This is a genomic window from Flavobacterium sp. MMLR14_040, from assembly GCF_033657265.1.
Taxonomy (GTDB): domain Bacteria; phylum Bacteroidota; class Bacteroidia; order Flavobacteriales; family Flavobacteriaceae; genus Flavobacterium.
In genome coordinates this window covers 1-93,960 of sequence record NZ_JAWVWO010000018.1, presented here as the reverse complement: position 1 = coordinate 93,960, position 93,960 = coordinate 1, and the positions used below count along the sequence as shown (strand labels likewise).

71 protein-coding genes are annotated in these 93,960 nt (G+C 35.3%); 39 read left to right on the top strand and 32 right to left on the bottom strand.

The genetic code is table 11. The annotated features are described in order from the left end of the window. Window positions 1–195: 195 nt before the first annotated feature. The 3 genes from SD960_RS19135 to SD960_RS19125 all read left to right on the top strand — a co-directional run bounded on the left by SD960_RS19135 (window position 196) and on the right by SD960_RS19125 (window position 2,762). The gene (locus tag SD960_RS19135) at window positions 196–876 is read left to right on the top strand and encodes a type 1 glutamine amidotransferase domain-containing protein (RefSeq protein WP_318805357.1); all 681 of its coding nucleotides are present in this window, start codon (window positions 196–198) and stop codon (window positions 874–876) included. A gap of 83 nt (window positions 877–959) precedes the next feature. Then, window positions 960–1,265, top strand: a complete 306-nt coding sequence (locus SD960_RS19130) for a putative quinol monooxygenase (RefSeq protein ID WP_318805356.1) — start codon at window positions 960–962, stop codon at window positions 1,263–1,265. Between the two features lie 102 nt (window positions 1,266–1,367). Continuing rightward, on the top strand, window positions 1,368–2,762 hold the full coding sequence (locus tag SD960_RS19125) for an aldehyde dehydrogenase family protein (protein WP_318805355.1): 1,395 nt from the start codon (window positions 1,368–1,370) through the stop codon (window positions 2,760–2,762). A gap of 69 nt (window positions 2,763–2,831) precedes the next feature. On the opposite strand, the gene SD960_RS19120 is transcribed toward SD960_RS19125, so the two are convergent. Together SD960_RS19120 and SD960_RS19115 are read right to left on the bottom strand one after the other, a co-directional pair. Continuing rightward, window positions 2,832–3,308: a hypothetical protein gene (locus tag SD960_RS19120; RefSeq protein WP_318805354.1), complete on the bottom strand. Its 477-nt coding sequence runs from the start codon at window positions 3,306–3,308 to the stop codon at window positions 2,832–2,834. A 272-nt stretch (window positions 3,309–3,580) separates the two neighbouring features. Continuing rightward, window positions 3,581–6,895 carry a TonB-dependent receptor gene (locus SD960_RS19115; RefSeq protein ID WP_318805353.1) on the bottom strand — a complete coding sequence of 1,105 codons (3,315 nt, stop codon included), beginning with the start codon at window positions 6,893–6,895 and terminating at the stop codon, window positions 3,581–3,583. Window positions 6,896–7,234: 339 nt separating this feature from the next. Here SD960_RS19115 and SD960_RS19110 point away from each other — a divergent pair, with 339 nt between their 5' ends. After that, window positions 7,235–7,795 (top strand): NAD(P)H-dependent oxidoreductase, encoded by a 561-nt coding sequence (locus SD960_RS19110; RefSeq protein WP_318805352.1) that lies wholly within the window; start codon window positions 7,235–7,237, stop codon window positions 7,793–7,795. 78 nt (window positions 7,796–7,873) lie between these two features. On the opposite strand, the gene SD960_RS19105 is transcribed toward SD960_RS19110, so the two are convergent. Then, window positions 7,874–8,551, bottom strand: a complete 678-nt coding sequence (locus SD960_RS19105; RefSeq protein ID WP_318805351.1) for a YceI family protein — start codon at window positions 8,549–8,551, stop codon at window positions 7,874–7,876. Between the two features lie 261 nt (window positions 8,552–8,812). Here SD960_RS19105 and SD960_RS19100 point away from each other — a divergent pair, with 261 nt between their 5' ends. Further along, window positions 8,813–9,655: an alpha/beta fold hydrolase gene (locus tag SD960_RS19100; RefSeq protein WP_318805350.1), complete on the top strand. Its 843-nt coding sequence runs from the start codon at window positions 8,813–8,815 to the stop codon at window positions 9,653–9,655. 192 nt (window positions 9,656–9,847) lie between these two features. On the opposite strand, the gene SD960_RS19095 is transcribed toward SD960_RS19100, so the two are convergent. From SD960_RS19095 to SD960_RS19080, 4 genes are all read right to left on the bottom strand, one after another. Further along, window positions 9,848–11,248 carry an MFS transporter gene (locus tag SD960_RS19095; protein ID WP_318805349.1) on the bottom strand — a complete coding sequence of 467 codons (1,401 nt, stop codon included), beginning with the start codon at window positions 11,246–11,248 and terminating at the stop codon, window positions 9,848–9,850. A 220-nt stretch (window positions 11,249–11,468) separates the two neighbouring features. Continuing rightward, window positions 11,469–11,942 (bottom strand): hypothetical protein, encoded by a 474-nt coding sequence (locus SD960_RS19090; RefSeq protein WP_318805348.1) that lies wholly within the window; start codon window positions 11,940–11,942, stop codon window positions 11,469–11,471. Between the two features lie 104 nt (window positions 11,943–12,046). Next, window positions 12,047–12,763 carry a DUF2071 domain-containing protein gene (locus tag SD960_RS19085; protein WP_318805347.1) on the bottom strand — a complete coding sequence of 239 codons (717 nt, stop codon included), beginning with the start codon at window positions 12,761–12,763 and terminating at the stop codon, window positions 12,047–12,049. A gap of 11 nt (window positions 12,764–12,774) precedes the next feature. After that, window positions 12,775–13,146: an STAS/SEC14 domain-containing protein gene (locus SD960_RS19080; RefSeq protein ID WP_318805346.1), complete on the bottom strand. Its 372-nt coding sequence runs from the start codon at window positions 13,144–13,146 to the stop codon at window positions 12,775–12,777. 231 nt (window positions 13,147–13,377) lie between these two features. On the opposite strand from SD960_RS19080, the gene SD960_RS19075 reads away from it, so the two are divergent. Continuing rightward, the gene (locus SD960_RS19075) at window positions 13,378–13,986 is read left to right on the top strand and encodes a ferritin-like domain-containing protein (protein ID WP_318805345.1); all 609 of its coding nucleotides are present in this window, start codon (window positions 13,378–13,380) and stop codon (window positions 13,984–13,986) included. 73 nt (window positions 13,987–14,059) lie between these two features. Here the strand turns inward: SD960_RS19075 and SD960_RS19070 are convergent, their stop codons facing one another. From SD960_RS19070 to SD960_RS19045, 6 genes are read right to left on the bottom strand one after another with little or no spacing between them, the layout of a single operon-like run. Then, on the bottom strand, window positions 14,060–14,536 hold the full coding sequence (locus tag SD960_RS19070) for a CinA family protein (protein ID WP_318805344.1): 477 nt from the start codon (window positions 14,534–14,536) through the stop codon (window positions 14,060–14,062). A 35-nt stretch (window positions 14,537–14,571) separates the two neighbouring features. Continuing rightward, a complete protein-coding gene (locus SD960_RS19065) occupies window positions 14,572–15,180 on the bottom strand; it encodes an SET domain-containing protein (protein ID WP_318805343.1) in 609 nt (202 codons plus the stop codon). 2 nt (window positions 15,181–15,182) lie between these two features. Beyond that, window positions 15,183–15,623 (bottom strand): adenylyltransferase/cytidyltransferase family protein, encoded by a 441-nt coding sequence (locus SD960_RS19060; protein WP_318805342.1) that lies wholly within the window; start codon window positions 15,621–15,623, stop codon window positions 15,183–15,185. A gap of 16 nt (window positions 15,624–15,639) precedes the next feature. Next, entirely contained in the window at window positions 15,640–16,785 is a 1,146-nt protein-coding gene (locus tag SD960_RS19055) for a hypothetical protein (protein ID WP_318805341.1), read from the bottom strand. Beyond that, window positions 16,786–17,925: a UDP-galactopyranose mutase gene (gene glf, locus SD960_RS19050; RefSeq protein ID WP_318805340.1), complete on the bottom strand. Its 1,140-nt coding sequence runs from the start codon at window positions 17,923–17,925 to the stop codon at window positions 16,786–16,788. Continuing rightward, window positions 17,922–19,061 (bottom strand): glycosyltransferase, encoded by a 1,140-nt coding sequence (locus SD960_RS19045; protein WP_318805339.1) that lies wholly within the window; start codon window positions 19,059–19,061, stop codon window positions 17,922–17,924. Before SD960_RS19045 ends, glf begins: the two co-directional genes overlap by 4 nt. Before the next feature lie 225 nt (window positions 19,062–19,286). On the opposite strand from SD960_RS19045, the gene SD960_RS19040 reads away from it, so the two are divergent. From SD960_RS19040 to SD960_RS19030, 3 genes are all read left to right on the top strand, one after another. After that, on the top strand, window positions 19,287–19,571 hold the full coding sequence (locus tag SD960_RS19040; protein WP_318805338.1) for a hypothetical protein: 285 nt from the start codon (window positions 19,287–19,289) through the stop codon (window positions 19,569–19,571). A gap of 514 nt (window positions 19,572–20,085) precedes the next feature. After that, the gene (locus tag SD960_RS19035; protein ID WP_318805337.1) at window positions 20,086–21,255 is read left to right on the top strand and encodes a zinc-dependent alcohol dehydrogenase; all 1,170 of its coding nucleotides are present in this window, start codon (window positions 20,086–20,088) and stop codon (window positions 21,253–21,255) included. 101 nt (window positions 21,256–21,356) lie between these two features. Continuing rightward, complete coding sequence (locus SD960_RS19030) at window positions 21,357–22,370, top strand: chemotaxis protein CheB (RefSeq protein WP_318805336.1); 1,014 nt, start codon at window positions 21,357–21,359, stop codon at window positions 22,368–22,370. Between the two features lie 4 nt (window positions 22,371–22,374). On the opposite strand, the gene SD960_RS19025 is transcribed toward SD960_RS19030, so the two are convergent. The 11 genes from SD960_RS19025 to SD960_RS18975 all read right to left on the bottom strand — a co-directional run bounded on the left by SD960_RS19025 (window position 22,375) and on the right by SD960_RS18975 (window position 33,644). Continuing rightward, window positions 22,375–23,109 carry a DUF2243 domain-containing protein gene (locus SD960_RS19025; protein WP_318805335.1) on the bottom strand — a complete coding sequence of 245 codons (735 nt, stop codon included), beginning with the start codon at window positions 23,107–23,109 and terminating at the stop codon, window positions 22,375–22,377. A gap of 74 nt (window positions 23,110–23,183) precedes the next feature. Further along, window positions 23,184–23,540, bottom strand: coding sequence for an SPW repeat protein (locus tag SD960_RS19020; protein ID WP_318805334.1), 357 nt, complete (start codon window positions 23,538–23,540; stop codon window positions 23,184–23,186). Window positions 23,541–23,807: 267 nt separating this feature from the next. Further along, the gene (locus tag SD960_RS19015) at window positions 23,808–24,182 is read right to left on the bottom strand and encodes a response regulator (RefSeq protein ID WP_318805333.1); all 375 of its coding nucleotides are present in this window, start codon (window positions 24,180–24,182) and stop codon (window positions 23,808–23,810) included. Window positions 24,183–24,593: 411 nt separating this feature from the next. Then, complete coding sequence (locus SD960_RS19010) at window positions 24,594–25,325, bottom strand: DUF72 domain-containing protein (RefSeq protein WP_318805332.1); 732 nt, start codon at window positions 25,323–25,325, stop codon at window positions 24,594–24,596. 10 nt (window positions 25,326–25,335) lie between these two features. Next, window positions 25,336–26,076 (bottom strand): transporter, encoded by a 741-nt coding sequence (locus SD960_RS19005; RefSeq protein WP_318805331.1) that lies wholly within the window; start codon window positions 26,074–26,076, stop codon window positions 25,336–25,338. A gap of 6 nt (window positions 26,077–26,082) precedes the next feature. Beyond that, the gene (locus tag SD960_RS19000; protein WP_318805330.1) at window positions 26,083–26,892 is read right to left on the bottom strand and encodes a mechanosensitive ion channel family protein; all 810 of its coding nucleotides are present in this window, start codon (window positions 26,890–26,892) and stop codon (window positions 26,083–26,085) included. A 105-nt stretch (window positions 26,893–26,997) separates the two neighbouring features. After that, window positions 26,998–27,573, bottom strand: a complete 576-nt coding sequence (locus tag SD960_RS18995) for a ferritin-like domain-containing protein (RefSeq protein WP_318805328.1) — start codon at window positions 27,571–27,573, stop codon at window positions 26,998–27,000. 18 nt (window positions 27,574–27,591) lie between these two features. After that, the gene (locus SD960_RS18990; RefSeq protein WP_318805327.1) at window positions 27,592–29,733 is read right to left on the bottom strand and encodes a catalase; all 2,142 of its coding nucleotides are present in this window, start codon (window positions 29,731–29,733) and stop codon (window positions 27,592–27,594) included. Window positions 29,734–29,911: 178 nt separating this feature from the next. Beyond that, the gene (locus SD960_RS18985) at window positions 29,912–30,670 is read right to left on the bottom strand and encodes an SDR family oxidoreductase (protein ID WP_318805326.1); all 759 of its coding nucleotides are present in this window, start codon (window positions 30,668–30,670) and stop codon (window positions 29,912–29,914) included. Window positions 30,671–30,757: 87 nt separating this feature from the next. Next, complete coding sequence (locus SD960_RS18980) at window positions 30,758–32,929, bottom strand: hypothetical protein (RefSeq protein WP_318805324.1); 2,172 nt, start codon at window positions 32,927–32,929, stop codon at window positions 30,758–30,760. A gap of 58 nt (window positions 32,930–32,987) precedes the next feature. Beyond that, window positions 32,988–33,644, bottom strand: coding sequence for a DUF6766 family protein (locus SD960_RS18975; RefSeq protein ID WP_318805323.1), 657 nt, complete (start codon window positions 33,642–33,644; stop codon window positions 32,988–32,990). Between the two features lie 201 nt (window positions 33,645–33,845). Here SD960_RS18975 and SD960_RS18970 point away from each other — a divergent pair, with 201 nt between their 5' ends. The 3 genes from SD960_RS18970 (at window position 33,846) to SD960_RS18960 (ending at window position 35,796) form a co-directional block, all read left to right on the top strand. Then, window positions 33,846–34,784, top strand: coding sequence for a ring-cleaving dioxygenase (locus SD960_RS18970; RefSeq protein ID WP_318805322.1), 939 nt, complete (start codon window positions 33,846–33,848; stop codon window positions 34,782–34,784). 87 nt (window positions 34,785–34,871) lie between these two features. After that, window positions 34,872–35,162 carry a GNAT family N-acetyltransferase gene (locus SD960_RS18965; RefSeq protein WP_042562893.1) on the top strand — a complete coding sequence of 97 codons (291 nt, stop codon included), beginning with the start codon at window positions 34,872–34,874 and terminating at the stop codon, window positions 35,160–35,162. Window positions 35,163–35,178: 16 nt separating this feature from the next. Next, the gene (locus tag SD960_RS18960) at window positions 35,179–35,796 is read left to right on the top strand and encodes an alpha/beta hydrolase (protein WP_318805321.1); all 618 of its coding nucleotides are present in this window, start codon (window positions 35,179–35,181) and stop codon (window positions 35,794–35,796) included. 16 nt (window positions 35,797–35,812) lie between these two features. On the opposite strand, the gene SD960_RS18955 is transcribed toward SD960_RS18960, so the two are convergent. The 4 genes from SD960_RS18955 to SD960_RS18940 form a co-directional block, all read right to left on the bottom strand. Beyond that, complete coding sequence (locus SD960_RS18955) at window positions 35,813–38,545, bottom strand: S8 family serine peptidase (RefSeq protein WP_318805320.1); 2,733 nt, start codon at window positions 38,543–38,545, stop codon at window positions 35,813–35,815. Between the two features lie 112 nt (window positions 38,546–38,657). Continuing rightward, window positions 38,658–39,473: a class I SAM-dependent methyltransferase gene (locus tag SD960_RS18950; protein ID WP_318805319.1), complete on the bottom strand. Its 816-nt coding sequence runs from the start codon at window positions 39,471–39,473 to the stop codon at window positions 38,658–38,660. Window positions 39,474–39,504: 31 nt separating this feature from the next. Further along, window positions 39,505–39,945 (bottom strand): SufE family protein, encoded by a 441-nt coding sequence (locus SD960_RS18945; RefSeq protein WP_318805318.1) that lies wholly within the window; start codon window positions 39,943–39,945, stop codon window positions 39,505–39,507. Between the two features lie 22 nt (window positions 39,946–39,967). Then, complete coding sequence (locus SD960_RS18940) at window positions 39,968–41,218, bottom strand: cysteine desulfurase (protein ID WP_318805317.1); 1,251 nt, start codon at window positions 41,216–41,218, stop codon at window positions 39,968–39,970. A 495-nt stretch (window positions 41,219–41,713) separates the two neighbouring features. Between SD960_RS18940 and SD960_RS18935 the strand changes: the two genes are divergently transcribed. Beyond that, the gene (locus tag SD960_RS18935; RefSeq protein ID WP_318805316.1) at window positions 41,714–42,544 is read left to right on the top strand and encodes a M57 family metalloprotease; all 831 of its coding nucleotides are present in this window, start codon (window positions 41,714–41,716) and stop codon (window positions 42,542–42,544) included. 435 nt (window positions 42,545–42,979) lie between these two features. Next, the gene (locus SD960_RS18930) at window positions 42,980–43,654 is read left to right on the top strand and encodes a DUF1080 domain-containing protein (protein ID WP_318805315.1); all 675 of its coding nucleotides are present in this window, start codon (window positions 42,980–42,982) and stop codon (window positions 43,652–43,654) included. A gap of 98 nt (window positions 43,655–43,752) precedes the next feature. On the opposite strand, the gene SD960_RS18925 is transcribed toward SD960_RS18930, so the two are convergent. Then, window positions 43,753–46,380, bottom strand: coding sequence for a glycoside hydrolase family 3 C-terminal domain-containing protein (locus tag SD960_RS18925; protein WP_318805314.1), 2,628 nt, complete (start codon window positions 46,378–46,380; stop codon window positions 43,753–43,755). A 230-nt stretch (window positions 46,381–46,610) separates the two neighbouring features. Here SD960_RS18925 and SD960_RS18920 point away from each other — a divergent pair, with 230 nt between their 5' ends. The 24 genes from SD960_RS18920 to SD960_RS18805 all read left to right on the top strand — a co-directional run bounded on the left by SD960_RS18920 (window position 46,611) and on the right by SD960_RS18805 (window position 88,241). After that, a complete protein-coding gene (locus SD960_RS18920; protein ID WP_318805359.1) occupies window positions 46,611–47,642 on the top strand; it encodes a LacI family DNA-binding transcriptional regulator in 1,032 nt (343 codons plus the stop codon). Window positions 47,643–47,942: 300 nt separating this feature from the next. Then, window positions 47,943–50,105, top strand: a complete 2,163-nt coding sequence (locus tag SD960_RS18915) for an alpha-glucuronidase family glycosyl hydrolase (RefSeq protein ID WP_318805313.1) — start codon at window positions 47,943–47,945, stop codon at window positions 50,103–50,105. 18 nt (window positions 50,106–50,123) lie between these two features. Then, window positions 50,124–50,861, top strand: coding sequence for an SDR family oxidoreductase (locus SD960_RS18910; protein ID WP_318805312.1), 738 nt, complete (start codon window positions 50,124–50,126; stop codon window positions 50,859–50,861). A gap of 123 nt (window positions 50,862–50,984) precedes the next feature. Then, entirely contained in the window at window positions 50,985–52,154 is a 1,170-nt protein-coding gene (uxuA, locus tag SD960_RS18905) for a mannonate dehydratase (protein ID WP_318805358.1), read from the top strand. An 83-nt stretch (window positions 52,155–52,237) separates the two neighbouring features. After that, the gene (locus SD960_RS18900; RefSeq protein WP_318805311.1) at window positions 52,238–53,353 is read left to right on the top strand and encodes an endo-1,4-beta-xylanase; all 1,116 of its coding nucleotides are present in this window, start codon (window positions 52,238–52,240) and stop codon (window positions 53,351–53,353) included. Window positions 53,354–53,632: 279 nt separating this feature from the next. Further along, the gene (locus tag SD960_RS18895) at window positions 53,633–55,066 is read left to right on the top strand and encodes an MFS transporter (RefSeq protein WP_318805310.1); all 1,434 of its coding nucleotides are present in this window, start codon (window positions 53,633–53,635) and stop codon (window positions 55,064–55,066) included. A 25-nt stretch (window positions 55,067–55,091) separates the two neighbouring features. Beyond that, on the top strand, window positions 55,092–56,126 hold the full coding sequence (locus SD960_RS18890; protein ID WP_318805309.1) for a glycoside hydrolase family 43 protein: 1,035 nt from the start codon (window positions 55,092–55,094) through the stop codon (window positions 56,124–56,126). 36 nt (window positions 56,127–56,162) lie between these two features. Next, window positions 56,163–56,870 (top strand): NrtR DNA-binding winged helix domain-containing protein, encoded by a 708-nt coding sequence (locus SD960_RS18885; protein ID WP_318805308.1) that lies wholly within the window; start codon window positions 56,163–56,165, stop codon window positions 56,868–56,870. A gap of 587 nt (window positions 56,871–57,457) precedes the next feature. Continuing rightward, a complete protein-coding gene (locus tag SD960_RS18880) occupies window positions 57,458–58,468 on the top strand; it encodes a GntR family transcriptional regulator (protein ID WP_318805307.1) in 1,011 nt (336 codons plus the stop codon). A 3-nt stretch (window positions 58,469–58,471) separates the two neighbouring features. After that, on the top strand, window positions 58,472–59,956 hold the full coding sequence (locus SD960_RS18875; RefSeq protein ID WP_318805306.1) for a xylulokinase: 1,485 nt from the start codon (window positions 58,472–58,474) through the stop codon (window positions 59,954–59,956). A gap of 4 nt (window positions 59,957–59,960) precedes the next feature. Then, window positions 59,961–61,286 (top strand): xylose isomerase, encoded by a 1,326-nt coding sequence (gene xylA / locus SD960_RS18870; RefSeq protein ID WP_318805305.1) that lies wholly within the window; start codon window positions 59,961–59,963, stop codon window positions 61,284–61,286. Window positions 61,287–61,555: 269 nt separating this feature from the next. Further along, window positions 61,556–62,212 (top strand): fructose-6-phosphate aldolase, encoded by a 657-nt coding sequence (fsa, locus tag SD960_RS18865; RefSeq protein WP_318805304.1) that lies wholly within the window; start codon window positions 61,556–61,558, stop codon window positions 62,210–62,212. 537 nt (window positions 62,213–62,749) lie between these two features. Further along, window positions 62,750–65,842, top strand: coding sequence for a TonB-dependent receptor (locus SD960_RS18860; protein ID WP_318805303.1), 3,093 nt, complete (start codon window positions 62,750–62,752; stop codon window positions 65,840–65,842). Window positions 65,843–65,854: 12 nt separating this feature from the next. After that, window positions 65,855–67,801, top strand: coding sequence for a RagB/SusD family nutrient uptake outer membrane protein (locus SD960_RS18855; protein WP_318805302.1), 1,947 nt, complete (start codon window positions 65,855–65,857; stop codon window positions 67,799–67,801). A gap of 282 nt (window positions 67,802–68,083) precedes the next feature. Continuing rightward, window positions 68,084–69,817: a glycoside hydrolase family 43 protein gene (locus SD960_RS18850; protein ID WP_318805301.1), complete on the top strand. Its 1,734-nt coding sequence runs from the start codon at window positions 68,084–68,086 to the stop codon at window positions 69,815–69,817. A gap of 9 nt (window positions 69,818–69,826) precedes the next feature. Beyond that, window positions 69,827–71,050 carry an SGNH/GDSL hydrolase family protein gene (locus tag SD960_RS18845; RefSeq protein ID WP_318805300.1) on the top strand — a complete coding sequence of 408 codons (1,224 nt, stop codon included), beginning with the start codon at window positions 69,827–69,829 and terminating at the stop codon, window positions 71,048–71,050. Between the two features lie 59 nt (window positions 71,051–71,109). Further along, a complete protein-coding gene (locus SD960_RS18840; RefSeq protein ID WP_318805299.1) occupies window positions 71,110–73,833 on the top strand; it encodes an alpha/beta hydrolase-fold protein in 2,724 nt (907 codons plus the stop codon). A 41-nt stretch (window positions 73,834–73,874) separates the two neighbouring features. Continuing rightward, window positions 73,875–76,397, top strand: coding sequence for a glycosyl hydrolase 115 family protein (locus tag SD960_RS18835; protein WP_318805298.1), 2,523 nt, complete (start codon window positions 73,875–73,877; stop codon window positions 76,395–76,397). Between the two features lie 29 nt (window positions 76,398–76,426). After that, complete coding sequence (locus SD960_RS18830; protein WP_318805297.1) at window positions 76,427–76,639, top strand: hypothetical protein; 213 nt, start codon at window positions 76,427–76,429, stop codon at window positions 76,637–76,639. A 385-nt stretch (window positions 76,640–77,024) separates the two neighbouring features. After that, on the top strand, window positions 77,025–79,244 hold the full coding sequence (locus tag SD960_RS18825) for a glycoside hydrolase family 127 protein (RefSeq protein ID WP_318805296.1): 2,220 nt from the start codon (window positions 77,025–77,027) through the stop codon (window positions 79,242–79,244). Window positions 79,245–79,257: 13 nt separating this feature from the next. After that, window positions 79,258–80,826, top strand: a complete 1,569-nt coding sequence (locus SD960_RS18820) for a glycoside hydrolase 43 family protein (RefSeq protein WP_318805295.1) — start codon at window positions 79,258–79,260, stop codon at window positions 80,824–80,826. A 277-nt stretch (window positions 80,827–81,103) separates the two neighbouring features. Then, window positions 81,104–83,698 (top strand): xylan 1,4-beta-xylosidase, encoded by a 2,595-nt coding sequence (gene xyl3A / locus SD960_RS18815; RefSeq protein ID WP_318805294.1) that lies wholly within the window; start codon window positions 81,104–81,106, stop codon window positions 83,696–83,698. A 77-nt stretch (window positions 83,699–83,775) separates the two neighbouring features. Beyond that, window positions 83,776–86,253 carry a TIM-barrel domain-containing protein gene (locus tag SD960_RS18810; protein ID WP_318805293.1) on the top strand — a complete coding sequence of 826 codons (2,478 nt, stop codon included), beginning with the start codon at window positions 83,776–83,778 and terminating at the stop codon, window positions 86,251–86,253. Between the two features lie 44 nt (window positions 86,254–86,297). Further along, window positions 86,298–88,241 carry a glycoside hydrolase family 97 protein gene (locus SD960_RS18805; RefSeq protein WP_318805292.1) on the top strand — a complete coding sequence of 648 codons (1,944 nt, stop codon included), beginning with the start codon at window positions 86,298–86,300 and terminating at the stop codon, window positions 88,239–88,241. Between the two features lie 100 nt (window positions 88,242–88,341). Here SD960_RS18805 and SD960_RS18800 read toward each other — a convergent pair whose 3' ends face one another. The 3 genes from SD960_RS18800 to SD960_RS18790 all read right to left on the bottom strand — a co-directional run bounded on the left by SD960_RS18800 (window position 88,342) and on the right by SD960_RS18790 (window position 92,478). After that, window positions 88,342–89,865: a hypothetical protein gene (locus SD960_RS18800; protein ID WP_318805291.1), complete on the bottom strand. Its 1,524-nt coding sequence runs from the start codon at window positions 89,863–89,865 to the stop codon at window positions 88,342–88,344. Between the two features lie 74 nt (window positions 89,866–89,939). Then, window positions 89,940–91,739, bottom strand: coding sequence for a T9SS type A sorting domain-containing protein (locus SD960_RS18795; RefSeq protein ID WP_318805290.1), 1,800 nt, complete (start codon window positions 91,737–91,739; stop codon window positions 89,940–89,942). Window positions 91,740–92,289: 550 nt separating this feature from the next. Beyond that, window positions 92,290–92,478 carry a hypothetical protein gene (locus SD960_RS18790; protein ID WP_318805289.1) on the bottom strand — a complete coding sequence of 63 codons (189 nt, stop codon included), beginning with the start codon at window positions 92,476–92,478 and terminating at the stop codon, window positions 92,290–92,292. Between the two features lie 386 nt (window positions 92,479–92,864). Between SD960_RS18790 and SD960_RS18785 the strand changes: the two genes are divergently transcribed. Further along, window positions 92,865–93,653 carry a polysaccharide lyase gene (locus tag SD960_RS18785; RefSeq protein WP_318805288.1) on the top strand — a complete coding sequence of 263 codons (789 nt, stop codon included), beginning with the start codon at window positions 92,865–92,867 and terminating at the stop codon, window positions 93,651–93,653. Window positions 93,654–93,960: the final 307 nt, after the last annotated feature.

Below are 93,960 nucleotides of genomic sequence, written 5' to 3'. Positions count from 1 at the left end.
TGGTAATAATAACTTGAGAAGGTCGATAAAAGAATCCTGCATTTCTACTTAATTTTAAAATACAAAAATCGTCATTTTAATATTTCCCCACAACAATATGAGTTGATCCCAATTGCCTTTTTTTCTTCGAATGCACAAAGTAAAAAGGAAAACACATCAGTAAAACAAACAGCAACACCTAAAAAAGAATCCACAATGAAAAAGAGAATTTTAATTATTGTGTCTAATGCCAATGCAATTGGACCAAACAACAGAAGAACAGGAACATTTCTTCCTGAAGTAGCACACCCTTATGCTGAATTTGACAGAGCAAATTATCAAATAGATTTTGCCAGCCTAACGGGAGATACTCCATATTTAGATGCACTAAATTTGGCAAATGATCCTGATAATCTTATTTTTCTAACAGGAAAAGGATGGGAAAATATGCAGAAGGCTGTTAAATTATCAACTGTCGATGTTAGTAAATACGATGCCGTTTTTGTACCGGGCGGATTAGCACCGATGGTTGATATGCCGGAAAATGAACTTCTTAAAAAAGTAATTAAAGAAACCTACGAACGAAATGCAGTTGTTGGTGCTGTTTGTCACGGTCCGGTATCCTTATTAAATGTGAAATTAAGCAATGGATCTTATCTTGTAAATGGTAAAAACATAACATCTTTTACAGATGAAGAAGAACGAGGTTATGCTATCGCAGATGTACCATTTTTGTTAGAAACAGCATTAAGCAAACAAGGAGCAAAATTTCACGCAGCTGCAGTTTGGTCAGCTCACAGTATTGCTGATGGTAATCTGGTTACGGGACAAAATCCTGCTTCGGCAAAAGGAGTAGCGGAAAAAATGATTGTCATTTTAGAATCGCCTAAAAAATAAGGAAACTAATTGTATGGATCTTCTTCAGAAAAAAAGAAGGTTCATACAATTTAAAATAAATATTATAATATAAAAAAATCAAAATGGAAAATCAAAACCCAGTTCATGTTTTTGCTACATGGAAAGTAAAAGAAGGTCAGATTGAAAACGTCTTGCATTTACTAAAAGCAGTGCATGACGAAAGCATCAAAGAAGAAGGCAATTTGTTTTATAAAATTCATCAAAGCAATACAGATAAAAATACACTTATATTATTTGAAGGATATATTAATGAAGAAGCTGTGACAGCACACAGAAATTCATCTTATTTTCAAGATTTGGTTATAGGTAAAATTGTTCCTTTATTAGAAAACAGAGAGATTTTTTTAACAACGCTTTTAAAATTTTAACTCAAATTGAGGATTAAGTAGTTGTCTTCATTGATAATTTGATTAAATTTAAAGTACATATCATGAACCGCTTCAAAGAGTTTATGCCTTAAAAAAATAATTATGGAAAACACCACAAAAATAATATTCCCATATGATCAAAGCCTTGTAAAAGAGTTACCACTGATAAGTAAAAATGAAATCGACACTATATTAAATACTGCTCAGGATTTATTTAAGGATGAATCAAACTGGATTCCGGCTTTTAAAAGAATTGAAATTTTAGAAAAAGCAGCTTCGATAATGAGTGAAAGAAGTGAGGAATTGATTCATTTGGCAATAAGCGAAGGCGGAAAACCCTATAAAGATTCAAAAGCGGAAATAGTTAGAGCCATCAAAGGTGTAAAATTAGCAGCAGAACATATATCTCAAATAAGAGGAGAACAAATCCCAATGGGGCTTACTGAAGCTTCTTTAAACAGAATTGCTTTTACATCGAAAGACCCGATTGGTGTTGTTGTCGCAGTTAGTGCATTCAATCACCCATTAAATTTAGCGGTACATCAAATTGCGACTGCCGTTGCAGCCGGTTGTCCTGTTATATTTAAGCCATCAAGTAATACACCCTTATCTGGTCTTGCATTGGCCGATATTTTAAAAGAAGCCGGTTTGCCCGAAGGATGGCTGCAAGTGGTGTTATGTGATAATGAAACAGCAGAATTATTGGTTACAGATCCAAGAGTTGGTTTTTTCTCTTTTATAGGTTCAGCAAAAGTAGGCTGGTCCCTAAAAAGCAAATTGCCGCCGGGAACGAGATGTGCCTTAGAACATGGTGGGGCTGCTCCTGTAATTGTGGAGAGCGATGCTGATTTTAACGAAATGATTCCTGATTTGGTAAAAGGAGGATTTTATCATGCAGGCCAGGTTTGTGTTTCGGTTCAGAAAATTTATGTAAATGAGGAAATTTGTGATCGTTTTATTGAACAGTTTTCGCAGGCAACTAATAAATTAATTGTTGGAAATCCGTTTAAGGAAACTACAGATGTCGGATCGCTTATAACTCCAAAAGAAGTTAACCGCATTGAGGAATGGGTTAATGAGGCTATTGAAAATGGCGCTAAATTAATTACGGGAGGAAAAAGAATTTCAGATACTTGTTTTGAACCGACAATTCTGTTGAATCCTTCAGAAGATTCTAAAGTATCGACTAACGAGATTTTTGGCCCTGTTGTTTGTATTTATCCTTTTACAGATAGGGAAGAAGCAATAAATAAAGCCAACGCTTTGGATGTTCATTTTCAGGCAGCGGTTTTTACAAAGAATATTGATATTGCTTTGAGTACGGCCAAAAAACTAAACGCTACCGCAGTTATGATTAATGATAATACTGCCTTTAGAGTAGATTGGATGCCCTTTGGAGGCAGAGATGCATCGGGTCTTGGAATGGGTGGCATTTCAAATACTATAAATGATATGATGAGAGAAAAATTAACCGTGTTTAAAAGTAAATCTATATAAGGTTGCAGAAAAATAGCTTTTAAATTTAGCCATAAAAAAGTCCTAATTATCATTAGGACTTTTTTTAGATTATTCTTTTTTATTTTCAAGCTGTACTTCAAATTTACCCCAAAAAGGATTATCCGCCATTTGCGAATGTCCAATTACAAGGATATGATTTCCTTTTTGTTTAAGTTGAATTTTTAAATCCATTCCAAACGGACCATCTGACGATTTATCGGGAAAAATAATTTGGTTGAAACGAATGTTTCCTTTGCCGGTAGACGGAATGATCTTTGCATTCAATTCGCCTAAATCTTCATTTTTAAATTTGACATATATTTTAGGATGAATAGAATCTAAAGAGCCTTCAGCTGTGTACAAGCCTTTGTCATTCGCAAAATTCATAAAAATAGTATCGTCTATTTGTTTGTTCTCTTCTTTTTTCTCCTCCTTATTTTTTTTCGCGAAAATAGTGTCTGAGGTTTCAACAGCAGTTTCCTTGGTTTCTTTTTGTTGACATGAAAAAACGAGAATTGATAGTAAAAGAATTAAATAATTTTTCATAATTGTATTTTTAAGTAAGTCTAAATTTAATTCTTTTTTTAAAATCTCTTGTTATATAATCGTATTTGGATATTGCAGGATTTAGGTAATTAACGATACGATCTCAAAAGGTTGATGCACTAAAGCAATGCTTTCTATAAAAGATGCTCTTGAAGCGGTAGAGGGAAGATGGAAATCAAATTTTTTAATTCTTTCCAATAAAAAACGACATTAACTAAAAGTCAATGTCGTTTAATAATTATTTTGGTTCTATTTTATTTGTAAAAAATATTTTAGTTGCCAAATATGTACCTAAGTGTAAATTGTGCTTGCCAAACATCAGATGTTGAAGAGTTCTTTTGGAAAGTATCTTTAATTAAATATCTGTTTCCATTAGGATCTGTTTGTGTAGCAAGAGTATAGATAGGCACATTTGCAGCTGTTGTATTAGAATAAGCTAAAACATTTGGATTTGTTGCTCTTTGTGATAATCCCCAATCCTTATTTACCATGTTTGTAAAGTTCAGGATATCAGCTCTAAATTGAAAAGTGTTCTTTTTACCGGCTATTTTGATGTATATGTCCTGAGAGATAGATAAATCTAATCTGTGCAACATTGGTAAGGTAGATTCATTTCTTTGAGCATATTGACCTCTTCTTGAACGTAAATATTTATCCTGATTGATGTAAGCATCAAACGCAGCTCTTTGCTCATCTTGTGAGTAAGTTCTTGAAGTTGTAACATTATTTACTGTACTGGATACTACAAGAGGAGCAAACGTAAGTTCACTTGCGCTGTTTGGTACATAAAGTAAATCATTACCACTAATTCTGTCTCCATTCATATCTCCACTATAAGTATAAGTAAATGGACTAGCTTGTTCTCCAATATAACCTAAGTTAATAGAAGTTGCGCCCCCAAGACCTTTACCATATTCAATTCTGTAACCAATAACTCCAACTAAACGATTTGGTGTATTGTTGTTTGAATTAGAAACATCCAAATCATTATTTCCATTTACAGATCTTGCACTTGTCCATGAACCAGATGCTACTGAACCCGGCGACATTAAATCTGTTGCGTTAGAGTGTGTGTAGGCGAATGATCCCCAAAGTCCTCTTTGATAAGGATATTCTAATTTAAATGTTGTAGAATAAAAATATCCTTCATCAGAGTTTGCTAAAACGATACCGTTTGAAACATTATCGTTTACACGTGTTCCGTTATCATTACGAGAATATCTTGGTCTGTTGTCGGTACCGCTAAATGTTCCAACCGGAGCATCAAAGTTAGCATTGTAATAAGTGATCGCATTAATATTTTTTTGAAGAATACCTTCAACAGTACCTGTGAATCCAAAAGGAAGTTTTTGATCAACTGCCATTGTAGTTTTCCAAACCTGAGGAGATTTGAAGTTTTTCTTATTAAATGACAAGTCATAAGTTGATGGAGATGTAGGTGTAGGTGGAGTAAAATATTGTGCTGGATTAGCTGTAAAACCATATCCCTTTGTATATACATCAGCACCACTAACATCTACAACACCAGTAAGAACACCGTTGTTTCCAATTTGGTTTGATAAATATACACCTGGAGATCTACCAGTAAATACTCCTGAACCTCCTCGAACAATTGTTGAAGCATCACCATTTAAGTCAAGGTTGAAACCAACTCTGGGTTCAAATAAGATTGCTGCATCCGGCATTGAACTAGTATTGAATTTTTCACCATCAGCAAAAGTCATAGCAGTAACTGTTGGGTTTTCTAATGCTGTATCAGCATACCATATTCTTGAAGCTCTTAAACCAACAGTTAATTTAAATTTGTCGCTCAATTTCATTTCATCCTGAGCATATAAATCTAATTTGTTAGATTTTAGTATTTGCATTGGTTCAGCACCTCCAGGTAAAGCAGAATATTTAAATTGAACTTTATTAGGCATAGTACTAATTGTGGTTGATGGTGCACCGCCATTTGCAAGAGATTCATTTGCAGAAGCATAAAAATCATTTAAAGAGTTAAAAACGTAAACTCCGTTTGATCCTGAGAAAAACAAGTTACTGGATTTGAAATATTCAAAGTTTGCACCCAATACTAAGGAGTGTTTTCCAATAGTTTTAGTCAAATTATCTGTAAAGTGTAATGTTGAGTAAGATAGTTTGTTACCTTGAGTAAAAGGATCTAAACCAACCGAAATATAAGTTGCAGTACCTTGTTTAATATCAATTGTTGGGAATAAACCACCACCAATTAAACCTCTGTCTTCAATTTGTTTGTCATAACCTCCAATAAAGTTATTGTACCATGAATTACTTAATTTACTATTCAATTCTAATACAATAGATCTTGTGTTATCTAAAATTGTATAACCACTATTTTTGAATGACATTGCTAATGCACTATTAGTTCTGTTACCAAAACCTAATGAATTTGAGTTAGAAGTTAACTGATCCGAAGATGAATTATGGAACACATAACGAGCAGTAAGTTTATGATTGTCATTGATATTCCAGTCAATTCTCGTTAAGAATTTCTTTGATTCTTTTGATGAATCATAGTTTTCCCATGCACCGGTATCATACCCAAACTTATCTTTCATAAAGTTAGAAAGAGTCTGCATTTCAGTATAGGTAGGAAGAGAAACCTGACCACTTGGTTGTGGAGAACCTGTAGATGTCCAGTTTGTTGCAGGACTTACATTATCGATAGTTTCAAAATTTCCAAAAAAGAATAATTTATCTTTGATAATTGGCGCTCCAATACGAGCTCCCCAGATCGTTTCTTCAAATTTACCGGGTTTAATTGTAACATCTCCGGCGTGAGTACCGATAAAATCTTTTTTATTATTTCTCGTCGAAGTATAAACAGATCCTTCAATTTCGTTTGTTCCACTTCTTGTTACGGCATTAATTCCTGAACCTAAAAACCCAGATTGACGAATGTCATACGGAGCAATGTTTACTTGTAACTGTTCAATTGCATCCAATGAAATTGCAGTCGAACCTGTTCTGCCTCCGGCTTGTGAATCTGATCCAAGACCAAATCCATTGTTAAATACAGAACCGTCAATAGTAAAATTATTTAATCTTGAATCCTGTCCGCCAAATGTTCCGTTAGCACCGGCATTAGCATTGTATTTTGTAACAGAATTAATTGAACGAGCTCCTAATACCGGAACCGCAGCTATTTCTCTATTTGAAAACTGTTGCGAAGCACCAGTTCTTCCTTTATTAAAATTTCCTTTTGATTTTGTAGAAACCACAACTTCCTGAAGCGCATTTTGTTCTTCATCAATAGTAATGTTTATAGTCAGGTTATTACCTAAACCGACATTAATGTCTGTTATTTCTGTTGTTTTGTAACCAATATAAGTTACTTTAACTGTGTAAGGACCTCCTGGTCTCAAACCTTGTGTCGCGTATCCACCATCAAAATCAGAAGTCGAGAAGTATTTTGTTCCTGTTGGTTTATGAACAATTTCTACTGTTGCCCCAGGAAGAGCTTCTCCCTTATTTGATCTAACAATCCCAGACATGGCAGAACTCGTAACTTGAGCATGACCTAAAGTCGAGAGTAAAATAATTAAAATAAAAATAATTTTTTTCATCTAATGTTTTATATTGGTTTAATTTTTTGGCAAAATTAGGAGATTGAAGGCGCCTGGTGTTAACTCAATATTAACAAAATGTAGTGGTTTGGGTAGTGAATGATTTTTGTAGGAATAAAGGGATTTTAGGAGATATGTATTGATTTTTAATAAAAAAATAAGATGTTTTAGATTTATAATCTTAAGAATTTTACGTCAATTTTATGAGTTCTTTATTTAGACCAGTCTGCTTTTTTGATTAACTTTATTATATAACCAAAGATTAGTAATCAATTAATAGTTATTTAAAGAATACTATACTGCAAAAGCTGTGGTAACTATAATTAAAAACGTATAATTATGAACAAAGTAATTGGACTTTTCGCAGGAAGTTTGCGTAAAGAATCATTTTCAAGAAAAATAGCTAAAGCGGTTGCAGCAATGGCACCTGCAGGATTTGAGTTTAAAATAATTTCTCTGGGTGATTTGCCGCTTTATAATCAGGATTTTGATGATGAAAATCAAGTGCCGGAATCCTACACTATTTTTAGAAATGATGTAAAAGCAATTGATGGTGCTATTTTTATAACACCAGAATACAATAGATCCGTTCCCGCAGTTTTAAAAAATGCATTGGACGTGGGTTCGCGCCCTTACGGGAAAAGTGTCTGGGACGGTAAACCGGGAGCCGTTTTTAGCAATTCACCAGGTAGTATTTCTGGCTTTGGTGCTAATCATCATTTAAGACAAAGTTTGGTTTTTCTGAATGTGCCTGTTATGCAGCAGCCTGAAGTTTATCTTACCAAAGTAAATGAACTTTTTGATGAACAAGGGAATATTCAGAAAGAAGAAATTAAGGAGTTTCTTCAAAAAGCGGTTGATGCCTATATTGTCTGGTTTAACAAAAATTCCAGTCAATAATGGTGAAATTAATTTAAAATTAAAAAGCCCTTCTGTATTTTAAGAAGGGCTTTTTGTATCAAGGATAATGATCTGTTGTTATTTTTTTGCTGCGTTTACATCAATACCAATCTCAATATCTTTACTGATCATCCATTCTGCAGGATCAGCTTCAGAAGCTCCAAATTTGATATCCCAGTCTGTACGGTTAACAGTAAATTTAGCCTGAATTGATGCACTTCCTTCTGCAACAGTAACTTTTGCCGGGAAAGTAACATTTACTGCTTTTCCTTTTAAGGTAAGATTACCGCTTACTGTTTTATTAGCGCCTTCAATTGCATCTTTAGCAGCAGGATCTAATGCCGCAACTTTTGTGATTTTAAAAGTAGCCGTTGAATTTTTCTCTACATCAAAAAAATCTGCACCTTTTAAGTGAGCCTCCAATTCAGAATATTTTTTGTCTTTTTCTGTTACAGATGCCGGATCTACTTTAATAGACTTCATATCTATAACAAAATCACCTGCTGTAAGTTCTCCGCCTTCAACTGAAATTTCTCCCGATGTAAGGCTAAGAGTTCCCCAACGAGGAGCAAAACCTCCTTTATGAAAGGCTTTCCAGTCTACTTTAGAGGTCTCTAAATTTACCGCTAAAACTTCGCCTTTTTTTTCTGCAACCTCTTGTTCTGCAGCTGTTGTTGATTCGTTAGAAGATTTTTTTCCGCATGACGCTAAAAATAAAGTAACCGCTGCTAATGTAAGTACGCTTAATTTTTTCATTTCTTATCTGTTTAATTATTTATTGATTTTAAATATTGAGAGAGTTAAATTATGGAAATTTTCTCATTATTTTCTATTGAGTCAGTTTATTTTTTTGAATCAAAATATTAATCACGTTTTTCGGCTTTGAACACCGAGGTTTTTATGCTCAATAACAATTCTGATATTTTTTCTTTTTCATCAAACTTACACCCATAGTTAAGTATAAAATGAAGTGTTGTTAGTAATGATTCTTAAACTTTGCATTCATAAAAGAACAGGATGAAAAATAATAGAATTACAACCCTTGCTTTGGTATTATTGACAAGCTTAATCAATGCCCAGAATAATAGTGAAAATTTTAAAAATAAAAAGATGAATGATTTACAAGTACTCAAGATAGAAAGCCATGTTTCGGGATTAAAAATTGGCATAACTCACCAAGAGCCAAAGGTCCCTTTAGACGATTATGCGATTCTGTTTTTGCATGGTTCTTCATTTCCGTCTGCATTGTCTTTTGGTTTTAAAATGAATAATTATTCAATGCTTGATAGCATGTCAGACAGTGGTTATGAAGTATATGCGCTAGATTTTTTAGGTTACGGAAATTCGGACCGATATAAGGAAATGGAAACAAATTTAGTAAATAGTAAACCTGTTGGAAAAGCGGTGAATGTTTATAAAGATGTAGATAAAGCAGTTAATTTTATTATAAAGAAAACAGGAAAAACAAAAGTATATTTAGTAGGCCATTCCTGGGGAGGATCTGTAGCGGCTTTATATGCTTCACAATTTCCCGATAAAGTTGCTAAGCTGGTTTTGTTTGCAGCTATTACCCAAAGGGAAGATGCTTCTAAACCTCAAAAAATAGAATATTCTTTTGAAACTATGACGCCCGATGAAAGAATAAATTCAATGAAAAATTTAACCCCATCAGAAAAAGAATGTCAATTAGCGGCTGAAGTTTTTAATGTTTGGGGAGATAATTGGCTAAAATCTGATCCATTAGTTGTAAAATTTAAATCTGATAGTATTCGTTTTCCCGCAGGCCCATCGCAGGATGTGGAAGATTTATTACACGGAAAATCATATTATGACCCGGCCAATATAAAGCTGCTGTTTTAGTAATTCGGGGTGAATGGGATCAATATCCTGACAATATCGATGCTGGAAAATTATTTTCGTCTCTGGAAAATGCCGCTTATAAAAAATATGTGGTTATCGAAAAAGGAACTCACGTTATGCACCTTGAAAAAAGCCGTTATCAGTTGTATGATGAAATTATTCGGTTTTTAAAATTTGGACTAAATACTAAATTTAAACAGTAGATTTTAAATTGTCACCGTCTTTTGAATGTAGCCTTCTAAAAACTAAACCGGATAGAATGGTCAAAGAACCAACAACCAGAAAGGTGTAGCGAAAGGCATTATGAATCTCGTTATGAATGAGTTTTACATCTCCCTGAAAAATTTTGAGTACCAATAATCCGAAAGCAATACCAAAACCAATGGCTAATTGCTGATTTACAGAAACCAATGAATTACCACTGCTTGTGTGATAAACCCTTAAATCGGCAATAGAAATAGAATTCATCGAAGTAAATTGTATGGAGTTAAAGAAACCCAAAACAGAAATAATCGGAATGTACCAATAAATAGAAGTATGAATTGACGGAATAGCCAGAGCGCAAATTAATATACCAATAATAAAAGTGTTGACCATTAAAGTTTTACGATATCCAAAAGTATTTAGAATTTTAATTACTGCCGATTTTCCAAACATCGCAGTAAGTGCCATAGGTGCCACAATCCATCCTGAGGTTACTGCCGACTGACCATAAGCAATCTGGATCATCATAGGCAATAGCAAAGGAATAGAACTAAAACCCAGACGCGTTGCTAAATTACCTACAATACCCACACGAAAGGTTCGTACCTGAAATAAGTTTAAGGGAAAAATAGGATTATTATCTTTTGCGGCATGACGATAATACCAATACAGCATTAAAAACCCTGCCATTAAAACAACTAAAACCGGAGATAAACGAACAGTATTGCCAAACAATTCTAAAGAAATTGACAATAGGAGTGAAGCGGCTGCAAAAATCAGAAAGCCTTTTAAATCAAAGTCAATTATGGGAGATTTGTAATCAGGCATGTATTTTAAACTTAAAATAATACCAATAATACCAAAGGGAATATTAATTAAGAAAATCCAGTGCCAGGATAAATAATCGACCATATAGCCTCCAATCAACGGACCTAAAACGGGTCCAATTAAAGCTGGAATAATAGCAAAATTCATTGCCTGTAATAATTCATTTTTTGGAAATGTTCTAATAAGCGCCAGTTTCCCTACAGGTGTCATTAAACTTCCTCCAATACCCTGAATAACACGGGCAAAAACTAAATGCATTAAGTTTTGAGAAAGGGCACAAAACAAAGAGCCAAGGCTAAAAAGTACTAAAGCAAAAATAAATATTTTCCTGGTTCCAAATTTGTCCGACAAAAAACCGCTTACTGGCATAAAAAGTGCCAACGTTAATACATAACTAATAATAGCATTTTGCATTTCCAGCGGCGATTCATGCAAATCTTTGGCAATAGCAGTTATAGAAGTATTAAGAATTGTAGAATCAAGCATTTGCATAAAAATGGAAGTTGCCAGAATAACAGGCAATATTTTCTTAGTTGCTTCTTTATCAATAATAACGCTCATAGATTTTCTGTTTTTTGCCTGAAATAATTTAAACTATAGTTCTTAAAGCCTGATTTAATTCATCAGCTTTATAAAATTACGAAACATATCTTAATAATTGCTTTTAGAATTAAATTGCTTTTAATCCTTAACTAAATAACAAAAGATACCATAATTGATATCTTTTGTTTAAAGTTTGAATTAGTAAAGAACCTTGAAATGAATAATATTTTTTCTATTACTACTCATTTCCTTTAGTACCCGGCTTATTTATGCTATATTCATCTCTTTTATTTTTGTCGGGGTTATCTTTTAGTTCTTCATCTAAATCCTTGGCAATACTGCTATTCTTTTGAAAATAGGGATCAATATCATCATTTTCGTGTATATTATCTCTTTTTAAAATATCATTTTTAGAAGAATCATTCTGATCAAAAATACTATCTCTGTTTTGAAGAGTCTCAGAGTTTCCTTCAAGATCATCTTCGTCAATAGGATCAAAGCTGCCTTCATCGCTTCGATTTTCATCATAATCCCTATCAAGGTCATTATTTACATCATCATTCTCAAAATCGCTCTCGTTTTCACGACTGCCCTGCAAATCGTTAAATCGTGGATCCGAACCCTGATTTTCATCATTCATTGCCGAATTATATAAGGGAGTATTTCTTTCTTCCTCCTCATATTGTTTGTCTTTTTGGGTTGAATTATTCATAATATTAAGTTTAAGTTTATAGTATTACTAAAATAAAAGTCATTAAAATCAATATTTTACAAAAACAGGTGTCAGTAATTATATAATTTACAGGTTATTAATGTTTAAGCTGTTTTTTTTCCCCATAAAACAACATCAATTTTTTCAGCATATTGTATTTTATCCGGATAAACAGTTAAACCATAGTGTCCTGCGTTGTATTTTATTTTATTAATTTTTGCGTTTAGGTTTTCCAGTTTCCATTCTTTATGATGTATATCAAATCTGCATAAAGACCTATTACAATCATCGTACAAGGCATGTCTTTCGGTTAACCAAATATCAAGCTCTGTTTTTTCTAATGGAACATTTGATTTTTCATATTCAATATTTGAGTATGAATTTGAAATGGTATTTTCTGATAACAAAGATTTTTTGGTTCTGATAATTTCTGATTTTTTATACGGAAGTCCGATGAAAAGACGCGAAAATAATACTTCAATGAGTTTATCAGTTTCAATTGAAAACAGATAAATTCCTGGAATTCCGTCTTTAATAACATAAGTTCGAATGTTGATTTCATGAAAATGCGAGATATAAGGCAATACCGGTAAATTTCGCATTGTCATATTTTTTACTTCAAAAGCAACTAGCGAAACCCACGCAGTATCATCAAATGTATCAAGTTCCATTCCGTCCGGGAGATGTTTTGCTAATTGAACAGACGGAACTTTCCAATGAAAAAAAAGCGTATCATGCCATTCCTGATAATATTTCCATTTTCTTTTCGGAAGCGGATAGTATCTATTAGAGGTATCAGAAAGTATTTGATCTGCATCCATGTTCAGATAATTTATTGTTTGTCATTGCCCTGAACCCAGTTCATGGCCTCTTGATAGGATTCTTTTTTGTATCCTCTAAATTCTCCCGGAACAACGTAGCTAAAACCATTTGTAAAAGTAATTGCCCTTTCAGAATCAGTAACAATTGCGGCTCTGTTCCATTTTCCCAAATTTTTTAAACCAATCATTGCATCCTGCATCCATGCTGCAGCGGTAAAATTTTCGAGGTCAGTATCGATTAAAAACAAAAAGTTGATTTCATTAATTCGCTCAACCAATTTTTCTACAGCAGGTGCCATAATACTTTGGTAATCGTCTTTTGTTACTTCGCCTAAAGCTCTAAAAGCAACAACATTTTCTGGTGCGTCTAATATTTGTATCATAAAGAAAAAATTTAAATAAATAAATCTTAGGCCATTTTGATAATGCCTGTTACTCAAAATTATAACAGTTATTTCTTATATTTTTACAACATTGCACCAGTCACTTATACAATGTCTACATACTACCAAAGAAGTGTGCTAATTTTATAAAACGGAATTATAATTTTGTAAAAATCTGATAGTGTGCAAAATATATTTTTGAAAAAGTATAAATTATAAAAAAATATATTTATGAAAACGACAAAAAACACTAGTACATCTGATACTAAAACTAAAAGTACCAGAACACAATCACGAGGAAGAGCTGTAAAAGCAAAATCTTCTGCAGCAGAAGGCTTGAGAGAATTATTTGTAGATTCGCTTAAGGATATTTACTGGGCAGAAAAAGCTTTGACAAAAGCATTACCAAAAATGGCCAAAAATGCTACCTCTGAAAATCTTATAAACACTATTAACGATCATATTACTGTTACAGAAGAACAAGTAAGCCGATTGGAGCAGGTTTTTGAGTCTATTGGAGAAAAAGCAACTGCCAAAAAATGCGAAGCAATGGAAGGATTAATTAAAGAAGGCGAAAGCATCATGCAGGAAACTCAGCAAGGTCCGGTACGCGATGCCGGAATTATTGGTGCGTCGCAAAAAATTGAACATTACGAAATTGCTACTTACGGTACACTTGCTGCTTTTGCTCAGACTTTGGGCGAAGATGATGCACTAGAATTATTGCAGCAAACCCTCGACGAAGAAAAAGAAGCAGACATGCTTTTAACCGAAGTTGCCTACAACAACATCAATTTTGAAGCATCAGACGAAGAAAATGCGCAAGACGAAGAAGAATAAGCATCATGTGTACTTTATAGTAGAAAAACCTGTAACCTTTTTTAAGAGATTACAGGTTTTTTTATTTATCAAACTAGAAAAGACTTTCCGCAATAAGGGCAGCGGTTTTATCGATTGCCTGCAGGACAATTTCTTCGGGTGAACCCAAAAATATTTGCTTGTGCTTAATTTTTTTGTCAGGAGTTATAATGTGAAAGAAAATAGTTCCAACGGGTTTTTGTTTGGTTTCACTTCCTCCGGGAGTAGTAAGTCCGGTTATAGCTGCCGTAATTTTCGAATTGAATATTTTTGAAGCTTGTTGTGCTAAGATTTGGGTTACTTCTGCAGATTCCGGAGTACATTTTTCAATCATACTGTGAGGAACATTTAGAATCTGTTCCTTTACAAATACTTCATAACATACAATTCCGCCACGCAATATTTGGCCTGATTCCTTAGTCATAGAAAATTCCGCAGCCATTCTTCCTGCGGTTGCACTTTCTGCAAAAGCAATATTCCATCCTTTTGCGGCTATGAGTTTACTGCATTTTATAACATTTTCTGAAGGCATAAGATAAACTTTAGTTTGTAAAAATTAATATAAAACTAAGAAGCACTTTTTACAGAAACATCATGTTGGTAATGACATTCAAGTATTGATCTCATTAAATTGGGATGATAAACAGCGGTTAAAAACTCATCCCAGGTTTTTTCAGGAATAAGTGCCCGTAACGATTGCTCAACTTTTAGTACTTCAGGAACATTTTCTCTGATTAAGGCATCCCACTCTTCATGAAAAGTAAGGATATCATCAGGATAAACGGTTTTTCTAACGGTATCTTCATCAATAACATGAAATGGTTTTTCAACATTCAAATAACCATAATCGTCTGTAAGTTCTTCACCCGGATGAATATCCCGTATTGCAATTTCAAAATCATAAGGCGTACTAAAACAGCTTGGTTTAAAACTATGATTGACAAATTTTCCGTTATCCCAGCATAAAACCATTTCGCCGTTTTTATTGGTAAAAGAGTAAGTGTCAAGATGTTTTTTTATAAACGGATTCATATTTGTAACCTGATCTTTGGTAAAAACCTGATCAAGATCGTCCTGAACCCAGGTAATTGTACCTCTCGGAATTAGTTTTGTTGCCACAACACCATATCCTTTTTCTTTGCTTATAAAGCGTACTTCTGTATCTGGATGTATCATAATTATACCAATTTTAAACATTCACGTTCGTATACTTCTCTTCTTAGCCCGCTGCTCGAAAAACGGTGGTTGCGTTTGTTAAAAACCAGTTTTATATTGGCTTTTTCACAATATTCACGACCTGTAAAATTGGTGTCTTTATATTCGTCCCCAATAATTCGAACATCAATAGCAAATGACTGAAGAATATCCTGAAGATCCTGCTCTGTAGCATATGGAACAATTTCATCTACAAATTTGCAGGCTTTAAGCTGTATATATCTTTCTACGACAGATTGCGTGGGTTTGTTTTTCTCAGGTCTGTCAATTGTTGGGTCAGTTTGCAGGCCCACAATTAAATGGTCACAATGTAATTTTGCCTCTTCGAGCATTTTAGCATGACCTGCATGCAATAAATCAAAGGCACTAAATGTAATTCCGGTTATTTTTTTCGTTAATTCCATTTTAAATATTTTTTGATTAAACATTATTTAAAAAATCAATAAATTGATTGAAAAAGTTTTTCTTAAATTTTGGTTGTGCTTTTATTAAAGCATCAATGTAAGGCTGGTGCGGAATTCGATTTCTGTTTTCGTCGAGATCCCAAATGCCACAGTCACAGTACTTCGTTAAATCATCCCAATCCGGTCGGTCTGTTACAGGATAAATGCAGATTCCTCTTAAATCGACACCCCTTTTTTTGGCTAATAAACATTCTTCCGTTATCTCTTCTACCCATTCAACACGTCCAGAACCAAAATGTCCGGTTTCTGAAACAAATATTGGTTTTTGATACCTGTTATAGGCCAGCAGCAATAATTCTGAAAACGGAATTCTTCTTTGTTCTTTGTCCGGCCAGTCAAGTGGCTCTCCGCTAACTTTCCATTGGCAATTCCAATAATAATTGAATCCCAAAATCTCCAGAAATTCTTCAGAACCGCCAAGTTCAGGACACATCCTGCCGGCAATAATATCCATTGCCTGAAACTGGTTTTCATTCAAATCAATTGCAAAATTTACATCATCGCTGTTCGAAGAATGAATTTTTACCAATGGTTCAACCAAAATAATGCAGCTTTCAGGATTGATATTTTTAATTTTTTTTATGCCTAAAATTGCAGCTTTGCACAAATGGTATTTAATATCCCAGCCGCTATTTACCGCAAAAGGTACTGTTCCTCTCACGTCACCTGAATGCCAGGCCAAAAAACTAATTTCGTTTATGGGCACAACCAATAAAGGCTGTTTTGAATATTCCTTATAAAACAGCGTAAAAGCTTCGCATAGTTTTATAAAACGGTCACAGAAATGAGGATGAGTAGGATAAATTCCATCAGGATAGCCAAAATGAATCAAATCCCAAATTTGCTGAATCCCGAATCTTTCTGCGGCCTGCATTCTGTTGAGAACAGTAGAGAAATCAAATTTGCCGGGTGAAGTTTCAACTAAACTCCAGCAAATACCTTCGCGAACGGTTTTGATTCCAATGTCGGCCAAAGCTTCATAATCATCAAAAAAGCGAATATCATGCTGTGTTTCTTTTAAGAGATTAACTCTTTCGCCAGAACGATTTATATGATCCGCACATTCGTAACCTCCCATAAAAAAAGTAGTAAATGGTTCCATCTAAACAGCTGTTTTATAAGTGAGTTTGTTTTCTTTTTCTAATTCAGTAAAAAGATCCAGTGCGTTTTTAAAAGCCTGATCCATATTAAAATATTTGTAATTAGCGAGTCTTCCCACAAAGTGAACATCAATTAGTTTGTCAGCTTCTTCTTTATAACGCGCATAAATTTCCTGATTTCGAGGATTCGGAACCGGATAATAAGGTTCTCCTTCATCTACAGTAAATTCTTTTACAATAGTAGTTTTCTCCGATTTTTGGTTTCCAAAATGCTTGTATTCGATGATTCGTGTAAAATCAACTTCAGTTCCCGGATAATTTACCACAGAATTTTCCTGAAAGAATTCGGCATCAATTGTTTCACTTACAAAGTTGATCGAACGATATTCCAGTTTTTCCAGCAGACTGTGTTTAAATTCAAAAAAGCGATCTACAGGTCCCGTATAAAAAAGTTTTTCATAATTGGTATACTGATCTTTTACATCAAAATAATCTGTTTCTAATAAAACTTCGATATTAGGATGATCCAGCATTTTTTCAAATAATTGTGTGTAACCGCCTTTTGGCAATGCCTGATAAGTATCAGAAAAATAACGATCGTCAAAATTGGTCCTAACCGGAATTCGGTCTAAAACAGAAGCATCTAATTGGGATGGATATTTATCCCATTGCTTTTTGGTGTAATGTTTAAACATTTTTTCATACAAAAAAGGTCCCACGCGACTTAAAACTGCTTCTTCACCATTTGAAGGTTTTGCAATTGGCGAACGATGTTCTTCAAGCCAGATTTTCATTTCCTCTTCATTAGAAATAGAAGTGCCAAACAGCTTGTTTATGGTGGTAATATTTACAGGAATCGGCACGGTTTTACCTTCAACTCTGGCAATTACTTTATGTTCCCACGGATACCAGTCAGAGAATCGGTTGACATAATTCCATACTTCTTCTTCATTAGTATGAAATAAATGCGCACCATATTTAGAAACCAAAATGCCATTTTCATCCTTGTAATCATAACAATTTCCTGCAATATGGTCGCGTTTCTCGATAATTAAAACTTTTTTTCCAATAGAAGCATACCGTTCGGCAAGTACAGCACCGGAAATTCCTGCGCCTATAATTAAAATGTCTATTTGTTTCATTTTGCAAATTTTTTAATGATAGATTCCATTTTTTCTGCCGTTGAATTCCACGACGTTTTTTTCAGGATTTTATAATATTCCAGTTCCATAGATTGTCTGTCTGTTTTATCAAACAAAAATTTTATGGCTTCGCAAAAATCATCTGCCGTTTCAACCAGACTTATGCATAAATTATAATCCCTTACAACATCTATAATTTTGGTTGAAACAATTGGTTTTCCCGCCGCCATATATTCTAAAGTTTTGGTGGGGCTTATATATTTTGTTGCATCATTTAGCGCAAATGGCATCATTGCAATGTCAAAAGCCTTTAGGTAATGAGGAAGTTCATTATAAGATTTCATTCCCAAATAATGAATGTTGCTTTCTTTGGGAAGATCAGCTTTGTCGATTTTCGCCAAAGGACCAATCATTACAAAAGAAACATTTGGGAGTTTTTTGGCCGATTCGTGCAGTAATTCTAAATCAATACGCTCGTCGATAACACCATAATAACCTACAATTGGCGTTTGCAGACATGCGATATCCGGCGCGATCGAAATTCCGTTTAAAGCCTTTGCAAAATGTTCCTGATCTACAGAACTTGGAAAACAATGTACATTGGTATGCAGTTGTTTTTTAGATTCATATAAAGATTTTCCGCCGGTAAAAACAATATCGGCATGAGCCATCAGATATTTTTCCTGATTGATAAGATGAGCGGGAGCGCCTTTAAACAAAGAGAGTTCATCCATACAATCATACACTATAGTTTCAAAATTCATTTGTTCTATTAAAGGAGAAAATGATGGCGAGTAAAACCATCCTACCGGAATTGTTTTATTTTTTACATATTCAGGAATAATATCTATAATAGATTCAATGTCTTTTACATGAGGCTGTAAAACATGCAATGTGTTGCTGATAAACAGTAAATTTCCAGTGCTGTCATCAGAATTATGATATATTGGTTCTTCAATAAATAAAATTTTCATATTTGATGACAACCTGCTAATAATATGTTGTGGACGCTGGTAAACAAATTGCCATCTTAAATGACAAAACACGATCATATCGTAATATTGAGGGATGTCGCTTTTGAGTGAATCTGTTTTTGGATTACTGTTTTTTCGGGCATTTTTTAAGTTGTTTATCATGGTATATAGTGATTAAAGTAATTTGTTTTAAAGGATCATATAAAGAGCTAAAGCCTTGATATGTTTACAAATGTATTTGTGGGTTGGGTTAATTTCTTACAAATAAAAGTGAGGTCTTTATATAATTTACAGGTGTTTACGGTATAATCTTTTTTGGTAATTATGTAAGTGTGTATTTATTCGGAGTTTTATTTTTAAAAATTATGAACTATAAAAATTGTTATTATGAAAACACTATTGAGATCCAAAGCGGCATTGCTGATTATGGTTGCCGGACTTGCATTTGCCTGCAAAAAAAATGAAACTGCTCCGGCAGACAATTACAATGCAACAGATACAACTCAAACAACGGTAGACACTACAGGAACAACAACTGATACTACAACAACAAATTCCGGAACAAATGGTACAACAGGTGCAACCAGTACCACCGGTTCTGGTGCAGCAGGAACTACACAACCAGGAAGTTCCGGAACAGCCACAGATACCACAACCGCTCCAAGACGATAATAAGAATGGAGAAAAATAGAAAAACCTGTAATAATCTCATTACAGGTTTTTTGTTATTATACTATAGAAGCACAAAGAATAGATTATACCAAAAAAGCCTGTAAATTGAATTTACAGGCTTTTTTTAAAATTGTTTAGAAAAAATATACTAAAACTAAACAGTTTTTAACTAAATAAAAAAATCAGAATTATATTTTATAAAATGTACTCCCCAGTCATCAATCCTGCGAATAATAATCGTCAAAAATCATTAAGTATCAACATAAAAAACAAAATTGACAACAAGGGAGTACATCAGTTTTATAAATGTTATAATCCAAATTTATCACGATGGAATAGCTTCATTTTATAGAATTAAATTCAATATTTATATAATTATAAGTTTCTTTTTTATTAAAGTTTGTTTTAAGCTTTTTGGTTTTTATGCTTTATATGTAAGAATTATAGTTAATGATGTAAATGTAAGTTGTTTAATTGTAGTTAATTAGGTTTTATTAATTCAAAAATAGCAAATATGAAAGCGGCAGTTATTCACGGACCGGGATCTGTAAAATACGACACAGTAGATGATCCCAAGTTAAAAGAGAAAGATGATATTATTTTAAGGGTTACTTCGACAGCTATATGTGGCTCGGATCTTCATATTTATTCGGGCGGACTTCCCCAGCCAAGACCAATGGTACTTGGACATGAGTTTATGGGGATTGTCGAAGAAACAGGATCTGCCGTAACAGATCTTAAAAGAGGTGATCGTGTGGTGGTTCCTTTTCCTATTGCGTGCGGAAATTGTTTTTTTTGCAATCATGATGTTCCGGGAAATTGTGAACATAGTAATCCGGAACATTATGGCCCGGAAGGAGGTATACTTACAGAAAAAGGCGGGGCCCTTTTTGGTTACACCGATCTTTATGGCGGATACGACGGAGGCCAGGCGCAATATGTTAGAGTTCCATATGCGAATTACGGACCAAGAATAGTTCCCGATAATCTGACAGATGAAGAAGTACTTTTTCTAACAGATATTTTTCCAACTGGTTATACAGGAATTGACTGGGGAGAAGTAAAAGGCGGAGAAACCATTGCCATTTTTGGTTCAGGTCCTGTTGGGCTTATGGCTGCGAAAAGTGCCTGGCTTCGTGGTGCAGCACAAGTAATTATTGTAGATACGCTGCAATTTAGACTAGACAAGGCAAAAGCTACAACAGATTGCATTACAATTCTTTGGGAAGATGGACCCAAAGATGTAGTAGAGCAAATTCGCGCGCTGACGCAAGGACGCGGAGCCGATGTTTGTATCGATGCTGTTGGCTTTGAGCCTGATCGTAATTTTGCAGATCGTGTAAAAGCCACGGTAAATTTTGAAAAAGGATCAACTAAGGTTTTAGAAGCCTGTATGAGTGCAGTGAGACGAAGCGGAATTGTTTCTGTATTAGGAGTGTATCCTGTAAATTATGATAATTTCCCTTTGGGTCAGTTTTTTGATAAAGGAATTATTTTGAAAGGAGGACAAGCACCTGCGCACAAATATATCGACAAACTTTTAGAATATGTAGTTCAGGGAAAAGTCAAACTAAATGATATTATTACGCATCGATTACCGCTTTCAGAGATTTCTCATGCGTATGATATTTTTAAAAAACGGGAAGACGGCTGTGTCAAAGTTGTTCTTGATCCCTGGCAGTAATGTCTGTTGAAATGAAATTCTAAATAAGCCAAAATGTTTATTTAGAATTTCATTTTAATTAAACATGAATTGAAATTGTTTTAGAATAAAAAAGTAAAAGAATGAGTCAAGTAAAAAATCTTATTGTTATTGGCGCCTCTGCCGGAGGTATCAAGGCAATAGTAAAAGTTATTGAAGGATTGCCAAAACAACTTGATGCAGCTATTATGATTGTACTGCATGTATCAAGAAAATCCAGCGCGAGTAATATTGTCGAAATTTTTCAGCGGAATACTACTTTAAAATGTTACGTAGCTTTGGATAAAATGAATATTCAGGAAGGAAATATTTATCTCGCACCACCCGAAAATCATTTGTTGGTAAATGACGGAGTGATGCTTTTAAATCAAGGACCTGAAGAAAACAGACATCGCCCTTCGATTGATGCTCTTTTTCGTTCTGCAGCCGTGCATCTCGGTAACAAAGTTATTGGTATTGTACTCACGGGTATGCTGGATGACGGTACTTCTGGCATGTATGCCATTAAAGCCTGTGGCGGACGCTGTATTGTGCAAAATCCTTCGGAAGCGGAATATGCAGATATGCCGCTCAACGTGATAAAAAAAATAGAGGTTGATCATACGGCAGATCTGGAACAAATGCCAATTCTTATTCAAAATATATTAAGTAAACCGCTTCCTCCAAAAATTGCGATTCCGGACGAATTAAAAGTTGAGGCTGATATAACAGAAAAGCTCATGAGTGATATTAATCAACTTAAAAAAATTGCGGAACAAAGTGATTTTGTCTGCCCGGATTGTGGTGGTGGATTGTGGGCCGTAAAAAATGATCCAACACATCGATACAGATGTTACACCGGCCATGTTTATACTGAAAAACTATTACAGGAAGTACAGGATTTAAAAATAGAAGAATCTATTTGGGTTTCTATCAGAATGCTGGAAGAAAAGCGAAATATGTTGCAATTATTAGCTTCAAGAAAAAATGGCAGTACTGATAATTCGACTATTTTTTCTCTCAATAAAAGAATTGATGAAATTTCAGAACACATAAAGCGTTTAAAGTCGCTAATAGTAAAATTGTCTGATAATATGGATGATACAAAAAGTGCATAACATTTTAAAGAGGATCATTTTTCGAGCCTGTATTTTTTCCTTTACGAATAATCAAATATCCGATAATAAGCAAAACAATTCCAAAGAGTAAGAATCCGTAATTCCATAAATCTTTGTTTGCAGAAATCTCCCTGACATTATGCATTTGCAGGATCTGGTGGTTTATTATCCCTTCAATTAAATTGAAAAGTCCCCATCCTGCAAGCATTCCTCCAATAAGAAGATACCCCGAAGTATTGATATTACTTCTTTTAAGCAATTTCCAAAGTAAATAAACACCAACGATGGTTGATAATAAGGTAAACAGATGAAAAATGCCATCCCAAAACATATTCACGCTTTTGTGAAGTAAAGTACTTGGGGGAAATTTATTAGAAAGCATTTCATGCCATTGCAAAATCTGGTGCAGGACAATTCCGTCTGCAAATCCGCCAATTCCAATTCCTAACACCATAGCAGAATAAATAAGCGGAAGAGCTGATATTTTGTAAAGACCAGTCTTTTGGTTAAATTCAGTATTATATCTTTTGGTAGCAAGATAAGTCAATAATAAAACAACAAAAGCCAGAACGATAAAAGCAGCAAACATTATAAAAATATTGGTATAAATGCTCTCTTTTATCGCTTGCTGAATTTGTTTATTGCAATTGATGCAGCAATAACCATTTGAGGTGTAAAGGCACATCATGACTATTAAAATTTTATTTAACCAATGTAAAAAAGGATTTCTTTTTTTCATAACTCTGATGTTTCATTTTATAACGCTGCAATTAAATGAATAAAGCTGCGGTTAAGCAGCTTTATTACCAACAATTAATTAGTTATCTGAGGCTTGGAGGTTGTTAGTAAACCCGCGCTAATTTCCAAAATCCCTAATAAGAGATGAGGTAAACAAACGCGATCTGAAAAACCAAGAAGCCAGGGAGAAGCCGCCAGAAAAATTCCTGAAAGAACATCCAGAAACAAATGAACTTTCATTGGAATTAATCGAAACAGACTAAGTTCATAGTTTGTAAACAAACTATATACAATAGCCGTAGCTCCCAAAACATAAAAAACGAGACCTTCCGGACTTGTGCGGTCAAGATGAAAAATAAAAGGAGCAATCATCAAAAATATTCCCACTATATAATCTAAATAGCCATGGGTTTTCGTGTCAATTAATTTCATGATTTTTTATTTTATTAGTCATAATTAATAATTAATTCAAGTTGCTATTTTAATAATTTAACAAATAAATTGGTTGTAAAAATTATCCCTACGGGCTATTTCCTGAGTATGCCTTTCGTTAATTCTACCAATATTTAATCTCTAAGAGAGTAATTAAAAATATCTCGGAGAGATTTGTTAGAAATCAATTTTATTCGTGCTGTTTTTGTCCCGTAGAAACTACACTTATTAAATATTAACTTGAATTATTATCAAACTGGTAAAACTTTAAATAATAGTACTTCTTATCATACTTTTTAACTCATTAAAAGTGTTTGGCTTCACTAAAAAATCTTTTGCGCCAACGATTTTTTCATAATTTCTGGATAAGAAAGGAGATGTCGATAACAAAATCACCGGAATATTTTTAATAACCTTTCTTTTTTTAATTTCGGTTAATAATTCAGGTCCCGACATATATGGCATATTGACATCCATAAAAATCAGATCCGGTTTTATTTCCTTGTTAATCAATTTTCTTAAAGCATCAACAGGATCATGCACTGAAGTGTAGGAAGCATTTGAAACTGTTTTTAATGCTTGTTCGAAAAATTCGCAGTCATCGTGATCATCGTCAATTTGGAGAATATTTTTATACTTCATAAATAAGACATTAAGTTGTTTGTATTGGGTGAGAGTTCTATTTGCAAATAATTGACTTATAAGTAAGATTATTAATATAATTAATCGAAACTATCGGATAAAAAAACCTTGCGATATACAAGGCTTTTAATTGTAGGTTTAATTTTTGTCTGAGTCGTATTGATCTAAAAATTAATGTTAATAAAGTAGGTTTTTTGCTTATCTATTGAATTATTTTAAAAGAAACTGTAAATAAAATCTTTATTGTAGATGAAAAAGTAATAATAATCTTTATTTATATTTCCAAAAGTAATTTTCAGTCAAAACATGATTTTATATAATTTTAATCAAAAGTTATATAATTCCCATGTTTTGAATAAAAACGGAAATGTATTTTTGAAATAAAGATGGGATTGAAGATTTAGACAATATTTATTTCTGCTGAACCAATTCCTGAAGTTTTAAAGCATTAAATGCGGCATATCCTTTTTCATCATTGTCGAAATACACAAAGACATCTTTGGTTGCAGACCATTTTAAACATTGAGTTGCCCATTCCTGTAATTTTTCATCAGAATAACTTCCCTGATATTTGTTTCCGGGACCGTGTAGTCTTAAATAAATAAAATCGGCTGTGATTGTAATCGGGGAGATATGTCCTGCTAGTTCATAAATACAAAAAGCGCAATTGTATTTTTTTAGTAAAGAATAAACCTCTTCCTTGTACCAGTCGGCATTGCGAAATTCAAATACAAAACGGAATTTTTTTGGCAATGCTTTCAGAAATGTTTCCAAAAGCGCTGTATTTGATTTCATAAAAGGAGGAAGCTGAAATAAAATAGGTCCTAATTTTTTACCTAATAGTTGTACTCGCTCCATAAAAGGAGGAAGCGTCAGGTCAGGATCGTGTAGTTTTTTGTTGTGTGTAATTTGCCTGTTGGCTTTAATAACGTATATAAAATCGTCGCTTGTATTATTTTTCCAATTCACAAAAGTTTCATCTGATGGCATTCCGTAAAAAGTATTGTTGATTTCTACGGTATTAAATTTTGCGAGATAATAAGCAAACCTGTCTTTTACTTTTGTTCCTTCCGGATAAAATGTTCCCATCCAGTGTTTATAAGCCCATCCCGACGTACCGATATAAATCCTGTGATTGCTCATAATAGTGGAATTAAATTCGAAATGATAATCCGATTTCTGCAAATTTATTGGAGTAATCGTGCATAATTCCCGTTCCTGCAATAATATCTAATTGCAGATTATTAGTTACAAGAAATAATAGTGCAGCATCGGCAGTATTTTTAGCATGATGATGAGGTTCTGTAAAACCATATGTTTCAACAACAAGTTTAATTTTTTTTGTTATCGAATAATCCGCAGACAACATATAAACATATTCTGGTTTCGCCGTGTCCGGCAACCAGTGAACACCGACATTATAACCAAGATGCGACGATTTCGAAAGCTCGTGCTGCGATAAAACCCGTAATTCCGGACTGTACTTAGGTTCCTGGTAAACATTATCTGCCATCCACGGAATGCTGACACGTCCTAATAAAGCAAGATCAGGAATAGCATTTTTATGGTCTAAAATATGGTATTTAAAACCTACTCTAACAGGTTCGATTCCGAAATCATTTTTACTTTCTTCATCAGTTATTTTTAAAGCACTTTCAAAGCGAAATTCAAGATTTTTTAATACTCCGTAACGCAAGACGATTTCCGGAATTTCAAAAGTTTTTTCATCGTTTTCCTTTTCAAACGAAAAGCCGGATTCTACTTGTACATGATGCTTAGAAATAGCATTTGGGCTTTCGGTTTCGTTTGGTCTGTCGGTTTGTATCTGTTGCGCCGAAGTGATATACGATATACAAAACAAGCTTACTGTGATAATTTTCTGTATTGTTTTCATGATGATTTATTTTATAACAAAACCATTTTCTTTTAATACTTCGGCAACCTTAATTACAATTTCAGAGCGATGTTTGCCATCTGTAACCTTTAAGTCGGTTTTTACCCAATATCTTACATTGATTTGCACAACGGCCCCTGTAATACCAGATACTACAGCCGAATTAGAATATCCTTTATCTACAATTTCATCATCTGCTTTCATGACCTGGGTGATCAGTTCAATTGCTTTTTTATAATCAGATCCATATTCAAGCCCAATAGTAAAATCCTGCAGAAGAAACCCTTCGCTATTAAAATTGACAAGCGTGTTTTTTATTAATAATGCATTGGGAATATAAATGTTTTTGCTGTCACTTTTTATCTGTGTATCACGAAGATTCAATGCTACAACTTTTCCTTTTACACCATTACTTTCGATAATATCCCCAACAGAAAAAGGTCTTTTGAAAGCCAGTAAAATACCAGCCAAAAAGTTTTCGCCAATATCTTTTAAGGCAAAACCAATAATAAACGCCGAAATTCCGGCACCGGCCAAAACACTTTGCGCGACGCCTGTGAGTCCAATAACGCGAAACATAAATAGAAACCCGATAATAATAAGGACTACTTTGATAAGATTGGCAATAAAAGTCGCTAGTAAAGGATCATGCATTCTTAGTTTTAATCGGCGGTCTGCAAATCCCTGAACACGCGATGCTATAAACCAGGAGATTAAAACAACCAGAATTGCGAGTAATAGTTTTGGCGTTATATCAACAATGTTTTGATAATATCCTTCTATATGTTGGGCAATGTCATGCAGAAATTCTTCCATAATATTATGTTTAAAAATTTAATGCAAAAACATCTGCACGAAGTACAGATGTTTTCAGGTAAATGAAAAAAGTAGTATTGTATTAAATGGTAATATTTAGCTTTGTTATTCAGCCGCTACAATATTTACTGTATTTAGAGCAACATCATTTAGTAAACAATCTGCCTCTTTTTCTTCGGCCAAAGTTTGTGCTAATAATTTTGCGGCGTCATTTTCTCCCAGTGCTTTTGCAAAAGCGACAAGAGTACCATAAGTTGCAATTTCATAATGTTCGATTTTTTGTGATGCCGAAATAATTCCTGCATCCCTAACCGAGCCCGGAGTTGTTTCAAGCAAAATACTGTCGCCTTCTTTCAATAGTCCGGCCATAGCCTCGCATTTTTTTCCTTCGGCTTTTTCTCCCAGTAAATCAAAAACTTTATCAAGTCTGGCAACATGATTTTCGGTAACGAGAACATGCTCAAGAATAACGCCCGAAAGGCTTGCAGCCGTAGCGTTGGCAGACATTTTTGGTAAGGCGCCCACAAGTGCATTTTCTGCCCAGTAGATATCTTTAAGACTGTCAATAAATAATTCTCTTAAATCTGTAGCAGCATCTGATGCCGGTTCGACAAGATTATTTTTCTTGACGCTTTTTGCGGCAGCAATTTTAGTTTCAGTTGGTTTTTCTGAATTTTTCATATCTTTTTATTTTGAATGTTAATTGTATAAGTTGGTTTCGCGTTCCCAAAAACGATGTTGCGCCATAGCTGCAATAAAATCTAATGCAAATGATTGTGTACCAGATTCGCTGGATAAAATAAGTCCGTCATCATTGTTTGTTATTTTCGCCACAAAAGGTGCTGCGCTTAATATTTTTGTTGCGTCACCATCGGCACCAATTACTTTGCAGTGTTTATAGGCATCGTTTATAAATTCGGTCACATCATCATTTTCAGCTAAAACATCAAGACCTAATCCATGCGGAATGTAAACGGCATCAAACAAAACAGAAGATGCGGTTAGTAAACTATAATCTGCTGCAACTGCTCCGTCAGCATCTGTAAGAACAGATCCTAAATGCGGCGCAACGATAAAACCTTTTGCATCTTCTTTCATAAGCGCACTTTTCATGTTTAGAACTGCGGCTTCAGAAACTCCGTCAGAACAAATAATAGCCACTTTTCTGGAAGCAATTGTAGGCGAATTGGTAGGGTTTTTAAGCATAGAAAGTGCATCAGAATTATCAACCGATGAATCTACTGTTCGCGGTTCCTGATTTCCATTTTCATTTTCCGGAGATACACCCTGATTAATTGGAGTTTCCAATACAGGCGGAACTGACGCTCCAAGACCCATAGCTACTTTCTCTGCCAGTTGTGTATCAACCTGAGATAAAAGTCCCAACATTCTAACTCTGACCGCTGTAGTTTCAACTTTTCCAAGTTCAAAACGCAATGCTTTTACAATATGGCTTTTTTCTACATCAGTCTGGCTGTTAAAGAATAATCTTGCCTGACCAAAATGATCAGCAAAACTTTCACTTCTTTCTCTTACTTTATGGGCATCGATACGCTCATTGAAACTTGCAAAACCACCTTCGGCAATTCTGGCCTGATAAGGGCATCCTCCGCCAAGCGAATTTGGGTGATAACTTACACGGCCCTTATTAATTTCCTGACGCATATGTCCGTCACGTTGGTTATTGTGTACAGGGGCAACGCTTCTGTTAATCGGAATTTCATGAAAATTAGGACTTCCTAATCTTGAAAGTTGTGTATCAGTATAAGAAAATAATCTTCCCTGAAGCAGCGGATCGTTTGTAAAATCAATTCCCGGTACAACGTGCCCAGGGTGAAAGGCAATTTGTTCTGTTTCTGCAAAGAAATTATCAGGATTTCTATCTAAAACCATTCTTCCCACAATCGTTACCGGAACAAGTTCTTCAGGAACAATTTTGGTTGGGTCAAGTAAGTCAAATTCATATTTGTGTTCGTCTTCTGATGGAATGATCTGAACGCCTAGTTCCCATTCAGGAAAATTTCCCATTTCGATTGCTTCCCATAAATCTTCTCTGTGAAAATCCGGATTTTTACCCGAAATTTTTTGAGCTTCATCCCATACAACGGCATGTGTTCCTAATTTAGGTTTCCAATGAAATTTTACAAAAGTCGATTCTCCTGCTTCGTTAATCAATCTAAAAGTATGAACACCAAAACCTTCCATCATTCTATAACTTCTAGGAATGGCACGGTCAGACATTAACCACATAATCATGTGCATCGACTCCGGCATTAAGGAAATAAAATCCCAAAAAGTATCGTGAGCAGAGGCTGCCTGAGGCATTTCGTTATGAGGCTCTGGTTTTACAGCATGAACTAAATCGGGAAACTTTGAGGCATCCTGAATAAAAAATACAGGAATATTATTGGCAACAAGGTCATAAATACCTTCCTGAGTGTAAAATTTAACAGCAAATCCTCGCACATCTCTCGCAAGATCTGTAGAACCTCTTGAACCGGCAACGGTAGAAAATCTGGCAAAAACAGGCGTTTTTAATCCGGCTTCCTGTAAAAATCCGGCCTTCGTTAATTCAGGAATTGGGTTTGTTACTTCAAAAAAACCATGCGCTCCTGAACCACGTGCGTGTACGATTCTTTCCGGAATACGTTCATGGTCAAAATGCGTAATTTTTTCTCTTAAAATAAAATCTTCGAGTAGGGAAGGTCCTCTATCGCCGGCTTTTAACGAATTGTTATCATCGTTAATACGAACACCCTGATCAGTAGTCAGGAACTTATTAGTTCCGTCGGATTTGTTTATAGACAAATCACGCTGTTTTTCGTCTTGAAAATTTTTCATATAGTTTTTGCTTTGTTTAGATTTAATTTCTCATTGTTATCGTCACATTATGAGGTTTTTGTGATCGGAGAATAACTTTTAAATCAAATTTAGCGTATACTATTAATTTGATTTTATAAGATTATTCCGCAATATTGTACAATTACCATCCCGTCAAAATCAATAGCAGAAATTCTTTTTATATAACTTGAAGATGTGGTCGAATCTGCATAGTAACAATGTCGCATCTTTGTGGTTGAGATAAACAAAATAACGCACTCATCGCAATATCATACGCTTCGAGCATTTCCATTTTTTCTATTTTTTCCTGATGTTCTTCTTTAGTGCCCGGCTGCATATCGCTGGTTACGGCTCCGGGTTCTATAAGTGAAACTTTTATTCCTAACGGATTTAATTCTTTACGCAGTGAGGCGCTAAAACCTTGTATAGCAGATTTTGTAGCTACATAAATCGTACTGGTATCTTCGCGGGTTTCGGCGCTCATTGATCCAATATTGATGATATGCCCGGATTTTTGCTCTTTCATTCTTGAAGAAGCTTCTTCACAAAAAGCAAGATAACCGGTAATATTTGTATCTATAATATATTTATAATCTTCATAAGTTTGGCTGGTAATTCCTGCAGAAGCCAATGCTGCATTGTTAATAAGAATATCAATTCCGCCCAATTCAGTATCTACAATCTGCAATATTTTATCGATGTCTTCTTTCTTGGTTACATCGGCAGGAGTTCCGTAAACTTCACAGCCTGGAAATTGCTGTTTGAGATCTTCAACGGCATTTTTAAAATCTTTTTCATCTCTTCCAAAAATAAGAACGCGTCCGCCCAGAGAGACCAATACATCGGCAATTGCTTTTCCTATTCCGGTTGTTCCGCCGGTTACTACAATTCGTTTGTCTTTAATATTTTGTCCAAAGTAATTTGTTAATTGTTCCATAGCTTGTTTTTTTATAAATGATTATTATTTGTAAGTGCTTCAATTTCTACAGCAAATGCTGTTTTTTAGTGCCGGATTTGTTAAATATTACCACTGAACTTTAACTGAACCCTGACCAGAAATTTTATATTCGTGTAGGTTGGCGTTCTTTGTAAAGGGATCAAGAAGTTCTTTATCATAAAACACCTTCATTTGAATTTTACGATCTTTAAGCCTAATAATTTTCAAATTGCAGCTCATATCTTTATCACCATCTAATTTTAGGGTAATCGATTTTCCTCTTTTCGAATATTCATAAGGATAATCGATAAAAAGGAAAAAATCTTCATCGATTTTAATGTATTGTCTCGATACGATTCCAAAAGCCATTCCGCTGCCATATACTTCCTGACCAACCTGACCGCTTTTTTCCCAGCCATTGTACAAATCCTCCAAAGGAATCCACAGATCAGCTTGTATTTCTCCTGTTTTAACTTCTTCCGAAAGCATTTCTTTTGGCAGCATAGGAGGGTAATAATAAGCGATTCTACTCACGGTATACTTAACAAACTCCGGAATAAGTGTTCTTAAAGAGGGTAAAATATCAACATCTTTAGCCAATGACATATATTCTGATAAGGCTGCGTACACCTCTAATTCTTCATACGCAGCTGTATACGGTGCATCATTGAGCGGATATATAGAAAAGAAATTAACATAGTTCTTACCATAGCCATATTTGCAGTCATAAAGCTGAATGTTTTTAAATAATCCACTCAAACACGTATAACTTATATCGAGGTAGAGTTTTTTATTGGTAATTTTAAATAATTCTAATAATGCCGTAGCGGCAAAAGCTGTGTTATTGGCCTGATATAATATATTTAAGCCAAGATCTGCCAATTTCCTTGCTGCTTTTTCGACTTCGTTTAAATAGCGTTTTTCTTTGGTTAATTTAAACATCAACAACATTAAATGAGCGTACGATCCTGGAACATCTCTTTCTCCTCCGGCACCGGGAGCAGTTTCTTCCTTGATTGTTTCCAGGGTTTCCATATTATAAAATACTGGCCATTCGTATTTAAAATGATGCGCCACTTTTATAACATATTCAATAGAATCCGATACCAGTTTCTCTGCTGTTTTGTCTCCGTCCAAAGCCAGTCTGGCCAAATTCATTAAGGGATGATGCAGATACCAGGAATCCATCACCATCTCTTTTTTTTGCTCTTCCGACTTGTCAAGCTTGTCTACCATTGAAGGAAGCCATCTGTTAAGGCACTTTATTTTCGGATCATAAAAAGCTGGCAGCCCCTTAATTAAATCATCACAGATTGATTGTTTTTCGCCACTCCATTTTTCATATTCCTTAAATGGTGCCAATACAGCTAGTTGCACCATACTTTCAGGAGGTGTATCATAGTCACATAAGTAGGCATTTAAATACGGAATTCCGTTTGCTTGCTGCCATGCACCTTTGTTTCCATGCAAATCATTTAAAACTTTTTGGGCGATATCCGGCCAGTCATGATATTCAATTCTTGGCTGATTGAGCACTTTGTATATGGTAACAAGATTATTTAAAAAGTGATCACAAATCGATGTTGTATCCTTAAAAATTTCTGTCTCTACTACTATATATGCATCTGATATTGTAAATGCCTGACCAGGAGGAAGAGGCAATTCATCCGTTGTCGGAAGCTGAAATCCAATTTCCGGCCATGTTCCTCCAACAGTACTTTTCGATTCTGTTTTGGTAACTTCGCAATACTCAGATAATGAAGTAAGATTTTGAAAATAAAAAAAGGATCCTGTTTGTGGTTTTGTAATGCTGGCAAATAATAATCCTGATCGGGACCCAAATTGTGCCATGTGAATGTTTCCAGCCGTATTTTCCAAACTCCCACTTTGTGTAAGCGGAATTATATCTCGTGGCCAAAACGGAATCATTAAGGCAGTTTTTGCTGTAAATGTTGTTGTATAATGCAATACATCAGCCGGAAAATTGATGCGAACTTCATAACTTCCTAATCTGGAATCGAGTACAAAAACAGTGGTATCTTCATCATCAAAAAGATTCGCAACTTCAAAACAGCTGTTCATGGCAAATGCCGCACGAAAAGCTATTTTTCCGTTTTCAGGCATCAATACCACAATCCATAACGAATCACCCGTATTGTAAAATTGATAGGTGTAATCAGCAATTTTTCTTTCTAAAAGTATTTCACTATTTTCAATATCTTCCTGCGCCGTTGCGCTCCAAGGTGTTACTGTTGGCATAATGATAGTTTTTAGTTGATAAAAAGATTTCTTTTATATTTATTTCAAAAAAATAGCGCTATTCGCCTGTTTCCATATTAGGAGCATCAACAGGTTTAGATTGTGAAGAGCCAATTTGTCTTAGATAAACAGAAAGCACTACGATGGCAAAAACAGATAAAAATTCGCTTTGCCAGTTTTGGAAAGATTCAAACCAAAACCTCGAATCTCCAATATAATCAGAAGCAGATTCCAGCGGCATTCCTTTTAAAGCCAATTGCTCATTTTCATCTTTAAGGCTTCCGTAAAAATGAACACAAAAAGAAAGTATAAACAATAAGAATAAAGTAATGGTAAGTGAATGTTTGTAGATTTTAAGAATCCATCCCCCTTTTTTTACAGGCCAGGGCGCATCTTTTCGCGTAGGCGAAGGTTCCCTGTCAAATTCTTCTTCTTTGTCTAAGTCTTTAGATTCTGAAGAACCACGCTGCATTAAAAAAATGGTTAATACAACAAACAAGGCCATTTGTAGAAATTCGCTTTCCCAATTTTCAAAAGTTGATTGAATAAAATGGCCAGAAATAAGATAAGAAGAAAGCGTAATAGCAGTACTGCCTTCCTCAATTAATTCCTTATTATGTTCTTCAAAGCCAAAAATTATCTGACCGATTAATGCGCCAAAAAATAATAGTAAAAAACAAATACTGAGTCCGTTATTTCGTATAAATTTTTTCATGTTTCATGCTTTTTACACAAATTTCCGAAACACGATTGATTCGATTTTATAGAATTAGCCTAATGATTTATATTATTTTTAGGTAGTTGTAATAATAGTTTTAAGCAATTTTTATTTCTTAATCTAGGTTAATCGATAAACAGGTATAACGGAAGTAAATTTGTAAAAGAAAATCAAAACAACTTTAATACATTAAATACCATGGAAAATAAAATTTTAGGCTTACACCATATTACTGCAATTGCAGGTGACGCAAAACGTAATTTCGACTTTTACTCAAAAATCTTAGGATTAAGATTCATCAAAAAAACAGTGAATTTTGACGATCCGGGAACATACCATTTTTATTTTGGTGATGAGACAGGAAGCGCAGGAACAATTTTAACTTTTTTTCCTTGGGGAGAAGGAATTCAGCAAGGAAGAAAAGGTTCCGGAATGGCTACTGAAATAGGATATTCTGTTCCAAAAGGAAGCCTTGATTTCTGGCAAAAACGTTTTGAACAATACAACGTAATTTATAACAAACCTGCTGAGAAATTCGGAGAAAAATATCTTACTTTCTTAGATCCGGACGGATTAAAATTAGAACTAATCGAATCTAAGACAGAGGATAACAGAAAAGCCTGGGAAACAGACGAAGTAAAAGCAGATGTTGCAACAAAAGGGTTTCATAATATTACTTTAACTTTAAACGATATTAAACCAACTGCTTTAGTTTTAACAGAAATATTTGGTTACAAACTGATTGATCAGGATGTAAACCGTTATCGTTATGCAACAGATGCTGTAGAAAATGCCGCAATTGTTGACTTAGTAGAACTGGCTGAAGAAAAACGTGGTTTAAATGCAAATGGAACTGTTCACCACGTTGCTTTTAGAGTGAAAAATGATGAAATTTTAATGCACTTCCGTGAAAAAATAGAAGAATTCGGATTATCTATTACACCACAAATCGACAGACAATATTTCCATTCCCTATATTTCAGAGAACCAGGCGGAGTTTTGTTTGAAATCGCAACAGACAATCCCGGATTTACAGTAGATGAAAGTTTGGAAGAATTAGGACAAAACTTAAAACTTCCGGCTCAATATGAATCACAAAGAGCTGCAATTGAAAAACATTTGGTAAAAATTAATTAATTGCTAAAACATATTTTAAATCAATAAAAATGAAATTAGTTTACGCTTAAAATTAGGCGTAAATTAATTTCTTAAATAAAAAATACTATGGAAACAATAAAACTAGAATTAGACGAGAAAAAACATGGAGCTTTTAATCTTTATGTTGATGATAAAAAACTGGGCGAAATGACAGTAAGCATAAAACCGGATTTACTGACTGTTTACCATACAGGTGTTGAGCCTGAAGCTGAAGGAAAAGGGTATGCAAAAAAACTTTTGGATGAAATGACATCTTATGTACGTGCCAATAATTTGATGGTTTTACCACTTTGTCCTTATGTACATGCGCAGTTCAAGAAACATCCGGATGAATATCAGGATATCTGGAAAAAATAATTTTAAAAATACAGTCATGAATTTAGAAAATATAACAGCTGGAACGCCTTTAAAAGAAGCAAAAAAAGCATTAATCATGCTTCATGGGCGTGGTGCAGGTTCAAACGATATTCTTTCGATTGCGAAATATCTTAAAGTAGAAGATTTTGCATTAATAGCGCCTCAGGCAGAAAACAGAACCTGGTATCCGTATTCTTTTTTAGTACCAATTGAAGAGAATGAGCCTTCGTTTTCAAAATCATTAGAAACCATTGCTGAGGTTGTTGAAGCAGTTCAGCAAAATGGAATTGATAAAGAAAATATTTATTTCCTCGGATTTTCGCAGGGAGCTTGTCTTGCATTGGAATTTACAGCCAGAAATGCTGCAAAATATGGTGGTGTCGCCGCTTTTACAGGCGGACTTATAGGCGATAAAGTGTATGAAAATCATTATTCAGGAAATTTCGAAAATACACCAATTTTCATCGGAACAAGCGATCCTGATTTTCATGTTCCCGTTGAAAGAGTAAATGAAACCGAAGTACTTCTTAAAAAAATGGGCGCATCAGTTACGAAAAAAATCTACCCAAACATGGGACATACAATAAGCCAGGACGAGATAGATTTGGTTAATGCTCTTATTTTTACAAAGTAAGATTGTGTGTCAAAAGCTAATAAACTGCAATTTTCCCAGTTTGCATTTCGCCAGAGTTTGTAGCTATTTTATAGATGTAAATTCCCGATGCCATATTTTTTAAATGGATAGTATTGGTTTTAGAAAGTAGAGGAGAAGTAATAGTATTTTGTCCAGCGATGTTGTAGAGATAGAAAGTCGCGTTTCCTTCTTTTTTAGCTTCAATATTTAATTCTTCATTTTTGCTTAAAAGTGTAGGGTGTACAAAAAACAAATTATCGCCTAAATAATTCGTATCAAGAATTAGCGAACTTACTACGTTATTGTTTTCTAAAATTATATTTATTTTATATTTATTGCTGCCCTTTATCGGGGCAGCATCCAAAAAAGAAAATGTTTTTGAATTGATGTCGCTTATTGTACTAATAACACTTTCGAGATCATTGACTATTTTTACCAAGTCAATTCTTTTGATGTTGTACAAACTGAAAAGACTGGCATCTATCTTTACTTTGTCTTCCTCAAAAATTTCTGCCAAAGTCAACTCAAAATAACAATTTGAGTTTTCGGCGTATTGTAATGTTGACTCACTTTTTATTCCTTCGGTATTATCAAATACAGGAATTACCGTGTGGATTTTTCCATCAGTATAAGTATAACTGGAGTTTGTGGTTTGTTCTTTAAATTCTAAATGGTCTCCAGTTAATTGATAGATATTAAAGGAAGCAACATCGGCAGGTTTGTCCCAATTAATTTCTGTTGTGCCGTCACAAACTAAACTGGTACTGATATTTAAATCATACGAAATCATAAAGCTATCAGAGATATATTCGGTATTATTAATGGTCATTTTTAATTTGGCCTTTGAGAATTTTTGTTCTGTAGGCGTATAGGTAAATTGTTCATTATCCAGATTTACATCATTTGTGATAATTTCCCAGGTTTCCCCATTATTATAACTAATAGACAATTGTCCGGCCATACCGGAAAACGAAGAATTCCATTTGAAAGGAGAAATAGTCTTTCCATCATAAGGGAAATTATCATTGCTTACAGGGTAATTCCATTCAAATTGATTTTGCAATTCATATTCGTAGGCGATACCGTATTCCTGAGAGGTATTCGATACATATGAACCCGCAACATTAATAGCAACTGAACCTGATACAGGGTTTTCGATAGTGATTTGCTCAATAGTATTAATTTTGTCTTTTCCTCTTAAAGCTTGCTGATCAGGAATCTCAGGATTAACAATCCAGGGTAAAAAAGTGATATTGTCGGCCGAAATAACTTCCATGTCTAAATCGTTAACCAAACTGATATTACTATTAATTGCAGCGGGCAAATCGTTCCAAACTAATGTTATTTTTAAGTTTTTCGCATTTGGCGGAACACTAATTGTATGTGTATTTGTATGACCAGATGTCAAATTGCCTGATAGAATTCTGTTTTCACTGATCATTTTTAGACTTTTATCAGCATTGATATTCCCATAACCATAAGTAAAATCCGGACCCGGGTTTCCTAAATCTTTTGCACTGGTAATTAAAATGGCTTTTGTCAGGGTATTACTCAAAGAACTATTGTTTATCGTTTTATAATGTTGTTTTAAAAGCGTAATAATTCCCGTAGCCAATGCTGTAGAATTTGAAGTTCCTTGTGTGCTATACGCTACTAACTCAGGTTTTATTCGGCCGTCATAAGCAGGACCTTTTGAAGAAAACGGCATAATTACTTCGTTTTGATCAATACAGCCCAATACAATACTATTTTTGGATTGCTTAAAATTTCCGGTAATAGATTTATAACCCTGAAGTCCGCTATTACCAGAAGAAAAGCAATGGGTCAAATCAGGATTTAAAAACAATTGAGAATCGTAAGCATTAGCAAGTGAACCATAAAAATTCTCAATTTCTGTACCGTAGGAATGATTTTGAGTAACAGCACCTTGCAAAGTTGCTACTTCATCAGGAAAAATATTCAAAAAGTCAGACGATTGTATTTTAGCCTTTTGGGCAACTCCTTTTCCCAATGCAGAACTATTTCCTAATCCTGCAACGATAGTCGCCATACCCGTTGCATGACTCGATACAATTGCAGATTGCGTTGAGGAAAGAACGTGTTTGTTTAATAAATCAATATCATCAAGATTAAATAAATCATCTTTGATCGCTACAACTTGATTTTCACCTGTTAAAAGAGGAAAATTAGTAATAGCTTTATTTATAGAATTAATGCTGAAATTTTGATCTATTATTTTAGATTCTCCTTTTGGGCGCAGCGATTCCTGCGAAATAGAAGATACACTGTTCAGCGCTATAATTTCATCAATAATTTTTTTAGAATCACTTTTGATCATTACAAGATGGTTATTCAGTATTTTAATATCAGAAATGTTCAATGCTTTCAAGTCTGTAATCAAAGCTTCGATAGCATCTGTTGCTATTGTATACTGCTTGTCTTCTTTATGTTCTGAAAAATTGGAAGGTAATTTCCATAAATTATTTACCGCTAGATTTTTTTTTAGATTTTGATCTGATTTTAAATTTTGATTCGATCCTAAAGTTTCATTTTCAGCAATACAAAAAGTACTGTCCAATTTTTTTACAATTTTATATTTATTGTGATGAGCGTTTTCTAAAGAGGTAAAAAAGTATTTCTCAAATTTACTTTCATTTTCTTTTTTGGTGTACCGTTCCCATTTCTCAGTACTTTGTGAGAAACTAATTGTCGTAATCATAAAAAGGAGAAAAGCGATTTGTTTCTTCATTTACTGTAGCGGTTAGGGCAGATCAAATTTTGCCTTAATGATTTCTATTTTAAATATTTATCCATTGCAGGTCAATCAAAGTTATTAAATTATTTTTAGTGAACGAAAAAAACTACTTTTTCTTTGCTGTCGTTACAATGGCCTGTAACGGAACAGAAAGATTGTCCTTGCCATAGAGATCAGCCAGTTTTCCACTTAAATTATTGATAATCTCAGGTAAAAGAGTCTCATCTTTTTCTATAATGCTAGCATAAATAGGAGTTCCTTCCAATAAACCTATTGCTGCACTTTTGGCATCCTTACTGTATCCGTTTACTTTGACCAAAGAAGTTTTTATATACTGAAATCCGGCTTCTTCGAGCTCTGCAGAAATGATGGCTGGTTCAAAATAAGAAAATGGCAGGTTATAAAAGGATGGCGGATCTGCAGGGAAATATTCTTCCATTAATTCTTTAACCAAATGAATAAAACGGTTTTCCTCCATTTTATTCCAACTATTAAAAATATAAGTTCCTCCTTTTTTCAAAACCCGTAAAGCTTCTTTATGTGCTTTAATCTTATCCGGATAAAACATCACTCCAAATTGTGCAGTAACACAGTCAAAATGTTCGTCGTTAAAGGGTAGCGACATGGCGTCTGCTATTTCCCAAGTAATATTTTTTTGATCTTTTACAATATCTTTTGCAACATTCAGCATGGCAGAATTAATATCCGTAGCGGTGATCTGGGCATTTGGAATTTCCTTTAAAAGCTGGTTTGTAAGTCTTCCCGTTCCGCAGGCAATTTCCAGTATATTTGATGGTGAAGTTTCTTTCACTCGTTTTGCCAGATCCATAGCGTAGGATTCAAAAAGCAACGGTCCTAAATATTCCTCATATTTGAATGGAATACTACTGCCTGAGAAAGAGTTTTTTGTTGTTGTGTCCATAATATTTAATTTAGTTTAATAATTAGTATTTTTATATAGAACAGCTTCTTGTTCCTGTAAGCTTGCCTTCGGCTGTTAGTATTTGGATGTCTTTAAGCATAGCCAATATTCCATTGGATTTATTTGGGGACAAATATTCCTTAAGATGTATTTTGTCAATAAAATAAAGATTAGCATTAGCAATGTCTTGCTTGCTTTGGTCTGATAATACGTAAAGTATCAAAGCAATTAATCCCTTGGTGATAGCGGCGTCACTGTCTGCCTGAATAAAAAGCTTTCCATCTCTTTCTATACTATGCACCCACACGGTTGCCTGGCAGCTCCATATGCGATTTTCATCTGTTCGGAAAGCCACATCCATTTCCTGAAGTGCTTTTCCCATCTGAATGATTAATTTATATTTGTCTGCATAGCTATTTCCAGCTTTGCTAAACTTCTCAATTAGATCATCTTGTAGTTCATTAATAGTCATTTTAAATAAAATTTAATGATAATTACGATTTTAGTATATCTATCGCATTTTTCAAGCCCCGAATCAACTCGTCGATTTCCAAATGGGTATTATATAGAGCAATAGAAGCTCGTACAGTTCCATTTATTTTGAAAATTTCCATTAGAGGCTGTGTGCAATGATGGCCTGTGCGTACTGCGATTCCCTGCTGATTCAGCAATTCTCCAATATCAGAATTATGGAATTCTTCAATGACAAAAGAAACAGATCCCGCATGATGTTTTGCTGTACCAATAATCCGCAGGCCTTGTATTGTACTTAACTCTCTGATAAGATAATTGGTTAAGTCCTCCTCATATTCTGAAATCTCATCCATTCCAATACGTTTTATGTAATCAATCGCCGAACCAAGCGCAATAGCAGATGAAATTGATGGCGTACCAGCCTCAAATTTGTAGGGTAAATGATTGTATGTTGTTTGTTCAAAAGAAACGTGCTTAATCATATCTCCGCCACCTTGCGCCGGAGGCATTTTTTCAAGCCATTTTTCTTTTGCATACAAAACGCCAATTCCGGTTGGGCCATACATTTTATGTCCAGAAAATACCATAAAATCAACATCAAGTTCCTGAACATCAATACTCATATGGGCAATAGCCTGAGCGGCATCCAGTAAAACCGGTATATTGTGCAAGTGAGCAATTTTGATGATTTCCCTAACGGGATTAATGGTTCCCAAAGTATTGGATATATAAGTAACAGAAATTAATTTAACCTCTTCAGTAAGCATTGATTTAAAAGCTTCCATATCCAGTTCACCAGAGGGTAGAATGGGAATCACACTTAGAGATACGCCTTTTTCCTGACCAAATATTTGCCAGGAAACAATGTTAGCATGATGCTCCATGGCGGAAATCATTACTTTATCTCCACTTTTGAGAAACTTGTTGTTAAAACAGTAAGCGACCATATTAATACCATCTGTAGTTCCTTTATTAAAGATAATTTCATGAACATGTTCAGCATTAATAAAATTTGCAATTTTTATACGGGCTTCTTCGTATGCTGCAGTTGCTTTTTGACTTAATTGATGTACGCCACGATGTACATTACTATTGTCATGGTAATAATAATCTGTGAGAGACTCGACTACCGATATTGGTTTGTGGGTTGTCGCGGCATTATCCAAATAAACAAGCGGACTCCCATTGATTTCCTGATGAAGAACCGGAAATTCTGAACGGATTTCCTGTATATTCCTGTGAAGGAAATTAATTGTTTCATGGTTTTTCATATAGTCTTTAGGATTTGTGAGAGTTCATTTTTTGTAATTACAAAGAATTTTGACTTAATATAAATCTTCAAATGTGTGCTTGTAATTAAAAATTTTAGAGGCGTTGCGAGAGGAATGCATCGGCAGGTATAGTACCTAATTTGATATATAATTAAACATATTTAGAATAATGTTCAAGTATGTTTAATGTTTTGGCTATATCTTAATGGTGTAGTGTAATATTTTCACTAATTTATAGTTTTTTTACTAATAAAAAAAGTTAAATTATTTTTTTGCTAAATACGTAATGATCTGATTTGTATGGATTTATTGATTTTACTGGGCTCGCAGTAAGAATTGATTTTAAAAATATAACAAAAAATGTTAATTTTGTTAAATTATTATTTTATAAGTATTTTAAGATTAAAAATCATATAAATTTGGTAATAAGTATTACAATATTTTGTGAAAGAACCCCTATTTATCAACTTAATTTAACAAACCAAAAAACTTATTATGAAAAAAATTAAATCAATAGTAGCCTTGTCATTTATAGCGCTAACGCTGTTTTCTTGTAACAAAGAAGATGAGCAAGTTCAATCTAATCAAGGATCCCTTAAAGTAACACCAGAGGTGTTAAATAAAATTAGTTCACTTTCACTAAATACATCAGATGTTCAGGTGATCAAGAATACTAAATTAGATGGTACTACCGAGGATGCGTTCCTTATAGAAGGTGATATTATCATTACGCAAGATCAATTAAACAAAATGGATCTTCATGGAGGTATTACCACAGAACAATATCGTACTACTAATTTAGTATCTGCACCAAGAACAATTAGAGTTGTTGGGTTAACAGGGACTGGTACATCAGCACTGTCAACAAATATGCGGAATGGATTGCAAGCGGCAATCAACAGATACAATAACTTAGGATTATCAATAAACTTTACTCTAACCTTTAGTTCAAGTACTTCAGGTGCAAACATTGTTGTAAGAAGACAAAGCGGTTCTGCCGGTGGAGTAGCAGGTTTCCCTTCAGGAGGAAATCCTTATAATTCAGTTACATTGTATTCTGGATTAGATAGTTATTCAACAAATGTAAACGCACACGTAGCTGCACACGAAATCGGGCACTGTATTGGTTTACGCCATACAGACTGGTTTAGCCGTCAAAGTTGTGGACAAAATTCAAACGAAGGAACAGCTGGCGTTGGAGCAATTCAAATTCCGGGAACGCCTTCGGGATATGATTCTACTTCTTACATGTTAGCATGTTTTAGTTCAAGCGTAACAGGAGCTTTCAATTCTAACGACGTTACAGCACTTAATTATTTATACTAGAAGTTGAATTAGAGTTCTCTTACAAAATATAAGAGGCTGTTTCACAATTGTGAAGCAGCCTCTATTTTATTTAATGTATTTTCTGATTTTTGTACTATTTTTAATTAATAATAACCTATTGGGTGCAATTATTTAAACACATAGAAACATAGAATTATTGAACTCAAAAAGAAGCGTTTCACTTGCATTAACACACATAGCTATGTGTGAGAAGCGAGTTTCTTTTTGAATTGCTTTTTCAAAAATATAAAATCTATGTCTCTATGTGTTTAATTAAAATATTTAGACTTACACCAATGGGTTAAACATAAGGTATCTTTTAATTATTAATTTTCTAATTTTCCTGAAAACTTGTTATTTTTATAATGCCGGAAATGAAGAAAAATCCCTGGAAGAACTTCAGAAAAACTGTTGGTACAATAAATAATTAAACAAATGAAAAAAGTTATAATTGCAGCATTGATTTTGTCTTTTTTACAGATTCAGGCACAGAAAGGTTTTAAACCACTTTTTGATGGGAAAACCACAAAAGGCTGGCATTCTTACGGTAAAAATTCGGCAGGAGCCGGATGGAAAGTAGAAGATGGAGTCTTGCATTTTGATCCTGATGCAGCCGCAAATGGACAAGGAGGGGATTTAGTAACAGATGCTGAATTTGGGGATTTTCATTTAAAATTAGATTGGAAAATAGCACCAAACGGCAACAGCGGAATTATTTTTTATGTTAATGAAGATCCTGTAAAATATCAAAACACGTACAGTACAGGTCTTGAAATGCAGGTTTTGGACAATGACGGTCATCCCGATGGAAAAATCACCAAACATCGTGCGGGAGATTTATACGATTTGATTCAAAGTAAATCAGAACCTGTAAAAAAAGTTGGAGAATGGAATACTGCAGAAGTGATCAGCAAAAAAGGAAAACTAACGTTAATTCTAAATGACGTTGTAGTTGTTGAGACGGTACTTTGGGATGCTAATTTTAATAAATTGATCGAGGGAAGCAAATTTGCGGGATGGCCGGGTTTTGGCACATTCAAAAAAGGAAAAATAGCTTTGCAGGATCACGGAAACCAAGTATGGTTTCGTAACATTATGATAAAAGAATAAGATAATAAAAACGGTCCCTCAAAACCCATGGGATGTCAGAGGAACCGTATTTTAATTCGAAATATATAATAGTTATATAAATCAGCTCAATTCGTTTTTTATTTTTCTATCTGAATAATTTGAGACACAATATTACTTTTTATTTGATTTTTTTCATCTGGCTGCACACCGCCAACGGCAAGTTTAACTTTACCTTCATATTGTTGTAAATTTCCGTCGGCTGTCACATAAGACAAATCTTCTGGCGAAAGAATAAAAGTTATGGTTTTGCTTTCGCCCGGTTTTAAATTTAGCCTTTCAAATCCTTTTAGACTTTTGAGTGGCGCTTTTATGTTTGCATTTTGATTGATGATATACAATTGGGCAACTTCTTCACCGTCTGATTTTCCGGTATTAGTTATTTTTACAGAGACAGGAACGGTTTCATTCTTTTTTATTTTAGAAGGAATCGTTAATGGATCATATTTAAAGGAAGTATAGCTCAAACCATATCCAAAACCAAAAAGCGGCGTACCCTTGAAATAGCGATAGGTTTTGTTATCCATGCTGTAATCAACAAAAGCAGGCAAGTCTGAATCGCCCTTGTAAAAAGTGACAGGCAGTCTTCCCGCCGGATTATAATCTCCAAACAAAATATCAGCGACTGCTGTTCCCGTTGCCTGACCTCCGTACCACGCATTCAACACTGCAGAAATATTTTCTGCTTCCCACGGAATCGCGATCGCACTTCCGGTCATCATCACAAAGACAACTGGTTTTCCTGAAGCTTTTAATGCTTTCATTAATCGTGTTTGCACTTCAGGAAGTAGGATAGAGGTACGGTCACCACCGGCGAAACCCGGAAAATTTACCGGCATTTCTTCGCCTTCCAGCTGAGGTGATATTCCGCCAACGAAAATAAAAGCGTCTGCATCTTTATTTCGGTCGGTTAATTTCGCAAAATCAGTTTTTACAAAATTTCCGGTACGTAAGGCTACATTCGCTTTTCCTTCGCCCTGCCAATATTCAAGAACTAACTTATAAACTGTATTTTTTTTGGTAGTTAATTGAAACGTTTTTTCTCCCCATCGGTTTTTTTTCCAGGCGCTGACTACTTCTTTTCCATCAATTAAAAAGCGATAACCATCGTCTGCACTGAGTTCAAATGTAATAGAACCGTCTTTGTCTGCTGTAAAATTGGTGGTATAACGGGCAGAAAAATGATTGGCCTTTATACTTTTAATTACAACAGCGCCTTCCTGCCAAAAGTTATTAATCTCAGGTTCAATTCTTACCGCAGCAGGATTTCCGGACAAATCAACATTATCAAAATATTCGGCTTTAAAACCTGCTTTTCCCTCGTATTGATATTGATTTTTAAGATTTTGATATACTAATAAAGTATCATTTGTAAAATTAATGGCTTGTTCATAAACAACTTCCGTGTTATTGCCCAGTTTCTCTTTAATGCCATTTAGAACCGTTGTCAATTTACTCGGAATTCCGTTGTAATTTCCTAATATCGAGATCGCATTATCTGCATTGGGACCAAGAACTACAATCTTTTTCAATTTTTTACTAAGTGGCAGTATATCCTTTTCATTGCGTAGTAAAACCATTGATTGTCTTGCCATTTTTAAAGCATGCTGGCTGTGTTCCGGACTTTCCAAAACAGAAGCAGGTGTTTGCGCATATTTAACCATCGAAACAGGATCAAACATTCCGAGTCTGAAACGGATGATAAAAAGTCTTTTAACCGAAATATCAATTTGTTTCTCACTGATTTTTCCGTTTTTTACCGCCTGAACCAAAGCTTTGTAAGCATCGGTACCACAATCAATATCGGTACCGTGAAAAACCGCATCTGCCGAAGCTGATTCGGCATCAGGATGTGTTTTATGATTTTTGAAAAAGTCATCAATTGCCCAGCAGTCAGAGGTTACGTAGCCGTCAAATTTCCATTTGTTACGCAAAATATCGGTCATCAAAATATCACTCGCACAACAAGGTTGTGTTCTAAAAGCATTATAAGCACACATTACGCCGGCTACTTTTGAGCCGGTTATTAATTTTTGAAAAGCAGGTAAATAAGTATCCCAAAGTTCATAAGGTGTAACATCCACATCAAAGGTATGGCGTAGTGATTCCGGTCCGCTGTGTACGGCATAATGTTTGGCACAAGCTGCGGCTTTTAAATATTTTGGGTCATCGCCCTGTAAACCTTTTACAAATGAATCGCCTAATATGCTGGTCAGATAAGGATCTTCGCCGTAGGTTTCCTGACCGCGTCCCCAACGTGGATCGCGAAAAATATTAATATTGGGTGTCCAATAGGTAAGTCCCAGATAACGTTCGTTTGTTCTGTTTAATTCTAAAGCTTTATTGTAAATGGCTCTTCCTTCCAAAGCAGAATAATCGGCCATTTTAAAAAGAGAATTTTTATCGAATGTTGCGGCCATCGCTATTGCCTGAGGATAAACCGTTGTTTTAAACGGAGTTCTTGCAACGCCGTGTAAGGTTTCGTTCCACCAGTCGTAAGCGATTATTCCAAGACGTGGAATTGCCGGCGACGAATTTAGCATCTGTGGTACTTTTTCTTCCAATGTCAAACGACCAACCAGATCATTTACCCGTTCTTCAAAAGTCAGGTTTGGATCCTGAAAAAGAAATTTTCCGGAGTTTTCCTGTGCGAAGCATAAAGAGGTGATAAATAGTAGAAATATGTATTTGAATTTTGGAGATCTCATAAGCTTTTTGTTTTGGAGTATTAAATATACAGCATTATAATTAGTTTTCAAACAACCGATTGTGTAAAGAAATGACATTTTTTTAAAATAAAAAAATTATGTTTTGTGACATTTTTTAAAAGTGAAATGATATCAGGTAATCAACGGGAGGCTTGTAATATGCAAAATGCGCACAGAATGTATTGATGTATCATTAAAATAATTACATTTACGATCTTAGTACTTTAATGATGGAAGAACACAGACATGTAACGATATATGATATTGCCGAGAAGCTTAATCTTGCGACATCAACGATTTCAAGGGCTTTAAAAGATCATCATACGATTAGTGATAAGACAATAAAAAAAGTAAAACAGACAGCTAAGGAAATGGGTTTTGTACCTAATACTTTAGCCGCAGGTTTGCGCGGGAATAAATCAAGGACTATTGGTATTTTAATTCCAACAGTAACACAACCGTTTTTATCCTCTTTAATTAGTGGTATCGAAATCACAGCTCAAAAATCGGAATATTCAGTTCTAATTATGCAATCGCATGATTCTTACGAGATGGAGGTTAATTTGGCTAAGTCCTTATACAGCAACAGAGTAAGTGGTGTTATTTGTTCACTTGCTATGGAAACAAAAGATACTTCTCACTTTAAGCAATTTTCGAATAACAATATTCCGCTTGTATTTGTAGACAGGGTTCCGAGGGATTACGATACTTTTCGTGTGGTAATCAATAATTATCTGGCAGGTTACAAAGCAACAAAACATCTCATTGAACAAGGCTGTAAAAGAATCGCGCATTTAACTGCCGGATCAGAATTTGGTACACTTTATAATGAGCGAAAAAGAGGATATATGGACGCTTTAATAGAGCACGAACTTCCTGTTGACGAAAAGCTGATTATAAACCTGAAAGAAATGACGTATGAAGATGGCGTAAAAGCTTGTAATCAATTATTTGATTTAAAAACCCGTCCTGATGGTCTTTTTGCTCCTGGTGATATTCTTGCCGTTAGTGCTGTTCAGACAGCAAAAAAACGTGGAATTAAAATACCTGAAGAGTTTGCAGTAATTGGTTTTAACGACGATCCAATCTCTAAAATTATTGAACCAAATATTTCTACCATAACACATCCGGCGGAGAAAATGGGCAAAGCCGCTGCCGAACTGATTATTAAAAACCTAAAATCGGTTAAGGAAGAAGATGCCAAAGAAATTACATTTTTAAATACACAAGTACTTATACGTGAATCTTCTAAGAGAATTTAGTTTCTCTTTTTTACTATATTATAAACCTGTTAATTGCAATATTGGCAGGTTTTTTTTATGTCAAATTCTCTCGTATTTTTTTTGCTGAAAATATTATTTTGTATTTATAAAAATGATGATCAGAATTAAAAAAATCAATTTTTATTTTTTTATTCCCATATTTTTGTATTTTAGCACAACCGATTGCAACTCTCTTATTTTTTATAAAACTATATTTTTTTAGCACTTTTTCTGCTAAATAGTATGATTTTGAGTAAAATCTCCGATTGCACCTTAAATTAAAATTGACAGAAAAGCAAAATGACGAATATTAAAAAAACTTTTTACAAATCTATTTTACTGTTTTTTGTAGTTTGCTGGTCTTCATCGGCTCAAAAAGATTACAAATTATGGCTACAATACAATAAGGTTGCTGATGTCACTTTAAAAACAGAATACCTTTCTAATATTCGGGAAATTGTTTCTTTGGGAAAATCAGAAACTGCAAAAATTGCCTTTACAGAATTACAATCCGGTTTGGATGAAATGTTGGAAAAGAAATTTGAAAATAGATCAATAATTACTGGAGATCATAATCTTATTATTGGTCCAAAAGAATCTTTAACGCCAGAAATTCAAAAGGAAATCGGAAATTTAGATCAAATAAATGACGAAGGTTTTATCATTAAATCAATTTCGATAAAAAATAAAAAACAGCTTATCATTACAGGAAAAACAGATATTGGAGTTTTATATGGCGTTTACAGTTTCCTGAGATTAATGCAAACTAATAAATCTATTCAGAATTTAAATATCACAGATTCGCCAAAAACAAACATCAGAATCTTAAATCACTGGGATAATCTGGATCGAACTGTAGAGCGCGGTTACGCCGGATTTTCGTTATGGAACTGGCAAAAACTCCCTGATTTTATAGATCAGCGTTATATTGATTATGCGCGTGCAAATGCCTCAATTGGAATTAAGGGAACGGTTTTGACGAATGTAAATGCAAACGCTTTGATCCTGACGCCGCAGTATTTAGAAAAGGTAGAAGCTTTGGCCAACGTTTTCAGACCATACGGAATCAAAGTGTATTTAACAGCACGATTTTCGGCACCAATAGAAATTGGAGGTTTAAAAACTGCCGATCCAAAAGATGCACAAGTCATTGATTGGTGGAAAAATAAAGCCAAAGAAATCTATAAAAGAATCCCCGATTTTGGCGGATTTTTGGTAAAAGCAAATTCAGAAGGTCAGCCCGGACCACAAAATTATAACAGAGATCACGTCGACGGAGCCAATATGCTGGCCGATGCCGTTGCGCCTTTTGGAGGTGTAATCATGTGGCGCGCTTTTGTGTATTCTGAACATGATGCAAACGATCGTGCCAAACAGGCTTATGCCGAATTTGTGCCTTACGACGGAAAATTTAAAGAAAATGTAATCGTTCAGGTAAAAAACGGAGCAATTGATTTTCAGCCTCGTGAACCTTTTCATCCGATGTTTGGTGCGATGCCAAAAACGCCTTTGATGATGGAATTTCAAATCACACAGGAATATCTGGGTTTTAGTACGCATTTGGTTTTTCTGCCAAAATTATTTCAGGAAGTTTTAGAATCAGACACCTATCAAAAAGGAAAAGGAACAACCGTTGCCAAAGTTATTGACGGTTCTTTAAACAAAACAAAACTCACCGGAATTGCAGGTGTTTCCAACATCGGAAATGATCTCAACTGGACAGGGCATCCTTTTGCACAGGCCAATTGGTACGGCTTTGGGAGATTGGCGTGGAATCCTTATTTAGACTCAGAAACCATTGCCGATGAATGGCTTCGATGCACATTTTCTAACGATGAAAACTTTATAAAACCAGTAAAACAAATGATGATGGATTCGCGCGAAGCCGTTGTGAATTATATGACACCGCTTGGTTTGCATCATATTATGGATACGGGACATCATTATGGTCCGGGTCCGTGGGTTTCCAATTTGTCGCGACCAGAATGGAATCCTGTTTATTATCACAAAGCAGATAAAAACGGAATTGGTTTCGACCGATCAAAAACCGGAACAAATGCGACTGCGCAATACGCTTCCGAAGTGGAGAAAATATTCGATAATCTCGAAACTTGTCCGGAGAAAGATTTGCTATGGTTTCATCACGTTTCCTGGGATTATAAATTGAAAAACGGACAAACGCTGTGGAATGATTTAGCGTTAAAATATCAGGAAGGTGTAAATCAGGTTGCAGCAATGCAAAACGTTTGGAATAAAACGCAGCAATATGTTGATGAGGAACGTTTTAAAGAAGTGCAGATGTTATTAGAAATTCAGCATAAGGAAGCAAAATGGTGGCGCGATGCGTGTTTGCTGTATTTTCAACAATATTCAAAAAAGGAATTACCTTTAGGCGTCGAAAAACCAACACAGTCTTTGGACTATTTTAAATCATTAAAATTTCCTTTTGCACCGGGAAATTAATATTCAAATTACAAAAATATGAGCACAAAAACAGCAATTGTAACCGGAGGAAATTCGGGTTTGGGTTTTGCAACAGCAAAGAAATTATGCGATAACGGCATTAAAACCTATATAATTGGAAGATCAAAAGAAAAAACAGAAGATGCCTGCAAAGAAATTGGCGAAAATGCCATTCCGGTTATTTATGATTTAAATGATTTGGGCGGAATTCCGGAAATGATTGAAAAACTAACCAAAGAAAACCCGATTGATATTTTGGTAAACAACGCTGGAATCAATCTGAAAAAAGAATTTACAGATGTTACCGATGAAGATTTTCTATCTGTAATTCACACCAATTTGTTGAGTGTTTTTGCTGTAAGTAAAGCCGTTGTGAAAAACATGAAAGAAAATAACGGTGGAAGCATCATCAATATCAGTTCGATGGCATCACAATACGGAATTCCAAAAGTAATAGCCTATTCGGCAAGTAAAGGCGCAATCGAATCGATGACAAGAGCCATGGCGGTAGAATTGGCGCCGTTTGGTATTCGTGTCAATTGCATCGCTCCTGGATTTATAAAAACCAAAATGTCTGCGGCAGCACTTGATAATGATCCCGAAAGAAAAAATAAAGTCTTGGGAAGAACGCCAATGGGCTTTTTAGGAGAACCATCAGACATTGCAGATGCCGTTTATTATTTCGCCCTGAGCGAATCAAAATACACAACAGGAACTGTTTTGCCTGTTGATGGCGGAAATAGTATTGGGTTTTAAGAGCCGATGAAATTGCTCGCAAAGTCGCAGAGTCGCCAAGTTATTTAAAAGAAAGCTTAAAAAAGAAAAACTTTGCGACTCTGCGACTTTGCGAGATTAAAAAAAATACTCAGTATGATAAAAATGCAGCAAACAATGCGTTGGTTTGGACCAAATGACAGCGTAAGTTTATTAGATATAAAACAAGCCGGAGCAACCGGAATTGTAACCGCTTTGCATCAAATTCCCGTTGGCGAAATCTGGACGGTTGAAGATATTCAGGAAAGACAGCAAATTATAAGAAACGCAGGTTTAGAATGGACGGTTGTCGAAAGTTTACCGGTTCATGAAGAAATAAAACGCGCGACCGGAAATTATCTGCAATACATTGAAAATTATAAAGTTAGCATCAAAAACTTAGCAGATTGCGGGATTAAAATTATCACGTATAATTTTATGCCTATTCTCGACTGGGTTCGAACAGAGCATAACTTTACTAATGAAGACGGAAGCAAAGCGCTTTTATATAATCAGCATGCGTTTATTTATTTTGATGTTTTTTTGCTGAAAAGACCCAACGCCGAAAATGATTATTCTGAAGCAGAAAAAGAAAATGCATTACAGTTTGGGAAGAAACTTTCTGAAGATGAGAAAGCATTACTTTTTAAAAATGTTTTATTGGGATTACCGGGAAGTAAAATCAATTTTACGGCAGAACAAATTCTCTCTTTATTGGATAATTATGCCCATATTGATAACCAAAAACTAAGAGAAAACCTGATTTATTTTTTATCAGAAGTTGCTCCGGTTGCTGAAAAATTTGTTGTAAAATTGGCCATTCATCCGGATGATCCGCCGTTTTCGGTTTTGGGATTGCCCAGAATTGTTTCTACCGAAGAAGATATAAAAGCGATTTTGAACGCTGTACCTTTAAATTCGAATGGATTGTGTTTTTGCACAGGTTCTTTGGGTGCAGATCCGAAAAATAATCTGGAGAGAATTATCGATGATTTTGGAGACCGAATTCATTTTTTGCATCTCCGAAACACCTTCCGCGAAAGCGAAACTATTTTTAGGGAATCAGAACATTTGAACGGTGATACGAAAATGGAAAAAATTGTCGAGAAAATTTTACTGCTCATGAATTCCACAAAAATAAGTCTGCCCATGCGTCCCGATCACGGGTTTCTGCATGAAGTGGATAAAGACAAGGAAACGTATCCCGGCTATTCTTTAACAGGAAGATTGAAAGGTCTTGCTGAGTTAAGAGGATTAGAAATGGGTATCGCGTATAAGCTGAACGAATTGGCGTAAGCATCAAAAGAAAATGGAATAAAGACAATAGAATAAAGAGCAAGAATTACTAACAACTAACTATTAACCTTAAACCACATAAAATGAGAATACTTAACCGCTCTCTACTGCTTTTGTCAGTTGTAGTTTTAAACAGCTGTAATGCGCAAAAAGAAAAAGAAGTTGTTTCCTTAAAAGACAGCTATAAAAATGATTTTTATATAGGAACTGCCCTGAGCGCCGATCAGATTGAAGAAAAAAACGCTAGCGAAGATTCCTTAATCGAAAGAGAATTTAATGCAATTACAGCAGAAAATATCATGAAGTCGATGTTTATTCATCCACAAAAAGACAAATACGACTTTACGCTAACAGATAAATTTATTGCTTACGGAGAAAAGAATAAAATGTTTATTCACGGTCATACTTTGATTTGGCACAGTCAGTTAGCGCCATGGATGCAAAAAATTAAGGACAGCACAGAAATGAAAGCTTTCATGAAAGATCATATCACGACAATTGTTTCTAAATACAGAGGCAGAGTAAATTCCTGGGATGTGGTGAATGAAGCTTTAAACGAAGACGGAACGTTAAGAAAATCAATTTTTCTGGACAAACTTGGGGAACAATATCTTGTAGATGCTTTTAAACTGGCTGCCGCTGCCGACCCAAAAGTGGATTTGTATTACAATGATTATAATAATGAAGAGCCGGCCAAAAGAGCGGGAAATATAGCCTTAATCAAAAAAATAAAAGCAGGCGGAGGCAAAATTGATGGAGTGGGGATTCAGGCACATTGGAAATTGGGTTATCCATCATTAGAAGAAATTGAAAAAAGTATTTTAGAATATTCTGCCCTTGGTATCAAAGTTGCTTTTACGGAACTTGATATTTCGGTTTTACCAAATCCAAAAGATTTTAGCGGTGCCGATGTAAATCAAAATTTTGAAGGCGACCCTAAAATGAATCCGTATCCTAAAACACTTCCGGATTCTGTACAAGTAAAATTGGCCGAGCGTTATGCTTCAATTTTTAAATTATTTTTAAAGCATAAAGACAAAATTAGCCGCGTTACATTTTGGGGTGTTCACGATGGACAGTCCTGGTTAAACGACTGGCCTATAAAAGGTAGGACAAATTACCCATTGTTATTTGACAGAGACTTAAAGCCCAAAAAAGCGTACAACAGTGTAATCCAGTTAAAAGAAATAAAACAATAAAATTTTCTCGTAAAAAAAACTTTTTTTTGCGAAGTACACAACCGAATGCGTATTTTGTTTGATTTAATGAAATAATTAAATACACACTTGCGAATTCTGTTTTTTTATATAATTTTACACAACCGATTGTTTTTAAAAATTTGTCATTTGAATAATGAGAAATCATATAATATTGCCATGTAGTACGTCGCTCTTTGTATGTTATTTTTGTTCTTCAAAATGACAAAAAAATAGATACCTTTTCAGGAATCAACTAACTAAAAAATAACCACACCCAGAATGAATTACATTTCTCAAAAATTATCCATTAAAGAAAAAATCGGCTATAGTTTAGGTGACCTTGCAGCAAATTTGGTTTTCCAGACCCTGATGACGTATCTCGCTTATTTTTATACTGATATCTACGGATTATCGCCAACAGATTCTTCTATAATTATGCTAGTCGTGGGTTTAATTGCGGCTTTTGTTTTCAACCCGATTATTGGTGTTTTGGCAGACAGAACCCGAACAAAATGGGGAAAATTCAGACCCTGGATTTTAATAACTGCAATTCCGCTTGGGGCGATTGCTTTACTGGCTTTTACAACACCCAATTTTTCTTATCAGGGAAAAGTAATTTACGCCGTTGTTACTTATACTTTATTGTTACTTTTTTATGCGAGTAATAATTTGCCATATTCTGCTTTAAGCGGAGTTATTACAGGAGATATGGGCGAAAGAAACAGCATGTCGGCGTATCGTTTTGTGGCCGTAATGTTTGCGCAATTCTTCGTACAGGTTTTTATGCTGGGCATTATTAAAAGTGCCGGAAATGGCGACAAAGCCGTAGGTATCGAAAAGGTAATGACCGTTTTGGCAATCATTGGAACGATCATGTTGTTAATTACATTTTTAACGACTAAAGAACGTATTATTCCAAAACCGGAACAAAAATCAAGTATTAAAGAAGATTTAAGCGATTTGATGAAAAACAAACCGTGGGTTATTATGCTAAGTCTTACCACTTTGGTATTCATTACTTTGGCAATGAAAGGCGGTTCGTATGTATATTATTTTGAAAATTATGTAGACAAAGAGCAGCTGGCGATTTTTATACAGCCGATTTTAGATGTTTTATCTACTTTAAAATTGAATTATTTTGGAAGTGATCCTGTTTCTGCCGGTTTCGGATTGTTTAATGCAGGCGGAATTATCTTCATGATTGTTGGAATTACTTTATCTAAAAGTCTGGCTGACAAATACGGAAAACGAAATATTTTCGGATTGTTTTTATTCATTTCGACCCTGTTTATTATTGCATTTTATTTCTTTCCGGCAAACGCCATCAGCTTTATGTTTTTCTCTCAGATTTTACACGGATTTTTCTACGGAATAACGATTCCGCTTCTGTGGGCGATGATTGCAGATGTTGCCGATTATTCAGAATGGCTGAATAATCGTCGTGCAACTGCTATTATTTTCTCGGCCATGATGGTGGGTTTAAAAGCCGGATTGAGTATTGGCGGTGCTTTAACCACTTCGTTTTTAGGCTTTTTTGATTATGTGCCAAATGCGTCGGGTCAAACTGCGATTGCTATAAACGGAATCAAATTATTGGTGAGTATTTTTCCTGCGGTGCCTTTTTTAATTGGCGTTGCGCTATTATTTTTCTATAAAATCGATAAAAATATGGAAGTGCAGATTGAATCTGATTTAAAAGAAAGAAGAACTTAATTATTTTATAAAAACAAAAACGACTATGCCTGAAGATAGTACTGAACAAATTAATTTCGAGCAAATTAATAAAAAAGCCATTTCGCAGCCTTTGGTTTCGCATATTTATACCGCAGATCCGTCGGCGCATGTTTTTAATGGTAAAATTTATATTTATCCGTCACATGATATTGATGCGGGGATTCCCTTTAACGATAATGGCGATCATTTTGGAATGGAAGATTACCATGTTTTTTCGATGGAAAACATTAATGCAGAAACAGTTGATAACGGAGTTGCGCTTCATGTTGATGATGTGGCCTGGGCCGAAAAACAAATGTGGGCGCCCGATGCAGCTTGTAAAAATGGAAAGTTTTACTTGTATTTTCCGGCGAAACGTGCCAACGGAATTTTTCAGATTGGCGTTGCAATAAGCGATTCTCCAGTTGGTCCTTTCTTGCCTGAACCAGAAGCTATTAAAGGAAGTTATAGTATTGATCCGGCCGTTTTTGAAGATGCAGATGGAAAATTTTATATCTATTTTGGTGGAATTTGGGGAGGTCAGCTTCAAAAATACAGAAACAATACCTACGATTTAGATCATGAAGAACCTCTTGCAAATGAACCTGCTTTAGGACCAATTGTGGCCTTGCTTACAGACGATATGCTGGAGTTTGCAGAAGAGCCAAAGGAAATTAAAATCCTCGATGAAAACGGAGAAATTTTGTTAGCCGGAGACAACGGCCGACGTTTTTTTGAAGCTTCCTGGGTACATAAATACAATGACAAATATTATTTTTCGTATTCAACAGGCGATACGCATTTTATTTGTTACGCAATTGGTGACAGTCCGTATGGGCCGTTTACATACCAAGGGCGCATTTTGAATCCGGTTGTGGGTTGGACATCGCACCATTCTATCTGTAAAGTCGAGGATGACTGGTATTTGTTTTACCACGATTCGAGTTTGTCAAAAGGCGTAACGCATTTGCGAAGCATGAAAGTAACCAAAATCGATTATCTGGAAGATGGTTCAATTATTACAATAGATCCTTACGGCATCAGAAGATCAGGAGATTAAGAAAAAGAAAAGTAATATGTTTAAATTTTATTTTCTATGAAAAAAGGAGATGAAAATGTTAGAAAAATCACCAGACAATATATTACAAACAAAATAGAAATTGATTGTGTAATATTCAATTTTGAAAATAACAGTCTTAAAGTTTTATTGGTAAAACAACAAGACAATGAAGGAGTTATATCGTGGGGACTGGCGAATGATTACATCAAAAAAGGAGAAACAATTTTGAGTACAGCTCATAATATTCTGCACCATTATATTGACGGTGATCAGTTTTTCTTAGAGCAATTAAAGGCGTTTAGCTATCAGTCGTCATCGTCGTTACAGGAAGATATTTCGATCGCATATTATGCTTTGGTAAAACGAGATAACAGCAAAGATGATTTGTTTAATGCTGATGTTAAATGGATTGGCATTAATGAAATCGTCGATTTAAACGATAAACACAAAGTAATATTAGATTTTAGCTTAAAAGAATTACGCAAAAATATCTGCAAAAGCGCGGTTGGTTTTAATTTATTGCCGGAGAAATTTACCCTTTTGCAGGTTATCAATTTGTATGAAGAAATTTTAGGAATCGAGATTAATAAATCAAATTTTAGAAGAAAGTTATTGCAGACCGGAATTGTACATGACTCCAATGAAAAGGAAGAAGATGTTTCGCACAGAGCAGCAAGGTTTTACAGTTTGAATTTGCAAAATCAGGAATTGTTATCACAGAGAGAAATAAATTTTAATTTTTAAAGAAGTTATAAGAATTGGAATAGTCCCAGCGGGACGTCATATTTTATAAATGTTAGGCTCCTATGGAACTTTAAATGATTGTGAAATTTGTTGATAACGTTTGCGTGAGGGATAATAGCGAAAAGCCCACAGCCTGACGGAGGAAGAGCGAGGACTTGCAGCGAATAGCCCGACCCGGAGGGACACGCCCAAATTATTTTTATTGTTTATGCAATATTTCAAAATACCAACATGATTTAAAAAAGCTCCAGCGGAGCGTCATATTTATAGAATTAGTATTTTTTAATGTAATGAAACCCCAGCGGGGTGGCATCTCTGGGTAGGTAATATCGCTCCGATGGAGCTTTAAAATGATTGCGATAATTTGTTAGCTATAAATATTACGCTCCGCTGGAGCTTTTTTAAATCATGTTGGTATTTGGCTATAAATATTGCGCTCCGCTGGAGCTTTTAGATTATGTTGGAATTTTGTCTATAAATGTTACGCTTTTATGGAGCTTTGAAAACATAAACAATTTAGAGCGAAAAAGTATTTTTTTATAAAGTTCGATTCACTACTTTAGCATACCAGAACAGAACGGAACAGTATGCTAAAAGAAGAACAGGAAAAATTTGTATTTGTTATCAATCACGACAGTGATGTTCCGAAATACCAGCAGTTGGTAAACGGAATAAATAATGCGATTGCGGAGAATATTTTGCAAAAGGGAGATTTGCTTCCGTCTGTAAATGCGATTTGTAAAGAAAATCAGTTGTCGAGAGATACGGTTTTTAAAGCATATTCAATTTTAAAAGATCAGAATGTCATTGATTCTGTGCCAAATAAAGGCTATTATGTTTCGGGAGAAACCAGAAAAGTGCTTTTGGTTTTAGACACATTTAAGGCGTATAAAGAGGTTTTGTATCATTCGTTTGTCAATAATTTGCCGGATAATGTGATTACAGATGTTCAGTTTCATCATTATAATATTGATGTTTTTAAAACGATCATCAATAATAGTGTTGGCAAATATTACAAATACGTGGTGATGAATTTTGATCATAAGGAAGTAGCGCCAACATTATCAGCTATTTCGAATGAGAAATTGCTTTTGATTGATTGGAATATTCATTCAAAAAAAGAAAATAATTATGTTTTTCAGGATTTTGGAAAAGCGTTTTACAGTTCATTGAAAGAAGCCGTTGATTTGTTTAAAAAGTATAAAAGCATCCATTTTATTTATCCGGATTATACGAATCATCCCAAAGAAACCGTACAGTTTTTTAAGAAGTTTTGCACCGATTTTAATTTTAAAAATGAAATTATTACCGATGCTAAAAAGTTTAATATCGAAAAAGGAATTGCGTATATCAGTATAAGCGATAGGGTTTTAGGTCACTTTTTGGAGCAATGTAAAGAGAAGGATTTAGAGCCTGGAGAAGATGTTGGTTTTTTATCGTATAACGAAACGCCAATGAAGAAATTTATATACAAAGGAATTTCGGTCGTATCGACTGATTTTAACGAAATAGGAACAAAAGCGGCCGCATTTATTACGCATGATGAAGTGATGCAGAGTTATGTGCCAACAAATTTAATTTTAAGAGAATCATTATAAGTTATGTATTATATAGGATATGATATTGGAAGTTCGTCTGTAAAAGTAGCTTTGGTTGAAGCTGAAACAGGAAAAAAAATAATCGTTTTGAATGAACCTCAAAACGAAATGGAAATTGTCGCCCTTCATTCTGACTGGGCAGAACAGGATCCTGAAATTTGGTGGCAGCACATTTGTACCGCAACCAAAAGAGCCATTCGTGAAGCAAATATTGAAGCTTCGAAAATTACGGGCGTTGGTATTTCGTACCAAATGCACGGATTGGTTATTGTGGATGCAGCTGGAAATGCACTTCGAAACTCGATTATTTGGTGTGACAGCCGTGCGGTGGAAATTGGTAATGAGGCTTTCGCCGAAATCGGAGAACAAAAATGTATGGAGCATTTATTGAATTCTCCAGGAAATTTTACGGCCTCGAAACTAAAATGGGTCAAAGAAAACGAGCCGGAAATTTATAGTAAAATTTACAAATACATGCTTCCGGGCGATTACATTGCTTTGAAACTTACAGGAGAAATCACCACTACAAAAAATGGTTTGTCTGAAGGAATGCTTTGGGATTATAAAGAAAACAAAGTAGCAAACTGGCTTTTGGATTATTACGGAATTGATCCGTCTTTGACGCCAAATATTGTAGAGAATTTTACAAATCAGGGAATTTTAAACGAAAAAGGCGCGAAAGAAGCAGGACTTCCTGTTGGTATTCCGGTGGTTTATAGAGCCGGAGATCAGCCAAATAATGCTTTGGCTTTGAATGTTTTGAATCCGGGAGAAGTCGCTGCAACGGGCGGAACTTCGGGCGTTTTTTATGCCGTTAGCGAAATGTCTTCGGGAAAAAGCACAAGAGTGAACAATTTTGTGCATGTTAATTACGAAGAAAAAACACCACGCGTTGGAAAACTTTTAAACATAAACGGAGCCGGAATTCAGTACCGTTGGCTGCGTAATAATATGGGTGACGAAACCTACGAATCGATGAATCGTAAAGCGTCAAAAATTGATGTAGGTTCTGATGGAGTTGTCGTGATTCCTTTTGGGAATGGCGCAGAGCGTATGTTCAACAATAAAAATATCGGAACACACTTTTTAAATCTCAACTTAAATATTCACAACAGCGCACATTTGTTCAGGGCTTCTTTGGAAGGAATTGCTTTTTCGTTTGTGTACGGAATGGAATGTTTAAAAGACGATAATGCTACGATAAATGTAATTAGAGCCGGAAATGATAATTTGTTTCGTTCGGAGATTTTTTCGAATACCGTAGCAACTTTAATCGGACATGAAATTGAAATTTACAATACAACCGGCGCAGTAGGAGCGGCAAGAGCAGTGGGTTTAAAAGATGGTGATTACAATAAGTTTGGTTCGAGCATTACAACCAACGATCACGTAATGACTTTTTTACCACTAAAAAATGCAGAACCGTATGCAAAAGCTTACGCGAAATGGAAACAAGAATTAGAATTAATATTAACACATAAAAAATAAAAAAATGGTAGTTTTAGGCAATAAAGAATATTACAAAGGCATTGGCCAAATAAAATTTGAAGGCAAGGAATCTGATAATCCGTTGGCATTTAAATACTACAATCCGGAACAGGTTGTGGCGGGAAAAACAATGCGCGAACATTTTAAATTTGCGATTGCGTACTGGCACACGTTCTGCGGACAAGGAAGCGATCCGTTTGGACCGGGAACTCAGAATTTTGCGTGGGATCAATCATCAGATCCAATTCAGGCAGCAAAAGATAAAGCGGATGCTGCATTTGAATTTATCAGCAAAATGGGATTTGATTATTTCTGTTTTCACGATTATGATTTGATTGCTGAAGGACCAACTTTCGCAGAATCAGAAAAACGTTTGGCAACGATTACGGAATACTTAAAACAGAAAAAAGCAGAGTCCGGAATTAAATTGCTTTGGGGAACTTCAAACTGTTTCTCAAACCCAAGATTCATGAACGGAGCTGCAACAAATCCGGATTTTAATGTAGTGGCAAGAGCAGGTGGACAAGTAAAATTAGCACTTGACGCAACAATTGCTTTAGATGGAGAAAACTACGTATTTTGGGGAGGAAGAGAAGGTTATATGTCTCTTTTGAACACAGATATGGGTAGAGAATTAGACCACATGGCACAGTTTTTAACGATGTCAAGAGATTACGCAAGATCACAAGGTTTTAAAGGAACTTTCTTTATTGAGCCAAAACCAATGGAACCATCAAAACACCAATACGATTTTGACTCTGCAACTGCGATTGGATTTTTGAAAGAATATGGTTTAGATAAAGATTTCAAAATCAATATTGAAGTAAACCATGCAACATTGGCACAACATACTTTTCAACATGAATTGGAAGTGGCTGCAAAAGCAGGAATGTTAGGAAGTATCGATGCTAACAGAGGAGATTACCAAAATGGTTGGGATACAGATCAATTCCCAAATAACATTCAGGAAACTACAGAAGCAATGCTTGTTTTCTTAAAAGCTGGCGGATTGCAAGGCGGTGGTGTAAACTTCGATGCAAAAATCAGAAGAAATTCTACAGATCTTGAAGATGTTTTCCTTGCTCACATTGGTGGTGCTGATACTTTTGCAAGAGCATTATTGACGGCAGATAAAATTATTACTTCTTCTCCTTATGAAAAATTAAGAAAAGAAAGATACAGCTCTTTCGATTCTGGAAAAGGAAAAGATTTTGCTGATGGAAAATTAAACCTTAAAGATTTGTATGACATTGCCAACCAAAATGGTGAATTGTCATTGCAAAGCGGTAAACAGGAATTGTTTGAAAATATTATTAATCAGTATATTTAATTGATGTGATAGTTATAGAAAGTTAAAAACTGAAATAACTATTTTGATAAACATTTTGTGTATAATCTTTGTCAAAGTTTTAAACTTTGACAAAGATCTACGCAACAACTATTAGCTATTAGAGGTAGTTTTGTCATTCCGAGGAACGAGGAATCTCCGCAAGTAGCTCTACAATCAAATATTTCAATCTTTGTCAATGTTGTAAGCGGGGATCCTTCCTCCGTCAGGATGACAAACTAATACTAACCAATCATAAAAACCACAAAAAAATGAAATTTTTTATTGATACAGCCAATTTACAAGACATCAAAGAAGCGCAGGAAATGGGCGTTCTGGATGGTGTAACGACAAATCCTTCGTTGATGGCGAAAGAAGGAATTACAGGAAAAGATAATATTTTGAAACATTACCTAGATATTTGCAATATTGTAGATGGAGATGTTTCTGCAGAAGTTGTTTCAACAGATTTTGACGGAATGGTAAGAGAAGGTGAGGAACTTGCTGCGCTGCATCCACAAATTGTCGTGAAGTTACCTATGATTGGCGATGGTGTAAAAGCATGCAAGTATTTTTCTTCAAAAGGAATCAAAACCAATGTAACCTTAGTGTTTTCGGCGGGACAGGCGTTACTGGCAGCAAAAGCAGGCGCTACGTATGTTTCTCCGTTTTTAGGGAGACTCGACGACATTTCAACAGACGGAATGCATTTAATTGAAGAGATACGAGAAATTTACGATAATTACGACTATCAAACTCAGATTCTCTCCGCTTCGATCAGACATACGATGCATATTGTAAATTGTGCAAAAGTAGGATCAGATGTTATGACCGGGCCACTTTCGGCTATTAAAGGATTACTGAAGCATCCGTTAACCGATATTGGATTAAACCAATTTATTGAAGATGCTAAAAAAATGAAATTATAATATTCTTACGGCCAGTTTAGTACGTCATTTTTTACTGATTTCACTAAATTTCAATTCCATAAAAAGCTCCTTTCGAATTTAATTTGAAAGGAGCTTTTTTAAATCTTATAACAACCGATTGCCTTTTATGTTGTTTTGATTCTTTTTCAAAGCTAAATAATTAATGGTTAAGAGTAAATACAATGATCTGCTGGCTTTTATTTTTCAATTTTAACAATATTTTTACTTTGGAAAACAGCTGTTTTTAAGTCAAAACATACTCTTTTTTGCTTTTTTTATTTTTTATGTTTTTTTTAATTAAATATAAATTATGCCGCAATATTGTCAAAATTAAGAGTAAAAATAATTCTAATAATAAGTATTATTTATTATTTTGTTGTAAAAATTATTCAGAATGTTTTTTAAAGTGTATTTTTTTATTGATTATTTAAAAAAATAACAAACAACCGATTGTGTATTAATTGCTTTTTTTTATATTTGTTTTAAGTACACTTATTAACTAAACCAATCAAATTTTAACTATCTAAATCAATTTTTATGACTAACTCTTTTGTTACAAGTAAAGCAAAGCATCTAAAGTGCTTTTGTTTTTTGATCTTAATGTTTGCGTTTTCACTCCATTCGGGTGCGCAGACAAAAGTTACCGGAACCGTATCAGATGCAAATGGTCCAATTCCGGGAGCAAATGTAAATTTAAAAGGAACTAAAACTGGTGTAAGTACTGGTTTTGACGGTACTTATACTATCGATGTCCCATCCAATAGTATTCTTGTTTTTAGTTTTATAGGCTTAAAAAACAAAGAAGTAGCTGTAAACGGACAAAGCAAAATTAATGTAAGTCTTGAAGAAGATTCTGCTCAATTAAAAGAAGTAGTTGTTATTGGGTACGGAACGCAAAGAAAAGAAGCCGTGACAGGATCTGTAGCTTCTATTGGAGGCGGAGAATTGAATCAGGTTGCTTCTGCCAACGTAACGCAGGCCTTACAAGGAAGGCTTGCCGGTGTTGACTTAACACAAACTTCCAGCAAACCGGGAGCAGCAATGCAAATACGCATAAGAGGAACGAGATCTTTAACAGGGAGTAATGATCCTTTAATTGTTTTAGACGGAGTTCCGTTTGCAGGTTCAATAGGAGATATAAATCCTGTGGATATAAAATCTGTAGATGTTTTAAAAGATGCTTCTGCAACCGCTATTTACGGTTCACGTGGAGCAAACGGGGTTATATTAATTACAAGTAATAAAGGACGTAAAAATCAAAAAGCTACTTTTAACTATAATGGATTTAGCGGTATCAAACAGGTTTTTGGAAAATATGATATGATGGATGCTGCTAAATTTGCAGCACTTCGTGATTATTCAACTTTATATACAGATGGTATTGATGAATCGAGAGATACTAATACAGACTGGCAGGATTCACTTTACGGCGCTGGCGAAATGATTAGTCATGACGTAAGTGTTTCAGGAGGTAGCGAAAACGGAGCTTATAATGCGGGTTTAGGATATTATAAGGAAGAATCTGTTTTACCGGGTCAGAAATACGAGCGTTTTAGCCTTAGAGCAGGTTTAGATCAGCAATTAGGAAGCGCTTTTCGTATGGGATTTAATACCAATAGCAATTACTCGGTTACCAACGGAGATAACATTGGTACAGGTACTATTTTGGCAACTTCTCCTTTAGCAAATCCATATAATCCAGACGGATCTTTAAAAAGAACCGTGAGAATGGGTGGAGATGAAAACTGGGTGTACACCAGAGAATCTATTAATAATCTGGGCGAAGCTTATGTAAATCAGACAAGAGCTTTTAGTTCGTACAATAATATTTTTGCTGAGGTGAAAATACCAGGAGTTGAAGGTTTAAAATACCGTATGAATACGGGATTGAATTTACGATTATCAAATGGCGGTTATTATGAAGGACAAGGTGTTTTTGATGTAAATCCAACCACAATATCAAATGCATGGATCAGCAATACATTATCAACACAATGGCTTATTGAAAATTTGATTTCATACGATAAAACTTTTGCTGATAAGCATACCGTAAATTTTGTGGGATTATATTCAAATGAGCAATTTACAGGAAATACTTCAAGAATCGCCAGAAACGGAATTACTTCTGATGCATTTCAGTTTTACAACTTGGGTCAGAGTGAGGAAGAAGCAGTTATAAATCCTGCAGATCAGGATTATACACAATGGGGTTTGAGTTCTTATATGGCAAGGGCAATGTATTCGTACGACAATAAATATTTTATTTCAGGAACAATTCGTTCAGACGGTTCGTCACGTTTATCAAAAGGGAATAAATGGGTTACGTATCCGGCGGTTTCTGCAGGATGGACAGTTTCTAACGAATCTTTTATGAAAAATCTTTCATGGGTTAATCTGGTAAAATTACGTGTAGGATACGGTGAAACTTCTAACCAGGCGGTAGATCCATATCAAACTTTGGGAGCTTTAAGTACAAGACCTTATAACTTTGGAACTACAAATTCAACAGGGGTATATGTTACAACATTGCCTAATCCGGACTTAGGATGGGAATATTCGACAACATGGAATTACGGACTGGATTTCGCTTTCCTTAATAATCGTTTATCAGGTACAGTTGAATATTACAAAACAAATACAAAAGATTTGCTGCAACGCGTAAATCTTCCGGCAACATCTGGTGTCAGCAGTTATGTGGCAAACGTGGGTGAAACTGAAAATAAAGGATATGAAATTGCCTTAAACGGAGTTATTCTTGATAATCCAAAAGGATTGAGCTGGACTGTTGGGGTTAATTTCTATGCCAACGAAAACAAGTTGGTTAAATTGGCGTCGGGAGCGCAAAGAGATGAGGCAAATTCCTGGTTTGTAGGTTATAATATCAACTCTATTTACGATTATGAAAAAGTAGGAATCTGGCAGGAAGGCGATCCATACATGTCTATACTTGAGCCGGGACCAACGGGTATAAACGCTCAGGGAACAGTAGTAGGATCTATCAAAGTGAAGTATACAGGAGATTTTAATCCGGATGGTTCGCCAACACGCGCCATTAATACAAGCGACAGACAAATTATAGAAACAGACCCGGACTTTCAGGGAGGTTTTAATACGAACTTAACCTATAAAGGTTTTGATTTTTCTGCCGTTGGAGCTTTTAAAAGCGGCGGTGTTTTAATCAGTACGCTTTACGGAGGAAACAGTTACCTAAATCTTCTTAACGGAAGAAGAAGTAATGTTGATGTAGATTACTGGACTCCGGATAACAGAGATGCTGAATATCCAAATCCAAGAGGGATCAGAAGTGGTGATAATCCAAAATACATTTCTACGATGGGATATTTTGATGCATCTTATGTAAAAATCAGAGCTTTAACTCTTGGATATACTTTAGATCAGGAATTTATGAGAAGTTTAGGGATACAGAAGCTGAGACTTTATTTTACAGCGCAAAATCCGTTTGTACTTTTCTCTCCTTACAATAGAAAATCAGGAATGGATCCTGAAACAAATTCTTATGGAGATGAAAATCAGGCCGTAACGGGTACTTACCAACGTAGATTTACGGTTATTGGAACCAATACACCTTCAACCAGAAACTTTTTATTCGGACTTAATTTCACATTTTAATCAGGAACAACTATGAAACGATATATTTTTAAAAGATTACTTATAGGATCAGTAGCTTTGTTCTCCTTTGCGGGCTGCTCTGATATTTTAGAAGAAAAACCACATGATTTTTATGAGCCTGGTTATTTTAAAACTGAACAGGGAGTTATACAGGGATTGACGTCACATTACGCCCATTTACGATGGATATACGGACAGGCCTATTATTATAATTCTGTGCAAACAGGAACAGATGAAAATACATACGGACAGCAAGCTGATGGGAATTTCAAAGATCATGATTTATCCGGAGTTGGGGTTATAAATCCTGCTTCAAGCAGAGCCGATGTGGTATGGAATAACTCTTATAATGATATTAATACAGCAAGTGGTATTATTGAAAATGCCGCCGCAGTAGGTATCGCAAATAGCTTAATTGCAGAATCTAAATTCTTCAGGGCTTTTGATTATTTTTTATTAGTACAAAATTTTGGAGGCGTGCCATTAGATTTAGGAGCTGGCGAACTAAAATTTAATAGCAAGCCATCAAGATCTTCCAAACGAAATACAGTAAGTGAGGTTTATACAAAAGCTATTTTTCCAGACTTGGTAGCGGCTGTAAACGAATTACCAGATGCGCCAAGGTTAACCGGTACAGCAACTAAAACGCTGGCTCGTTTAATGTTAGCAAAAGCATATCTGACATATGCATGGTGGCTGGAAAATCCAAACAATATTCCAACCTATCCTGATACACCAAGAACAGACCCTGATGGACATGATGCACAATGGTATTTTCAACAAGCTTACAACATCGCATTAGACGGAATTAATAATCCGGGAACTTATGGATTATTGCCTTACTATTATGATGTAAACTTAGGTTCTAATGATCGTAATAAAGAAATAATGCTCTATGCAGACCACACAGAAGAAAGCGAATATTACAATGGAGCAAGTCTTACATACGGAAGCGGCGGCGCACCTGATAATTTTGCCGGCTGGATGGGAACATTTAATTATACTTCGATAAGAAGTAAAAATGCATCAGGAGCTGCGGTTTCGACTGTACAAAGAGCAGCAGATCAGTTTTTAGGACGTCCGTGGGTAAGAATGGTACCGCCTATAGAAGTCTTTACCAAAACTTTTGCAGATAAAACAAACGATTCAAGATACGACGGAACATTTGCAGCCGTATATCGTGGTAACTGGAATTTACTTGGAACCGGATTAACCGATGTACCAACATTGTATAATGCCAACGGATTACCGGTAAAACCAGGCGATCCTATTGTAACTTTCTTAAATGATGAGCCTGCAACGGCAATTACATACCCTACAGGAGCAGGAGATAATGGTATTGGCGCAGGAGTTTTACCAGGCAGATCTGATTTTGTAATTTCTCCAATGGGAATAAGCAGAATCGTATATCCGGGATTATGGAAATTAGGGCCATACCGCACCGATAATGCAGGAGGATTAGGACAGCCAAATGCAGGAAGCACAAGACCTTATCCGGTTGCTAAATTTTCTGAACTTTATTTTGTTGCGGCAGAAGCAGCAGTAAAAGGAGCAACAGGAGGTATGTCTGCCAGAGATCTTATCAACGTAATAAGAGCCCGCGCAGGAAAATGGCGTTGGGACAATAATGGTAAAGTAGCAAAAACGGCTGACAATAGCGCTTTATTAACAAGCACAACTCCTGCCGTAATTGACATTAATTACATTCTGGCTGAGCGTTCCCGCGAATATTATGGCGAAGGATACCGTTGGTATGATTTAGTAAGAACTCAAAAGTGGAATGAAATTGCCGGTAAATATTCGATTGGCGGATCAAATTACGGTCAGCATACACCAGAGGTTATTACCAGAACAATAGAGCCGCATCATTATTTGCGTCCTATTCCGCAAGGGCAAATAGACGGTATGGAAATGTCTGATGCCGACAAAAAAACTTACCAGAATCCGGGATACAATTAATAAATATTTTGAAGTAAATTAAATTTATAAGTTAGTTTAAGTTTAGCCGAGGAATAATTTCCTCGGCTTTTAACTTGTGAAACAAGGACATAATGAATTGATTTGGAGGCTAAATAAAATAGAACACAGATGACACGGATTTAGGCAGATTGGCGCTGATTTTTTTTAATGAAACTAATGAATCTGCGCAAAATAAAAAGAAAAAATCCGTTTAAATCCGTGTCATCCGCGTTCCAATAAACGCACTTTATCCACATTCAAAAAAACAAGAAAAATTACAAAATGAAACAACAACTATTAGTTCTCTCACTAGCATTATCATTTCTCTTCTCATTTAAAGGAGTTGCTTTTAAAGATACCATTACCGGAAAACAGAATGTTAAACCGCCTGTTTTTTCGAATGTTGTGTATCAGGGAAATGATAATATTTATAAAAATAATCCACTAAAGCCAGATGAGTTTTATTCTCCCGTTTTACAGGGATGTTATCCGGATCCGGCCATTACCAGAAAAGGCGATGATTATTTTATGGTGTGTTCTTCATTTGCTATGTTTCCAGGCGTGCCCATTTTTCATTCTAAAGATTTAGTGAATTGGACAGACCTTGGAGGCGTATTAAATAAAGTCTCCGAATTTAATCCGCATGATACCGGTATAAGCCAGGGCGTATATGCACCGGGAATAACGTATAATCCTCATAATGACACTTTCTATATGATTGTAACCGCCTTTTCGGGAGGCTTGGGCAATATTATAGTAAAAACAAAAGACCCAATGAAAGGCTGGGGAAGCCCAATAAAATTAGGTTTTGACGGAATCGATCCTTGTATCTTTTTTGATGATAATGGAAAAGGATATATCGTTCATAATGACGCTCCAGATAAAGGAAAGCAATTATATGAAGGTCATCGTGTTATTAAAGTTTGGGAATACGATCTCGAAAAAGATCAGGTTATCAAGGGAACGGATAAAATTATTGTAGATGGCGGAGTAGATCTTTCGAAAAAACCAATCTGGATAGAAGCGCCGCATTTGTATAAAAAAGACGGGCATTATTATTTAATGTGTGCCGAAGGTGGTACAGGCGGAAATCACAGTGAAGTAATTTTTATCAGTGACAGCCCAAAAGGGCCTTTTAAACCGGCATCAAACAACCCGATTTTGACTCAAAGATATTTTCCGCAAAACAGAAAAGATAAAGTAGACTGGGCAGGACATGCTGATCTAGTTCTTGGACCAGATAATAAATATTACGGTGTATTTTTAGGCGTTCGCCCGAATGATAAAGACAGAGTAAATACAGGACGCGAAACTTTTATGCTTCCCGTAGACTGGTCAGGAACTTTTCCGGTTTTTGAAAACGGATTAGTGCCTTTAGAACCAAAAATTAAAATGCCAAAAGGCGTTACAGAAAACAAAACAGGCAAAGACGGATTTTTCCCGAATGGTAATTTTACGTTTACCGAAAATTTTACTTCTGATAAATTAGATTACCGATGGATAGGACTTCGAGGTCCGCGTGAAAACTTTATTTCCGTAACCAAAAAAGGACTTCAGATTAATCCTTTCGAAGTAAATATTAAAGAATTGAAACCCACGTCGACACTTTTTTACCGACAAATGCACAATACGTTCTCGTTTGCCACAACGATAGAGTACAAACCAGAATCTGAAAAAGATCTTGCCGGAATTACATGCCTGCAAAACGAGCGTTTTAATTATGTTTTTGGCATTACAAAAAAAGGAAAAGACACTTATATTTTATTAGAAAGAACAGAAAAAGGACAATCAAAAATAATGGCAAGTGCCAAAATTGAAATCAAAAAAAACATACGACTTCAGGTAAAAGCAACCGGAGACAGTTACGAATTTAGTTACGCTCTAAACGGCACTGATTTTAAAAATTTAGGCGAACCGGTTTCTGGCGATATTCTTTCGACAAATGTGGCGGGAGGTTTTACAGGCGCTTTGGTAGGATTGTACGCAACGGCAGCAAATGATGCTCAGCCACAATAAAAATGAAATATGAAAAAGGAATATTTTAAAGGATTGTTGTTTTTGCAGCTCATCTTTTTGGTTTTGAGTTGTCAGATAATGGCGCAAAGCAAATCAAAAACGGAGAATTGGGTCGGAACCTGGGCTTGCGCACAAATGCTGGTTGAGCCCAATAATATGCCGCCTGCTCCGGGACTTTCAGAAAATACGCTTCGACAAATTATAAGGGTTTCTATTGGAGGAAAACGGTTGAGATTGCGTTTCTCTAATATTTTTAGCGATCAACAAACGGTTTTAAAATCGGTTAGTGTGGCCAATGTTATCGATGCACCGATTGTTGATGCTAAAACCCAAAAAGAGCTTCGTTTTAATGAAAAACCAGACATAACCATAAATCCGGAACAGGAAGTTTTTTCAGATGCTTTTGATTTTGATTTACAGCCCGGACAGCTTTTAGCGATTACCATTCATTACGGAAATACTTCGCAAAAAACATCCGGACATCCCGGTTCACGAACCACTTCATACATTCTTGAAGGAAATCAGATTCAAAACGCAGCTTTTGATGGCGCCATAAAAACAGATCACTGGTACACGATTATGGGATTGGATGTTGTGGCTGATAAATCGGCTGCGAATATCGTTTGCTTGGGAAATTCCATTACAGATGGCCGAGGCTCAGGAACCAACAAACAAAATCGATGGACAGATATTTTATCGGCACGATTATCTGCCAATAAAAAAACAGAAAAAATAGGCGTTTTGAATTTAGGAATCGGAGGAAATTGTGTCGTCAAAGGCGGATTAGGCCCAACGGCACTAAATCGTTTTGACAGAGATGTATTATCTCAAAAAGGCACAAAATGGCTCGTAATTCTGGAAGGAATCAACGATATTGGAGGAATTAAAAATCCCGAAGATGCACCAATAAAAGCGCAGGAACTTATTGATGCTTATAAAGTGATGATTGCCAAAGCGCATGCAAAAGGAATTAAAGTTTACGGCTGTACCATTTTGCCATTTCAAAAATCATTTTATGATTCACCTCACAAACAAGAAGCCCGCGATATTGTAAATGCCTGGATCAGAAATAGTAAAGCCTTTGATGCTGTAATTGATTTTGATAAAGCCATGGTTGCAGAAGAAGGTTCAAAAACAATTTCATCCAGCCTGCATGACGGTGATTTCTTGCATCCAAACGAAGCGGGTTATCAGAAAATGGGAGAAACAGTAGATCTCAATTTATTTAAATAACAGTTTGCATATTTTGAATTCGATTAAAATGATTTTTTGATAATAAAAACAAATCAACAATGAAATCAATACTTAGGTTTTTCGCATTTATAGTTCTTTTTTCAATAGCACAAAAGGGATATTCTCAAGATGCTAACTTTCATATTTATCTGAGTTTTGGTCAGTCCAATATGGAAGGATATGCCAAAATAGAACCACAGGATAAATTGGGTGTCGACGATCGGTTTCAGGTTTTACAGGCAGTCAATTGTCCTGAACTGAAACGTGAAAAAGGAAATTGGTACACCGCCATACCGCCATTGTGCCGTTGCAGTACCGGACTCACGCCAGTTGATTATTTTGGACGAAATCTGGTAGCCAATCTGCCTAAAAATATAAAAGTGGGCGTAATCAATGTAGCCGTTGGAGGATGCAAAATTGAACTTTTTGACAAAGATAAAACAGCCGAATATGTAGCCACAGCGCCAGACTGGATGAAAGGCATTCTAAAAGAATACGACGGAAATCCGTATGCCAGATTGGTAGAACTGGCAAAAATAGCGCAGAAAAAAGGCGTTATTAAAGGCATTTTACTGCATCAGGGAGAATCGAATACAGGCGATACACTTTGGCCGAAAAAAGTAAAAATAGTTTATGATAATTTGATAAAAGACCTTAATCTGGATCCGAAGAAAGTGCCTTTGCTTTCGGGGGAAACCGTAAACGAAGACCAGAACGGTAAATGTGGCAGCATGAATAAAATTATTGCGACATTGCCAAAAACGATTCCCAATTCGTATGTTATTTCATCAAAAGGATGCACGGCAGAACCTGACTTTTTACATTTTAATGCTGCAGGTTACAGAGACTTAGGAAGACGTTATGCCGATAAAATGCTTTTGTTACTGGGATATAAATTCTCTGACGGAAAATCGCCTTTTATAGTACAGGCGCCTCTTGGTTTTGATGTCTTAAATGCCAGTATTCCGGCAGGAAAAATAGAAACCATTAATTATGAATCTAAAATGGTTGGTGCTACAAGAAAAGCAACAGTTTATACACCTCCTGGATTCAACAAAAAGAAAAAATATCCTGTTTTGTATCTTTTACACGGAATAGGCGGCGATGAAAAAGAATGGCTCAACGGAGGAAATCCGCAAATTATATTAGACAATCTTTTTGCAGAAGGAAAAATTGAATCCATGATTGTAGTCATGCCAAACGGCAGGGCAATGAAAGATGATAGCGCGACCGGAAATATAATGGCTCCGGATAAAGTACAGGCTTTTGCTACATTCGAAAAAGATTTATTAAACGACCTGATTCCGTTTATCGAAAAAAAATATCCCATTCTGAAAGACAGAGAACACCGCGCCATCGCCGGATTATCAATGGGCGGCGGACAATCGTTGAATTTTGGATTAGGGAATTTAGATAAATTTGCCTGGGTTGGCGCTTTCTCAGCAGCTCCCAATACTAAAATGCCCCAAGAATTACTTCCCAATCCAGAAGAGGCAAAAAAGAAATTAAAACTACTCTGGATTTCCTGCGGAGATAACGACTGGCTTATCGAAAACAGTAAACGAACGCACGATTATTTGTATAAAAATGATGTACCGCACATTTATTATATCGAGCCGGGAGTGCATGATTTTAAAGTCTGGAAAAATGGTTTGTATATGTTTTCACAGTTTTTATTTAAACCTGTCGATCAATCCAATTTTGCAGCTTATACCATTTTAGGAAATCCTGCGCAAACCAATATTCGTACAGCAAAATATCCTCAAATATTACCGGATAACAAAGTGCTTTTTAAAGTTACCGCTCCCGAAGCTTCAAAAGTACAAATTGATTTAGGTAAAAAATACGATTTGACAAGAGATTCAGAAGGATTTTGGACAGTAACTACAGAGGTGATCAACAAAGGATTTAATTATTATTCCCTGCTTATTGACGGCGTTGCAGTTGCAGATCCGTCAAGTCAGACATTTTACGGTATGGGGCGCATGGCAAGCGGTATCGAAATTCCAAATAAAGAAGGCGATTTTTATGCTTTAAAAGACGTTCCGCATGGTGATATCAGAATCAAGAAATACTTTTCGAAAGCAACCAATTCATGGCGCGAAATGTATGTGTATACACCGCCAGGTTACGAGAATTCGACAGAAAAATATGCGGTTTTATATCTCCTGCATGGTGGAGGCGAAGACCAGACAGGCTGGGCAACGCAGGGAAAAGCAAATTTAATTTTAGACAATTTAATTGCCGAAAATAAGGCAAAACCGATGATCATCGCCATGCTCGACGGCAATATGGGGAATACAGGAGGCGTGGCAGGTTTTAATGAAAATGCACTAAAAGCTTTTGAAAATGAATTAAAAAACGGAGCAATACCTTTTGTAGAAAGCAATTTTAAAGTCTCAAAAGATAGCAAAAACAGAGCCTTGGCAGGATTATCAATGGGAGGTTTGCAAACGCTTTATGCTGGCGTTAAAAATTCAGATCTGTTTTCTTATATCGGCGTTTTCAGTTCGGGTTGGTGGGCCAATAATACCACTTTATCTGATCCGCAATACGAGTTTATGAAAAACAATGCCGCGACGATTAATGCGAACATCAAAGAATTTTGGATTTCGATGGGCGGCAAAGAAGATATCGCTTATGAAAATTGTAAAATAATGATGAAAAAGTTCGACCAGCTCGGCATCAAATATAAATACAGCGAATATCCGGGCGGACATACATGGCCGGTCTGGAGACATGATTTATTTATGTTTACGCCATTATTGTTTCAGCAGAAATAAAGATTTTAAAATAGTAATTGAATTGCATAATACTAAAATTCATGAATACATTTTCAAAATATATCCTCACATTTCTTATCGTTTTTAGTTGTACTTTTTTAAAAGCGCAGTCGTTTATTTCAACTCAAAAAGGCGACAATGTTATGGTACTGAAAGAGAAATCTTCACCCTTATCCTTTCTTGTAAGTAATGGAACAGATGCCGGTATTTTGCGTGCAATCACTAATTTACAATCTGATTTTGAAAAAGTTACGGGAGAAAAACCAGCAATCTTAAATCAGAAACAAAATACTGCATCGCCGTTGATTATTATCGGAACAATCGGAACCAATTCTGCAATTGATGATTTAGTGAAAGCAAATAAAATCGACGGAAAACAGCTCAAAGGCAGAAATGAAAAATTTATTATTCAGAATATTAAAACTCCATTTAAAGGAGTAGATGAAGCGATTGTAATTGCCGGAAGCGACAAACGCGGAACGATTTACGGAATTTACGAATTATCAAAACAAATAGGCGTTTCGCCTTGGTATTACTGGGCTGATGTGCCTGTGGAGAAAAAAGAGAATCTGTATTTTGTAAAAGGAACTTATACCGATGGCGAACCTGCTGTAAAATACAGAGGAATTTTTATCAATGACGAAGCGCCGGCATTAAGCGGCTGGTCGAAAGCAACATTTGGAGGATTTAACAGTAAGTTTTACGAAAAAGTTTTTGAATTATTACTTCGGCTAAAAGCCAATTATATCTGGCCGGCCATGTGGGGAAATGCATTTTATGATGATGATCCCGCCAGCGGACCTCTTGCCAATGAAATGGGAATTGTCATCGGGACATCACACCACGAACCAATGGCTTTGGCACAAACAGATTGGCATCGGTATATTAAAAAAAATTATCTCCCGAATGTTTGGGATTATGCGAAAAATAAAACCGTTCTCGATGAATTCTGGAAAGGCGGAATAGAACGCAGTAAAAACTGGGAAAAGCTCGTAACCGTTGGAATGCGCGGAGACGGCGACGAAGCCATGAGCGAGGGAACCAACATTGCTTTGCTGGAAAATATCGTAAAAGAACAACGAAAAATTATTGCTGACGTAACGCAAAAAAAGCCTGAAAAAACGCCTCAGGTTTGGGCTTTGTATAAGGAAGTTCAGGATTATTACGATCAGGGAATGCGTGTTCCCGATGATGTAATTTTGCTTTTCTGCGATGACAATTGGGGAAATGTGCGCAAGCTTCCAGACGTAACAAAACCTTTGCACAAAGGAGGTTATGGCATGTATTATCATTTTGATTATGTTGGAGGTCCAAGAAATTCGAAATGGATCAATATAAGTCCGATACAAAGAGTTTGGGAACAGATGAATTTGAGTTACGAACACGGCGTTGATAAAGTTTGGATTGTAAATGTGGGTGATTTAAAACCAATGGAATTTCCGATCAGTTTCTTTTTGGATATGGCGTGGAATCCTAAGAAATTCAACTCTCAAAACCTTTTTGAGTTTACGGAGAAATGGGCGGCAGATCAATTCGGAACAAAACATGCCAAAGAAATCGCAAGATTATTAAATACCTATCCAAAATTCAACCGAATAGTAACGCCTGAAATGCTGGACAGCAAAACCTACAGTCTGGAAAATTACAATGAATTTGAAACGGTTGTAAATGAGTATAAAAATCTGGCGCTCGATGCGTACCGAATTTACAATGATATTCCAAAAGAATATCAAGATGCTTATTTTCAATTGGTTTTGTATCCAATAGATGCCTGCAGTAATCTTTATGAAATGTATTTTGCACAAGCCAATAATAGAAAATTGGCTTCGGAAAAAAACATTTTAGCGAATGCTTTTGCAGATCAGGTGAAAAGAAATTTTGAAAGAGATTCTGTGCTTCAAAACAAATACAACAATGAAATTTCTGGCGGAAAATGGACGCATATTATGGACCAAATGCGAATTGGATATAAGGCTTGGCATGATACTCCGAAAAATATTTTGCCTGAAGTGACTTATGTTTCTGAAAAAGATCAAGTCAAAAGAAAAGTATTCGCAGAAAAGGATGGGTACGTTTCTATCGAGGCAGAACATTTTTCTAAAGTAAATAATTCGAACACGATCCATTGGGAAGTAATTCCTGATTTTGGAAAAACAAAAAGCGGGATTACGACATTTCCACAAAATAAATATCCGACTCCAAACGATAATATTTTTGTGGAGTATGAAGTTGATTTTACTTCAACAGGAGAATTTAATGTAGAATTGCTTTTGGCTCCAACGCTCAACTTTAACAGCAACAAAGGACTTCGTTATGAGGTTTCTTTTGATGAAGAAAAACCACAAACCATAAATTTTAACGGTCATTATCGTGGCGAATTAGGAAAATGGCAGGCAGAACATCTAATACATTCGAGCACTAAACATACAATTCTTAAACCCGGAAAACATATTTTACGCTTCCGTGTTTTAGATCCCGGAATCGTGCTGCAGAAAATTGTAATCAATACCGGCGGGTTAAAGCCGTCTTATCTCGGACCTCCTGAAAGTAATATTAAATTCTAAATTTTTAACGGATTAAATTTTAGTAGAATATGAAAAAAATACACCAATTAAGTTCAATATTGTTTGCCGTTTTATTCTTGTCATTTGCTCAGTTAAGTGCACAGAATGCTAAAGTACAAATTGATAAAAATAAGACCTATCAAAAAGTTACTGGTTTTGGAGGTTTTGTATGCAGTCCCCAGTTTGGTTATGATTACATGTCTGTTGATGAAATCATTATTGCAGGTTCAGTTTTTCATTAGCTGCGCAGGAAGCAAAATTTATTTGCCTGGTATTTGAATTAAAATGTAATATGTAAATGATTTCTTTTGCTTTTGAGTTATTTTCTTAAAAATACTTGATTTAAAAACATAAATGATAAAAATATAGCTTTTTTATTGAGGAATTATTTTTTGCGTTTTAAAAAGTGTTATTTTTACACTTTTAATAAACAATCGATAGAACTAGTTCATTTTCTAGTTTAAGAATAGTATTCTTTAGTCTTATTTCTTGTTTTAAAAAATAAATAGGGTCAATCTGTTATTAAGAAAAAGGAAAAATATTTAAAAGATAAAAAAAATAGAAATGAAATACAGCTTTATATTTTGTTTTTGTACACTGTTACTTTGCCATGTGACACAAGCTCAAATGAAAACATTTGACTTGAATGAGGTAAGACTAACTAAGGGAATATTTAAAAATGCTCAGGATGTAGATCTCAAATATATTTTAGAACTCAATCCAGACCGGCTTTTAGCGCCTTATCTCATCGCTTCCGGAATACCCGTAAAAGCGGAACGTTACGGCAATTGGGAAAGCATCGGACTTGACGGGCATATTGCCGGACATTACCTGTCTGCATTAGCGATGATGTATGCTTCGACAGGAAATACGGAAGTTAAAAACCGATTGGATTATATGATTTTGGAATTGGAGAAATGTCAGCAAAAAAATGGCAATGGTTATGTAGGAGGAATTCCGCAGGGAAAAGTTTTTTGGGATCGAATTCATAACGGAGACATTGACGGAAGCAATTTTGGGTTGAACAACACCTGGGTTCCGCTGTACAATATTCACAAACTTTTTGCCGGTTTAACGGATGCTTATCGTTACACTGGAAATGAAAAAGCAAAAGAGGTTTTAATAAAACTGGGCGATTGGTTTATCGAATTAATCCGTCCGCTTTCAGATGAGCAGATTCAAAATATATTAAAAACCGAACACGGCGGCATAAACGAATCTTTTGCTGATTTGTATATCATTACAAAAGACAAAAAATATCTGGAAACTGCCGAGAAAGTTTCGCACTTAGCAATATTAAATCCATTAGAAAAAAAACAAGATAAGTTAACAGGATTGCATGCCAATACGCAAATACCAAAAGTAATTGGTTTTGAGAAAATCGGTGTACTTTCCGGAAATAAAGACTGGACAGATGCCGCGCAGTTTTTCTGGGAAAATGTTACCCAAAAGCGAAGTGTAGCTTTTGGCGGAAACAGTTTTGCCGAACATTTTAATCCAACCGAGGATTTCAGCGGTATGTTAAAATCAAATCAGGGACCCGAAACGTGCAATTCTTATAACATGGAGCGTTTGAGCAAGGCGTTGTTTTTAGACAAAAACAAGGTAAGTTATCTTGATTTTTATGAGCGCACGTTGTACAATCATATTCTTTCGAGCCAGCATCCTGAAAAAGGCGGTTTTGTTTATTTTACACCCATCAGACCCAATCATTATCGCGTATATTCCCAACCCGAAACAAGCATGTGGTGTTGTGTAGGTTCAGGGCTTGAAAATCATTCTAAGTATGGGGAATTAATTTACAGCCATACAGAAAATGATGTTTTTGTAAATCTTTTTATTCCGTCAACTTTAGACTGGAAAGAAAAGAATATTTCTATCGAACAAACTACCAAATTTCCTTATGAAAATAGTACAGATCTTGTTTTAAAACTAAAGAAAGGCGAGATATTTTCGATGAATATCCGCTGTCCCGAATGGGCAGAAAATTTTGAAATTTCAATAAATGGGCAACTTCAGAAAATAGAAGCAAAACGATCCAGTTATGTAGTGCTTAACAGAAAATGGAAATCAGGAGACAAGATTTCTGTTACATTTAAAACTTCGACACATTTAGAAAATTTGCCGGACGGCTCCAATTGGAGTGCTTTTGTAAACGGACCTATTGTATTGGCTGCCAAAACATCAAACAAAGATTTAGACGGATTATTTGCAGATGACAGCCGAATGGGACATGTCGCATCCGGTAAATATTATCCGTTGGATCAGGCATATGAAATGATTGGCGAAAAGTCAGCTTATATCGCAAAATTGAAGGAATTAGGAAACCTGCATTTTCGTTTAGATTCGTTAGAATTACAGCCTTTTTTTGAAATTCATGACGCGCGATATCAAATGTATTTTCAAAATTATACCAAAGAACAGTACAAAGAAAAGCATGCACTTTTAAAACAGCAGGAAATAGAGGCATTAGCTTTGGAAGCTAAAACTATCGATAAAATTAATTGCGGCGAACAGCAGTCAGAAGTTGATCATGGGTATAAAGGCGAAAAAAGTGATTCAGGTTACGACGATACAAAGGCTTGGAGAAGTACCAAATCGTATATTTCCTATCAGTTATTAAATAAAAATAAATCCGGAAAATATTTGGATATAAGTTGTACAGACGATTCTAAAACAGATAAAATTACCATTCTTATCAATGAAAAACCCGCGCCCATTATTGCTGCAGAAAATAAAACCATCCGCATAAATATTGAGAAGATTGAAATTATAAACATCAAAATAAAATCGAATGATGGAAACAATAGTCCGAAGTTTCATCAATTCAGAATTTTAAAGGATTAAAAAAATAAACCAGATGAAAATTAGAAATGCTTTTTTTAGTCTTGTTCTGCTTTTTAGTCTGTGTAATTATGGACAAAATAAGGCGCAGAATCCGATTATTTTTGCCGATGTCCCGGACATGTCCATCATTCGTGTAAACGATATTTATTACATGAGCAGTACGACAATGCACATGAATCCCGGTGTTCCCATTATGAAATCTAATGATTTAGTGAATTGGAAAATAATCAATTACGCCTATCAAACATTAGAAGACGATAACGATAAACTAAATCTTGATAATGGAAAAAATGATTACGGAAGAGGTTCGTGGGCTAGCAGTCTGAATTATCATAACGGTATTTATTATGTCAGTACTTTCTCAGGTACAACGGGAAAAACCTATATTTTTTCGACAAAAGATATTGAAAAAGGACCGTGGAAACGAGCCGTTTTAAATAATTCCTATCACGATCATTCTATTTTTTTTGATGATGACGGAAAAACTTATATGGTTTGGGGAGCAGGAAAATTGCAGATTGTCGAGTTGAATTCAGATTTATCAGCTGTAAAAGAAGATACAAAAAAAATCCTGCTAGAAAATGCCAGCGCACCTGCGGGAAACAATATTATGCTGCAATCTGAAGGTTCACAGCTTTTTAAAATCAAAGGAAAATATTATCTGTTTAATATCGTCTGGCCAAAAGACGGAATGCGAACGGTAATTATACACCGAGCAGATAAAATTTCGGGTCCGTGGGAAGGAAAAGTAGGATTGCAGGATTTGGGTGTCGCGCAAGGTGGACTTATCGATACGCCTGACGGAAAATGGTTTTCGTACCTGTTCAGGGATTTTGGCGGTGTCGGGCGAATTCCTTATTTCGTTCCGGTTCAATGGGAAGACTGCTGGCCAATTTTAGGCGAAAATAATAAAGTGCCTCAAAATCTCGATTTACCGGCAAGCAAAGGTTTGATTCCGGGAATTGTAAATTCAGATGATTTTAACAGAAAAAAGAATGATCCCGATTTGCCTCTGGTCTGGCAATGGAACCACAATCCGGATAATGCATTTTGGTCGGTAAAAGAAAGAAAAGGGTTTTTAAGACTGAAAACCGGAAGAATTGACAGCAGTTTTGTTCAAGCGAGAAATACCTTGACGCAAAGAACTTTTGGCCCTCAAAGTTCAGGAACTATTCTGGTTGAGGTTTCTAAAATGAAAGAAGGCGACTTTGCAGGCCTTTCCTTATTGCAAAAAGAGTACGGATTGATTGGTGTAAAAGCCGAAAAAGATGCTAAGAAAATAGTAATGATTGAAGCGCTTAAAGATGTTCCGACAGCAATAGAAAGTATTCCGTTAACGCAGGATAAAATTTATTTGAAGGCAGAATGCAACTTTAAAGACAAGATAGATGAAGGTCAGTTTTTTTACAGTTTAGATGGTAAAAAATGGATCGGTATTGGAAAAAAAATAAAACTTCCTTATACACTTCCGCATTTTATGGGGTATCGATTTGGGTTGTTCAATTATGCAACAAAAAATACGGGAGGCTTTGTTGATTTTGATTATTTCCATATTGAAGATAAAATTTCAACGAATAATTAATTGAGGTTGCCAGATTAAATTCAATAAATAAGTTAGCTCTAAAAAAGGTTTAATCCCTACGGGATATTTTTTCTGGTAGATTTCATTATTCTTCTACCAATATTTAACTCCTAACGGAGTAACAAAAAAATATCCCGGAGAGATTACATATTTGTAGAATCAGTTTATTGGTGTCAATTTTTGTCCCGTAGGGACTACATTTTCTTAACTATCAAATGGAATTAATTAGTTTACAATTTAACCAAAATAAAATATTCATTATATAATTCAGAAAATCATGAAAATTAGGTATCTGTTTATCATAAGTTTAGTTTTAGTTTTTAGTGCAAACGCTCAGCAATATCGCTTTAAGGATGCGTCTTTGAGCTCGACAGAACGTGCAAAAGATTTAATTTCAAAATTAACTCTGGAAGAAAAAGCGGCATTAATGTGTGATCAAAGTGATCCGATACCAAGACTTGGCATTAAAAAATTCAATTGGTGGAGCGAGGCATTGCACGGTTACGCCAATAACGATAATGTTACCGTTTTTCCGGAGCCTATTGGTATGGCGGCTTCATTTGACGATCAGTTGGTGTACAATGTTTTTAATGCAGTTTCTGATGAAGCCCGTGCCAAATACAACCAATGGATTCAGGGCGGCAATGAAAACAAACGGTTTTTGAGTTTATCGGTTTGGACACCAAACGTCAATATTTTCAGAGATCCGCGTTGGGGACGTGGGCAGGAAACCTATGGTGAAGATCCGTATTTAACCTCAAGAATGGGAATTTCGGTCGTGAAAGGTTTACAAGGTCCGGCAGATGCGAAATACCGCAAACTTCTGGCCTGTGCCAAACATTTTGCCGTGCATTCTGGTCCCGAATGGAGCCGACACGAACTGAATTTGAATAATGTAAACCCAAGGGAATTATACGAAACCTATTTGCCGGCCTTTAAAGCATTGGTGCAAGATGCCGATGTGCGTCAGGTGATGTGCGCGTATCAGCGTCTGGATGATGAACCGTGTTGCAGTAATACGCGTTTATTGCAGCGTATTTTGCGCGATGAATGGGGTTTTAAATACCTGGTAGTTTCAGATTGCGGTGCTGTTACAGATTTTTACACCACACATAAAGTTTCATCAGATGCAACGCATGCGGCCTCAAAAGCTGTTTTGGCAGGAACTGATGTGGAATGTGTTTGGGAGAAATATCCGTTTAAAAATTTACCCGAAGCCGTTGAGAAAGACTTAATAAAAGAAGCCGATATTGATAAAAGTCTGCTTCGTGTTTTAACGGGTCGTTTTGATTTGGGCGAAATGGATGATGACGCGATCGTACCTTGGGCTCAAATTCCGGTTTCTGTATTGAATAGCAAAGAACACCAGCAATTAGCGCTTGAAATGGCGCAAAAATCAATGACGCTTTTGCAGAATAAAAACAATATTTTACCATTAGATAAAACGATAAACAAAGTAGCCGTTATTGGTCCGAATGTGGATAACGAACCGATGTTATGGGGAAATTACAACGGAACTCCCGTTAAAACGATCACGATCAAAAGCGGTATAGAATCAAAAATTCCCCAAAATAAAATGGTTTATGACAAAGCCTGCGATTTAGTCGAAGACAAAGTAAACCAAAGTTATTTTGACCAGCTTTCTTTTGAAGGAAAAAAAGGGATGAAAGCCACCTATTGGAACAATCCAAACAGAGAAGGCAACAGCGTTATAGCACAGCAAATTGTAAATCCAATAAGAATGACCACTGCCGGACAGCATGAATTTGCTTCGGGTGTTAAATTAGAAGGATTCTCTGCAAAATACGAAACCGAATTTACAGCGAAAGAAAATGATAGTCTTGTTTTTAAAACCGGAGCAACGGGCGCTTTTGAATTATTGGTGAATGATAAATCTTTGGCAAAATATACCAACTGGAGAACGCTTCCCGGCAAAATTAAATTTGCAGTCGAAGCAGGAAAAAAATACAAAATCGAAATTCTGTATGCACAATCCAACAATTGGCAGGCCAACCTTGAGTTTGATTTTGGAAAAGAGCACGATATTAATTTTGCTGCTTTACTTCAAAAATTAAAAGGCATCGATACCGTAATTTTTGTAGGCGGACTTTCGACTTTACTGGAAGGCGAAGAAATGCCGGTTTCTTATCCCGGTTTTAAAGGCGGTGACAGAACCAATATCGAACTTCCAGCAGTTCAGAGAAAATGTTTGCAGGAACTGAAGGCGGCGGGCAAAAAAGTAGTTTTTGTAAACTGTTCCGGTTCTGCCATTGCCTTAACGCCGGAAACAGCAAGCTGTGATGCAATTTTACAGGCTTGGTATCCGGGAGAATCCGGTGGTCAGGCTGTCGCCGATGTTCTTTTTGGAGATTATAATCCTGCGGGAAAACTGCCGGTTTCTTTTTATAAAAACTCAGAAGTCTTAGGCGATTTTGAAGATTATTCGATGAAAGGCCGTACTTACAGATATACGACAAATGTTTTGTTTCCGTTTGGTTTTGGCTTAAGCTATTCTAAATTCGAAATTGGAAAAGCGAATCTGAGCAAGACAAAAATAAAAGCAAATGAAAATACACAATTAAATTTTTCGATAAAAAATACCAGCAAACGTGAAGGAACAGAAATTGTTCAGGTTTATGTTAGAAAACTAAACGATACCGATGGGCCTTTGAAAACGCTGAAAGCTTTTAAACGAATTGCATTAAAAGCCGGTGAAAGCCAAAATGAAACGATCGATTTACCGGCCTCGTCATTTGAATTTTATGATGCAAAAAGTATTGGAATGAAGGTTACTTCCGGAGAATATGAAGTGTTTTACGGTACCAGTTCAGATGCTAAAGATTTGAAAATGATTAACGTTTTAATTCAATAAGAATTTCAATGCCGTTTTATTAATAAAGAAGAAAATACAAAAAGTAAAAATTAATTATACCCAAAAAAGTCTAAATTATGAAAAACAAAGTTTATTTGGTATGCCTGCTGTTCTGCTTAGGAAGTTTAAATGGCATTGCTCAGTCTTTTGAAAAAACAAATTTAGGGGTAAAATCTATTATTAATTCAAACGTAGTTGAAATACAATTTTATACTCCTGAAATTGTCAGGGTTATAAAATATCCTGCTGGCAAAAGTTTTGAAAAGAAAAGTTTGTCTGTGGTAAAAATTGCTGAAGCCACAAAATTTATCAGCAATAAACAAGGTGAAAATCTTTCTTTAAAAAGTAAAAGTATCGAAGTTGTTTTAAATTTAACAGATGGTAATGTGTCTTTTAAAACGCTTGATAGTAAATCACTACTGAATGAAAAAAAAGCCGGTGCAGTTTTTACTGATTTTAATGATGCCGGTGCTAAAACCTATTCGATATCCCAATCATTTGTATTGGATAAAAAAGAATTAATTTACGGTTTAGGGATTCTTCAAAACGGAAAAATGTCCCAACGAAACCAAAAAGTTCATATGGTGCAGAATAACACCTGGGATTTTGTCACTTTTTTCCAATCTGATAAAGGATACGGATTGTTTTGGGATAATTATTCGCCGACGGATTTTAGTGATGATCCTGAAGAAACTTCTTTTAAATCTGAAGTTGGAGATGGTATAGATTATTATTTTATGAGTGGCGGAAATGCTGATGGCGTAATTTCAAAAATGCGTGATTTGACAGGACAGGTGCCTATGTTTCCTAAATGGACTTTTGGTTTTTGGCAAAGCAGAGAGCGTTATAAAAGTCAGAATGAAACCGTTGAAGTAGTGAAAAAGTACCGCGATTTAGGTGTTCCATTAGATGGTATTATTCAGGATTGGCAATATTGGGGCGATAATTATCATTGGAATGGAATGAATTTTTTAAATCCTGAATTTCCAAAACCACAGCAAATGATTGATGATATTCACAATTTGAATGCACATTTACTTATTTCAATCTGGTCTTCTTTTGGTCCAAAAACAAACCAATTTCAGGAGCTGAAAGATAAAAATATGCTGATGGATTTTCAGACATGGCCACAATCTGCAAAAGACGTCTGGCCGCCAGACATGAATTTCCCTTCCGGAGTGCAGGTCTATGACGCCTATAATCCTGAAGCCAGAGATATTTATTGGAAATATTTAAATAAAGGATTGTTTTTTTTTGGTATTGACGGCTGGTGGATGGATTCTACGGAACCAGATCATTTAGATATTAAACCAAAAGATTTTGATAATAAAACCTTTTTTGGATCATTTAGAAAAGTTAGAAATGCGTATCCATTAATGACCGTTGGAGGCGTTTATGATCATCAGCGTGAAGTATCATCTGATAAGAGAGTTTTTATTTTAACCCGTTCCGCTTTTGCGGGTCAACAGCGTTATGGATCGAATACCTGGTCGGGAGACGTAAATTCTACATGGGAAATGTTGCGCAATCAAATTCCTGCGGGACTAAATTTCTCTCTATGCGGAATTCCATATTGGAATAGTGATATTGGAGGTTTTTTTGCCGGTGCCTATAACCAAAATTGGAATGGGGGTTCTGGCGCCAAAAATCCTGCTTATCAGGAGCTGTATCTGCGCTGGCTGCAATTTGGGGCATTTACGCCAATGATGCGTTCGCACGGTACAGATGTTCCAAGAGAGATATATCAATTTGGGAAAAAAGGAGAACCGATTTACGATGCTATCGAAAAAACAATCAATTTACGCTATGCCTTACTGCCTTATATTTATTCGAATGCCTGGAAAATTACAAACGGTCAGTCGAGTATGATGCGTGCTTTGGTGATGGATTTTGATGATGATAAAGTGAAAGACATGAATAATGAATATTTATTTGGCCAATCCATATTGGTAGCCCCAATTATTCATGCGCAATATACTCCTGAAATTATTGTAAAAACCAATGAAGATACAGGATGGAACAAAAATCAGACTTCTGATAAGCCTAAAACACTTACAGTTGATTTCAGTCAGAAAAAATCGAAAAAAGTTTATTTGCCAGCTGGTATTGAATGGTATGACTTCTGGACAAACAAGAAATACAAAGGAGGGCAGGAAATTAATTATGAAACGACCATCAATGAGATTCCTTTTTTTGTAAAAGCGGGCAGTATTATTCCCTGGGGGCCCAAAGTACAATATGCCGATGAAAAAAAATGGGATAACCTCGAAATTAGAGTTTATGAAGGTGCCGATGGCGAATTTACTCTTTATGAAGATGAAGGGGATAATTATAATTATGAAAAAGGTAAATATGCTACAATTACATTTAAGTGGAATGATTTAAAAAAAACATTAACTATTAGTGAGCAAAAAGGATCTTTTTCGGGAATAATAAAAGAACGCCAATTTAAAGTTGTAAAAGCTTCTTCAAACACAGGGATTTCAGATATAGCTAGTGAAAAAATTGACAAGCTTATTAGTTATAGCGGTAATGAAATTTCAATTAAATTATAACGAAAAATTAATAAAACAAATCAAATAATTAATCTAAGTCTGTTATGAGTTTTAAATCTGTAATATGTTTCTGTTTATTTAGTTTTTTGCAATTAAATGCGCAGTCAGTTGTGAAAAGTCCCGACGGAAAACTGAAAGTTTCGGTGTTGGTATCAAACGGAATGCCTTTGTATAGTATCACTTATAATGAAAAAACGTTTTTAGAAAATTCGCCACTTGGTTTAAAAACAAATACGGGTGATTTTACTACAGGATTAAGTTTAAAATCAGAATCCAATCAAAATAAAATTGATGAAACGTATCAATTGCCTAATATTAAACAAAGTAAAGTATATTATGAAGCTAATGAAGCCGTATTTTCTTTCACTAAAGAAAGTAAACCTGCAATTGATGTAATTTTCAGAGTGAGCAATAATAATGTTGCTTTCAAATACAAAATACATCCGCAAAAGGAAATTATGTCTTGTGTGGTTGAGGAAGAAGCTTCCGGATTTATGCTGCCTCAGGGAACCACGACATTTCTTTGTCCGCAAAGCAAACCTATGACCGGATTTGCCAGAAGTGCGCCGAGTTATGAAACATCTTATGCATTAGATGATGCAATGGGAAAAAATGGCATTGGCGAAGGCTATACATTTCCGTGTCTTTTTAAAGTAAATAATAACAGCTGGGTTTTAATATCTGAGACAGGCGTGGATGGAAATTATTGTGGCAGTAGACTTATTGGTCGTGAAAAAGGATTGTACACGATTGGTTTTCCAATGGCGGGAGAAAACAACGGTAACGGGACAACTGCTCCGGGAATTGCGCTTCCGGGCGAAACACCATGGCGAACGATTACAGTAGGCGAAACGCTGAATCCAATAGTAGAAACTACGATTCCGTTTGACTTGGTACAGCCAAAATATAAAGCCTCAAAAGAATATCAATATACAAAAGGTACTTGGAGCTGGATCATTAAAATGGACAACAACACCACTTTTCCGGTACAAAAACAATATATCGATTTTAGTAATGCTTTGGGCTATGAAACCATTTTGGTCGATGCGCTTTGGGATACACAAATTGGTAAAGATAAAATCGTTGAACTTGCAGAATACGGAAAGTCTAAAAATGTTGGTTTGTATTTATGGTACAACTCCAATGGCTATTGGAATGATGCACCGCAAGGACCAAGAGGAAAAATGGACAATGCAGCAATTCGTCGCGCAGAAATGGCGTGGATGAAAAGTATTGGCGTAAAAGGAATTAAAGTTGATTTTTTTGGCGGAGATAAACAAGTCACCATGAAATTATACGAAGATATCCTGACAGATGCGAATGATTTTGGATTAATGGTTATTTTTCACGGCTGTACATTACCAAGAGGCTGGGAGCGCATGTATCCTAATTATGCAGCAAGCGAAGCGGTTTTGGCGAGTGAAAATCTGCATTTTGGACAAGAAAGCTGTGATAATGAAGCGAAAAACGCAGCAACACATACTTTTATCAGAAATACAGTTGGTAGTATGGATTTTGGCGGAAGCGCGCTGAATGAATTTTATAATAGTGATAATATTCCCAATAAAGGTTCAAAACGAATGACTTCTGATGTGTTTGCTTTAGCGACAGCAGTTCTTTTTCAGAGTGGTGTGCAGCATTTTGCCTTGGCACCCAATAATTTAACTGATGCTCCGGATTGGGCGATTAATTTTATGAAAGAAGTTCCAACAACCTGGGATGAAGTTCGTTTTCTGGACGGATATCCGGGTAAATATGTGGTTTTTGCACGCCGAAAAGGAAACAAATGGTACATAGCAGGCGTAAATGCTCAAAAAGAAACAATAAAGCTTCAACTAAAACTGCCAATGATTGCTTCCGGATCTGCATTAAAAGTTTATTCTGATGATGAAAATCTAAATGGAAAAGCAGAAACAATTAAACTTAAAAATAATCAGGAAGTTGAAATAAAAATTCCTAATAACGGCGGAGTATTGTTAATGAATTAATTAGAAAATATAGCTGTCTGATTAATTTCATTGGGAAGTTCCTGCAAAAAATAGCCAGAACTTCCCAATGAAAAAATTATAATAGGTAAGATGATTTTACTTATTTTATAGTTAATGATAAAGTTGGTACTGATACCGTACCCGTTGCTCCCGAATTACGCTGTACAGCCACTTCTATATAATCACCAGTATTTAATTCTGCCGTGGCCTGCAAGGGAAGGTTTATAATATCACCACTAACGGTACTTCTTCCATAATTTTTGTATTGTGTTAAAGCAGTACCATTTTTAGTAACGTAAGCCAAAAAAATCCCAGCTCCAGGTACCTGGATGGAAACAGCGCCGGTTATTTGAAAAATTCTTTTCTTTTTTCCCGCGTAAATTAATCTATTGTAACCGGCAGAAGTCGCATCAGTCGTAAATCTAAACAAATTTGAATATATTGTATTAGGAGCGGTACCCGTACTGGCTCCTACTTTTACAATATTACTAGGTGTTTGATTATTCAAAGTTACATTTACGCCCACATTATTAACTGCATAATCTATTGCAAAATCGCCTACTGCATTCGCATCTCCCTCGGTGGGAATTCCTGCAGCCCTAACTGTCCAGCTGTTATTAAAGTTATAGCCTGTATATGTTGTTGAAGATGCTGGATAAGGTCTGACATAATTTGCCGGAGTAGGACCTGTGAAAACAACAGACTCTAAAACAGCATCACCGGTGATGGTAAGACCCGGCGTAGAAACATCTAAGCCGTAAGCTCCGCTGGCTACATTAGAGAAACCTCCCTGTTTTTCTATCAGGGTAAATGTTCCTGTAAATTTTTCATAGGTACCTGCATTATTATTAAACCACGCCTGATTACTCAATAGCAATTGGCCAATATTATTGTAAGTAATACCATTTGTATTTCCTGAAAAATTAACAATACTTAAAAAAACGAGTCCATAACCAGATATGCTACCAATATTATTGCAATTAGCAATAACAGTATCCCTAAGTAAAAAGGTAGAAGTTGCTGCTGCCGCATTCAAATTAAAAGCAGTAGCGCCTGGCGTTGTTATGGTTAGGTTTCTAATACTTCCTCCTGTTGTGCCGTCAAAAAGAACACCCGATGTTTTTACTATTATATCTTCATTTGCATCCAGACCATCCAGATAAGCGTTATTTAAATCTATAGGCAAATTAAATACGACCTGACCATTAATTTCATACAAAGTATTTGCGGTTAAAACATATTTAGCACCTCCACCTGCCGCGAGTTCAGGCGCAAGAACAACAGCCAGATTGTCCCCGGCTTTAATACGTTTGAAGTTTACTCTTGAAGGTGTACCGCCGCTAAGAATTGTCCACGCAGCCGTAGTTGAATTATAATAATAAAACGATTTTACATCAGTATCATAAACCAGCAATGCATCTGCTGGTGTTGCAATAGCGTTTCTTTGGGCAGTGGTCATCCTTGGCGCAAGCATACCATGTGTAGTAGAAGTGATATCTAAAACGGAACTTGCATTTGGATTAGTAGTACCAATACCTATTTGTGCATTCCCAATAAAAGTTAAGAAAGAGAAAAATAGCAATAATATAATTTTAGTATTTTGTGAAGTACGTGTAGTTACCATAAATTTCTAATATTTAATTAATTAAAGATTTTAAATGTTTAAGCAGGCTGTTAGATTATAATTATGGATGATTACTATTTTCCGGAATAGGAGATAATAACTTTTTGGGCAATTTTTATATTATCAGTGGTAAGGAACGTTGCAATGTAAATACCGGAACTAAGCCCGGAAGTTGAAAAAGTATAGCTCTGCTCAATTCCGATATTGTTTTTTGAGATTACTGCTTTGCCCAGCACATCATATAAAACAAATGATTGCATTGCTATATTATTTGGATTGAGTGCTTTTAAAACTTGATTTTTGTTGTCCTGGGTGATATAAAAATTAGTTTTATTTTCATCATTTGTACCAAGTGTCTGGTTGGTAAAACTTATTTTAAAACGTTCCGCATAAGTTCCCGGATCTACAGTAACTTCATATGCCCCATTTTTAATATCATGGTAAGACATATCAAGTGCGTCATAAATATAGATTTGCTGCGAACTATCAAAATCAACAATTTCGGGGATGTAAAATTTAAAGGTTGTTTTTGTAGTTGCTTTTACAGAGAGCGGAATTTTTTTTGAGGCATCAAAAGTAGTTCCCTGGATTACATAATTACTGTTTTCTATCCAAAAAGAAACATCATTAGGAAGACTTTCGTCTAAATTTTTAGCATCGATTCCTCTGTCAATTCCATCTGTTGCCTGAGGTGTAAATGCTAAAGCAAGTTGTCTGGTGAACTCATTATTTATTATGGTGTTAATCTTAAAATAGGAAAGCGGTACAGCTTCTTCTTGTTCCAGTTCCTCTTCTGTTTTAGAAGTTGTTTTTTTGGGAATCTTTTCAAATTGTGATAAACCGCTTCCTTCTTTATAAAAAATACGATGCGAATTTCTAAAAGTGACAACTCCGTTACTTGCTCCATTTATTAAAAAACCCTGGGCAATTGGGAGATATTTTCTTTGCACAACAGGACTTGTGCCGCTTGGTGGATTATTATTTAATGTTCCGTCACTATTATAGGATCTAAATGTTGCTGCGGTATAGATTCCATTCGAAACTAAACTAACCGGTGAATATGCGGAGTATCCTCCTCGATATGCAGAGAGAAAATGAGAATTGACATTTTTGTCCTGCTGCCAAAAATACGCAATACCAGTTGAAGCATTATTTGTTGGATCTAACAGGAAAGCATTTAAGTGTAAAGCTGATGGATAAGGATTTCCGGTCAGGGTTGCATTGTTGGTGCCAACTGTAACGGCGATATTTCCATCATTAGGTTTTCCTCTAAAATCATATCTCTGCGCACCTGTAGGATTGTTTACAATGCCGGTTCCTTCAGGATCTGCATTATCTGAACCGCTGGTTCCTTTCATCGTAAATCCTTCACCGGGAGCAATTGTTGTAGCACTTCCAACCTGAACCCACTGCGAATAGTTGTTGGCATTTGTTAATTTATATATCCAATGTGAGGCTATTGCTAACGGATTAGCTGTCCCGTTATAACTCCCGATAGGCAGTATTGCAGTATTTGTAGAAGCGATCGATGTCGAAGGTCGATATAATAACGTGATTCCGAAATTATTATTTATAGAAGAAGCTGTATTATTTCCGACAGGTGAACACCAGTAATTGTAATCAAAATTATCAGAAGTTCCTTCCTGATAAACAGATAAAATTCCAGTTCCGGTATTGGTAGAAGGTCCTGAGGATCCTTGTACGAATTGAGAATTATTTCTCAAATAAAGATTAGAGTTAGCTGCCAAATTTATATTTTGGCCAACATACAGCACTTGGTTTTTTACATAAACAGGTGTGCTTGCACCTACATATATTTGAGCAAAACTCTGAACCGAAATCACAATTGATAGTAAGAATATTTTTCTTTTCATTGGCCACAATTTTTGTAGATTAATTAATGGTGTTTTTCATGGGATGATGTATTTTATTTTAAATTCATCTTTTTATTTTGTCCCTCAAAATGAAGTAGAAGCCAAGATAAGTTGCCGTAACAAGTAAAAAAATATCTATGCTATCTATGGGAATTGCTGGTGGATCTGGCAATCCCGGCGGAGGCGGAGTATTCTGAGCAAGGCATATAGAGGAAATTAACATTATAAAGTGCGTATATCTTTTCATAAGAGATTAATTATTATGATAAAGGATTAATTTATTTGGGATCATTAATACAGGCAATAACATCAGATAAGAACGTGTAAATTATGTAGTGTGTTTTTGTACAAGTTTTACTACTTGCAAAAAAAAAATATTGGATGCTTTTTTTCTTACATAATTTTTATGAAAAGTTTCATAATTTCTATTTACGAAAAATGCATAAGTCTTCTCTAGCTCATTTGTATATTCAAACGCTAGTATTTAAACAGGGATTTTACTGCTTTTTGGTTGTGATTTTTATTCTAAATTGAAATTAGAAGGAGCAATTCAATTCGTATTTTCATCGGCAGGTATCAGAACAGAATCCATAAATTTTGCTGTTATAATAGTTCCTTCCTCGTCTTCCCATTGTGTAATTATATTTTCAATTAGTTCTGGCTCAAAGCCTATTACCTTCATTACAGGACCTCCAAATTCCTGCTTTACTTCCTGTCCCTTTTTAAATTTGGTATTCATAATTGTTGTATTAGATTTTGTATTTGTTTGCTTTACAAAGATCAAAAGTCAGTTGCTTTTTGAAGTTATATCTTTTAATGTTGATCTTATAAAATTTAAGTGCTGGTCTAAAACAAGCATTCAAATTAGGCAGTATTTTTTAAATCTAAAAAAAATGCACGAAATGCTAAGCCGGATTTTTGTGTACGTAAAAACGTACTTTACTACTCCTTGTAACAATTATTATTTATCAACTTTGTAATGTTTATTACTAATAGCATCACGAACCTGATGTGATTTAGAATACTCAGAAAAAATATAACTGCAATAGCAAATTCAGCACAATTGCAGGAACGATATAATTACTATCTATTAATTATTTTACTAACCCTTTAACCTTTAAAAAAATGAAAAAAATCTTAAAATTGACAAGTATGCTATTTATTACAGCATTAGTATTTAATTCCTGTGAAAAGGAAGAAAATTTAGATTTACCACAAAGCGTTAACAAAGATGTGATACAAAGTAATGACAATGACACGCCGGAAAATACCAACAAAGCAGCCTCACTTGCTGCTGCGCTGGGCAGCGCCGGAGCCAGAACACTCACATTGAAAACAAATACATTATCATGTCCAGGTGGTTTGTGTACATCGTATGGCGTGTGGTCAGAAGGCGTTTACACCGTTTGGTTTACTATGAAATTTAACTCCGGATTTTATTGGAGCAGAGGAGGTAAATGCGGATACGGGATACTAATTGGTGACCAGAATACCGGAGGCGATCCTGGATGGGATGGCAATGGCGGTAGTGCCAGATTTATGTGGTATTGCCCGAATGGATCAAACACTGCCAAAGGAAGCGGAGCTTATCTTCAGCCTTATGTTTACTATAAAGATCAACCCGGACAATTTGGTAATGATTTTGGGAAAAAGTACTACATACAAGAAGGAGTGACATATAATTGTCAGATATCTGTTAAGTTAAATACGGGATCAAATACTAACGGATATGTCAAATATTATGTAAATGGTACCGAAATATTGAACCAGACAATTCGCTGGGTAACTAACGATTCTAAGCGAAATGTTAATGCAGTAAGTTTCCATACCTTCCGTGGTGGTAGTCAGGAGTATTGGAAAGCTCCGGTAACAAGCTCTATTTATTATGGTAGTGCGTCTTGGGATGCTCAATAATACTTATTCGCTTTAAAGCTATTTTGATTTAAGGGCACTTTATTTAAGGTGTCCTTTTTTATTTATGTTGATATCCCCAAATTGCTTTAGAGTTTATTTTACTCTTCTTACGTTCATTTTTTATTGGTTGCGTTTATTGTTATAAATATAATTTATAAGTATTAAAAATTATTAATTTGATTTATAATTAAGAAAGCCGCAATTTTGTCCTGTCAATAAGAAATGACAGAGATAAAAAATCAAAACTTTAAAATAACAATTAAAACACAAAACAAATGAAAACCAATTTAAAAACAATCGTAACAAC

What these genes read in the sequence shown, in the direction of transcription:
- SD960_RS18985 (WP_318805326.1), bottom strand. Translation starts at nt 30,670, where the DNA reads ATGGAACAATTAACAAATTACTTTGGACAAAATATTAAAGACAAACGA.
- SD960_RS19090 (WP_318805348.1), bottom strand. Translation starts at nt 11,942, where the DNA reads ATGAATAATTCAACCCAAAAAGACAAACAATATGAGGAGGAAGAAAGA.
- SD960_RS18785 (WP_318805288.1), top strand. Translation starts at nt 92,865, where the DNA reads ATGAAAAAAATCTTAAAATTGACAAGTATGCTATTTATTACAGCATTA.
- SD960_RS18910 (WP_318805312.1), top strand. Translation starts at nt 50,124, where the DNA reads ATGAGCACAAAAACAGCAATTGTAACCGGAGGAAATTCGGGTTTGGGT.
- SD960_RS18830 (WP_318805297.1), top strand. Translation starts at nt 76,427, where the DNA reads ATGAAAAAAATACACCAATTAAGTTCAATATTGTTTGCCGTTTTATTC.
- SD960_RS18825 (WP_318805296.1), top strand. Translation starts at nt 77,025, where the DNA reads ATGAAAACATTTGACTTGAATGAGGTAAGACTAACTAAGGGAATATTT.
- SD960_RS18880 (WP_318805307.1), top strand. Translation starts at nt 57,458, where the DNA reads ATGCTAAAAGAAGAACAGGAAAAATTTGTATTTGTTATCAATCACGAC.
- SD960_RS18840 (WP_318805299.1), top strand. Translation starts at nt 71,110, where the DNA reads ATGAAATCAATACTTAGGTTTTTCGCATTTATAGTTCTTTTTTCAATA.
- SD960_RS18820 (WP_318805295.1), top strand. Translation starts at nt 79,258, where the DNA reads ATGAAAATTAGAAATGCTTTTTTTAGTCTTGTTCTGCTTTTTAGTCTG.
- SD960_RS18955 (WP_318805320.1), bottom strand. Translation starts at nt 38,545, where the DNA reads ATGAAGAAACAAATCGCTTTTCTCCTTTTTATGATTACGACAATTAGT.
- SD960_RS18990 (WP_318805327.1), bottom strand. Translation starts at nt 29,733, where the DNA reads ATGAAAAATTTTCAAGACGAAAAACAGCGTGATTTGTCTATAAACAAA.
- SD960_RS18920 (WP_318805359.1), top strand. Translation starts at nt 46,611, where the DNA reads ATGGAAGAACACAGACATGTAACGATATATGATATTGCCGAGAAGCTT.
- SD960_RS19080 (WP_318805346.1), bottom strand. Translation starts at nt 13,146, where the DNA reads ATGATACAAATATTAGACGCACCAGAAAATGTTGTTGCTTTTAGAGCT.
- SD960_RS18995 (WP_318805328.1), bottom strand. Translation starts at nt 27,573, where the DNA reads ATGAAAAATTCAGAAAAACCAACTGAAACTAAAATTGCTGCCGCAAAA.
- SD960_RS18805 (WP_318805292.1), top strand. Translation starts at nt 86,298, where the DNA reads ATGAGTTTTAAATCTGTAATATGTTTCTGTTTATTTAGTTTTTTGCAA.
- SD960_RS19010 (WP_318805332.1), bottom strand. Translation starts at nt 25,325, where the DNA reads ATGAGCAATCACAGGATTTATATCGGTACGTCGGGATGGGCTTATAAA.
- SD960_RS18975 (WP_318805323.1), bottom strand. Translation starts at nt 33,644, where the DNA reads ATGAAAAAATTTATACGAAATAACGGACTCAGTATTTGTTTTTTACTA.
- SD960_RS18960 (WP_318805321.1), top strand. Translation starts at nt 35,179, where the DNA reads ATGAATTTAGAAAATATAACAGCTGGAACGCCTTTAAAAGAAGCAAAA.
- xyl3A (WP_318805294.1), top strand. Translation starts at nt 81,104, where the DNA reads ATGAAAATTAGGTATCTGTTTATCATAAGTTTAGTTTTAGTTTTTAGT.
- SD960_RS19125 (WP_318805355.1), top strand. Translation starts at nt 1,368, where the DNA reads ATGGAAAACACCACAAAAATAATATTCCCATATGATCAAAGCCTTGTA.
- SD960_RS19025 (WP_318805335.1), bottom strand. Translation starts at nt 23,109, where the DNA reads ATGAAAAAAAGAAATCCTTTTTTACATTGGTTAAATAAAATTTTAATA.
- SD960_RS19035 (WP_318805337.1), top strand. Translation starts at nt 20,086, where the DNA reads ATGAAAGCGGCAGTTATTCACGGACCGGGATCTGTAAAATACGACACA.
- SD960_RS18970 (WP_318805322.1), top strand. Translation starts at nt 33,846, where the DNA reads ATGGAAAATAAAATTTTAGGCTTACACCATATTACTGCAATTGCAGGT.
- SD960_RS18890 (WP_318805309.1), top strand. Translation starts at nt 55,092, where the DNA reads ATGCCTGAAGATAGTACTGAACAAATTAATTTCGAGCAAATTAATAAA.
- SD960_RS18900 (WP_318805311.1), top strand. Translation starts at nt 52,238, where the DNA reads ATGAGAATACTTAACCGCTCTCTACTGCTTTTGTCAGTTGTAGTTTTA.
- SD960_RS19070 (WP_318805344.1), bottom strand. Translation starts at nt 14,536, where the DNA reads ATGCCTTCAGAAAATGTTATAAAATGCAGTAAACTCATAGCCGCAAAA.
- SD960_RS19085 (WP_318805347.1), bottom strand. Translation starts at nt 12,763, where the DNA reads ATGGATGCAGATCAAATACTTTCTGATACCTCTAATAGATACTATCCG.
- SD960_RS19095 (WP_318805349.1), bottom strand. Translation starts at nt 11,248, where the DNA reads ATGAGCGTTATTATTGATAAAGAAGCAACTAAGAAAATATTGCCTGTT.
- SD960_RS18935 (WP_318805316.1), top strand. Translation starts at nt 41,714, where the DNA reads ATGAAAAAAATTAAATCAATAGTAGCCTTGTCATTTATAGCGCTAACG.
- SD960_RS18925 (WP_318805314.1), bottom strand. Translation starts at nt 46,380, where the DNA reads ATGAGATCTCCAAAATTCAAATACATATTTCTACTATTTATCACCTCT.
- SD960_RS19055 (WP_318805341.1), bottom strand. Translation starts at nt 16,785, where the DNA reads ATGGAACCATTTACTACTTTTTTTATGGGAGGTTACGAATGTGCGGAT.
- SD960_RS19115 (WP_318805353.1), bottom strand. Translation starts at nt 6,895, where the DNA reads ATGAAAAAAATTATTTTTATTTTAATTATTTTACTCTCGACTTTAGGT.
- SD960_RS18965 (WP_042562893.1), top strand. Translation starts at nt 34,872, where the DNA reads ATGGAAACAATAAAACTAGAATTAGACGAGAAAAAACATGGAGCTTTT.
- SD960_RS19005 (WP_318805331.1), bottom strand. Translation starts at nt 26,076, where the DNA reads ATGAAAACAATACAGAAAATTATCACAGTAAGCTTGTTTTGTATATCG.
- SD960_RS18795 (WP_318805290.1), bottom strand. Translation starts at nt 91,739, where the DNA reads ATGAAAAGAAAAATATTCTTACTATCAATTGTGATTTCGGTTCAGAGT.
- SD960_RS19030 (WP_318805336.1), top strand. Translation starts at nt 21,357, where the DNA reads ATGAGTCAAGTAAAAAATCTTATTGTTATTGGCGCCTCTGCCGGAGGT.
- SD960_RS18945 (WP_318805318.1), bottom strand. Translation starts at nt 39,945, where the DNA reads ATGACTATTAATGAACTACAAGATGATCTAATTGAGAAGTTTAGCAAA.
- SD960_RS19105 (WP_318805351.1), bottom strand. Translation starts at nt 8,551, where the DNA reads ATGAAAAAATTAAGCGTACTTACATTAGCAGCGGTTACTTTATTTTTA.
- SD960_RS19135 (WP_318805357.1), top strand. Translation starts at nt 196, where the DNA reads ATGAAAAAGAGAATTTTAATTATTGTGTCTAATGCCAATGCAATTGGA.
- SD960_RS18790 (WP_318805289.1), bottom strand. Translation starts at nt 92,478, where the DNA reads ATGAATACCAAATTTAAAAAGGGACAGGAAGTAAAGCAGGAATTTGGA.
- SD960_RS18950 (WP_318805319.1), bottom strand. Translation starts at nt 39,473, where the DNA reads ATGGACACAACAACAAAAAACTCTTTCTCAGGCAGTAGTATTCCATTC.
- SD960_RS19130 (WP_318805356.1), top strand. Translation starts at nt 960, where the DNA reads ATGGAAAATCAAAACCCAGTTCATGTTTTTGCTACATGGAAAGTAAAA.
- SD960_RS18895 (WP_318805310.1), top strand. Translation starts at nt 53,633, where the DNA reads ATGAATTACATTTCTCAAAAATTATCCATTAAAGAAAAAATCGGCTAT.
- SD960_RS19000 (WP_318805330.1), bottom strand. Translation starts at nt 26,892, where the DNA reads ATGGAAGAATTTCTGCATGACATTGCCCAACATATAGAAGGATATTAT.
- SD960_RS18850 (WP_318805301.1), top strand. Translation starts at nt 68,084, where the DNA reads ATGAAACAACAACTATTAGTTCTCTCACTAGCATTATCATTTCTCTTC.
- SD960_RS18860 (WP_318805303.1), top strand. Translation starts at nt 62,750, where the DNA reads ATGACTAACTCTTTTGTTACAAGTAAAGCAAAGCATCTAAAGTGCTTT.
- SD960_RS19120 (WP_318805354.1), bottom strand. Translation starts at nt 3,308, where the DNA reads ATGAAAAATTATTTAATTCTTTTACTATCAATTCTCGTTTTTTCATGT.
- SD960_RS19060 (WP_318805342.1), bottom strand. Translation starts at nt 15,623, where the DNA reads ATGGAATTAACGAAAAAAATAACCGGAATTACATTTAGTGCCTTTGAT.
- xylA (WP_318805305.1), top strand. Translation starts at nt 59,961, where the DNA reads ATGGTAGTTTTAGGCAATAAAGAATATTACAAAGGCATTGGCCAAATA.
- fsa (WP_318805304.1), top strand. Translation starts at nt 61,556, where the DNA reads ATGAAATTTTTTATTGATACAGCCAATTTACAAGACATCAAAGAAGCG.
- SD960_RS19015 (WP_318805333.1), bottom strand. Translation starts at nt 24,182, where the DNA reads ATGAAGTATAAAAATATTCTCCAAATTGACGATGATCACGATGACTGC.
- SD960_RS19040 (WP_318805338.1), top strand. Translation starts at nt 19,287, where the DNA reads ATGAAAACACTATTGAGATCCAAAGCGGCATTGCTGATTATGGTTGCC.
- SD960_RS18835 (WP_318805298.1), top strand. Translation starts at nt 73,875, where the DNA reads ATGAATACATTTTCAAAATATATCCTCACATTTCTTATCGTTTTTAGT.
- SD960_RS19100 (WP_318805350.1), top strand. Translation starts at nt 8,813, where the DNA reads ATGAAAAATAATAGAATTACAACCCTTGCTTTGGTATTATTGACAAGC.
- SD960_RS18940 (WP_318805317.1), bottom strand. Translation starts at nt 41,218, where the DNA reads ATGAAAAACCATGAAACAATTAATTTCCTTCACAGGAATATACAGGAA.
- SD960_RS18980 (WP_318805324.1), bottom strand. Translation starts at nt 32,929, where the DNA reads ATGCCAACAGTAACACCTTGGAGCGCAACGGCGCAGGAAGATATTGAA.
- glf (WP_318805340.1), bottom strand. Translation starts at nt 17,925, where the DNA reads ATGAAACAAATAGACATTTTAATTATAGGCGCAGGAATTTCCGGTGCT.
- SD960_RS19020 (WP_318805334.1), bottom strand. Translation starts at nt 23,540, where the DNA reads ATGAAATTAATTGACACGAAAACCCATGGCTATTTAGATTATATAGTG.
- uxuA (WP_318805358.1), top strand. Translation starts at nt 50,985, where the DNA reads ATGCAGCAAACAATGCGTTGGTTTGGACCAAATGACAGCGTAAGTTTA.
- SD960_RS19045 (WP_318805339.1), bottom strand. Translation starts at nt 19,061, where the DNA reads ATGATAAACAACTTAAAAAATGCCCGAAAAAACAGTAATCCAAAAACA.
- SD960_RS18915 (WP_318805313.1), top strand. Translation starts at nt 47,943, where the DNA reads ATGACGAATATTAAAAAAACTTTTTACAAATCTATTTTACTGTTTTTT.
- SD960_RS18875 (WP_318805306.1), top strand. Translation starts at nt 58,472, where the DNA reads ATGTATTATATAGGATATGATATTGGAAGTTCGTCTGTAAAAGTAGCT.
- SD960_RS18885 (WP_318805308.1), top strand. Translation starts at nt 56,163, where the DNA reads ATGAAAAAAGGAGATGAAAATGTTAGAAAAATCACCAGACAATATATT.
- SD960_RS19075 (WP_318805345.1), top strand. Translation starts at nt 13,378, where the DNA reads ATGAAAACGACAAAAAACACTAGTACATCTGATACTAAAACTAAAAGT.
- SD960_RS18855 (WP_318805302.1), top strand. Translation starts at nt 65,855, where the DNA reads ATGAAACGATATATTTTTAAAAGATTACTTATAGGATCAGTAGCTTTG.
- SD960_RS19065 (WP_318805343.1), bottom strand. Translation starts at nt 15,180, where the DNA reads ATGATACATCCAGATACAGAAGTACGCTTTATAAGCAAAGAAAAAGGA.
- SD960_RS18930 (WP_318805315.1), top strand. Translation starts at nt 42,980, where the DNA reads ATGAAAAAAGTTATAATTGCAGCATTGATTTTGTCTTTTTTACAGATT.
- SD960_RS18845 (WP_318805300.1), top strand. Translation starts at nt 69,827, where the DNA reads ATGAAAAAGGAATATTTTAAAGGATTGTTGTTTTTGCAGCTCATCTTT.
- SD960_RS19110 (WP_318805352.1), top strand. Translation starts at nt 7,235, where the DNA reads ATGAACAAAGTAATTGGACTTTTCGCAGGAAGTTTGCGTAAAGAATCA.
- SD960_RS18800 (WP_318805291.1), bottom strand. Translation starts at nt 89,865, where the DNA reads ATGGTAACTACACGTACTTCACAAAATACTAAAATTATATTATTGCTA.
- SD960_RS18810 (WP_318805293.1), top strand. Translation starts at nt 83,776, where the DNA reads ATGAAAAACAAAGTTTATTTGGTATGCCTGCTGTTCTGCTTAGGAAGT.